The organism is Comamonas sp. 7D-2 (assembly GCF_022749555.1).
In the GTDB taxonomy this organism is placed as follows: domain Bacteria; phylum Pseudomonadota; class Gammaproteobacteria; order Burkholderiales; family Burkholderiaceae_C; genus Comamonas; species Comamonas thiooxydans.
In genome coordinates, this window is record NZ_CP094238.1 from 4,508,835 (window position 1) to 4,621,872 (window position 113,038).

The 113,038-nt window shown below is 60.4% G+C and carries 113 protein-coding genes and 3 tRNA genes (2 of these 116 only partly in view); 44 read left to right on the forward strand and 72 right to left on the reverse strand.

From position 1 onward, the window contains the following. The 13 genes from MPZ60_RS20685 to MPZ60_RS20745 all read right to left on the reverse strand — a co-directional run. A protein-coding gene (locus MPZ60_RS20685) for a major capsid protein (protein ID WP_242881999.1) crosses the window boundary here: on the reverse strand, positions 1-122 show its 5' end (the start). It extends 823 nt beyond the left edge of the window; only the first 122 of its 945 coding nucleotides appear in the window; it begins with the start codon at positions 120-122; the stop codon falls past the left edge of the window. A 32-nt stretch (positions 123-154) separates the two neighbouring features. After that, a complete protein-coding gene (locus MPZ60_RS20690; protein ID WP_242881998.1) occupies positions 155-511 on the reverse strand; it encodes a capsid cement protein in 357 nt (118 codons plus the stop codon). 29 nt (positions 512-540) lie between these two features. Next, the gene (locus MPZ60_RS20695; protein WP_242881997.1) at positions 541-1,896 is read right to left on the reverse strand and encodes a S49 family peptidase; all 1,356 of its coding nucleotides are present in this window, start codon (positions 1,894-1,896) and stop codon (positions 541-543) included. Then, entirely contained in the window at positions 1,893-2,186 is a 294-nt protein-coding gene (locus tag MPZ60_RS20700) for a DUF2730 domain-containing protein (RefSeq protein ID WP_242881996.1), read from the reverse strand. The genes MPZ60_RS20695 and MPZ60_RS20700 overlap by 4 nt, the downstream gene beginning before the upstream one ends. Next, complete coding sequence (locus MPZ60_RS20705; protein ID WP_242881995.1) at positions 2,183-3,793, reverse strand: phage portal protein; 1,611 nt, start codon at positions 3,791-3,793, stop codon at positions 2,183-2,185. The genes MPZ60_RS20700 and MPZ60_RS20705 overlap by 4 nt, the downstream gene beginning before the upstream one ends. Position 3,794: 1 nt before the next feature. Beyond that, positions 3,795-4,034 carry a hypothetical protein gene (locus tag MPZ60_RS20710; RefSeq protein WP_242881994.1) on the reverse strand — a complete coding sequence of 80 codons (240 nt, stop codon included), beginning with the start codon at positions 4,032-4,034 and terminating at the stop codon, positions 3,795-3,797. Then, positions 4,034-4,744, reverse strand: a complete 711-nt coding sequence (locus MPZ60_RS20715; RefSeq protein WP_242899881.1) for a hypothetical protein — start codon at positions 4,742-4,744, stop codon at positions 4,034-4,036. The genes MPZ60_RS20710 and MPZ60_RS20715 overlap by 1 nt, the downstream gene beginning before the upstream one ends. A 196-nt stretch (positions 4,745-4,940) precedes the next feature. Further along, positions 4,941-5,456: a hypothetical protein gene (locus MPZ60_RS20720; RefSeq protein ID WP_242881992.1), complete on the reverse strand. Its 516-nt coding sequence runs from the start codon at positions 5,454-5,456 to the stop codon at positions 4,941-4,943. After that, a complete protein-coding gene (locus MPZ60_RS20725) occupies positions 5,456-7,654 on the reverse strand; it encodes a phage terminase large subunit family protein (protein WP_242881991.1) in 2,199 nt (732 codons plus the stop codon). The genes MPZ60_RS20720 and MPZ60_RS20725 overlap by 1 nt, the downstream gene beginning before the upstream one ends. Next, positions 7,651-8,229 carry a hypothetical protein gene (locus MPZ60_RS20730; RefSeq protein WP_242881990.1) on the reverse strand — a complete coding sequence of 193 codons (579 nt, stop codon included), beginning with the start codon at positions 8,227-8,229 and terminating at the stop codon, positions 7,651-7,653. Before MPZ60_RS20730 ends, MPZ60_RS20725 begins: the two co-directional genes overlap by 4 nt. A 459-nt stretch (positions 8,230-8,688) precedes the next feature. Next, positions 8,689-10,356 carry a primase-helicase family protein gene (locus tag MPZ60_RS20735; RefSeq protein ID WP_242881989.1) on the reverse strand — a complete coding sequence of 556 codons (1,668 nt, stop codon included), beginning with the start codon at positions 10,354-10,356 and terminating at the stop codon, positions 8,689-8,691. Further along, positions 10,346-11,416, reverse strand: a complete 1,071-nt coding sequence (locus MPZ60_RS20740; RefSeq protein WP_242881988.1) for a toprim domain-containing protein — start codon at positions 11,414-11,416, stop codon at positions 10,346-10,348. Before MPZ60_RS20740 ends, MPZ60_RS20735 begins: the two co-directional genes overlap by 11 nt. Next, entirely contained in the window at positions 11,416-11,802 is a 387-nt protein-coding gene (locus MPZ60_RS20745; protein WP_242881987.1) for a hypothetical protein, read from the reverse strand. Before MPZ60_RS20745 ends, MPZ60_RS20740 begins: the two co-directional genes overlap by 1 nt. Before the next feature lie 376 nt (positions 11,803-12,178). Here MPZ60_RS20745 and MPZ60_RS20750 point away from each other — a divergent pair, with 376 nt between their 5' ends. Beyond that, positions 12,179-12,406 (forward strand): hypothetical protein, encoded by a 228-nt coding sequence (locus tag MPZ60_RS20750; RefSeq protein WP_242881986.1) that lies wholly within the window; start codon positions 12,179-12,181, stop codon positions 12,404-12,406. Positions 12,407-12,678: 272 nt separating this feature from the next. Here the strand turns inward: MPZ60_RS20750 and MPZ60_RS20755 are convergent, their stop codons facing one another. Then, a complete protein-coding gene (locus MPZ60_RS20755; RefSeq protein WP_242881985.1) occupies positions 12,679-12,942 on the reverse strand; it encodes a YdaS family helix-turn-helix protein in 264 nt (87 codons plus the stop codon). Between the two features lie 88 nt (positions 12,943-13,030). Between MPZ60_RS20755 and MPZ60_RS20760 the strand changes: the two genes are divergently transcribed. The 15 genes from MPZ60_RS20760 (at position 13,031) to MPZ60_RS20830 (ending at position 20,936) form a co-directional block, all read left to right on the forward strand. Further along, entirely contained in the window at positions 13,031-13,498 is a 468-nt protein-coding gene (locus tag MPZ60_RS20760) for a hypothetical protein (protein WP_242881984.1), read from the forward strand. Between the two features lie 125 nt (positions 13,499-13,623). Next, on the forward strand, positions 13,624-13,881 hold the full coding sequence (locus MPZ60_RS20765; RefSeq protein ID WP_242881983.1) for a DUF1664 domain-containing protein: 258 nt from the start codon (positions 13,624-13,626) through the stop codon (positions 13,879-13,881). Between the two features lie 148 nt (positions 13,882-14,029). After that, positions 14,030-14,326, forward strand: coding sequence for a hypothetical protein (locus MPZ60_RS20770; protein ID WP_242881982.1), 297 nt, complete (start codon positions 14,030-14,032; stop codon positions 14,324-14,326). Then, positions 14,323-15,051 (forward strand): hypothetical protein, encoded by a 729-nt coding sequence (locus MPZ60_RS20775; protein ID WP_242881981.1) that lies wholly within the window; start codon positions 14,323-14,325, stop codon positions 15,049-15,051. Before MPZ60_RS20770 ends, MPZ60_RS20775 begins: the two co-directional genes overlap by 4 nt. An 11-nt stretch (positions 15,052-15,062) precedes the next feature. Continuing rightward, positions 15,063-15,701: a primase-helicase family protein gene (locus MPZ60_RS20780; RefSeq protein WP_242881980.1), complete on the forward strand. Its 639-nt coding sequence runs from the start codon at positions 15,063-15,065 to the stop codon at positions 15,699-15,701. Then, on the forward strand, positions 15,698-15,835 hold the full coding sequence (locus MPZ60_RS20785; protein WP_242881979.1) for a hypothetical protein: 138 nt from the start codon (positions 15,698-15,700) through the stop codon (positions 15,833-15,835). Before MPZ60_RS20780 ends, MPZ60_RS20785 begins: the two co-directional genes overlap by 4 nt. Next, the gene (locus MPZ60_RS20790; protein ID WP_242881978.1) at positions 15,832-16,011 is read left to right on the forward strand and encodes a hypothetical protein; all 180 of its coding nucleotides are present in this window, start codon (positions 15,832-15,834) and stop codon (positions 16,009-16,011) included. Before MPZ60_RS20785 ends, MPZ60_RS20790 begins: the two co-directional genes overlap by 4 nt. Then, positions 16,011-16,337 carry a hypothetical protein gene (locus MPZ60_RS20795; RefSeq protein ID WP_242881977.1) on the forward strand — a complete coding sequence of 109 codons (327 nt, stop codon included), beginning with the start codon at positions 16,011-16,013 and terminating at the stop codon, positions 16,335-16,337. The genes MPZ60_RS20790 and MPZ60_RS20795 overlap by 1 nt, the downstream gene beginning before the upstream one ends. Beyond that, on the forward strand, positions 16,334-16,621 hold the full coding sequence (locus MPZ60_RS20800; RefSeq protein ID WP_242881976.1) for a hypothetical protein: 288 nt from the start codon (positions 16,334-16,336) through the stop codon (positions 16,619-16,621). The genes MPZ60_RS20795 and MPZ60_RS20800 overlap by 4 nt, the downstream gene beginning before the upstream one ends. Then, the gene (locus MPZ60_RS20805; protein ID WP_242881975.1) at positions 16,618-16,839 is read left to right on the forward strand and encodes a hypothetical protein; all 222 of its coding nucleotides are present in this window, start codon (positions 16,618-16,620) and stop codon (positions 16,837-16,839) included. The genes MPZ60_RS20800 and MPZ60_RS20805 overlap by 4 nt, the downstream gene beginning before the upstream one ends. Continuing rightward, positions 16,839-19,010 carry a ParB/RepB/Spo0J family partition protein gene (locus tag MPZ60_RS20810; RefSeq protein WP_242881974.1) on the forward strand — a complete coding sequence of 724 codons (2,172 nt, stop codon included), beginning with the start codon at positions 16,839-16,841 and terminating at the stop codon, positions 19,008-19,010. The genes MPZ60_RS20805 and MPZ60_RS20810 overlap by 1 nt, the downstream gene beginning before the upstream one ends. Next, positions 19,003-19,257, forward strand: a complete 255-nt coding sequence (locus MPZ60_RS20815; protein ID WP_242881973.1) for a hypothetical protein — start codon at positions 19,003-19,005, stop codon at positions 19,255-19,257. The genes MPZ60_RS20810 and MPZ60_RS20815 overlap by 8 nt, the downstream gene beginning before the upstream one ends. Then, entirely contained in the window at positions 19,254-19,700 is a 447-nt protein-coding gene (locus MPZ60_RS20820) for a hypothetical protein (RefSeq protein WP_242881972.1), read from the forward strand. The genes MPZ60_RS20815 and MPZ60_RS20820 overlap by 4 nt, the downstream gene beginning before the upstream one ends. 2 nt (positions 19,701-19,702) lie before the next feature. Next, the gene (locus MPZ60_RS20825) at positions 19,703-20,575 is read left to right on the forward strand and encodes a hypothetical protein (RefSeq protein ID WP_242881971.1); all 873 of its coding nucleotides are present in this window, start codon (positions 19,703-19,705) and stop codon (positions 20,573-20,575) included. 205 nt (positions 20,576-20,780) lie between these two features. Next, complete coding sequence (locus tag MPZ60_RS20830) at positions 20,781-20,936, forward strand: ASCH domain-containing protein (protein ID WP_242881970.1); 156 nt, start codon at positions 20,781-20,783, stop codon at positions 20,934-20,936. A gap of 1 nt (position 20,937) precedes the next feature. On the opposite strand, the gene MPZ60_RS20835 is transcribed toward MPZ60_RS20830, so the two are convergent. Next, a protein-coding gene (locus MPZ60_RS20835) for an IS3 family transposase (protein ID WP_228412727.1) occupies positions 20,938-22,490 on the reverse strand; the annotation gives its coding sequence in 2 pieces (ribosomal slippage) (positions 20,938-22,040 and positions 22,040-22,490; 1,554 coding nt in all). A gap of 81 nt (positions 22,491-22,571) precedes the next feature. Here MPZ60_RS20835 and MPZ60_RS20840 point away from each other — a divergent pair. Continuing rightward, positions 22,572-22,880, forward strand: a complete 309-nt coding sequence (locus MPZ60_RS20840) for a hypothetical protein (RefSeq protein ID WP_242881969.1) — start codon at positions 22,572-22,574, stop codon at positions 22,878-22,880. Continuing rightward, positions 22,877-23,110 carry a hypothetical protein gene (locus MPZ60_RS20845; protein ID WP_242881968.1) on the forward strand — a complete coding sequence of 78 codons (234 nt, stop codon included), beginning with the start codon at positions 22,877-22,879 and terminating at the stop codon, positions 23,108-23,110. Before MPZ60_RS20840 ends, MPZ60_RS20845 begins: the two co-directional genes overlap by 4 nt. 32 nt (positions 23,111-23,142) lie before the next feature. On the opposite strand, the gene MPZ60_RS20850 is transcribed toward MPZ60_RS20845, so the two are convergent. The 3 genes from MPZ60_RS20850 to MPZ60_RS20860 all read right to left on the reverse strand — a co-directional run bounded on the left by MPZ60_RS20850 (position 23,143) and on the right by MPZ60_RS20860 (position 25,712). After that, positions 23,143-23,769, reverse strand: coding sequence for a hypothetical protein (locus MPZ60_RS20850; RefSeq protein WP_242881967.1), 627 nt, complete (start codon positions 23,767-23,769; stop codon positions 23,143-23,145). Positions 23,770-23,822: 53 nt separating this feature from the next. Beyond that, positions 23,823-24,563 carry an abortive infection system antitoxin AbiGi family protein gene (locus MPZ60_RS20855; protein WP_242881966.1) on the reverse strand — a complete coding sequence of 247 codons (741 nt, stop codon included), beginning with the start codon at positions 24,561-24,563 and terminating at the stop codon, positions 23,823-23,825. Positions 24,564-24,671: 108 nt separating this feature from the next. After that, positions 24,672-25,712, reverse strand: coding sequence for a site-specific integrase (locus MPZ60_RS20860; RefSeq protein WP_242881965.1), 1,041 nt, complete (start codon positions 25,710-25,712; stop codon positions 24,672-24,674). A 126-nt stretch (positions 25,713-25,838) separates the two neighbouring features. On the opposite strand from MPZ60_RS20860, the gene MPZ60_RS20865 reads away from it, so the two are divergent. Continuing rightward, positions 25,839-25,913: transfer RNA gene (locus tag MPZ60_RS20865), tRNA-Arg, on the forward strand. 351 nt (positions 25,914-26,264) lie between these two features. Here the strand turns inward: MPZ60_RS20865 and MPZ60_RS20870 are convergent. From MPZ60_RS20870 to MPZ60_RS20885, 4 genes are all read right to left on the reverse strand, one after another. Next, positions 26,265-26,885: a YdeI family protein gene (locus MPZ60_RS20870; RefSeq protein ID WP_052057587.1), complete on the reverse strand. Its 621-nt coding sequence runs from the start codon at positions 26,883-26,885 to the stop codon at positions 26,265-26,267. 153 nt (positions 26,886-27,038) lie between these two features. Next, positions 27,039-28,394, reverse strand: coding sequence for a chromate efflux transporter (chrA, locus tag MPZ60_RS20875; protein ID WP_034353880.1), 1,356 nt, complete (start codon positions 28,392-28,394; stop codon positions 27,039-27,041). 340 nt (positions 28,395-28,734) lie between these two features. Continuing rightward, complete coding sequence (locus MPZ60_RS20880) at positions 28,735-30,018, reverse strand: hypothetical protein (protein ID WP_034353883.1); 1,284 nt, start codon at positions 30,016-30,018, stop codon at positions 28,735-28,737. Positions 30,019-30,095: 77 nt separating this feature from the next. Beyond that, entirely contained in the window at positions 30,096-31,094 is a 999-nt protein-coding gene (locus MPZ60_RS20885; protein WP_034353886.1) for a tripartite tricarboxylate transporter substrate binding protein, read from the reverse strand. 169 nt (positions 31,095-31,263) lie between these two features. On the opposite strand from MPZ60_RS20885, the gene MPZ60_RS20890 reads away from it, so the two are divergent. Continuing rightward, complete coding sequence (locus tag MPZ60_RS20890; protein WP_034353889.1) at positions 31,264-32,154, forward strand: LysR family transcriptional regulator; 891 nt, start codon at positions 31,264-31,266, stop codon at positions 32,152-32,154. A gap of 149 nt (positions 32,155-32,303) precedes the next feature. Here the strand turns inward: MPZ60_RS20890 and MPZ60_RS20895 are convergent, their stop codons facing one another. From MPZ60_RS20895 to arsC, 9 genes are all read right to left on the reverse strand, one after another. Further along, the gene (locus tag MPZ60_RS20895) at positions 32,304-32,609 is read right to left on the reverse strand and encodes an MliC family protein (protein WP_034353892.1); all 306 of its coding nucleotides are present in this window, start codon (positions 32,607-32,609) and stop codon (positions 32,304-32,306) included. A gap of 188 nt (positions 32,610-32,797) precedes the next feature. Further along, complete coding sequence (locus tag MPZ60_RS20900; protein ID WP_034354000.1) at positions 32,798-34,267, reverse strand: GGDEF domain-containing protein; 1,470 nt, start codon at positions 34,265-34,267, stop codon at positions 32,798-32,800. Between the two features lie 120 nt (positions 34,268-34,387). Next, positions 34,388-35,410, reverse strand: a complete 1,023-nt coding sequence (locus MPZ60_RS20905; RefSeq protein WP_034353895.1) for a sensor domain-containing diguanylate cyclase — start codon at positions 35,408-35,410, stop codon at positions 34,388-34,390. A 156-nt stretch (positions 35,411-35,566) separates the two neighbouring features. Beyond that, positions 35,567-36,934 carry an ATP-binding protein gene (locus MPZ60_RS20910; RefSeq protein WP_034353899.1) on the reverse strand — a complete coding sequence of 456 codons (1,368 nt, stop codon included), beginning with the start codon at positions 36,932-36,934 and terminating at the stop codon, positions 35,567-35,569. After that, on the reverse strand, positions 36,931-37,590 hold the full coding sequence (locus tag MPZ60_RS20915; protein ID WP_034353903.1) for a response regulator transcription factor: 660 nt from the start codon (positions 37,588-37,590) through the stop codon (positions 36,931-36,933). The genes MPZ60_RS20910 and MPZ60_RS20915 overlap by 4 nt, the downstream gene beginning before the upstream one ends. A 146-nt stretch (positions 37,591-37,736) precedes the next feature. Beyond that, entirely contained in the window at positions 37,737-38,141 is a 405-nt protein-coding gene (locus MPZ60_RS20920) for a hypothetical protein (RefSeq protein WP_012839717.1), read from the reverse strand. An 85-nt stretch (positions 38,142-38,226) separates the two neighbouring features. Next, on the reverse strand, positions 38,227-39,786 hold the full coding sequence (locus MPZ60_RS20925) for an ATP-binding cassette domain-containing protein (protein WP_034353908.1): 1,560 nt from the start codon (positions 39,784-39,786) through the stop codon (positions 38,227-38,229). A 284-nt stretch (positions 39,787-40,070) separates the two neighbouring features. After that, entirely contained in the window at positions 40,071-41,612 is a 1,542-nt protein-coding gene (locus MPZ60_RS20930; RefSeq protein ID WP_034354003.1) for a Do family serine endopeptidase, read from the reverse strand. Positions 41,613-41,783: 171 nt separating this feature from the next. Then, on the reverse strand, positions 41,784-42,164 hold the full coding sequence (gene arsC, locus MPZ60_RS20935) for an arsenate reductase (glutaredoxin) (protein WP_045838634.1): 381 nt from the start codon (positions 42,162-42,164) through the stop codon (positions 41,784-41,786). Positions 42,165-42,297: 133 nt separating this feature from the next. Between arsC and MPZ60_RS20940 the strand changes: the two genes are divergently transcribed. Further along, entirely contained in the window at positions 42,298-43,308 is a 1,011-nt protein-coding gene (locus MPZ60_RS20940; protein ID WP_034353912.1) for a tripartite tricarboxylate transporter substrate binding protein, read from the forward strand. 18 nt (positions 43,309-43,326) lie between these two features. Here the strand turns inward: MPZ60_RS20940 and MPZ60_RS20945 are convergent, their stop codons facing one another. From MPZ60_RS20945 to MPZ60_RS20985, 9 genes are all read right to left on the reverse strand, one after another. Continuing rightward, positions 43,327-44,682 carry a uracil-xanthine permease family protein gene (locus tag MPZ60_RS20945; RefSeq protein WP_034353916.1) on the reverse strand — a complete coding sequence of 452 codons (1,356 nt, stop codon included), beginning with the start codon at positions 44,680-44,682 and terminating at the stop codon, positions 43,327-43,329. 286 nt (positions 44,683-44,968) lie between these two features. Continuing rightward, on the reverse strand, positions 44,969-46,357 hold the full coding sequence (locus MPZ60_RS20950) for an 8-oxoguanine deaminase (protein WP_034353920.1): 1,389 nt from the start codon (positions 46,355-46,357) through the stop codon (positions 44,969-44,971). Between the two features lie 103 nt (positions 46,358-46,460). Next, positions 46,461-47,369, reverse strand: coding sequence for a LysR family transcriptional regulator (locus MPZ60_RS20955; RefSeq protein WP_034353923.1), 909 nt, complete (start codon positions 47,367-47,369; stop codon positions 46,461-46,463). A 50-nt stretch (positions 47,370-47,419) separates the two neighbouring features. Beyond that, positions 47,420-48,181 (reverse strand): 1-acyl-sn-glycerol-3-phosphate acyltransferase, encoded by a 762-nt coding sequence (locus MPZ60_RS20960; RefSeq protein WP_045838636.1) that lies wholly within the window; start codon positions 48,179-48,181, stop codon positions 47,420-47,422. 187 nt (positions 48,182-48,368) lie between these two features. Then, positions 48,369-49,661, reverse strand: coding sequence for a dihydroorotase (locus tag MPZ60_RS20965; RefSeq protein WP_034353926.1), 1,293 nt, complete (start codon positions 49,659-49,661; stop codon positions 48,369-48,371). A 207-nt stretch (positions 49,662-49,868) separates the two neighbouring features. Continuing rightward, positions 49,869-50,831: an aspartate carbamoyltransferase catalytic subunit gene (locus tag MPZ60_RS20970; RefSeq protein ID WP_003051536.1), complete on the reverse strand. Its 963-nt coding sequence runs from the start codon at positions 50,829-50,831 to the stop codon at positions 49,869-49,871. Between the two features lie 2 nt (positions 50,832-50,833). After that, a complete protein-coding gene (gene pyrR / locus MPZ60_RS20975) occupies positions 50,834-51,352 on the reverse strand; it encodes a bifunctional pyr operon transcriptional regulator/uracil phosphoribosyltransferase PyrR (protein WP_003075383.1) in 519 nt (172 codons plus the stop codon). Further along, positions 51,349-51,861 (reverse strand): Holliday junction resolvase RuvX, encoded by a 513-nt coding sequence (gene ruvX / locus MPZ60_RS20980; protein WP_034353930.1) that lies wholly within the window; start codon positions 51,859-51,861, stop codon positions 51,349-51,351. The genes pyrR and ruvX overlap by 4 nt, the downstream gene beginning before the upstream one ends. Beyond that, positions 51,858-52,457 (reverse strand): YqgE/AlgH family protein, encoded by a 600-nt coding sequence (locus MPZ60_RS20985; RefSeq protein WP_003051525.1) that lies wholly within the window; start codon positions 52,455-52,457, stop codon positions 51,858-51,860. Before MPZ60_RS20985 ends, ruvX begins: the two co-directional genes overlap by 4 nt. A 22-nt stretch (positions 52,458-52,479) precedes the next feature. Between MPZ60_RS20985 and MPZ60_RS20990 the strand changes: the two genes are divergently transcribed. Further along, complete coding sequence (locus MPZ60_RS20990; RefSeq protein ID WP_034353934.1) at positions 52,480-53,970, forward strand: deoxyribodipyrimidine photo-lyase; 1,491 nt, start codon at positions 52,480-52,482, stop codon at positions 53,968-53,970. Positions 53,971-54,151: 181 nt separating this feature from the next. Here MPZ60_RS20990 and MPZ60_RS20995 read toward each other — a convergent pair whose 3' ends face one another. The 6 genes from MPZ60_RS20995 to MPZ60_RS21020 are packed head-to-tail and all read right to left on the reverse strand — an operon-like array spanning position 54,152 to position 64,583. Then, positions 54,152-60,748, reverse strand: a complete 6,597-nt coding sequence (locus MPZ60_RS20995) for an Hpt domain-containing protein (protein ID WP_034353937.1) — start codon at positions 60,746-60,748, stop codon at positions 54,152-54,154. A 59-nt stretch (positions 60,749-60,807) separates the two neighbouring features. After that, positions 60,808-63,051 carry a methyl-accepting chemotaxis protein gene (locus MPZ60_RS21000; protein ID WP_034353939.1) on the reverse strand — a complete coding sequence of 748 codons (2,244 nt, stop codon included), beginning with the start codon at positions 63,049-63,051 and terminating at the stop codon, positions 60,808-60,810. Between the two features lie 19 nt (positions 63,052-63,070). Then, positions 63,071-63,598 carry a chemotaxis protein CheW gene (locus tag MPZ60_RS21005; RefSeq protein ID WP_034353942.1) on the reverse strand — a complete coding sequence of 176 codons (528 nt, stop codon included), beginning with the start codon at positions 63,596-63,598 and terminating at the stop codon, positions 63,071-63,073. Positions 63,599-63,613: 15 nt separating this feature from the next. Continuing rightward, positions 63,614-63,976, reverse strand: coding sequence for a PleD family two-component system response regulator (locus MPZ60_RS21010; protein WP_003071159.1), 363 nt, complete (start codon positions 63,974-63,976; stop codon positions 63,614-63,616). Continuing rightward, on the reverse strand, positions 63,976-64,380 hold the full coding sequence (locus MPZ60_RS21015) for a PleD family two-component system response regulator (RefSeq protein ID WP_003071158.1): 405 nt from the start codon (positions 64,378-64,380) through the stop codon (positions 63,976-63,978). The genes MPZ60_RS21010 and MPZ60_RS21015 overlap by 1 nt, the downstream gene beginning before the upstream one ends. A gap of 50 nt (positions 64,381-64,430) precedes the next feature. Continuing rightward, positions 64,431-64,583 carry a rubredoxin gene (locus MPZ60_RS21020; protein ID WP_034399566.1) on the reverse strand — a complete coding sequence of 51 codons (153 nt, stop codon included), beginning with the start codon at positions 64,581-64,583 and terminating at the stop codon, positions 64,431-64,433. A gap of 115 nt (positions 64,584-64,698) precedes the next feature. On the opposite strand from MPZ60_RS21020, the gene MPZ60_RS21025 reads away from it, so the two are divergent. The 3 genes from MPZ60_RS21025 to MPZ60_RS21035 all read left to right on the forward strand — a co-directional run bounded on the left by MPZ60_RS21025 (position 64,699) and on the right by MPZ60_RS21035 (position 68,890). Then, positions 64,699-65,667, forward strand: a complete 969-nt coding sequence (locus MPZ60_RS21025) for a bifunctional hydroxymethylpyrimidine kinase/phosphomethylpyrimidine kinase (RefSeq protein ID WP_012839730.1) — start codon at positions 64,699-64,701, stop codon at positions 65,665-65,667. Further along, positions 65,651-66,955: a glutamate-1-semialdehyde 2,1-aminomutase gene (gene hemL, locus MPZ60_RS21030; RefSeq protein ID WP_034353945.1), complete on the forward strand. Its 1,305-nt coding sequence runs from the start codon at positions 65,651-65,653 to the stop codon at positions 66,953-66,955. Before MPZ60_RS21025 ends, hemL begins: the two co-directional genes overlap by 17 nt. Before the next feature lie 162 nt (positions 66,956-67,117). Further along, positions 67,118-68,890: an alkaline phosphatase gene (locus tag MPZ60_RS21035; RefSeq protein WP_034354011.1), complete on the forward strand. Its 1,773-nt coding sequence runs from the start codon at positions 67,118-67,120 to the stop codon at positions 68,888-68,890. A 33-nt stretch (positions 68,891-68,923) separates the two neighbouring features. Here the strand turns inward: MPZ60_RS21035 and MPZ60_RS21040 are convergent, their stop codons facing one another. The 8 genes from MPZ60_RS21040 to MPZ60_RS21075 all read right to left on the reverse strand — a co-directional run bounded on the left by MPZ60_RS21040 (position 68,924) and on the right by MPZ60_RS21075 (position 76,727). Beyond that, on the reverse strand, positions 68,924-69,559 hold the full coding sequence (locus MPZ60_RS21040) for a DNA-3-methyladenine glycosylase I (protein WP_034354014.1): 636 nt from the start codon (positions 69,557-69,559) through the stop codon (positions 68,924-68,926). A 138-nt stretch (positions 69,560-69,697) separates the two neighbouring features. Further along, positions 69,698-71,182, reverse strand: coding sequence for an amino acid permease (locus MPZ60_RS21045; RefSeq protein ID WP_034353948.1), 1,485 nt, complete (start codon positions 71,180-71,182; stop codon positions 69,698-69,700). 311 nt (positions 71,183-71,493) lie between these two features. Next, entirely contained in the window at positions 71,494-72,189 is a 696-nt protein-coding gene (locus MPZ60_RS21050) for a phosphatase PAP2 family protein (protein WP_034354016.1), read from the reverse strand. Positions 72,190-72,303: 114 nt separating this feature from the next. Further along, positions 72,304-72,756 carry a c-type cytochrome gene (locus MPZ60_RS21055; protein WP_034353951.1) on the reverse strand — a complete coding sequence of 151 codons (453 nt, stop codon included), beginning with the start codon at positions 72,754-72,756 and terminating at the stop codon, positions 72,304-72,306. A gap of 182 nt (positions 72,757-72,938) precedes the next feature. Beyond that, positions 72,939-74,537 carry a bifunctional phosphoribosylaminoimidazolecarboxamide formyltransferase/IMP cyclohydrolase gene (gene purH, locus MPZ60_RS21060; protein WP_034353954.1) on the reverse strand — a complete coding sequence of 533 codons (1,599 nt, stop codon included), beginning with the start codon at positions 74,535-74,537 and terminating at the stop codon, positions 72,939-72,941. Positions 74,538-74,624: 87 nt separating this feature from the next. Next, the gene (locus MPZ60_RS21065) at positions 74,625-74,858 is read right to left on the reverse strand and encodes a Fis family transcriptional regulator (protein WP_003071135.1); all 234 of its coding nucleotides are present in this window, start codon (positions 74,856-74,858) and stop codon (positions 74,625-74,627) included. Continuing rightward, entirely contained in the window at positions 74,855-75,919 is a 1,065-nt protein-coding gene (gene dusB / locus MPZ60_RS21070) for a tRNA dihydrouridine synthase DusB (protein WP_003071134.1), read from the reverse strand. The genes MPZ60_RS21065 and dusB overlap by 4 nt, the downstream gene beginning before the upstream one ends. Before the next feature lie 154 nt (positions 75,920-76,073). Beyond that, positions 76,074-76,727: a M15 family metallopeptidase gene (locus tag MPZ60_RS21075; protein WP_034353957.1), complete on the reverse strand. Its 654-nt coding sequence runs from the start codon at positions 76,725-76,727 to the stop codon at positions 76,074-76,076. 290 nt (positions 76,728-77,017) lie between these two features. On the opposite strand from MPZ60_RS21075, the gene MPZ60_RS21080 reads away from it, so the two are divergent. Further along, positions 77,018-77,539, forward strand: a complete 522-nt coding sequence (locus MPZ60_RS21080) for a YqaA family protein (RefSeq protein ID WP_042437679.1) — start codon at positions 77,018-77,020, stop codon at positions 77,537-77,539. 7 nt (positions 77,540-77,546) lie between these two features. Here the strand turns inward: MPZ60_RS21080 and MPZ60_RS21085 are convergent, their stop codons facing one another. The 7 genes from MPZ60_RS21085 to MPZ60_RS21115 all read right to left on the reverse strand — a co-directional run bounded on the left by MPZ60_RS21085 (position 77,547) and on the right by MPZ60_RS21115 (position 84,929). Next, positions 77,547-78,239, reverse strand: a complete 693-nt coding sequence (locus MPZ60_RS21085; RefSeq protein ID WP_052057588.1) for a hypothetical protein — start codon at positions 78,237-78,239, stop codon at positions 77,547-77,549. A 260-nt stretch (positions 78,240-78,499) separates the two neighbouring features. Then, complete coding sequence (locus MPZ60_RS21090) at positions 78,500-79,498, reverse strand: tripartite tricarboxylate transporter substrate binding protein (RefSeq protein ID WP_034353960.1); 999 nt, start codon at positions 79,496-79,498, stop codon at positions 78,500-78,502. Between the two features lie 103 nt (positions 79,499-79,601). Continuing rightward, positions 79,602-80,471, reverse strand: coding sequence for a carboxylating nicotinate-nucleotide diphosphorylase (nadC, locus tag MPZ60_RS21095; RefSeq protein ID WP_034353963.1), 870 nt, complete (start codon positions 80,469-80,471; stop codon positions 79,602-79,604). Between the two features lie 150 nt (positions 80,472-80,621). After that, on the reverse strand, positions 80,622-81,560 hold the full coding sequence (locus MPZ60_RS21100) for a membrane protein (RefSeq protein WP_034353966.1): 939 nt from the start codon (positions 81,558-81,560) through the stop codon (positions 80,622-80,624). Between the two features lie 46 nt (positions 81,561-81,606). After that, complete coding sequence (locus MPZ60_RS21105) at positions 81,607-82,995, reverse strand: sensor domain-containing diguanylate cyclase (RefSeq protein WP_034353968.1); 1,389 nt, start codon at positions 82,993-82,995, stop codon at positions 81,607-81,609. Between the two features lie 717 nt (positions 82,996-83,712). After that, positions 83,713-84,267 (reverse strand): DUF3455 domain-containing protein, encoded by a 555-nt coding sequence (locus MPZ60_RS21110; RefSeq protein ID WP_052057589.1) that lies wholly within the window; start codon positions 84,265-84,267, stop codon positions 83,713-83,715. A gap of 68 nt (positions 84,268-84,335) precedes the next feature. Continuing rightward, a complete protein-coding gene (locus MPZ60_RS21115; RefSeq protein ID WP_034353973.1) occupies positions 84,336-84,929 on the reverse strand; it encodes a ferritin-like domain-containing protein in 594 nt (197 codons plus the stop codon). 238 nt (positions 84,930-85,167) lie between these two features. Here MPZ60_RS21115 and MPZ60_RS21120 point away from each other — a divergent pair, with 238 nt between their 5' ends. The 5 genes from MPZ60_RS21120 to MPZ60_RS21140 all read left to right on the forward strand — a co-directional run bounded on the left by MPZ60_RS21120 (position 85,168) and on the right by MPZ60_RS21140 (position 90,035). Next, a complete protein-coding gene (locus MPZ60_RS21120; RefSeq protein ID WP_034384920.1) occupies positions 85,168-85,743 on the forward strand; it encodes an RNA polymerase sigma factor in 576 nt (191 codons plus the stop codon). Between the two features lie 18 nt (positions 85,744-85,761). Beyond that, positions 85,762-86,565 (forward strand): anti-sigma factor domain-containing protein, encoded by an 804-nt coding sequence (locus MPZ60_RS21125; protein ID WP_034357735.1) that lies wholly within the window; start codon positions 85,762-85,764, stop codon positions 86,563-86,565. 1,249 nt (positions 86,566-87,814) lie between these two features. Continuing rightward, positions 87,815-88,204, forward strand: a complete 390-nt coding sequence (locus tag MPZ60_RS21130) for a hypothetical protein (protein WP_034357739.1) — start codon at positions 87,815-87,817, stop codon at positions 88,202-88,204. Between the two features lie 73 nt (positions 88,205-88,277). After that, the gene (locus tag MPZ60_RS21135; protein ID WP_242608123.1) at positions 88,278-89,237 is read left to right on the forward strand and encodes a catalase family peroxidase; all 960 of its coding nucleotides are present in this window, start codon (positions 88,278-88,280) and stop codon (positions 89,235-89,237) included. A gap of 204 nt (positions 89,238-89,441) precedes the next feature. Then, on the forward strand, positions 89,442-90,035 hold the full coding sequence (locus tag MPZ60_RS21140) for an HD domain-containing protein (RefSeq protein WP_034357740.1): 594 nt from the start codon (positions 89,442-89,444) through the stop codon (positions 90,033-90,035). 499 nt (positions 90,036-90,534) lie between these two features. Here the strand turns inward: MPZ60_RS21140 and MPZ60_RS21145 are convergent, their stop codons facing one another. From MPZ60_RS21145 to MPZ60_RS21155, 3 genes are all read right to left on the reverse strand, one after another. Continuing rightward, positions 90,535-91,452 carry a nitroreductase family protein gene (locus MPZ60_RS21145; protein WP_034357742.1) on the reverse strand — a complete coding sequence of 306 codons (918 nt, stop codon included), beginning with the start codon at positions 91,450-91,452 and terminating at the stop codon, positions 90,535-90,537. A 195-nt stretch (positions 91,453-91,647) separates the two neighbouring features. Further along, on the reverse strand, positions 91,648-91,932 hold the full coding sequence (locus MPZ60_RS21150) for a hypothetical protein (protein WP_012839761.1): 285 nt from the start codon (positions 91,930-91,932) through the stop codon (positions 91,648-91,650). 379 nt (positions 91,933-92,311) lie between these two features. Further along, complete coding sequence (locus MPZ60_RS21155) at positions 92,312-92,629, reverse strand: winged helix-turn-helix domain-containing protein (RefSeq protein ID WP_187771837.1); 318 nt, start codon at positions 92,627-92,629, stop codon at positions 92,312-92,314. A gap of 856 nt (positions 92,630-93,485) precedes the next feature. Here MPZ60_RS21155 and MPZ60_RS21160 point away from each other — a divergent pair. Next, positions 93,486-93,947, forward strand: a complete 462-nt coding sequence (locus MPZ60_RS21160; protein ID WP_034357747.1) for a cupin domain-containing protein — start codon at positions 93,486-93,488, stop codon at positions 93,945-93,947. 185 nt (positions 93,948-94,132) lie between these two features. Further along, positions 94,133-94,375: a heavy-metal-associated domain-containing protein gene (locus MPZ60_RS21165; RefSeq protein WP_034357749.1), complete on the forward strand. Its 243-nt coding sequence runs from the start codon at positions 94,133-94,135 to the stop codon at positions 94,373-94,375. A 334-nt stretch (positions 94,376-94,709) separates the two neighbouring features. On the opposite strand, the gene MPZ60_RS21170 is transcribed toward MPZ60_RS21165, so the two are convergent. After that, positions 94,710-95,942 (reverse strand): DUF4382 domain-containing protein, encoded by a 1,233-nt coding sequence (locus tag MPZ60_RS21170; protein ID WP_034357752.1) that lies wholly within the window; start codon positions 95,940-95,942, stop codon positions 94,710-94,712. A 280-nt stretch (positions 95,943-96,222) separates the two neighbouring features. On the opposite strand from MPZ60_RS21170, the gene MPZ60_RS21175 reads away from it, so the two are divergent. After that, positions 96,223-96,396, forward strand: coding sequence for a hypothetical protein (locus tag MPZ60_RS21175; protein WP_169749760.1), 174 nt, complete (start codon positions 96,223-96,225; stop codon positions 96,394-96,396). Positions 96,397-96,820: 424 nt separating this feature from the next. On the opposite strand, the gene MPZ60_RS21180 is transcribed toward MPZ60_RS21175, so the two are convergent. From MPZ60_RS21180 to MPZ60_RS21195, 4 genes are all read right to left on the reverse strand, one after another. Next, positions 96,821-97,204 (reverse strand): DUF6713 family protein, encoded by a 384-nt coding sequence (locus MPZ60_RS21180; protein WP_034357754.1) that lies wholly within the window; start codon positions 97,202-97,204, stop codon positions 96,821-96,823. Positions 97,205-97,610: 406 nt separating this feature from the next. Then, on the reverse strand, positions 97,611-98,132 hold the full coding sequence (locus MPZ60_RS21185) for a universal stress protein (RefSeq protein WP_034357756.1): 522 nt from the start codon (positions 98,130-98,132) through the stop codon (positions 97,611-97,613). Then, entirely contained in the window at positions 98,129-99,103 is a 975-nt protein-coding gene (locus MPZ60_RS21190; protein WP_034357758.1) for a TerC family protein, read from the reverse strand. The genes MPZ60_RS21185 and MPZ60_RS21190 overlap by 4 nt, the downstream gene beginning before the upstream one ends. Before the next feature lie 146 nt (positions 99,104-99,249). After that, positions 99,250-99,762, reverse strand: a complete 513-nt coding sequence (locus MPZ60_RS21195) for a universal stress protein (RefSeq protein ID WP_034357759.1) — start codon at positions 99,760-99,762, stop codon at positions 99,250-99,252. A gap of 197 nt (positions 99,763-99,959) precedes the next feature. Between MPZ60_RS21195 and MPZ60_RS21200 the strand changes: the two genes are divergently transcribed. The 3 genes from MPZ60_RS21200 to MPZ60_RS21210 all read left to right on the forward strand — a co-directional run bounded on the left by MPZ60_RS21200 (position 99,960) and on the right by MPZ60_RS21210 (position 103,427). Continuing rightward, a complete protein-coding gene (locus tag MPZ60_RS21200) occupies positions 99,960-100,844 on the forward strand; it encodes a LysR family transcriptional regulator (RefSeq protein ID WP_034357761.1) in 885 nt (294 codons plus the stop codon). Between the two features lie 203 nt (positions 100,845-101,047). After that, complete coding sequence (locus MPZ60_RS21205; RefSeq protein WP_034357763.1) at positions 101,048-102,613, forward strand: sensor domain-containing diguanylate cyclase; 1,566 nt, start codon at positions 101,048-101,050, stop codon at positions 102,611-102,613. 445 nt (positions 102,614-103,058) lie between these two features. Next, positions 103,059-103,427 (forward strand): DUF1428 domain-containing protein, encoded by a 369-nt coding sequence (locus MPZ60_RS21210; protein WP_003071059.1) that lies wholly within the window; start codon positions 103,059-103,061, stop codon positions 103,425-103,427. Between the two features lie 589 nt (positions 103,428-104,016). On the opposite strand, the gene ychF is transcribed toward MPZ60_RS21210, so the two are convergent. The 3 genes from ychF to MPZ60_RS21225 all read right to left on the reverse strand — a co-directional run bounded on the left by ychF (position 104,017) and on the right by MPZ60_RS21225 (position 106,707). Continuing rightward, the gene (gene ychF, locus MPZ60_RS21215; RefSeq protein WP_003071057.1) at positions 104,017-105,114 is read right to left on the reverse strand and encodes a redox-regulated ATPase YchF; all 1,098 of its coding nucleotides are present in this window, start codon (positions 105,112-105,114) and stop codon (positions 104,017-104,019) included. A 274-nt stretch (positions 105,115-105,388) separates the two neighbouring features. Next, positions 105,389-105,712, reverse strand: coding sequence for a hypothetical protein (locus MPZ60_RS21220; RefSeq protein ID WP_034357767.1), 324 nt, complete (start codon positions 105,710-105,712; stop codon positions 105,389-105,391). 107 nt (positions 105,713-105,819) lie between these two features. Further along, a complete protein-coding gene (locus MPZ60_RS21225) occupies positions 105,820-106,707 on the reverse strand; it encodes an MOSC domain-containing protein (RefSeq protein WP_034357769.1) in 888 nt (295 codons plus the stop codon). A 164-nt stretch (positions 106,708-106,871) separates the two neighbouring features. Between MPZ60_RS21225 and MPZ60_RS21230 the strand changes: the two genes are divergently transcribed. The 7 genes from MPZ60_RS21230 to MPZ60_RS21260 all read left to right on the forward strand — a co-directional run. Then, a complete protein-coding gene (locus MPZ60_RS21230; protein WP_187771825.1) occupies positions 106,872-107,996 on the forward strand; it encodes an FAD-dependent monooxygenase in 1,125 nt (374 codons plus the stop codon). Between the two features lie 128 nt (positions 107,997-108,124). Further along, a complete protein-coding gene (locus tag MPZ60_RS21235; protein WP_034357773.1) occupies positions 108,125-108,832 on the forward strand; it encodes a DsbC family protein in 708 nt (235 codons plus the stop codon). A gap of 94 nt (positions 108,833-108,926) precedes the next feature. Further along, the gene (locus tag MPZ60_RS21240; RefSeq protein WP_242881964.1) at positions 108,927-110,744 is read left to right on the forward strand and encodes a M61 family metallopeptidase; all 1,818 of its coding nucleotides are present in this window, start codon (positions 108,927-108,929) and stop codon (positions 110,742-110,744) included. Positions 110,745-110,840: 96 nt separating this feature from the next. Further along, positions 110,841-111,620 carry an enoyl-CoA hydratase gene (locus MPZ60_RS21245; RefSeq protein WP_034357777.1) on the forward strand — a complete coding sequence of 260 codons (780 nt, stop codon included), beginning with the start codon at positions 110,841-110,843 and terminating at the stop codon, positions 111,618-111,620. Positions 111,621-111,693: 73 nt separating this feature from the next. After that, positions 111,694-111,770, forward strand: a tRNA-Met gene (locus tag MPZ60_RS21250). 129 nt (positions 111,771-111,899) lie between these two features. Then, positions 111,900-111,976 (forward strand) — tRNA-Met (locus tag MPZ60_RS21255). A gap of 374 nt (positions 111,977-112,350) precedes the next feature. Next, on the forward strand, positions 112,351-113,038 hold the 5' portion of the coding sequence (locus MPZ60_RS21260) for an MFS transporter (protein ID WP_034381291.1). The gene runs 482 nt beyond the window's last position; only the first 688 of its 1,170 coding nucleotides appear in the window; its start codon is at positions 112,351-112,353; its stop codon lies off the right edge, out of view.

The window sequence follows — 113,038 nt, forward strand, 5'->3', positions numbered from 1 at the left end:
GTCACGTTGACGCGCGGGAACAGGATGTCTGCGACCTTGGCATTGGGCGAGCCATAGCCGCGCGCGACGGCGGTCAGGATCGGATCGACGACTGCCGCTTCGCGGGGGGTCATTTGGGACATAAATTTCTCCTGAAAATCTGGGTTGCGATGGCTCAGGCCACCAGTTGAGCCGTGGGGGTGAGCAGGACTTCGATGCGATCACCGGCTGCACCTGCAGTGCCCATTGCCTTAGCCACGCCAGCCTTGCCGGCTGTCAGCGGCACGGCGCGGCCTTCGGCATCCACCATCAAAGGGGCGTCCAGCGCAATGGCGGCACCAGCGGTCACGACGGCTGTGCCCATCACATCGACCGGCACCAGGTCGCCCTTGGCTGCTGCATTGGTGCGCGTGACGCCAAAGGCCGAAGCTCCAGCAGCCGGATACGCGCCCGCCTGGGTGATAAAACGCTCCACCGCCAGAGGGCCGCCCGCCGCCACTGTCAGCGCGAGAAGAGAAATGCTTGTTTGCATGTTGATGCTCCTGATGAAAGCTTGAGCGCTTACTGGGCGTAGCCCAGTTCCTTGAAGGCGGCGACTAGGGTGCCGCCGTTCTCCTTGACATAGGCCTGAGCCTCTGCCACCTGCTGGTCCTTGGTCTTTTCGCCATTAGCCGGAGCAGCGCTCGACTTCTGCGCAGGAGGAGCCTCCTCCTTGTGAGCTGCCACCGCAGCGGCGCGCGCTGTCTTTTCAGCGTTCAGCACGGCCAGGCCGGCCACCTCTGCCGTGGTCTTGCCATCGAAGGCCAGACCCTGCAGCAGCGTGGCATGACCAGGCAGGCCTTCGCCCACGGCCAGAACGGCCTGGATGCGCTCACGCTCTTGCGTGGCACCCAAGGTCAGGAATTCAGCGCGGATCTGCGCGAACAGCGGCGCGTGGTCTTGCTCCAAGGACGCACGCGTGATGGGGGTTGCATTGGGGTCACCCATGGTTTTCACCTCACGTTTAGGGGTTGTGTCTTTGGGCGCAGCACCGGCGCTTGGGGACGGTTTGCCCATCGCAAACACCGCTTTGCGGCGCTTGGCGAACTGGGAAGGATCTGCAGCCATTTGCGCGACCAGCTCGTCCAAGGTGGAAACACCGTCCACCAAGCCCGCATTCATCGCGTTCTGACCACGGAAAACACGGCCATCGGCCATGTGTTCGAGTACCTGCTCGCTGGTAGCGCCGCGAAAGCGCGCCACGTCATCAACAAACAGGGTGTAGACATAGTCCACATCGGCCTGCACCTCGGCGCGGGCTTCCTTGGACAAAGGCTCTGACGCATTCACCATGCGCTTGTATTTGCCAGCGGCGACGGACTCCTGGCGCTTGCTGGAGCCTGGCTCATAGCTGCGGTCCATGACCACGCCGATCGATCCGATGCTGACGACGTTGGAGCTGATGTAGACCGCATTGGCCGCGCTAGCCGCCCAATACCCGGCGCTCAAGATCTGCTCATCCGAGAAAGCGACCAGCGGCTTCTGGGCCGCAGCCTCGAAAATGGTCTGGGCCAGCTCCGGCACACCGAGCACATTGCCGCCCGGGGTGTTGAGCACCACGACCATGCCCTTGACGCGCTGGTCGACCATGGCGCTTTCGATCTGGCGGGCCGCCACCTGGGTACTGATGCCACCCGAGACGCGCGCAAACAGATTCGCCTTGGGGGCCATCACGCCGGACAGCTGCAGCACGGCCACGCCGTCAGAGTTGACCTCGTACTCTTGCTGCTCATTGGCAAGCGGGCGGCCCAGGCGGGCCTCAACCGCAGCCAGGTCGATCTTGTCGCCGCGCAGATGGGTTTCGTAAATAGCCTGAATCTCGCTGAGCATGGCTGGCTCAAGCGCCCAAGCTCCCTGGATCAAGTCGCGCAGGTTCATGGTGCGGCCTGTGTAGTGGTGGTGCCGCTGCTGCGGCTGATGAAGTTGAAGGTGCGCTGCAGCTCTTTGACATCGGAGCGGAAATCGGAGAGGGTTTCCTTGAGCCGGCTGTCCTGGTCGCGTACATGCGTGGAGTTGACGACGATCTGCGACTCCATCAGCGTGACGCGCTTGTCCAGCGTGCTATAGGCCGAGAAGCCGGCGATCATGAAACCGACGAAGGTCAAAACGTGACCCAGGTTGATGGTGGGATCGAAGGCAACGCGGCGGCGCTGCATGATGTCGCTCATGTCTGAGGCTCCTCGGGTGGTTGTTTCTGCTGCGGTGCGGGTGCGCCGGCCTTCGGCACGGGCAGGATTCCATCGGCGCGCATGCGGTCTTGCTCGGACTTTTTCTGGGAATAGGTGTCTTCCCAGCTCGATCCCCACAGCTCCCACTCGGCGCGCTCATGGGTCATGAGACGGGCCTCGATCGCTGCGACATAGGCCGCCACCTCATCCTTGGGATTGATGGAGCCCATCGAGTCACCAGGCCATGCGGCGCGGGTGTATGCCCAACGCATAAGAGGGTCGGAAAAGAAGCCAGGGGCTTCGATGCGACCAATGGCAACCGCCTCTGCCATCCAGGTCTCGAAAACCGGCTGGCAGAAAGACTGGGAGAGCCAGTAGCGCACGCTGCGGAAGTAGACCCAGGCGTCGAGCAGTGCAGCCTTGCTGGCCGAATAACTGGCGTTGAATTGCTTGACCAGCAGCTCGTAGGGCAGGCCCAGCGCCATGCCCATCTGCTTAATGACCGCCAGAATGAAAGGCTCGAAGTTGGGATTGGGTCGACCAGGATTGACCATCGAGGCCTTTTCACCCGGGGCCAGGCCAACCACAGAACCCATACCCAGACCGATCTCGCCAGACGCTTCTTCCTGAGCGGTTTCACCTTGGAATACCCCGGATGGCGTGGCGTTCGGGGTCTCGATGAACACAGTCAGGTAAGCCGTGATGACGGCAGCCATGATCTCGGCCTCTGTATATCGCGCGATCTGCTTGATGCAATCAATGATCGGGGCCAGGTAAGGCGTACCACGCACAGCGCCAGGGCGCAGCTTGCGGAAGTGATGCAGCACGCGGCGGCGGCGAGAGCGTGCGCCCAGGCGCTCCACCCACTGCCCTTTGTACGCTCCACCCTTGATGCCTGCCAGCGAGCCAGGGTGCTGGTCGTAGATGTAGTAAGCCTCGGGGGCACCGCTGGCATTGAGCCGAATGCCTCCGGCCATGGTGGGCGTATCCATTGCGCCCAGGGGGTTGCCGACGCGATCCGCTTCGAGCACCTGAATGCGCAGCGCGTAAGGCTGGGTGGCGGTGCGCTCCCCGTCGGGCAAATTGCTGAAGCAGTCGCCGGACTCCAGCGTACTGCGCAGCACAAGCGCCTGCAGCTGGTAAAAATTGAGAGAGCCTTCCAGGTCGCAGTCGGTGCTATCTGCCCAGAGACTGAACTCCTGGTGCACCTTTGCACGCCACGCCAGGGAGCGCTCTGGCGTCCATCCCAGCACGGCCAGCGCAGGCTGGGCAACCAAGGCCAGGCCGGTCCCGACAACGCGATCGATGTTCGTATTGATGGCACCCACAGCGATGGGCGATGTGCGGGCCAGCTCGCGCGATGCGCCGCGCTGCAGCGGCAGCTTGCTCATCGTGTCGGCACGGGCATCTCGCGGGAACGGGTTCCACCAGCGGCTGGATCGGCTGACGGCCTCATTGCTATCGCCTGCCCCCATGGCCTTGAGGCTGTCGCCTGCTGTCTGGGAAACCTGCTCCGACAGCGCGATCTGGACTCTGCTTCTTGCGCGTTGCGCAGCCCAACCTGGTGCAACGCTTGCGATGGCGCGATCAATGATGTTGAGCTGCATATCAGTGGGGGCGCAAACGGACGATGCGGCGACCGCGTGGCGAACTGGCAGCCTGCAACTGTCCAATCTTTTGTTGGCACTCGCTGATGCCCTTCTGTACCTGCTCCAGCTCGGCGCGGCGATTACGGCGAGCTGCCGAGCCTTGGCCGATCTGGTATTCCTGCGAGTCCAGAATGCGCTTTTCGGCATCCAGGTAGCGGGTCAGACGGTCTTTCCAGGATTGGAGTTCTTCGGCGCTCATTACCAGCGTCCTTTCGATTTCATGGAGGCAACTGCCTTGGCAAACTCAGCCGGGAACTGCTTGCGTGCCACGCCCTGTACTACCCCGCTGAAGTCCAGGCGGGGGCGATAGGTAGGCACTGAGCTAGTGAATACAAACAAGGGACGCAGGCGCTTGCCTTCGCGTCGCCAGATGCCGTCTGGGCGATTGCCGCCCTGAGGTTTGCCGACAAACAGCTGATTGGCGAGCTGGCGACCCTTGGCAAGACGCTGACCGCTGCGGCTGCGCGTCGCGCTGACCGCTTTGAGGTTCTTCAGCGCCTTGAGGATGGTGCGAATGTCTGCGCCCTTGACGTTGCCATTGGCATCCAGCGAGGTCGCAGCGCCAGGCACCACAAACTGCCCTGCAGTCAGCAAACCCGCGTAGCGCAGGGCGTTCTCCATGCGCTTGGAACCACGCTGACCGCCCTCGACCTCAGGCTGCAGATAGCTCTCCGGCGCGTTGCCGCTGGTCATGGCCTTGGTCTTGACCAGGACGCGGGCACTGAGCTTGTTCTTGGTGGCAGGCTCGATGCGCAGCGCGTTCAGGGTGTAGCTGGTGGGGTTGTCGAAGGCCTTGCGCATGGCCTGGGGCAGATCTTCCACCTGGGCCTGCTTGGCGCAGCGTGTGAGCGCCGTTGCCGTGGCATAAGGAATCAGGCGCGCGGGCACCCCTCGCACCTGGTTTGCCATGTCTGCAAGAGACTGGCCTGTGCGTGAGATGTTGAGCATCTGAATCGTTCAATAAAAAGCCCCCGGCTCCTTTAGGAGTGCGGGGGCTTTGCCTGTTTTGCAGGCGGCTTCTGCGGTTGTTTCGTATCAGGCGGATTTTTTAGACCTACCTGAATTAGCCCGAATTTTGGGGCAAAGTGTCTTATCTAGTCGAGGACTAAAGTGTCTTATCTGGAGCTGACAATTTAGCGCTTGACATCTCCGCCGCCTTTTGCAAATTGGCCGCCAGGACGTTCTTTGCAGCCGCGTGGACACGCTTGCGAAAGTCTCCCAGCACCAGGTAGAAGTGGCTGCGGCTGATGTTGAGCGCTGCCGCCGCAGTCTTGACGGGGGCCACGCGGTGCACGTAGTAAAGGTCGAACACGCGCTTGTCCAATGCATCCGGCTGACTGGAATAGGCGATATGAAACGCCGCCAGCTCAGCACTGCAGAACGCGTCCGGGCCGTCAGATTTGAGCGCTCGGGTGCGAGATCCGCTCAGCTGACCGAGGATGGAGCCCACATTCGACGGCGGCGCGTAAAAGCGGCGTGTGGACTTCCAGGCCACCCAGCGCTCGCACAGGTTGTCGAGATCCTGCTGCTCTTGGGTCGCTTCTGGATCTGGGTCGTGGTTCTGCGGCGCTGCGGCTGCCAGGCGCAGAGCATCGGGGTCATGAAGGTTGATATCGGTCACTAGCGTATCCCTCTCGAAAGTATGCGACGCCCCACAGGAGGCCGGTTGATGGCGGTTGCCACTGGTGCCGGGGCCAGCGGCGCGGGGGCTGGAGCAACCGGGGCTGGAGCTGCAGGCTCCTTGGCCGGGGGTTGCGGCGGCGGGGGTACAGACGCCTGTACGGTCTGCGCCGTAGGTTCAGGCTCTGTCGCGGGTATAGATTCGGGCTGTACAGGCACCGCTGGCGCAATGACGGCCACGGGCGCGGGATCTGGTGCGGGCGCAGCTACAAGGTCAGGGACAGGTGCCTGCTTTGCTTGCAGTAAAGGCTGGGGCGCGACGGCAAACAGGTCAAGATTGGGCGGAATCAACTTGTCTCGCAGGCGCTTCCAGTCCAGCGCAGACCACTTGTGCAGGCCCAGCTGATGCGCAAGGGCCAGGTTGTAGACGGAATCGTCCCAGGCTTCATTACGAGCGCCGTTGGGCTTGACCCATTCACGTATCGGACGTCCCTTGCGCCACTTGGTATGCGGCTGCTCAACAACCATCATGTCAAACCACTCAGGAGGGAGAGCCTGGGAAAAGTGCATAGCTCCGCCACCCTCGGTCAGATGCATGCGATTGCTGAGCCAGTCTTTGGCGACGTCGGTGCCGACCGTCCACAGCTCAACACCACCCTTGACCTTTTCACCACCCCAATCGATGTCGACCTTGCTGGGCGTACTGCCCATGATGGGGCGATTGGGACGGCTGGAGCCGTGCAGCACTACGCAGTTGAGACCCTTGCGTGCCTGGCCGTAGTTGTAGACGTCCTGGGTGTTGGCTCCGCCTGAGTCGACGCTGTACGCGCTGATCATGATGGGCCTTCCACTCGCATGCAGCAGCGGAGTGCTGCGAATGGTGTCCAGTCGCTGCCAGACGCTGCCCGGGACATCAGCGCTTTCCGTGGGCGAGCCGTTGAGCACGATGTAGTCAATCACCCAATGCTCCATGCCCGGCCCCCAGGCCTCTATCTGGGCCTCCAGACGATTGGGCTGAGTGTCGACGGCCATGGTCGCCACCAGCGCCGCATCGGGCAGCACGCGCAGGGGGTAGTCTTCGGCGCGGCGGCGCAACTGTTCGGCGGTGGTGGTGGTTTCACTGTTGCGATAGCTCAGGCCCAGGCGGGTGTTATAGAAAACTTGCATGGCTTCGTGATCGCCGCGCTTGATTCGGTCACGGGCACGGGCCAGCTGACGCGCCAGGCTCAACCAGGTGATGGCTCCCACAGGCATGTAGAAGGCCGAGCAGGTGAAACTGATGGTTTCACCGTCTCCCTTACCCGTGGGTACCCACCGCGCCTTACCGCCTGCGGCCTCATCGGGAAGCATGGTGACCTTGTGACGCTCGTCGATTTCGCAGCCGCACTCCGGGCAAACGAACCAGGCGCGGTCCATGAAGCCGGTTTCCTCATCACGGGCGTAATGGAAGTTTTCCAGCTCCAGGGAGTGGAGATGGTCGCAATGCGGGCAAGGAACAAAGTACTTCTCCATCGTGCCCATCTCGTAGAGGGTGTCGATCTTGGAGAAGCCTTCGACGCTCGGGCTTGAGGTGTAGAAGAACTTGCTGTCGTTGGCGTACTGGGTAGCGCGCGCTTCAGCTATTTCAACGGGGTCGCCTTCGCCATCGATATCGTGCTCAGCACGGTCGATTTCGTCAAAGTAGATGTAAGGGGCGGAGACTTCGGCCAGATTGGCTGCGGAGCCTGCCGTGTTCATGTAGAGAGTGGCATCACCCAGGAAGTCCTTGGCCTGGGTGGTATTGCGGGAGTCTCGGCTCTTGGCTGCTGCCACGCACGCCTTCAGCTCCGGCACGTTGCGGATCATGGTGGACACACGAGCCGAGAAGCGCTTGACCAGGGTATCCGTGGGCTGCAAGGCCAGAATGTTGCGCGGGCGGCGGTGGATCAGCGATGCAATCCAGTTCAAGGCCGTCTGGGTCTTGAACATCTGCGATGCCACTTTTGCCACCACTCGCTTGCAAGAGTGACTTGGCGAAAGCACCTGATGCACGCGCCTGGCCGGATAGCTGCGATCGAAACGAAAGTCGCCCGCCTTAGGGCCGGACTTGGGCAGGACCATGAATTCCTCGGCCCATTCATCGCAGCGCAGCTCAGGATCTGGACGAGAAGCCTCGATCGCAGCCTCGATCATCAGCGCGTAGCCGTCGGCCAGGTTCATTCGACCTCCAGACGACTAGGCATAAAGGCGCGCATGCGCTTTTCCGCATTCTCAAAGGCCTTGCGCAGCTCATCGGTGAACACGCGCTCTATGTCACGGGTATCACCCAACCCGACAACCGCCGGTGCGGCACGCTGGGGAGTGCTCAGGATCTCATCGCGCAGCGCACGGAACGCATCAAACACCCCAGTACGGACGTCTGCACGGCTGACCAGTAGGCCGGCTTCCTTGGCGTTTACGCGCTCTTCGCGCTCGACCGCTGCTTTCTCCTTACGCACGCGCAGGTCCAGCACTTCTTGAGCAGAGCTGGCCTGAGGCGATTCCGGGGCCTGTGGCGCGTTATTGGCTGCCAGGGGTGCCTCACCTACGCCTGTGCCCTTCTCGCTTGCTGGACGCCCGCCATCGATGCGCGTGCGGGTGTTCTGCGCCCACTGAATATCGGCCACTGCTGGGTCGATCTTTCCATCGATCAGGGTGATGCGGCCTTCTTTCACTGCCTTCGCCACTGCGGACTTGGCGACGCCACGGCGTCGGGCGTATTCCGCCTGAGAGATGAGATTGATTCGACCGTTCACTTTGCCTCCCAGCGTTCACCACTTCGTTCACTTTTCCCCAGACCGTCGACTAGCGTCCGCGCGGGGGCCGAATTACCCTCATGAATCCATGCGGCAGGAGTACCTACAAGGGGGGTAGACAGCGCCGCTACCACGGAGCCGGCTGTCATGGCCGTCGCGATCTGGGTCAGTTCCATCTCTCTTTCCTTTTCTTTTTTAATAAATAAACAAAGTGGTTACAGCGTTACGGGCGCGCGTAAACACCAAACCCGCACCACGCCTAGCGAGTTACACGGTTACGCTGTTACGCACCGCACCCACATGCACACCTGCGCCCATGTGTGTGCGCATCTGCGCACGCCTGCACATGTACATACACGTGAGGGTCGTAACGGCGTAACCGTGTAACTTTCCGCGCCATTGCTTGCTCTCGCTGTTACGGGCCGGCGTAATCGTGTAACTCTTCATCGGGTCCATTCCTTATTGATTGCCAGGGGTGGCGTCAGCATCAGGGGCCGGGGAGCCCGTGCCGTAGCCCAGGTACTTGCGTAGCGACTCTTCAAATCTCTTCACGCAATCGGTCGCCCACTGCCCCTCTGTCACCCGTGCCTCGCCTTCGCCCAAGACCGGATCACAGACCAGGAACATGCGCTCGGTCTTCTTCGGCTCATCGGGCCGCGTGACGTTCATAGGCTTCATGCGGGCGGGGTTGCCACGGCTGTCTGAGAAGCGGATCAGCGTGCTCGTGAAGAGCTGCTTGTTAAACGGGTATCGCTCGCCCGTGCGCTGGCACCACTTGATGTAGGCCCTATAGACCTGCGTGCCTGCGCACGCTTGATATGGCAGATCAAGCTCACCCTCGGACCACTCCACCCAGAAGCGCTCAGGGCTCTTGAGGTTCAGGTCGATCAGATTGCTCTTCGCCACCGTCATGGGGGGCTTGGTGTAGGGGTTGAACTCGCCCAGGGGGTAGTCCAGCAGGTACTGGTAAAAGGCCTCGGTGCCGCCGTTCTCCCGCCACTCACCCAGGTCGATGTAGTACTTGTCCTCCCTGGCCTTCGGCGTGTAGACCACCAGATAACGCCGGTCGGAGTTGTCCAGGGCCAGCGGCTGCAGTTCATTCGAGAGGAACGCGATATTCATGTGGTTCTTCTCTTCGCGGCGGATCTGGTGCTTGGAATTGATCTGCACCGTGGGCGAGGTGATCAAGGCCTTGAGGCGGTTCTTGTTATGCACCAGCTCGGCCCGACTCATGATTTCATCGCCCACCACAAACTGCTTGCAGCTGCGCCAGTCATTGAACTTGTCTTCCAGCTCGTCCTGGCCCACGATCGTGGCGTACTTGCCGTAGATCTGCACCACTGTCTCGAACAAGAGATTCTTGCCGGCACCCTCATCGCCATGCATGACGACCGCCGTCCGCATCTTTGCGCCAGGGTGCTGCAGCGGGTATGCCAGCCAGCACAGCAGCCAGTGCATCACGTCGCCCGTCTCAGGTTCATCAGGCGTGGCACGGCTGCACAGAAACGAAATCAGATCCAGGATCGGGCCGACGTCACCCTTCTTCGGCTTCATTGCCATGCCTTCGCACATATTGATGAGGCGGTCGTCGTCGCACTTCATCGTCGGATCGAAGACCAGCTCATCGGCGCGGATCGTGCGGCGCTTCTCGCTGGCCTTCCACATGTCCACCAGCTGGCGACCGTGGGCATGGCCCATGTTGCTGATCTTCATGATCATGCGTTCATCACCATCCCAGACCGTGTCTGTCCCGTAGATCAGAGCGAAGTTTTCAACCAAGAGGTTGAACTTGCCCCAGTCGACGGTTTTCTCCTTCTTACGGCCCTGCACGGGCTTCTCAGCGGTATCGCCGGCACCCTCCTCGCTCCCCCCATCCCCTTTGGTGCGCGCAGTAGCGCGCTTCTTTGGGGGGGCGGGGGGCGGGGGTGCGCCGGCCTCTGCCGGCACTCGCACCCCTGCCTGAAAGTCAACGCGCACAACTGAGCCTGCTGCAGATTCGCCCGCAGCAGGAGACCCATCCAGCGACGCATTCGCGTCGGGGGCAGGCAACGCCTGCGACTCTGCGGTCGCAGGCGGCGGTGGCGCGAACGCTCCGCCATCATTCAACTCTGTATCGTTATCGGCCATGGTGCTTGGTTATTTCCTGAATCACGCCCATCAGCTGGTCGCTCACCGCGCCCAGCCCCTCCAGGACATGCAGGTCGTTAAAGTCCGTGTCCTTGGGACCACGGTTCGTGGGAAAAATAGGCCAGACGAAGTCGCAGCGCTCCGTCTTGCGGGCCACGGCCTTTGCAGCCGTGCGACCGGGGTTATTCAGCTGGCCGGTGCGCTTGTCGCGCGTGAGGTAATCGTCATCAGCCAGGATCAGGATGCGAGTCTCGGGATACAGCTCGCGCAACAGCGGCACCACATGGGCCAGGTTGCCGGCGTCCATGGCCACAAAAACGGGCCAGGCGTAGCCCGTAGCGCGGCGGGCCGTGCCGCCCGTGGCATAGCCCTCCACCACCAGCATCAAAGCGGTATCGGCGTCGACCTCACCCAGGCGAATGCAGCAGCCTGGCTTGTCAAACTGGCGCAGATAAACCTTGGAGCCGTCCGGCTTGATGAACTGCAAGCCGCGCATCGCCTCGGCGCGCGCCATGTCATAGCGCATCAGCGGCAGCACCAGCGTGCCGGCTGGCAGCGTCCAGACCGTGTCATCCTCGCCCTTGTGCTTGGCGGGCCAGCGCAGCGTCAGGCTCTGATCGAGCATGCGGCAGGTCTCACCGATGACCTGCTTGCGCTCAAGGTAAGGCGTGGTCTGCGTGGGCACGGCCTTGCGCCAGATCGTCAGGGCGTCTGCACTGGCGTTCGCAATTTCCTTGGCGCGCTCGATGGCGGCGGCAGCCTTCTTGGCTTCGCGCTCCGCCTTCATGCGTTCGCGTTCTTCCTCTCCCAGCTCGGCCCAATCCACAATCACGTTACGCCAATCGCCGCCTGCGCGGTAAGTGCCGAACGTCCCAGTCACCCACTTCTTACTGGAGTTCTTGGGCTGGAACAGATAAAGCTTGTACCAATCCTTGCCGCCCTTGCCACACGTCACGCGCTTGCCGCAGTCAATCTTGTAGGGCAACTGGGCTAGATCCTTGGCGCGCAGCTCGATGCCAAAAATCTCCATCTGGCTCAGAACGTCCTGATAGTTCTCCATCAGACCACCCCACCCTGCTGCAAGCGCTGGGCCTGCACCATCAGATCCTGCAGCTGCGGGACCAGAACACCGATCTTGGCTGCAATCACTGCAGCCTCAGACACAGGAGCGATCGGCACCGGTGCCTGGTAGCCGGCCTGGCGCATCCACCAGGTCGCAAAACCATGAAAGCCCGCCTCACGCGACATACGCATCAGCAACAGCACCTGCGAAGGCGTCAGGCGCTCAGCGCGGGCCGGGTTCAGGGCATCCATCAGATAGCGTGCCGCAGCGTCCACCGACTTGTCGGGGAACATCTGCGGCCCCACTTTTTTAGGCCCACCAGCATGGCGCACCGCCTCCCGCGCTGCGTCCAATTCGTCTTCGTAATCCAGGCCGATATCCATCGTTTAGCCCTCTTGTAAGTGAGCGCTGACAGGTTCCGACGCGTTCCGATTTTTTCGGAACACCCCTGGAATGCCCGCAAACGCAAGCTGCAAGCCGAACACGACGCAAAAAGGCATAGCAGAACCTTGATTTGCGTCACGAAAAATGGGACACGAAATTCGTGCTCTATAGGCAAAGGGTTCCGACACGTTCCGATTTTTTCGGAACGCGTCGGAATGACTTTCCGTTGCAGCGGGGCAAAACTTCGCCCCATGCACACCAACCCGAGAGATCCACGCAAAAAAGCCGCCACCAGGCACTGCTGCCTGGTGACGGACAATGCCCTCGGGGGCACTACGCCCCGAGGTACCCACGAAATCAAAACAGGAGGAACCCTTGAGCAACGAAACCCAAATGCCCATGAACGCCGAATCAATGAACGCCATCGTCAACGCCCTCGGCGCCCTGGTGTTCGCAACCGTTCGACAACTGCCCGAAGACAAGCAAGCAGCCTTTGCCAGCGACCTGGCGCGCCTGGCGAAGCTGGAAGAGAAACGCGGCGACCTGGCGACCGAGACACTGCTGCTCGATCTGCACAGGGCGGCAATGGCTGCCGCGAGCTGATTCCAGGCGCGCCCACAACAAAACGCCTGGACAGGCTCCAGGCGGCAAAGCGATCTTCTAGGCCGTCATGCATTGGCGGTCTCCACTTGAAGCCGGTTCATTGCGGGCTCTCGCCCAGGATCTGGCGACGCAGCTTCAGTGCACTGACCTTTAGCTCCGCGCCAGAAAGGAGCGTCCCGCCCACCACAAACCCCTTGTTTCGTCGCCACAAAGCGAATGAATCGCTCGCGTCTGCTTGTTGGGGAGTGGGTATAGATGCGGGATTTGACGACTTAGACATCAGCGACCTCCGTGGTGGTGGTGAGTTGGGCAGCCCGCAGCTCGGGCCAGATCTCCATCCAGTCATCGGGACGCAGATCCTTGCGCGTCACCGCACCTGCGGAGTGAGCTTCGGCAAGTGCACAGACCTTCTCGCGAAGCAACCCGCCCACGGAACAAACCTTGCGCATGTACCCCACAGTTGTTCCGCATCGCTCTGCGAAATCGGCCTGCTCCTGCTTGGTCAAGCCATTGAGGTAGATGGTGAGTTGCTTCATAAGCCCCAATATTACCATTTAGTAATTCAAAGTAAATACTTTTTGGTGTTTTACTTAAAGGTAATCCCTCAAGAGAATCGAGGGCGATATGAGTGACACCGAAGACCCAGTCGTCGCAAACAGACGCAGCCGGCTCAAGCTTTGGATCGACACGAACTGTGGCGGCTCCCAAAAGCTTTTCATCGCCTCTACAAACGATGGCGAAAAGCAAATAAATCAAGGGGAACTATCAGGTTTGCTACGTAGCAAGTCCTTTGGTGAGAAGCGCGCCCGAGCGCTTGAGCGTCAAGCACGCATGCCCTCTGGGTACTTAGATGCCAACGAATCCAGCCCTGTCAACCAACTACCCCACATCGACTCAGAAATACCACCTTCGAATCGAAGTGCTTGGCCTTTTAAAAGAGTCCCCCCCGAGAGACTTTCTGAGCTCAAACGCAACCTTGGTGAGCAGAGATTTATCGAGGCAATTGCGGATATGGAAGAGCAACTGGAATCGACCATCATCAAGTGGGAGCGCCGAGTGGCGACCACAGTCGATAAAAGTGCAGCCGCTTAGGACGGCTCGCATCTACCAATTTCCTCCGCGAATACAGCTTTGATGGATTCGCCTCACACAAACAAATGCGCTTTCTATAAGTCACCCCTGTTCGTTAGACATCCATAAATTGGAGGATGGATCAAATGCTTGAAGTGGAAAATTTGCTGCAACAACTGCTGGACAAGATGGACGAGATGAACTCTACGCTGCATGAGATCTCGGGAAAGCTCGACAACGTGGATGGCGTCTATGGGCTAGATGACATCCATGACAAGCTCGGTGACTCCGTTGATGAAATTATTGGACAGCGCCGCTACAACTTGACAGATGTTCACAGCGAACTGGCCAACATCTCGTCTGAAATTTCAAATGTGAACACGACATTGCTGGTGAAAGATTGAAGCGCTCAAGCCTCACAGTGTGTTGACTGCTAGTGCATAGATTGGGCTCAAAACACTATCGCTGCACATTAAATTACCATTTGGTATTGCAAAACTAATTACCAATTAGTAATATGCCTCCCAACCCATTCCGGGTTGCGGAGGTTTTATGTTTTTAGATCCATTGATAGCGCAGCTGGAGGCGCTACAACAGGCCGAGCGGTTCGCCGCTGGCTTTGAAGACGATGCAACCCAGCAGCCCGCGGTCACCGATCTGCTGGTCAAGCTGCGTACCCAGATCCAGGTCACGCTGATTGCGATCGACACGCTGCGCGTGCAGATGGCGTGCCGCGTCGCCAACAGCAACTTCGACAGCTGGGCAACCAACAAGCTCTTTCACGTTGCGCCCGGCCAGCCCGAAGCCGACGCTGCAAACAAGCCCCAAGAGCCGGGGGGGCAGCCATGAGCAGCACCCCGCTAACCGTTCAGGTCGATACAGCTGCGCTCGACAAGACGCTCGAAGAGACCCTGCACAACCTGGCCCAGGCCGCACAGCATCGTGCAGCGCGCCAACTGACCCTGCGCTTCTACGAGTGGCAGTGCGGCCACCACGGCACGCGCCCGCAGGACATCCCTGTCTCCAGCCCCGAGCAGGCAACCGCCATCCTGATTGCAATGAGCCACTGCATCAACCAGCCGGGCCATTTCCGCGCCTGGCTGATGGATGGCAAGTACGCCGTTGACACCTACGTCACCGACGACTATGTCTCAGTGCCAACGGCTCATAGCGTCAGCTTTCCCGCCTGGTCTGAGCTGAACTACTACGACGAGCGCCCCCTTTTGATCTACGGCACTGCCGATCAGATTGCGGAACTGCGCCACCCCGACAACGCCGAGGCCGTGGCTTGCATTTGGTTCTACGAATCGCTGCTCTCTTGGGACGGGACGACGTTCCTGGACCACGACGTCGCCACCACCACGCTCACCCTGGCCGAGCTGGAAAACATCACCCGACCACACGAGTGGTACGAGCCAGGCAAGCAAAGCCTGTTCTCCCTGCCTCCCATCTTCATGACCGCCGAATCCGCCCTTGAAGACGTGCGCCAGGAGCGCGCCAGCATCGCCGCCTGCAGCGACGTACAGACGCCTGTACCCGCGACCGATCCCACCCTCCCCACCACAGCCGATTAAGCGAGGCCTGCATGACTACAACCACTCATACCCCGCATGAAAGCGCCGTCATGGGGCTGATCCGCCATTTAGCCAATAACGATGAAGCCAAGGTGCAGCAACTACTGGCCTGGATGGCAGTGCCGGTCCAAAAACCCGGCCACAAATTGCCGCAAGGCCTGCTGCTGGCAGGGCACCAGATGGGCGGCAACTGGCTGCTGGCAACAATTCTTTCGGAGATCTACAGCGACAGCGGCTTGTGGATGTACGCAGAGAACTTGAGCGCCAAATTCACATTTTTGCGCCCCGAAACCCGCTTGCTTTGCGTCAGTCACGCCGGGTTCGACCTGTTTCGCGGCAGCCGATCCAATCCGCCCACAGCTGAAAAGCTCAAAACCCTGATCACCAGCCAATCGGTTCAACTGAACCCCAGGCACCAAGAGCCACAAACCATCCCAAACCACCTGAATGTCGTGTTTCTCACAGGTGCCGCAAACCCCTTTAACGAGTCCGACCGCCGCTGGTTCGTCATCGAGCCCAAGCACGACCTGCAGCTAAGCCAGCAAGACGATTACCTGCTGAGCTACTCCAACCGCCTGGAGCGCACCCTGGCTCTGAAAAACCTGCTCATGCGCCACAGCATCAGCAGCACCGCTCTGGAGGCCGTATGACTCAGCTCTACAAGGTCATACGCCCTGGCGCTCGCCCCTATTACGGCGAGTACACCTCGGCCTGCGTGGCCATCCTGCTGGCCCAGTGCCTCTTTGGCATCCACAGCGCCCAAGCAAAGCCAGTGCAGCCATGAACAGCCGCCCCACCCTCCATATCCCACGCCATGACCCCGCGCATGCGCAGGAGCTGCGCCGGCAGCGCCGCGTGCTGGCGGGCATGGCCGTTGCCCTGGCGGCGGTCATGGCGCTGACCGTGTCTGCCCCGTTCTGGGCCTCGCTGTACCTGTGCGTTCGCTGGGGGTGCCAGTAATGGACCAGACCACCGACAGCAGCATGCAACTGCGCATCAAGGGCACCGTGACGGACTGCGTCTGCCGCACAACGACCAGCGGCCACGCTCAGCTCGAGATCAAGCTGGCAGCACCAGGCCAGCAGCTGGTGCGCGCCATCCACACCTACCCCAACAAGAGCCAGGCCAGCCTTCACGCGGCCAGCAGCCTGGCGCGCCAGCTCAAGGGCAAGCAGGCCGAGCTGTACGCCACAGAACCCCGCTTTGCACGCCAGCGCCTGGACTGCATTGCCCAACACATCGCCTTTGAACCCTCTACGCCCTCGCGCAAGGACATCGACTCATGACCCGCTTTGACCTCGACCCCATCGACCTGCAAGCCCAATTCGGCGCGAGCCAGCGCAGCCGCCACTCGCTGGCTCACCCCGTGCCTACGGCCAAGGCCTTGAACATGCGCCGCCAGGACGAGCGCCTGCAGGTCGCCACCTCCCGAATCAGCAACGGCACCACCCGAGAGCCTTATCGCGGCGGCGAGCTGATGGCAAGCCCCCGTGCCGGCGCAATGGACGCCCAAAAGCTCCCCAGCGTGCTGATGGGCGAACGCACCTACCCCAAGGCCACACAGCCATGACCACCGCCTGCAAGAACTGCAGCCAATGGCAACCGGACAGCAGCGCTGCACGCATGGTGCAGCACGGCTTTGCCAACTGCAGCCGCCAGCGCCTGGCCTGGCGCTATGTCAGCGCCGACAGCAGCTGCAGCCGCTTTGATGCCCTGCCCGCCGACCAGGTCGAGGCCCGCCGCAAAGCCGCAACGGAAGCCGTGCGCGCACTCAAGGAGAAAAAGTAATGGCTACCAAAGACCCCCTGCTCGACCGCCTGGTCACCATCAACGACGACGCCACCACCGGCAAGGGCAGGCCACATCCCCAGGCGGGCCTGCAAGCCAAGGTGATCGGCAAGACCCCCAACGGTCGCCAGTACCAGCTCGACTGCGAAGGCACGCTGATCAATCTGCCGATGGCCGACTTCAGCCTGGTCAAAGCCGGCAGCGCCGAGCCTCTGGCTGAATCCGATGCCCCGTCCGAGCAGCCATGCGCTGAGCTGCACAAGTTCGTCCCCAGCCGCACAAACCGAACAGTGGCGGAAGACGACGAGCTGCACGCGCTGGCCGCGACCATCAAGGCCTACGGGATACTGCAGCCCATCATCGTGCGCAAGCTGCCAGCAGAGCGCCTGCAGGACACCTTCGAGAATCCCGAGACGCGCAAGGCGGCATTCGAGATCATCGCCGGCGAACGCCGCTTTGTGGCCGCTCGCGTTGCCGGCCTGCGCTCGGTGCCCTATCTGCTGGTAGAGGCCGACAATCAGCTGGCCCTGCAGATGCAGCTGATTGAAAACCTGCACCGCCAGAACCTCAACCCGATCGAGGAGGCCCGACAGCTGCAGATGCTGATCGAGGACTTCCAGCTCACCCGCGAGGACGCCGCAGACGCAGTCCGCAAGAGCCGCACCCATGTCTATGAGACCCTGCGCCTGCTGTCGCTGCCTCACACGGCGATGCAGGCACTCAAGGATGGCCGTCTGCCGCGCAGCCACGCGCTGCTGGTGCTGCAGCGCCCCACAGTCGCCATGCAGGAGGAGTTTGCCGAGCGCGTCCTAACTGGTGGCCCCGACGGCGGCACCATGAGCCTGCGCAGCGCCCAGGATCTTGCTCGCCGCAACTACATGACAGAGCTGGACAAGGCTCCGTTTGACCTGGCAGACGCCCTGCTCTGCCCCAAGGCCGGCGCATGCAACAAATGCCCCAAGCGCACCGGCGCAACGCCCGACCTGTGGGACAAGCAAGTCCCCGACTCCTGCACAGACACTGCCTGCTTTGCCGACAAGAAAGAAGCCCAGCTCGCCCGAGTGAAAGCCGAGGCAGTGCAAGCCGGTCGCCAGATCATCAGCGGCAAGGCTGCGCGCGACATCATGCCGACCGAGACCGGCACCATGCGCGGCTATATCGCCCTGGACAAGGCCAGCCAGGGCAGCAAGGCCGAAATGCGCCAGGTGCTGGGCCAGGAGGTTCCCGCCAGCCGCATCGTGCTGATCGAGACGCCCAGCGGCGGCTTTACCGAGGCCGTGCCCGTGCATGCCGCAAGCGCAGCAGTGCAGGCCCAGTCAGCTACCGCCAAACCAGAGAAGACAGCCAAGAAAGACAAGGCCCCTCCAGCAGTTGAACCATCACGGGCCGAGCTGGAGGCCGAGTACTCCAGCCGCTGGCGCGAGGAAGCGGTCGCCTCCACGATCGACGGCCTGTACTGCTGCAAACCCGACTCACTGAGTTACATCCCCAGCCACGCAGCGCTGCACATCCTCAAGAAACTGGCCGCAGGCGTTTCGCGGGAGTGCCTGTTGATGATCTTTCACATCCCCCCGAATTCCACCCGGGCCGATGACGAACTTCAAGAAGCTATCGAGAGCGCCGCAGAGCAAGATTTGCCAGAACTGATCAGCTACATGCTGCAGCTGGCCTGCACGGCAGACCTTAAGGAAGATCCTGCACGCCCGGGCGATGCCCCGATCATCGAGGAACTGCGTGACCTGTCCGGCTGCGACATCGAAGCCATCCAGGCCGAAGTGCAGGACGAGATGAAGTCCGAAGCCGCAAAGCGCGCGGGCAAGCCGGCCAGCAAGCCCACCGGCAGCAAGGGCGCAGCCAAGGTCAAGCAGCAGGAAGCCAGCGCGGCTATTGCAAAGGCCATGCAGGCTGCGGATGCGGCGATCGCAACCACTGAATTCGAGCCAGGTCAGACCGTCCGTATCAAGGTCGACCTGCGCGGCCCTGAAAAGGCCTTGCTGCCCACGCGCCAGCGCCTGGCTGTCATCAAGCAAAAGATGGGCGACCGCGCATTCCTGATCGAGCTGCCGGCAGACCCCCAAGCGCAGACCACCGACATGACCGAGCGCTGGGTCATCAGCGCCGACTACACCGAGCTGCAGGCCGTAGAGCAAGCGGAGGCCCAGCATGCCTAAAGTCATCACCAGCTGCTTTATCCGCTCCTACTACGAGCAGGGCGTGCTGTACCACTGGGAAGTACTGCTCAACCCCGAACAAATCCGCCCCGGCCTGCTGGCTTGCGACGAGATCGCAATCTTCCACGAAGAGCACCAGGCGCGTGACTTCGTACGCGACCTCAAAGCCGAGAAGCCCGAACTGGTAGAGCTGGCCCTCGTGCCTAGCAACTGCCCTCATGCAACGAATCTGGAAACGCAGCAATGACCTCCTTAGCAACTCCACTCACCGGCAAAGAGCGCATTGCCCTCGCCTACCAGCACCGCGTCTGTGCGAACTGGATTATCGACCTTGCCTGTTGCGCCCTCACGGGAGTTAACTCCTTCGGCGAAGCCACAGACCTAATCGATCACATCCTCGGTGCCTACGGCGAAACGCATCCCAGTCTTGCGCCACTGGTCGAAGCACTGGCTTCCCTTGACAGAACCAGCCGATATGACAACGGCGACTGCCTTGCCACGCTGCGCGAGCACGGCTTCAACGGCTACGCCGTCGAATTTCACACCCCTGCAGAGCTTCAAGACGACACGGACCCTGTCTTTGATTACTGCGTGCGGGAGTGGATCTACGCAGAGACCATGGAGCAGGCCTGGGCCATCGCCATCGACTGGGCCAAGCAAGAGCAGCAACGCATTGCAGAGGAGGCGTGAGCATGTCCGATAACAAAATCCTTCCCCAATGCGACTGCATCAATGATTGTGGTGACGACGACAACGTGGCTAAAGGCCTTCGCCAGCGCTGCAGCCGTTATGACGAGATCCAGGCCGAAAACCTCGACAACCAAGCCTTGCGACTGCTCTCAAACGCCATGAGAAGCAAGCTGGCCGCTTCGCGGCGCAAGGGCCGCAGTGGCTGGAATGACAAGACTCAATGCACCGCAGAGCACCTGTCGCAGCTGCTGCGCGAGCATGTAGAAAAAGGCGATCCTGTGGATGTCGCCAACTTCTGCGCTTTCCTTTCTGCACGCGGCGAAGGCATTGCGCCCCGAGCAGCCCCCACTACCACAGCAGCTCCTGGCGAATGGCAGGAACTTGCGGCGCGCGTGATGGATGCTCTGGCTAATGCACAAGATCGCACCAACGCTGCGTACCCAGAGCATGTGAAGTGCTACCCAAGCTGGGAGAGCGCGCCCAGGTATTTGCGCTGGCTTGCAGAAATGTTTCGCACCGGCAAACCCATTGGGAACGGAGCCGGTCAGCCTGACGTCCTCGCCGCGCTTTGCGCCACCCAGGCAACAGCCGCGCCAGCAGTGTCTAGCGAACTGATCGATGCAGTGGACGCCTGGTTCGCGCAAAACACCGGACTCGGCGGATGCTCTGATAAAGATGTAGCGGAGCTTGCCGCAATCTTTGCAGCAGACGCAAGTGATGCTGCGCGTTATCGCTGGCTGCGCGACATAAGCGTCCCACCTCATAACTTCTACCTTAGCGTTCCCGACGAGTTCAAGGACGCACGGTACACGCCACGCGAGGTCGATGCCGCCATTGACGCCGCCATAACCGCCCAGCGGGGAGACGCAGCATGAGCGCACAAAAGCATTCCCACGGCTGCTGCGCAGACAAAGCGTGCAGCGAAAAGACCTGCATGGAGTTACCCGAAGGCAAGACTTGCGGCCACTGCGTGCATGAGCGCAGGTGCTGCACGATCTTTGGGCACACGCCCTCCGACACCTATTGCGACTGGTTCCCCAGGCGTTTCGCAGAAAAGCCAGCGCAAGCAAAGGAGAAGCAATGATCCCCGCACTGAGCATTCGCCAGCCCTGGGCCTGGCTCATCGTCAACGGCCACAAGGACATTGAAAACCGCGACTGGCCCACCAATTTTCGTGGCCGTCTGCTGATTCACGCCGGCCTCACCACGGCGTCTGTCAATGTAGTTGGAACATGAGTCATGCTGCTTCTAGTTCACTATGCACATGGATAACGGTCGTTTCCTTCTCTGGATTCAGCCAAACGCTGCCTACGGGTTGCCAGTTTCGAGTATTGCCCGACCAGCGTGCAGGATGCTGAGCGCGAGCGATCTGATAAAGGGCATGGCGCCGGGCAAGAATGGCGTGATCCTGGCCGGCGTGGCGCTGAGCGGGCGTGACGTAACGGATCTCGCTATGGCGATGCTGTTCGTTGTACCAATACACGAATTGCCCCACCCACTTGCGGGCGTCGGTCAGGTCGGCAAAGCCAGCCACAGGGAAGGCGGGATGGTATTTGCAGGTACGGAACAAGGATTCAGAGTAGGCGTTATCGTTCGAGACGCGGGCACGGCTGTGCGACGGTGTGACGCCGAGTTCTTCAAGCTTGGCATGGATGGTCGAACCCTTCATCGCCGAGCCGTTATCGCCGTGCAGGACCAGCGGCCGGTGACCACATTGCTCACGCAGTACCGCTCGTTGAACGACCTGCGCGCTGTTGGCCATGTTCTCGGCTTCAAAGACTTCGTGGCCCACGATCTTGCGGCTGTAGATGTCGACGATCAGGTACAGATAAAAGAACTGGCCGCGAACCCGGGTCGGCAGATAAGTCACATCCCAGCTCCACACGGCGTTGGCGTGGTCGGCACGATGGCGCCGTGGCGGGCCCTTGCGCTGGGGCGCGGCTTGGCGACCACGACGGCGCTGTTCTCCCGCCGCATGCAGGATGCGATAGAAGGTCGACTCCGAGGCAAGATACCGTTGCTCATCATCCAGCAGCCGCGCAACAATCTGCGCCGGAGGCAAGCTGGCAAACTGCGGTCGGTGGCAGACATCCAGCACCGCCTGGCGTTCTTTGTGCGTCAGGGCATGAGCCGGCCTTGGCCGTGTCGCGTGAGGCCGCTGGTCTTCACCACCTGCCGACCAACGCCGGTAGGTGTTCTGCCCGATTCCCAGCTCGCCACAGGCATGACGCAGGCGCGCACCGGCCGCTCTGGCTTGGTTGACCAACTCTACAATCCGACGGCGATCTGTGGCATTGGTCATTTTTCCTCGTCCCCCCAGATCGCCTGGACTTTTTTTCGCAGCGCCAGCAATGCTGCCGTTTCAGCCAAGGCGGCGTCCTTGCGACGCAACTCCCGCTCTAGCTCCCGTATGCGTTTGCGCTCGGCCTTGGTCGCTTCTGATTGCCGTGCGGCGGCTTGGTCAGACCGATCATTGGCCTGTTCACAACTGGCGCGCCAGCGACGAATCTGCTCAGGATATAGACCACGGCGACGGCAGTACTCGGACAGCTCTTCTTCGGTCAACGCAGCGGTTTCCAGTACCGCATTGAACTTCTGCGCCGAGGTCCAGCCTTCCGTGGTGGGGGAGGCGTTTGGAAGCAATCGGCCCGTGCTACGGGCTTGCTTTCGCCAGTTGTATATCGTGGCAGCTGAGATACCTTCCTCGCCAGCCAGATCATTGACGGTACGGTTATACGGCGCTTCCAGCTTGGCCAAGATGGCTTCGCGCCGCTCGGGGGAATACTTCATGGGAACCTTCTCTCTGCCCCAGGTTGGATATTCAAACTCTAACATCTGTAGAGGTTCCAACTATTCTGACAGCGGGGGACCATGACCCGGAAGTATTACGACCAGGTCGTGCAGGAGCTGGACGGCATGGGCCTGCTGCCCGCCGATCTCCCGGCCTACGAGGATCTGCATCGCGGCGGCTTTGTCGGCTGGACGCATGTGGTCGGCTGCGTGCAAGAGTCCAGCTCGAAGTGGAAGCAGGAAGGCACATGGGGCTTTGTGCTTCGCAACAGCTCCTCGATCGACTTCCTACCCTGGAAAGGTCAGCTCAACTTCTTCAACGTCCCCGAGAGCGCGATCGCAAGGGCCGAGATCTATCAAGAAGAACAAAAGGAAAGGGCCACATCATGAGCAGCCTGGTCACGCAAATGATCGTCTCCGAGAAATACGGCCTGCGCCTCAACACGGCGCAGATTGCAGAAGTCATGGGCATCACCAAGGCCGCAGTACACAACAAGGTCAGCGATGGAACCATGCCCATCAAGACCTATGTGGACTCCGGCAAACGCTGGGCGGACTATCGCGATGTGGCCGAGTACATCGACGGGTGCAGAGAGCGGGCGGCCCTTACCAGCGCATGAGCAAAGCCCCGCAGCTCACTGCTGCGGGGCCGCTACAGGGCAGCGACCAACGCCAAGTTCCGTTTCTCTTGGTCAGCTCTCAATGCATCAATCCTATCGATCACCTCCTGCATTGCAGCCTCGCGATTCCATTCCCCCTCCGCCGGCAGCTCTATGGGCATACCGGCATGCTCACGCAGCCTTTTCGCTATTGCTGAAACATGCAGCCCCAGTTCCGCATAGTCGCGCCTTCGGGCCCAAAAGTATTCCGTGTAGTCAGGTGGGAAGTCAAACTCAGCGATACCTGACAGCCGACTCTGAAGGCGTTCACGCCGGTCAGGAATCTGCAGAATCTCGTACATCAAGTCTTTAGGCAAGACCTTCCACTCGACATCGATTTCGAGCGGTGAAAACTCCGGTGGTGTCACAGTTGCTTGATGAGATCCATTCTCCCCAGCCGGTCTGCCTTCTGAAGTGCCGTCATCCATTGCGACACTGCAACACCCGCTCGCAAAGCGATCCAGGTGCGACACGACAAGGATCGCGAGGTAAGTGCTGTCTCGGTCGTCTTTTTTATGGTCCTTCCACCACTCTTTGATGGCGACGAACGCATTACCCAATAGCACGCCGGTGATGCCAGCACCGGCACTAATGATTGCTCCAATGTGTGCATCATTCATACATCGCTTTCATCAAAGTACTACGACTCGACCTTCGCACCACGGGTGTCAATTCATAAATCGGCTTGAATGCTCTCAAGCGATGTGACTCTAGACATAAGAACTCTGGTATCGGCACGGGGATGTTTGTCCATAGCCTCCGAGTTGATGAAGTTAATCAAGTCTGGAATGTCTGAATCGTTGCTAACGAAGATGTACTTCACGTCCTTCGGTGTGAACATCAATCGGCAGTGATCGCTTGTTCTTTGGTTATGCCCCGCCAAACGATCGGGATCTTCAAAGACTGCCGCATTCAAGTAAGCCTGAATTTCCGCTGATTTGGGAACATGCCGCCATTCGGACTCCAGGTAAAAATCCTTTTCTGCCGGCTTTCCCTCAACCACCATGATGCCTCTTGAAGGCTTGACGTGCGAATACAGATAGCGAAGAGAGTCCTTTGCCATCGCCTTGTCTTCACGACCGAGTTTGTTGATATGCCCGTTCATTGCACGCAGCTCTGTACTGACCGGATTGGGACCGGCAACATACAGCACAGGATTGAGTGAGTTGGCATCCGCCCATTCGCGCGTCATACCCAGACCATATTGCCCATAGAAGTTCACATGGTCCGAGATGCGGGACAGGGGGATGTCGCAGAAGCAAACCATCGGAAAAGCGATCGTCGGTGCATCTTCCTGGCCGACCCATCTCGTGTCTTCAACACAGTATCGAGGCCAGAAACCACCAGCAAGGATGTACTTCAGTGTCTCGCGGTTTTTGGTGAAATGGAAAAGAGTACTAGATCGCGGAGTCATCTTGCTTTCTCGGGTTGAACCTGTTTTACCGACATTGCTCGCCTCTGGGCTCAATAGATCTGAGCATGTACAAATTTGTTACGAGCACTATATCTGCTCGCAACTTATTCACCGCTTGCTCGCCGGACCCTCATGCAAATCTTCAGGTCTCAGATTCGTGTAACGCTTCAAGTTTTCCCACTTCTTGTGGCCGGTGACCAGGGCCACCTCAGGGATCTGATAACCGGCCTCAAACAGTAAACTGGTACTCTCGTGCCGCATGTCGTGCAGCTTCAAGTTATCTATCCCCAGTTCCTTGCAGGCCTCCCGAAAATACTTGCTGACTGTCTGAGGATGGAGCGGGAAGATTCGGCCCAGCACATCATCACGCGGCTGTGCCTGGACGATCTCCCAAGCCCTGCCGAGTAGCGGCACCCACATGTCGTTGCCCTGCTTCTTGCGCGGATCTTTGCGATTGCGCACCAACACCATGCGCTTGGCTTCATCCAGCTCGCAAAACAACAGCTTGCAGACCTCGCCGCGGCGCATGGCCGAGTAGGAGGCGAACTCGACAAAGTCCGCATAGCCCTGCCCCCTGCGCTTGACCAGGTACGCAAGAATCTCGTCCAACTCCTCGGCTTCAGGTCGACGATCACGCACACCACCTGGTGATATCAGTTTGAGGTGATTGAGCAATGGCCGGGCCTCGGCCACGATGTTGGGGATCTTGACCTTGAGATACGGGCCTGCATATCGCATCACCGTGCTCAGCTTGGTGAGATCCATGCTGATGGTGTATCCACCAGCCCCCTCTTCGGCGCGCATCTGGCAGAAGCCGACCAGGATCTGCGGCGTCAACGTCATCGCATCGAGCGTGCCCAGCTCGCGCTTGAGTCTCAGCAACGTGTAGTACTCATTGGATGTGTCTCGCACCGATCGACCGGAGGCTTCCCGCATCGACACATACGCGTCGATCACAGTGCTGATCAGGAGCTTTTTCCCGAGCACGTTCTCGATGCGCGGAGCCATGCCTTCATCAATGTCGGATTCAATGCGGCGCGCCCAATTCTCGGCCTGCGCCTTGGTCCCGAACGTCTTGCAATATGATGGGAACCCTCTGCGACGGATCAGTGCCCGCCACCTGTCACCGATCTTTGTGATGCTTGCCACCGCTGTATCTCCGCTAGAAGTGATACACCGTATCACGCCGTATCACTGACTAAATGAGACAGGATGATATTGGATTAGCAGCACAGAGGGAAAGCCAGGAAAAATCGCGGATACAATCTCTAGTCACTCCCTGTAGTTCAATGGATAGAACGGTCGCCTCCTAAGCGACAGATACAGGTTCGATTCCTGTCGGGGGGACCAAATTCAAGGCCGCGAAGGTGCATAACCTTCCGGCCTTTTTCTTTTTCTCCTCTGTAGACCTCAATTTGAAGTGCATCGGAGTCCGTAGAAGTGTGCCGCAATCCGGGGGCATCAGGGGGCACATTTGGGGGCACATTTTTAAAAATTGGGGGCACATTTCAGATGCCCCCAGTTTTGCCTCCTGGCTTCATCTCCCCCTCGCCACCCAGCCCTTGCCCTCATCGACGTGAATATCGACCAGCCCTTCTCTGGCGCTGGTATATGAGTCATGCTTTTCGCCGCAGGCAACCAGACAGCAACAGGAGCGCGGGCCGCTCAATGCAAAATGCCCAACGCATGCGTACTTCGCAATCAAGCCTTGGCACGCGGCTTGAAGAGATGGATGGTTTCGCCACGGGCAAGCATCTCCACCAGCTGAGCGATGCGTCTGGCGCGCGTCTCGGCTCTCGCGGCAGTCTGGATACGCCACAGTATCGCGTAGCGATTAGAGGCATTGATGCTTGCAAAGAAGGCCTTGGCGGCCGGCTCGGCATTCAGCGCAGCCTGCAGATCCTCGGGCACCGTGGACGTACGCGCACCGTCGTAGGCCCGCGCCCAGCGCCCGTCAGCCTTGGCTGCCTCTATCTGAGCCTGACCCGGGGCCTGCATGCGGCCCGCTTCAATGAGTGCCTGTACCTTGTTGACATTGATTCTCGACCAGACACTTCGCGCGCGCCTCGGCGTGAAGCGCTGGAGATAGTGTTGATCGTCAAGACTTTTCTTCTGTCCATCGATCCAGCCCCAACACAGCGCAATCTCCACCGCTTCGGGGTAGGTGACACTGGGCTCGTTGGAGCCTCGCTTGGCGATCTTTAGCCAGAGACCTTCGGAAGTAGCGTGATTCTTCTTCAGCCAGGCCTCGAAGGCTTTGGCGCTCTTGAACAGGGTTGGTGCAAGTTCAGGCGGGATGATGGATTTGACAGTAGGCATCATCTGGACCTATGCGGCATTAACATCAGCGCGATTCGTGGCATAGAGGCAGGAACCTGGTTGATGGTGGGGTAAGACAAGTTTAACCAGCGCTCCCAGCCTATGGCAGTCGCAAAATGCCCCACGACTCGCCCCCCAGACCAGGGGCTTGAGCGATCACAACAACTGCGCAAGCAATCCTGTCAGCCCTGCCGCCACAATGACGTAGATGACATTGATCTTGAAGCGGAGCAACGCGATGCCTGCTGCCAGACCAATGGCAATCGACGGCCACTCTATGTGTCCTGCGAAGCCTTGGGGCCAAACTACGTGGTAGGCAAAGAAGACCGCCAGATTCAGAATGACACCCACGACCGCAGCGGTGATTCCGACCAATGGCGCAGTGAATTTCAGATTGCCGTGGGTGGACTCGATAAAGGGACCACCCAGGAAAATGAAAAAGAACGACGGCAGAAAAGTGAAGAAGGTCACGATCACTGCAGCGACGACTCCAGCGAGCAGCAGCGAATCCACACCGAAGATCGCTTTTGTCCAGCCGCCCACAAAAGCCACAAAGGACACCACCATGATGAGAGGGCCCGGAGTAGTCTCCCCCAACGCCAGGCCATCGATCATTTGTGTTGCAGTCAACCAATGAAAGTTCTCCACCGCGCCTTGGTAAACATAGGGAAGCACCGCATATGCGCCCCCAAAAGTCATCAGCGCAGCCTTGGTAAAGAACCATCCCATTTGTACCAGCGGTGATTCCAGACCAAACGCCGTGGCGAGCACGCCCATTGCGCTGCCCCACAGCGTCAGGCAGACCAGCGACACCCTCCAGAATCCTCGCCAGGAAAATTGTGCATGCGGCGGAGTTGGAGTGTCGTCATCGATCAATGCGGCCCCGACTGGCTGACGCGCATCGCTTTTTTCATGGCTGGAGCCACCAAAGACCTCAGGTCGCAATTTGCCACCGATGAAACCGATGGCTGCAGCCGCAATGACGATAAGCGGAAACGGAACATTGAGCGCGAAAATGGCGACAAACGCAGCAGCCGCAATGCCCCAATGCCAGCTGCTCTTGAGCGACCTGGAGCCCACTCGGTAGGCTGCCTGTGCCACAAGCGCTGTCACAGCGGGCTTGATGCCATAGAAAATGCCCGCAATGACCGGCATGTCCCCGTGGGCCATATACAGCCAGGCCAGAGCAATGATGATGAACAGCGATGGCAGGACAAAAAGAACCCCTGCCAAAATGCCACCCCATGTCCGGTGCAGCAGCCATCCCAGATACGTTGCAAGCTGTTGAGCCTCGGGCCCCGGCAGCAACATGCAGTAGTTAAGGGCGTGGAGAAATCGCTTCTCGGAAATCCATCGACGGCGGTCTACCAGCTCCTCATGCATGAGTGCTATTTGACCTGCGGGGCCGCCAAAGCTGATGAATCCAAGCTTCAACCAGAAACGCAGCGCTTCTGAAAGCGAAAGAGAGGCTGGCGCAACCGGATCGGTGGGCCTGGGCAAAGCGGTGTCCATAAAAGCTCCATAGGGAATATCCAGCTCTTGGACGAGACACCGTCTACCCTTGCGGGACGGGAGGCTGCTTTCCCGATGCAGGAATTCTAGCCCAGTCGCCTGAGCTCTCATGCACGCCGAAGACAAAGTCTGCAGCTACCGAGAGCAGCGCCAGCACATGGAGCAGAGCCGTACTTGCTGTGCGCCACAAGGACAGGCATCTCAGCCCTCAACGCCCAGAGCTCCTTCGCGGCAGCTCACTCGCGCAGACGAAGACATCGAGCTCCGGAATTTTCCCTCTTGAAGCACACCGCAGCTCGGATCACCAGAACCATCATCACCGATAGCGCTGCTTTCAATATCAGGCCGCCTCCACGATCGACGAGACATCCAGCACATACATCTGGCGCTGGCTCTCATGCACCGAGTCAATGCACACCTGCTTGCCATCACGACTCCAACGTGGATGCAGGTCACAGCGGTTTTCCTTGCTCAGCTCCGGAGTGGCATAGAAACTGCCCAGATTGCGACGCTCGCCGGTCTGCATGTCGAAAAGGAACAGAAAGCGCTCGTGTGTCCTGTCATCTGGATAGGTGTCACTCAGCATCCAGCGGGTACTCACCGGCGAGAACGTCATATGGCCGTTTTCCACCAGCACATCGCGACCAATCACTTTCACCTCTCCTCCTTCAACATCGTGATAGAGGTGGTAGTGAATCTCGCCGGCATGTGGCCCCCAGACAATGATGTGCTCGTTGTCCTGCCACAAGGGATGAGAGATCTGGTGCTCCGACTTTTCATAGTCAAACGTGCCTGCGGCACTGGGGTCGAAGTCGTCAGCCAGCTGCGGCAGCGGATGATCGGAGCACTCCAGCAAGCGCATGTCCGAACCGTCCGGGTTCATGGTGATCAGGCGATGCAGGAAGCAGGTCTCATCCTTCACACGTTCTGTCCATCGATGCAAAAACAGGATGCGTGAAGAAGCCGGGTTGATCTCGATATGACTGACCCAGTGGATGGCCTTGTCCATCGACGACACATGATGGAATGCCTTGAGTTGCTCATAGCTGACCAGCAACCGGGAATCACCTGTCGCCAGCTCCATGCACCAGATGCCGTCATCTGCGGGCGCCAGAGGCAATTCATAAGGCTGTCCCGGCTCGCTGTAACCAATGGTCTCGTGCGTGATGTACAGGCGCCGGTAGTTGACCGACAGCGCCCAGGCACTGCTGGGTGCAACCACATACACGGGCATGGGCAGAACTCGGCGCTCTTGCGTATCCACATCCACCACTACGGCGCCAAAGCCCGGGTAACGGGCTGACATATCGCCCGTGCGATCGTTATAGATCAGCTTGCGACCCGGTGCGCCATCTAACCACTGCAGCTGGCTGCCCATCTGGAAGTTCCAGGCACCGGTCTCGCCCACTGCGTGAAAGCGGTCACCGTCCTGAGTGTCGAAATAGCCAATCGTGGCCTTGACCTCTGGCGTCAGGTAAATGTCCATCCAGGGCGTTTGCTGGGCTGCCAGCAGGCGATTGCCTTTGTCCCAGTTGGACTTGTTGTAGTAGCCGAAGAAATGATGAAGGCTGCCGTCACCCACGCGTCGGCAGGGAGCAAAAGAAGAATGAGAAGAGGTCGTCATTGGATATCAAGCAGTAGCGTCGCAGCGACTGGCTGCGACTCGAAAGCGATGTAGGGCATGAAGAAGCCCGGCTCTGGTTAATTCGCCGTAATCTTTCCGGCAGCGATCACCTGGTCCCAACGCTGCTTTTCCTTGGCCACAAAGCTTTGCGCTTCTGCCAGGGTATTGGCCACGGCACTCATCCCTTGATCCTGCAGCCCCTTGCGGAACTCGGGTGTATTGACCACCTTGCGGATGTCTTCACTGAGCTTGTGCACGAGGGCCTGAGGCACCTTGGAGGACACGGCAACCGTGGTCCATGATGTGGCTACATAGTCCTTCATTCCTGCCTCACCGGTCGTCTGCACATCCGGCAGCGCCGCCAGGCGCTCATTGCCGGTCACCGCCAGCGCCTTGAGCTTGCCGCCCTTGACATGAGCCAGCACTGTCGGAGGGTTCTCGAACATCAGCTGAATCTGGCCACCGAGCAAATCATTGAGCGCTGCCGAGCTTCCACGATAGGGAACATGAACAATGGGAGCGCCGGACTGGAGCTTGTACAGCTCTCCCATCATGTGAACCGACGAGCCCACGCCAGCAGAGCCAAAATTGATGCTGCCTGGATCCTTCTTGGCCAGCTCGGTCAGCTCCTGCAGATTCTTGACCGGCAGGTTGGGGGTTGCAACCACGACATGAGGCATCTCCGCCAGCACGGTGACAACGCGCAACTCCTTGGCAGGGTCGTAAGGCAGTTTCTTGTAAACCCCGTAAGCAGCATGCAATCCGATGGATCCCACCATCAGCGTGTAGCCGTCCGCCGGCTGATCGGACACGTATTTCCCACCCAGATGGCCGCCTGCACCTGGCTTGTTCTCAACCACCACGGCTTGATTCCACATACGGCCGAGCCTGTCGGCAAGCATACGGGCCTGCACGTCCGAGCTGCCACCCGCAGTGAACGGCACGATGATGCGAATTTGACGAGCAGGATTGGGATATGCGGAGCTGCCTTCAGCCCAGGCCGAGCCGACGCTCGCCAACGTTGCGGCAGCCAGCACTCCCAGACACAGAGAGCGACGAGCGCTAATGCAAACCATCTAATGACTCCTTGGATTGATTGATGCGCCCTCAACTCCTGAAAACGCATGCACTTATTCGTATGGAAGTCAGTGTAGAAAGCCTAACCTACTCGGAAAAATTCATTTTTCAAACTCATCTATACGTGGTTGGTATACCCTTCATCCTCAGCATCAAACCGGTTGCGCCATGCCACGCCCTTTGAGTTTTAAAGAAATTGAAGCATTTCGTGCCGTGATGCAAACCGGCACCACGACCGCCGCTGCGCAGCTGCTGCACACCACGCAGCCGTCCATCAGCCGTCTGCTGGCTCAGATGCAGACCGGCGCGGACCTGAAGCTGTTTGATATGCATAAAGGGCGGCTGCGCCCGACTGCAGAGGCACGGGAGCTCTTTTCGACGGTGCAGCAACATTTCGTAGGTCTGGACCGCATTGAGCGCGATCTTCAGGGGCTGCGGCAGTTCGGTGCAGGCACTCTGCGCATAGGCTGCACCCCGGCACTGGGACTGTCCATCGTTCCCGCGGCCCTGCACAATTTTCTGCTGCACTACCCGGGTACACACATCAGCCTGCAGACGCTAGGTACTACACATCTTCGGGAAGGACTGCTGCACGGCCAGTTTGACCTGGTCGTCAGTACCATGGCCATTGGCTCCCCTGAACTCAACGCAAGCGTTCTGCATCAGACCCAGGCCGTCTGCGTCATGCATCCAGGCCATCCGCTGGCACAGCACAGCAGCCTGCATGTCCAGGACCTGGAAAACCAGCTGCTGCTGACCTTGAATTCCGACGACAACATCTACCTGCAGCTGCAGCGAACCATGCTCGAGCATGATGTCCGCCCCAGCTCAACTGTCGAAACCACCTACTCCTCCACCATCTGCTGCCTTGCCGCGCAAGGTACAGGCTTGGGCGTAGTGAACCCCTACGTGGCGGCAACATTTGCGTCAAGCCTCTGCATCAAACCGTTCCTGCCCGAGTGCTCAGTAGAGGTGGTGCTGGCACTGCCCAGTCATTCGGCACCTTCGGAACGCACGCAATGCTTTGTCGAGGAGCTGCAAAAACAGCTGGCAACATAAGCAGCCCAGCCCTGCAGCAAAGGCTAGCCACTCAAGAAAATTCCAGCGTCAGATGACGGCGAACGCCAAATGCGTCTCAAGGGTCTGCGCCCGCAACCGAGTACATGTGCATGGATGGGGTGGAATTCCGGCGATAGTCAGAGGGCCTCTTACCGGGCCTTGCATTGAATCGGCACCATGCGGCCGACCTCGACCGTCAGATCCAGTCCTTTTCCTCGGATGGTATTGGGCCCGTTGCTGTAAACAAATCCGGAGCCGCTTGGCTGCTGTGGAAGCTCTATGCCTTGACCGCCGCGCATCAAGACTGCTTTGCTGTTGGCAGGCGAGAAACGCACCGAAATGGATTCTCCGTTTGCACAGGTGAATGCAACTTCACGGTCTGCGTCTTGAGACGGCGCAGAACTGCAGGCACTGACGGCGATTGCGGCGAACATGGCAAGCCCGATGACTTTCATAGACTTCTCCCGTGATATTTCAAGGCAAGACTCAAGCAGTCATGAAGAACTCTTGTGTCTGGTGGCACTTCCAACACTTGGCAGATCACCTTTGTCTCGACAGGCTGGGAGATCCCAACCTGCTACAAGCTCCTGCCAACGAGTCAGACCGCAACGCGAAGTGGAGCTTGATTGACGCATATCTGAGCTCAGGCTGAACTCACACGCCTGTCGCGCTCCTTGTCCCGGTAAAGGCGTGCTTTTTCAGCATACATGGCCTTGTCCGCCCCTTGAACAATGCTTTCTATCGGCGTGCCTTCCAGGCCACAGGCATGGCCCATGGAAACCTGGATGCTGTGACCCGGATAGAACTGATTGTTCAACTCCAGCAAGGACAAGATGCGCTCCTGCAATGCCACGGCACCACGTTCATCAGTTCCCGGCAATAGCACGACAAACTCATCACCACCAATGCGGGCGGCGCAGGCCGGCGCATCCACTGCCTTGGAGAGAACTTCGCCCATACGCCTGAGCATGGCATCGCCTGCAGTATGCCCATGCTCGTCGTTGACGACCTTGAGTCCATTCATATCTATGGCAAGCATGGACAAGGGCCAGGGCCCTTTGCGCGACAGCCTGTTGAGCTCTTCGGTATAGAAAGCGCGGTTGCGCAACTGGGTCAACACATCATGCTTGCCCAGATATTCAAGATAAGCCTCAGCCTTCTTGCGAGCGGTGATATCCACGAGTGACAGCAGAACCAAACCCCACTTCTCCGCGTGGCTGCTCATGATGGCGAACTCCATATGAATATGGAGCACATCGCCAGCCAGCCCGTAGTTCACCACTTCCCGCTGCTGCACCAGCTTCCCCTCCCAAAGGTCTATCAGCTGCTCGGCAAACGAATCGTACATTTCGCCCCTGAAAACCTTGGACAGATTCTGCAGCAGTTGCTGCTTGCTCTCGGCACCGAGCATTTGCAGCGTCTGGCGATTGACATCGAGCACCTGGATTTCCTGCATGCAGCGGGTCACGAATTCCGGATGCACTTTCAGAAAAGTCCGGAAATCGGTGATTCCGCGCGCTCGCACATCGTCCATCAGGCGCTTGACCACGCTGAAGTCCTCAACCCACAGCGACACCGGGGAGTACTCGAACAGGTCTCTGGCGTATTGCTCGCTGCGCTGCAGCTTCACCGTGCTCTGCACCTCCGCCGTCACATCCTCCAGAGAGACCAGCACCCGGCTCCAGCTTTGCTCGTAGCCCGGCAGTACACGCGCCCTCACCTGCACATCGAGCCGCCGTCCATCCAGGGCATAGTTGACCGAACGGGTCTCGAAACTGAGCACCCCCTCCCAGAGAGCGACCAGTTCATTCATGATGCTGTCGAGCATGTCGCCGCGAAAGACCTCGCTAAGCCGGCTCTTCAGGGTTTCCTCATCTTCGGCCTTGAACAGGTCCAGCGTGTACTGATTGACCCGCAGCACCTTGTAGGACTGACTGCAAAGCCTGAGCCGTTCCGGATCCTCTTTGAGAAAGCTGAGCAGATCGCTCACCCCCTGCGCCCGCCATTGATCGAAAATCTGTTTCAGGCCGCTGTAATCCTCCATCCAGAGCGATACCGGTGCCAGGTTGAACATATCCTCGAAGTCCAGACCTTCTGCGAGCGAATTTTTCACAAACGATACCTCCGCCAACGATTATTACCGAGACTTCAAGCCTGCACTCAGCCCTCTTTTGCAAGAGTCGAGCAACTATCTCGCCGCAATGAAAAAGACTCCCTGCGGAGTCTTTTCAGGTCAGATCACCTCAGGCAGTCTCTGCCTTGCGGCTTTCACCTTGTACATTGCGGCATCGGCTTTCTGCAAAGCATCATCCACATCGGTGTCATCGGGCATCAAGCAGACCATTCCCACGCTGGCTCCTGCGTACTCGATCTCACGCCCGTCGGCCAATTGCAAACGGGCAACAGAGGCTTTGCTCAATCGCAGCTGCATCTCCCTGATCACGGCCTCAGCGTCTTCATCCAGCAAAGGCCCGGCACCGACCATGACGAATTCATCGCCACCGAAACGAGCCAGCATGTCACTGCTGCGCAGTCCTGATCGCAGTTGTTCGGCCATGGCACGCAGCAATGCATCCCCTGCCTCATGACCGAACTGGTCATTGATCTGCTTGAAGCGGTCAAGATCCACAAAGCCCACCAGCACCCATTCACGGGTGCGGCGGCAATGAGCAATGAGTCGGTTGAGTTCCTCGGTCACGCAGCGGCGATTGGGCAATCCAGTCAGGGAATCGAGCATGGCCAACGAGGCCAGCTCCTCGTTGGCATGCTGCAGCGATCTCACCAGTTGCTCGCGCTCGGCAAAGCCTGCAATGATCTTGGCAAACAGGCGCAGCAGATCCTCGGCCTCCGCTGCCAGCGCGACTGAATGGTCGCTGGCTGCACACAAAGTGCCGAACAGCGCACCATTGGAAAAACGCACGGGCGTGCTCACATAAGTCTGGATACCCAGTTGACGCGCTGCATCCGAGTCGCCCCAGCACTCGCCAACGTTGTCAGTAAAGGTACGCCCTTCGTCGAGCGACCGTTTGCACAAGGTGTCGTGCCAGGGCACCTCCAGCCCTTCGGGGATCTTCATCTCTCCCGTATTGAGGGAATACAGAACATTCTGAATACCGCGCACCTCATCCACGGTGGTGAGATAGGCCGACTCCAGATCAGTCACTTCCACCATGATTTCCAGAAGAGGTCGCGTGAAGCTGGGCAGATTCTGAGATGCGGAGACGGTCTGGGAAAGGCGTTGAATAATTGATGGCATGGTGCAATTTGGGGGTACGGCCGCACGACCAGTGCGGCAGCTCAAGCAAAGCCTAAAGCCTAGGCATCATCACTTTCATTCGACTGAGACTATCGTTCAATCATGCAATGAAAGCCAGATCCCAACGTCTGTATTTTCAAGCAATCGATTGTCAGACTAGGACTGAGGCCACAGGACCCTGACACGCAGACCGCCCAGTTGCGGCGACTCGTCAAGCCACAGCTGGGCACCGCTGCTTTGCGCAATGCTTTGCGCAATGGCCAGCCCCAGGCCACTGCCGCCGGCCATGCCACCAGCCCCATGACCGCGAACAAAGCGCTGCAGGACGCGTTGGCGCTCGGCCGGTGCAATGCCTGGACCCGAATCCTCCACCACCAGTGCACGTCCGTGCTCGTCCTGCAACCAGCCCACATCAACTCGCCCCCCGGCGGGCACGTATTTGATGGCGTTGTCCAACAGATTGCGCAGCAACACCGCCAGCGCCTCGGCGTCTGCGGCCACGCTGAATGCGGACTGCTGCGGCGGGTCTTCACTAAGACCCATGTCCAGCCCCTTGGCCTGGGCAGCAGGCGCGGCATCAGCCAGAGCCTGCTCGACCAGCACGCGCAAGTCAGCCAGCCGCGCATTTTCAGTCTGCGGGCTGGCTTCCTGCCTGGCCAATGCAAGCAACTGCTCCACCAGTCGCCCGGCGCGCTCGATTCCTTGCGCCAGACGGGCCTGCGCTGACTCGCGCTCGGAGCTGTCCGTCGCTTTGCGCAGCAGTTGCAATTGCAGCTGCAACGCGGCCAGCGGCGAGCGCAGCTCATGCGCAGCATCTGCCACGAAATTCTGCTGTGCCTCAAAAGCCTGCCGTACGCGCTGCAGCAGGCTGTTGAGCTCCTCTACCAGCGGGCGCATCTCATCCGGCAGATCATGCTCCGCAACGGGTGCCAGATCCTGAGGCTGACGCATGGCCAGCTCCCTGCGCACCCGCTGCACGGGAGTCAGTGAATGGCGAATCACCCACCACACGGCCAGCGCCAGCAGCGGCAACAGCAGCACCACAGGCAGCAAGCTGCGCCAGGCGGCTTCACGCGCGAGGATCTGACGCACGCGCATGTCCTGAGCAATCTGAATCACCTGAGAGCGTGTCTGCAGTGAAAACACACGGTAGATCGTGCCACGCGCAGGCACATCGGCAAAGCCCAGCACTGCCATCTGGGGCAAGGCATCACCCAGAGCCGACTCGAAAATTCTCAGTCCCTCATTGGTCCAGACCTGGACGATGAACTCGTTGTTTTCATCTTCGGGAGGCGTTCCCTGCGGTCTGCCTTTGGCATCGACCGGCAGACCCGCCCGCAGTGCAAACGCCGTCTGCTGCATCTGGTAGTCGAACAGGGTATCTGTCTGCGCCAGTGCATTGCGATAGGCAAACACCCCTTGCAGCACGGCCACCAGCAAAATCGCCATGCCGATAAAAAGCAACAGACGCCCGCCCAGCGAGCCGGGCAGCTTCAACTGCTGCAATGCTTGGTTTTCGCTCATGGCCTGGGCACCATGTAACCAAGACCGCGCACATTGAGCACTGCGGCAGCGCCGAGCTTTTTACGCAACCCGTGGATATAGACCTCCACCGCATTGCTGCTGACCTCGTCGCCCCAGCCATAGAGTTTGTCTTCGATTTGCTGACGTGACAGCGTGGCCCCCGGCCTTGCCAGCAATGCCTGCAGCACCGCCCATTCACGACCAGACAGAGTGACCGGCTGGCCATTCACGCTGGCCTCGCGAGTATTGGGGTTGAGCATGATTCCCTCATGCTCGTACACCGCATCCAGATGCCCTGCCGCACGCCGCGTTAGCGCGCGAATGCGGGCCAGCAGCTCATCCATGTCATAGGGTTTGATGACATAGTCATCGGCCCCGGCGTCCAGCCCCGCAATGCGGTCACGCACGGCATCCCTGGCGGTCGCCACCAGCACCGGCGTGGCATCCTTGCGCGCACGCAACTGGCGCAGCACCTGCAAGCCATCAAGCTTGGGCAAGCCCAAGTCGAGCAGCACCAGATCGTACTGGTGGCCATGCAAGGCTGTATCGGCCTGGGCGCCATCCTGAACCCAGTCCACCACATAGCCTTCACCGCGCAGCAGCGCCAGCACGGCCTGGCCGATCATGGAGTCATCTTCAACGAGCAGTAAACGCATGGAGCAAGGATAGCGCCGCTACAGCGGGAATGCCCAGCACCAGAAACAAAGGATGCATCGCACGCAGCCTGCATGCCCGCAAGGCGGCAAGCGAGGCAGCTCCACCCCAAGCGGGCAAGCCACCACCTCACATGAAGGGCCGCCGGTTACACCGCAGCTTCGATGCCCGGCATCGCCATACGTGCCTTGGTCAATGCCATGCCCAGGTTGGCGGTACGGCGGCAGACAAAGACTGCCACATAGTCGGGCACTGCCTTGCTACGCAGAAAGACGTGAATCAGGTTGTCACTGTTGACGATGATTTCCTGAAAATAGTGGTGACCATCATCGCTGAGGCCGCGCGAACGCTTGAACATGGTCTCGATCATGGAGACATTGGGGCCGTTGAACAGGTCGGCCGTAGCAGCCGCCACCAGATCAATCACCTCACGCGGATGGGAATCCACGGTACGGATCGACAGCAACATGCCCGAAGCAGCATCCACATAACCAGCGGCCAAGCACTCGGGGACCGAAGCCACGGCCTGTGTCAACACGGTATCCAAACTCATTACGCTCTCACTTTCCTATTGCTAATCTTTTGCGTCATGGCCGTTTGCAGTCCGCAGCGCCCATGCTTTGGTGGTCTTGAAAACATCACGCCATCTTTTGCAGCAATGCGTTTTCGAATTCATAAAGAAGCGCTTCCTGTGCCTCGGATTGCACATACTGAGCATCAATCAATCGCACACGGCGCAAAGCCTCTTCGGCAGTCAGGCCCTCGCGTACCAGCCAGGCGGCAAGCACGGTTCCGGTACGACCCAATCCTGCAAGGCAGTGCACGGCAAGCACCTCTCCACGGCGCAGGGCGACCGACATGCGTGCCAGCAGCATCTGCATCTGTGCCACTGTCGGTGGCTCGTGGTCATAGACCGGCAGGTGAAAGTTCTTGAGCCCATTGCGGGCCAAGGCACCCTGCGGGAAGTCCTTTTCCGTCAACGTGATCAGCATGGTGACGCCGCAACGATTCAGGGCCTTGAGGTCGGCGTCCATGTCATGGACCACGCCCGGCCAGGGCGTACCTGCCAGCCTCCCAGGCACCAGCCAGGAAAACCCGTTCGGGCCGCGGCTGGCTGGCATGGCATTTTCAGCAGCCAGCAATGGCTGCATTTCCATCAACACAGCCGCATTTACAGTGCGAGGCTGGTAGCGGGCTGTGGCGGACAGGCCAGATGACGCAACCGCTGCCGGTTGCGACAGTGCAGGCTCAGGTGCAGAGGCCGACGTTGACGCAGGCAGCACGGGTTCCGATTTGAAGGGAGCCACGACCTCACTCACTGCGGCCGAAGATGCAGGCAGGTCGGAAAATTCGGCAATGGCCGCCAAGGCGGCGTCAGGCAAGGGAGGTGGCGGCAGCACATCGTCAGCCAGCTCACTCAAAGGCGTACCCGGCATGGGGACAGCGCAGCTGCCGGTACGCAGGAATTGCTGACCGGCGGCACTGAGCGGCCGCTGAGTGAACGCAGCCATTGCTGCGGCTTCCTGGATCCGCCCGCCTGCGAGCAACAGCATCTGCTGCGCAGCAGCCTGGGCATGCTGCTGCTGGTGCGTGATCAGCAGCACACTGCGCTGCTGACCGATCTGCTTGATCACGTCCAGCAGCAAAAATGCCTCATAGCCTTCCAGATCAGCCGTGGGCTCATCGATCATCAACACCGCCGGCTTGGCCCAGGCCTCGCGCAAAATGGCCACGGCGCGTTGCTGCACCGCGCTCAACAGCATGGTGGACTTGTCCAGAGCCTGGGCCAGCTCGGCAAAGCCATAGTGCTGCAGCTGTTCAGTCACCCACTGACGCCACTCCAGTGGCGCACGTGACTCGCTCTGGCGCGCCTTCTCGATCAGTGCATCCAGGGTGTTGGCGCGCATAAGCCGGGCATGCTGCTGTACCAGGCGCGGCAAGACCTGCACGCCGTCGGTGCTCAAAGGCATACGCAATGGATGAGCGCAATAGACCACCTGCCCCCAGCTGCGAAAACGCGGATTGACCGCATTCAGTCCGGCCAGCGTGCGCAGCAGCGTGGATTTTCCTGTACCCGCAGGGCCCAGCAATGCGGTTACGCCTGATTGCGGAAGTGTGAAATCCACTTCGGCCAAAACCACGCGTGGACCATATGAAGCGCCCAGGCCTTGCACCTGCAGACTGTGTTGCTGATCCAAAAAATCTTCCCCCTCGCAGCGCCTGCTCCGAGGGCCGTCACGATGTATTTGCGGTCACGCCAAATCGCCACCAAACGGCGTCAAAAAGACGAATGAATGCTTTGGCCCGGCAGTCTATGGCATTACTTCTCCTGAAACTCGTCACTTTTTGAAATATGACAACATTATGTTGAAATTCATAGAATATTCGTTCATTCAGATATTTTTGTTTTAAATCAATGAAAGCAGATAAAGAAAAACCGCAACCCGGAAGGTTGCGGTTTTCTACGTAGTCAGGGCGTCAGTCAGCCCAGGCGCACCGGCACAAAGATTTTGTTGCCATCGCGCCAGATCAGCACGGCCACGGTCTTGTCCGCCTTGGCGACTGCGGCCCGCACCTCATCGATATTTCCGGCAGGTGCGCCATTGATGGACAGCAGCACGTCGCCCTGGCTGATGCCTGCCGCTGCAGCCGGACCGCTGGCATGAGCCACCAGCAGGCCGGACTCCACACCAATCTGCTTTTTTTCCTCAGGCTGCAGGGGGCGCAAAGCCAGCCCCAGCTTTCCCTTGTCAGCGTCCGGAGAGGACTTGGCCACCTTCGCAGCCTTGTCACTGGCATCGCCAAGGGTCGCACTCAGAGTCTTGGATTCACCCTTGCGCCAGACTTCCAGCGTCACTTTCTGCCCCGGCAAGGCCTGGCCGATAAAGGCCGGCAGATCGCCCGAACCAACAACGGGTTTGCCATCCACCTTGCGCACCACATCGCCCGGTTCCAGTCCGGCCTTGGCGGCAGGGCCATTCTTTTCGACACTAGCCACCAATGCACCTTCGGGCTTATCCAGCTTGAAGGAATCGGCAAAGGCCTGATTGACCTCCTGCACACTCACGCCCAGCTTGGCATGCTGGGCCTTGCCCGTTGCCTGAATCTGCTGTTGCACACGGGTTGCCAGCTCAATGGGAATCGCAAACGACACCCCTTGATACCCGCCCGAGCGGGTGTAGATCTGGCTGTTGATGCCCACGACCTCGCCCTGTGCGTTGAACAGCGGGCCACCGGAGTTGCCGGGGTTGATCGCCACATCCGTCTGCAGGAAGGGAACAAAGGAATCATCGGGCAGAGAACGTCCCTTGGCGCTCACCACACCCGCCGTCACGCTGTTCTCAAAGCCGAAGGGCGAGCCGATCGCCAGCACCCAGTCGCCCACACGCAGCTGGCTGGTCTGGCCCAGCTTGACCGTGGGCAGCCCGGCAGCGTCAATCTTGAGTACCGCCACATCGGTCTTGGGGTCGGCTCCCAGCACCTTGGCCCTGAACTCGCGACGGTCGTTGAGCTTGACCGTCACTTCCTTTGCGCCATGCACCACATGGGCATTGGTCAGAATCACGCCGTCGCTGGAGACGATAAAGCCCGAGCCTTGGCCACGCATGGGTGTATCAGGCTGCTGCGCACGTGGCCCCATGCCCTGCCCGCCCGGCATTCCAGGAAAGCCGAACTGGCGGAAGAACTCAAGGAAGGGGTCATCGGGGCTGATGCCCTGACCCTGTTGCTGACGTTCGCTGGTCTGGTCGCCTTCATCGTCGCTCATGGTGCGAGAGGAACCCACCACGCTGATATTGACCACGGCCGCTCCGTTGCGCGCCGTGATATCTGCGAAATTGGGAGCATTCACCGCAGGCAGGTTAAGGGCTGCAGGTTGTGCAACCACCGCAGATTGCGTCACCTGCGCCTGGGCAGCACTGCGGGTTCCCACCAGGCCGGCGCCGGTGGCGCCCAGTGCGCCGATCGCACCTGCGGCCACCAGGGCCATGACCAATCGGCGGGGTGTGGAGAGAATTGTGTTCATGGTCATCCTTTCAAAAAAGCACCGGATCGGTGTCGTTGAAGGGAAGTTTGAACGTCCACACTTAGGCGAGACTTAGGCGCTTGCGGTATTCACCAATGCGCCTGAACCAGAAGCTGCTTGCATCGGCAGCTCAAGGAGTTCAGGCCATTTTCAATCTGCAACCCACCTCGCTCAGATGAGCTCCAGCACCAGCTCCGGCGGGCGACAAAGCTTGGCCCCCTTGGGAGTGACCACAATGGGTCGATTGAGCAGCACCGGATGCGCAGCCACGGCCTGAATCAGCTGGACATCGCTGACCGCTGCGTTGTCCAGACCCAGTTCCTTGAACTGAGCCTCCTTGGTACGTAGCAAGTCACGCACCGAAACGCCCAGGTGTGCCACCAGCTCTGCCAACTCTGGCGCCGTCAGCGGCGTGGCGATGTAATCGACGATATTGGGCTCGATGCCATGCTCGCGCAGCAGCGCCAGCGCGCCGCGCGAATTACTGCAGCGGCTGTTGTGAAAAATGGTGATGTCAGGGCGATTCACGGGGGTGTTTGTACTTGTAGTCATGACTGCAGTGTAGCGAGCCTGTGCCTGTCCAAGGCTTGGCAGGCAGTCACTGCATAGCAGCTATGCCGGCTGCGCCAGAGCCAGGCAGAGCGCCATCTCATAGACTGCCTGCAAAACATCATGAGGAGACAATATGCCCGCTTTCACCGCATGCGATCCCTTCACTCTGAACCGCCGCCAATGGAGCCAATGGGCTGCGGCCACCGCCTTGGGCGGTCTGACCGGTACAGCTCTGGCACAGGACTCGAGGTACCCCAGCAAGGCCATACGCATGGTCATTCCGTTCACGCCCGGCGGCTCCGCCGACATTCTGGGTCGCGCCATAGGTCATGAGCTGACGACCGCCTGGGGCCAGAGCGTGGTGCCGGAAAACGTTGCCGGCGCAGGCGGCAGCATCGGCGCGGACCGCGTGGCAAAGGCCAGTGCCGATGGCTACACCCTGCTCATGGGTCATGTGGGCACGCTGGCCGTTACACCCACGCTCTACCCCAAGCTGCCTTACGACCCTATCAAGAGCTTTACGCCTCTGGCCTGGGTGGCGCGTGTGCCCAACGTGCTGGTCGTGCATCCATCGCTGCCGGTCAATGATCTGGCATCGTTCATCAGCTACGCCAAGGCCAATCCCGGAGCGGTGAACTTCAGTTCGGGCGGCAACGGCAGCGCCGCGCATATGACCATGGCCTATCTGAGCCTGCAAGCAGGGCTGAAGATGCAGCATGTGCCCTACAAGGGCACGGCCCCGGCCGTCAATGATCTAGTGGCCGGTCAGGTTCAGGCCCTGTTCACCGGCATTCCCGCCGTGCTTGCGCAGATCCGCGCAGGCCAGATCAAGGCCATCGCCGTTTCATCACCTCAGCGCATCCCTGCACTACCCAATGTGCCTACCGTGGCCGAAGCAGGCTTGCCCGGCTTTGAGGCCGACCAATGGTATGGCGTGGTCGGCCCTGCCAATATGCCCGCCGACGTGGTCGCCAGGATCAATCAGCAGATCAATGCCTCGCTGCGAAGCCCCGCCATCCTCGAGCGTCTGCAAAGCGAAGGCGCCCAGCCCATGCCCAGCACGCCCAAGGTCTTTGCCGACCTCATCGTCAAGGACCTCGCGCGCTGGCGCAAGGTCATCATCGACAGCAAGATGACGCTTTAAGCGCCCAGGGCCTGCGCTTCAGGCTGCGGCGGAACTGGTTGCAACCGGGGCTGCCGTTGCGGACTCCAGTTCTTCCTCGTGGGCATCGAACTCGCGCCCCGGCAGCAGCAGATTCAGGCCCACGGCCACCAGCGCACCCACGGTAATACCCGAGCCGAACACCTCGCGCACAAAGGCAGGCATCTTGGAGAGCAGATCGGGGCGCACCGTCACGGCCAGGCCGCAGCCCAGCGAGACTGCAATGATCAGGCCGCTGCGACGCGTCTGCTCTGCACCGCTGAGCATGCGGATGCCCGCCAGGATGATCATGGCAAACATCATCAGGCCCGCACCGCCGAGCACTGGCTGGGGAATCGTCACTACCAGCGCTCCCAGCACCGGAAACAGTCCAGCCAGCAGCAGCATCACGCCGGTCAGCATCACCACATGGCGGCTGGCCACGCCCGTGAGCGAGACCACGCCCACGTTCTGCGCGAAGGTGGAAACCGGCGGGCTCGACATCACGGCGGCAAAGGCCGAACCCACGCCGTCGCACAGCATGCCGCTGGCCAGGCGCTTGCCGCGGATCGGCGTCCGCGTTGCCGCCCCCAGGGCCATGAAAGTGCCCGTGGTCTCGACAATGGTCACGAGAAAGGCGATGGACATGGCAACGATGCCCGATACCGGAAAGCTCATGCCGAAATGCAGCGGCTGCGGAATCGCGAAGATCGGCGCCTCGCGCACCTGGGTGAAGTCGATCAGACCCAGGGCCAGGCACAGCAGATAGCCGCAGGCAATGCCCAGCACCACGGCCGATGCCGAGATCACGCCCTTGCCCCATTGCACAAAGCCGATCACCAGCGCCAGCACAAAGCCCGCAATCGCCAGATTGCCCACGGCGCCGTAGCTGCCGCTGCCCACACCGCCTGCGGCCCAGTCCACGGCGACGGGCGTGAGCGACAGCCCGATCATGGTCACAACCACGCTGGTCACGGTATGCGGAAAGAAGCGACGGATCACCGGCATGAAAAAGCTGCCGACGATCATCACCAGCGAGCCCACGAGCGAAGAGCCCAGGATGCCGGGCACACCATGCTCCAGTCCCACGCTGATGCCCGCACCAACAAAGGCGAAACTGGTACCCATCACGCAGGGCAGGCGTATGCCGACAGGTCCCACGCCACGGCACTGGATGATGGTGACGACGCCCGAGCCCAGCAAAGCCGCATTGACCAGGGCCACGATCTGGTCGGCCGGCAGCTTGAGCGCGCCGCCGAACACCAGCGGCACGGCGATGATGCCGCCCAGCGCGGCGAGCAGATGCTGCAGCGAAAGCAGCGTGGTGGTGATGAGGCTGGGCGGACGGTCTTCCACCCCGTAAAGCAGCTTTTCCATGGTCTTGTCTCCTGTTTTTTAGGTATGCAATCGCCGGGGAATAGGCTTCCCCGCGAAGGCCACAAGACTAAGCACGCAACCGGGAGCTCTCATATGCCGTTGCCGATACAGCCCATGCGCGGCGCCGTATAGCTTGTCCAGCATCGAGAAAGAATTTCTGGCACTCCAAGTCACCTGACACCAGTCCCGAGCCCACTTTTCTTCCAGTGCCACAAAGGCTTGGAATCTCTCTCACACCGATGTCCGGCCATCGCAATGGACCAGCGATGACCGTCACCGAAAAGTCTCAATGTCCTGCTGCGGCTCGCTCGAACAGGCTGCGCGCGAGATTGCGGTGCTGGCCCAGCACCACGGGCAGGTCGGCGGTCAGCAGACGCCCGTCCTCGACCACCACACGCCCGTTGATGACGCTGCTGGACACATTGGCCGGCGTGCAGAACACCAGCGCTGCCACGGGGTCGTGGCCAGCACCCGCATAGCCAACGTCTTCCATGTCGAAAGCCACGAAGTCGGCAGACATGCCGGGAGCCAGTGCGCCGATGTCGTCGCGGTTGAGCACGCGCGCACCGCCCAGCGTGGCGATCTCCAGCGCCTCTCGGGCACTCATGGCCGCCGGGCCGTAGCCCACGCGCTGCAGCAGCATGGCCTGGCGCGCCTCGCCCAGCATGTGGGCACCGTCGTTCGATGCGCTGCCGTCCACCCCCAGGGCCACGGACACGCCGGCATCGCGCATGCTGCGGATGGGTGCGATGCCCGATGCCAGGCGCATGTTGGAGCATGGACAGTGCGCCACACCGGTGCCGGTGCGCGCAAACAGCGCAATGCCTTCGGGATCGAGCTTGACGCAATGCGCATGCCAGACGTCGCGCCCCACCCAGCCCAGGTCTTCGGCGTATTGCGCCGGGGTCAGGCCGAACTTCTCGCGCGAGAAGGCCACGTCGTTGTCGTTCTCGGCCAGATGGGTGTGCAGCGAGACACCGTGCGCACGCGCAAGCACCGCCGATTCGCGCATCAGATCGCGCGTCACCGAGAACGGCGAACATGGGGCCAGAACCACGCGCAGCATGGAGTGACGCGAGCCGTCGTGGTATTGCTGGATCAGGCGCAGGCTGTCGCGCAAGATGGCCTCTTCCTCCTCCACCACCACATCGGGCGGCAGGCCGCCCTTGCTGCGGCCCAGGCTCATGGAGCCGCGCGCGGCGTGAAAGCGCATACCCATCTGCTGCGCAGCCACAATGGAATCGTCCAGGCGCGAGCCATTGGGAAACAGGTACAGATGGTCGCTGGTCGTGGTGCAGCCCGACAGCATGAGCTCGGCCATGGCGGTCTGGGTCGAGACATGGATCATCTCGGGCGTCAGGTGCGACCACAGCATGTAGAGGTTCTGCAGCCACGAGAACAGCTCGGCATCCTGAGCGGCCGGCACGGCACGCGTCAGGCTCTGGTACATGTGATGGTGAGTGTTGACCAGGCCCGGCGTCACGACCTTGCCGCGCATGTCCAGCACGCGCGCCTGGCCCTCGTCGGCCATGCGGCGGTATTGCGCCGGCAACTCGGCCGTTGCGCCCACCCACAGCAGGGCCGGGCCGTCCGCCACCAGCGCACCGTCCTTGATCTCGCGGCGTTGCGCATCCATGGTGACCAGTACGTCGGCATTCAGGGCAATCAGGGTCATGGGTTTCTTCCTCTCTAAACAAGAAGCGCAAGTCTAGAGAGGCACCCAAGCGCGCGATAGCGCTGAATTCAGCCAAGCATGTCCACAAAATGTGGACAGTGAATCAGTGTTTTCTGGCGTAGAGCCGCGCCAGCGCGGATTCGATGCTTGCCGCCATGAGCTCGGCAGCGGCACTCAGCTCCGCGCCCTTGCGCACGAACAGCATCAGGGTCTGGCGCTGCAGATGCGCATCGCGCAGAGGCACGAAGCTCAGCGAGCCGCGATCCAGCTCCTCCAGTACATCCAGAGCGTTGAGCAAGGCAATGCCCTCGCCCAGCATGACCAGGCGCTGTATCAAGGCCATGGAGGTGGACTCGGCCACCGGCGTCACCTCGATGGCACTGCGCGCGAAGGCTTCGTTGAGCAGACTGCGTATGGTCAGGGCCGGTGCCGGCAGAATCAGCGGATGACCCACGCATTCGCTGAGCAGCAGCGACGAATGATGGGCCAGTGGGTGCTTGACCGGCAGGATGGCTCCGATCTGCCATTCGCTGGCTGCCAGCATGCGCAAACCGGGTCTGGGCGCCAGATCGTAGGCAAGACCCAGGTCCACCTCCCCAGCCTCCACGGCAGACACAATGGCCTGCGTGGGCAAGTCGATGACACGCACGACCATCCCCGGGTGGCTGCTGCGAAAGTCATGCACTAGCGATGGCAGCAAGGAGCCCGCCAGACCCGACGTCGCCGCCACAGTGATCTCGCCACGCCGCATGCCCTTGAAGTCGGCAATGCGCTCGCGCAGCGCTGCATGTTCGCGCAAGGTGCTTCGCACATGGGTCAGCACCATCTCACCCAGAGGCGTAAGACGCAGGCGGTTGTGGATGCGGTCGAACAGCGGCGCTCCCAGTTCGGCCTCCAGATCGAGAATCTGCCGGTTCACGGCCGTGGGAGCCACATGCAGGTGCTCGGCCGCCTTGCGGATGGAGCCGCGGCGAACCACTTCATCGAGATAGCGCAAAACTCTGGCGTGCATGCGCGCAGCCTACAGGGTTTGACTGGGCGCGCAAAGCGCCGGCACAGCACCTAGTTCTGGCGCAGCCTGTCCACCTCGGTGTGCAAGTCCTTGGCCCAGGCGCGGCGGTCGCGCCCTTGTGCGCTCTGCGCCTCGCCATAGTGCACCACTGCAATCAGTTGCTCCGAACAAAGCACGCGCCAGATGGAGCCCAGCAAGGTCTCATCCCCGACATAGGTTGCGGCATAGCTGGTGCTGCCTGTCTTGCCATCGACAAAGCGCAGCCCCACGGGCTGTACCGGCGCATCGCATTGCACGGCGGCTTCGAGCAGATTGGAGTGAAACGAGAGCAGGCTGCGTCCATCGCCCGTCGTCCCTTCAGGAAAGACGGCAAGGATTTCGCCGCGCTTGAAGGCCTCTTCCATGGCTCCCACCATGCGCACCGCATCGCGGCGCGAGCTGCGCTGGATGTAGAGCGTGCCTGCGGCCGTCGCCAGCGTGCCGATGATGGGCCAGCCCTTGACGTCGGATTTGGAGATGAAGCGGCAATGGCGCGCCGCGTGCAGCAGCGGAATATCGAGCCAGGAGATATGGTTGCTGACCATGAGTACCGGCCCCTGGGCCGGTGGCTGCCCCTTGACCTGCAGTTGCACCCCGGCCCGCAGCAGCAGCGTTGCAGCCCAGGCCTGCACATGCTCGTGCTGCTGCAGGTAGTGCAGCTGCGGAAAGCGAAACGCCACGATCCAGGCGCCCTTGGCCACATGGGCCAGCAGACGCAGTCCGCGCCATACCGCACGCGAGCCGGTTTTGATTTTGTGCAAGCCGTTTGCCATGATTCTCAAACAGTGTAGCGGCTCGTTGTGACTCAGTTGCTGCAACTTGAAACCGGCAAGCGCCTAAGACTGGCGCAATGCAAAGTCAGAGGCACCGAGGAAGCGCCGCCGCGCACCGAGGGTGTCGCCCCCCTCCCGATGCAACGCATCGAGAGGGGGGGAAGCGGCAAAGCCGCTCAGGGGGAGCCTATCGTTGATAAGCGACAGCGCCGTCAACGATAGTCGTTACCACGCGCGCAGGCAGCTCATAGCCGTTGAACGGCGTGCTCTTGCCCTGGCTTTGCAGCGCCTTGGGATCGACCGTCCACTCCGCCTCGGGGTCGACGATGCACAGATCTGCCACGCCGCCCACCTTGAGCTGCCCCAGCAGGGACTGCTGCTCGCCCAGGGCGCTACCCAGCACGGCCACGGGAGCCGAAGTCACGACAGCCAGTGCGCGGTTCAGCGGCACCTTGTAGTCGCGGCTCCACTTCACGGCAATGGACAGCAGCAGCTCCACGCCGGTCGCACCGGGTTCGGCTTCGGCAAAAGGCAGCACCTTGGCGTCTTCGTCCACCGGGCAGTGATCGGAAACCAGCGCATCAATGGTGCCGTCAGCCAGCGCGGCAGACAGCGCATCGCGGTCGCGCTGCTGGCGCAGCACGGGCACCACACGGGCACTGCTGTCAAAGTAGCCGATGTCGTTCTCGGTCAGCAGCAGCGAGTTGATGGACACATCGGCGGTCACATTCAGGCCTTCGGCCTTGGCTCGGCGCACCAGCTCCACGCCGGCGGCGCTGGAGATGCGGCACAGGTGAACCCGGGTCTGCGAGCCACGGATCAGCTCGAAGATGGTGTGCAGCGCAATCGTCTCTGCCGCCACGGACACCCCGGCCAGACCCATGCGGGTGGCCAGCGCGCCGCTGGCGGCCACGCCCCTGCCCAGATCCTTGTCCTGCGGGCGCAGCCACACGGCATAGCCAAAGGTGTTGGCGTAGCTCAGCGCACGACTCAACGTGGTGATGCTGGACAGCGGCACATCCGCCTGGCCGAAGGCCACGCAGCCGGACTCGGTCAGCTCGGCCATCTCGGTCAGCGTTTCACCCTTGAGTCCTACGGTCAGTGCCCCCATGGGGAACAGACGCGACTTGTGCTGCTTCTCGGCACGGAACTTGAGCATTTCCACCAGGCCCTGCTCGTCGAGCACGGGCTCGGTATCGGGCGGGCAGACCAGGCTGGTCACGCCACCGGCCACGGCAGCCGCCATCTCGGACTGCAGCATGCCTTCATGCTCGTGACCGGGCTCGCGCAGGCGCACGGCCAGGTCCACCAGACCGGGCAGCACCCACTGGCCGGAGGCGTCGATTTCACGCTCGGCCACAAAACCTTCGGGCACCGTGCCGATCGCGGCGATCACGCTGCCATCGATGGCGATATCGGCCTGCTGGTCGAAACCTCGTGCCGGGTCCATCACCCAGCCATTGCGAATCAAAATCTTCATGGTTTGGCACCAAATTGGCTTCCAGCCCTTGCCACACAAGCGCTAGCAGCTATAAAAATATCTCTAAAAACCGTCACCACCAGCAACTGCAGTTTGCTTCGTCGACTTTCGCATGGGACACCAAGCTAGGGCCGCCCCGACGCGAGGGTGTCGTCCCCCTCCCGCATCGCGAGAGAGGGGGAAGCGGCGCAGCCGCTCAGGGGGTGTTCAAGCCTCATTCCCCGCGACGATCGACATGACAGCCATGCGCACGGCGATACCGAAGGTCACCTGAGACAGGATCACGGCCTGCGGGCCGTCCACCACGGCGGAGTCGATCTCCACACCGCGGTTGATGGGGCCGGGGTGCATGACGATGGCATCGGGCTTGGCCAGTTCCAGGCGCTTTTCGGTCAGGCCGAAGCTCTTGAAATATTCCTGGCTCGAGGGCAGCAGCGCCCCGCTCATGCGCTCGTTCTGCAGGCGCAGCATGATGATGACGTCGCAGTCCTTGATGCCTTCCTCCAGATTGTGGAAGACGCGCACGCCCATGCTGGCCATGTCCGAGGGCACCAGGGTACGCGGGCCGACCACGCGCACCTCGGCAGCGCCGAGCGTGGTCAGGGCGTGGATGTCCGAGCGCGCCACGCGCGAGTGCAGCACGTCGCCCACGATGGCCACGCGCAGATTGGAGAAGTCCTGCTTGTAGTGGCGGATGGTGTACATGTCCAGCAGGCCCTGTGTGGGGTGGGCATGGCGGCCGTCGCCGGCATTGACCACATGCACATGGGGCGCCACATGCTTGGCGATCAGATAGGGAGCCCCCGACTCGCTGTGGCGCACGACAAAGATGTCGGCCGCCATGGCCGAGAGGTTGTCGATGGTGTCCAGCAGGGTCTCGCCCTTGCTGGCCGAGCTGCGCGCGATGTCCAGGTTGAAGACGTCGGCCGACAGGCGCTTGGCCGCAATCTCGAAGGTGGTGCGGGTACGCGTGCTGTTCTCGAAGAACAGATTGAACACGCTCTTGCCGCGCAGCAGAGGCACCTTCTTGACTTCACGGTCGTTGACGCTGACGAAGTTGCTGGCCGTGTCGAGAATCTGGGTCAGGATGTCCTTGGACAGGCCTTCGGTGGAGAGCAGGTGGATCAGCTCGCCGTTCTTGTTGAGTTGGGGGTTGCGCTTGTACAGCACGATCAGGCCTCTTGAATGCGGAAGTGGAAAACACCGCCCTCGTCGCGCGCCAGCGCCAGGGAACGGTCGGCCGGCAGCGCCACGCGCGCTGCGGCAAAGTCGGCCTGGATGGGCAGCTCGCGCCCTCCCCGGTCCACCAGGACGGCCAGTCGCACGCTGGCGGGACGGCCGTAGTCATAGAGTTCGTTGAGCACGGCGCGCACGGTGCGGCCGGTGTAGAGCACATCGTCGAGCACCAGCACATCGGCGCCGTTCACATCGAAGGCGATCTGGGTCTGGGCGCTGGAAGCCATGCCGCGCTGGGCAAAATCGTCGCGGTGCAGCGAGGAAGACAGCACGCTGGGCTTGCCCTTGAGGTTCAGATCCTTGTGCAGGCGCTCGACCAGCCAGGCGCCGCCCGAGGTGATGCCCGCCAGACGGGTATTGGGGCCCATGATGCGCTGCACGCCGCGCAGCAGCTCGCTATACAGGGCTTCGGCGTCCAGGATCAGGCTGCCCTGACCTGCAATGGTTTCACTCATGGGAGACTCCTCAAAAACTGTTCAAGAATGATGCAGGCCGAAGCCGCGTCGGCGTCGCGTGCGCCACCCGCCAGGGCTTCGGTCGTGCTGTAGCGTTCGTCCACCTCGTACACCGGCAGCTTGAAGCGACTTCTGAGCTGGCGGCCGAATTTCAGGGCCCGGGCCGTGTTCTCGTGTGCCGCGCCATCGGGGTGGTAGGGCACGCCTATCACCAGGGCGTTGGGCTGCCACTCGCGGATCAGCTTTTCCACCGCGGCCAGACGTGCATCCGCCGCTTCGGCCTTGATGGTGGGCAGCGGGTTGGCGCCGCCCAGCACGCGGTTGCCCGAGGCGCATCCCGTGCGCTTGATGCCGAAGTCAAAGCCCAGGAACTGCTGGAAATGGGCCGGCACCTCGGGCTTTTGCGGTGCGGGTGCCGCTGCAGGCTTGGCAGCCGCATTTTCGGCCGAGGAAAAAGTCGAGGAAAAGGCCGCATCGGCGGCCTTGTTGGAAGAGGAAATATCGTTCATGCGCGACCCGACTCTGGGGACAACATCCAGCGCTGCAAACCCAGCAGGCCCAGGGCGCGGTCATAGCGCTCGTCCACCGGGGTGCTGAAGATCACCTCGGGGTCGGCTTCCACGGTCAGCCAGGCGTTTTCGCCGATTTCGGATTCGAGCTGGCCTTCATCCCAGGAGGAATAGCCCAGCGTGACCAGCACACGCTTGGGGCCGGCACCGTCAGACAGGGCTTCGAGCACATCCTTGGACGTGGTCATCTCCAGACCGCCTGGAATGGTCATGGTCGAGGCATAGGCCGATTCGTTCTCGGGTGCGCCTTCGATGACCATGGGCTCATGCAGCACAAAGCCACGATCGGTCTGCACCGGGCCACCGGTAAAGACCTGCTGATCGCGCAAATCATCGCGCTTGAGACCCAAATCCACTTTTTGCAACAGGCCTTGCAGGCTGAGCTTGGAGGGCTTGTTGATAATCAGACCGAGCGCGCCACGCTCGCTATGCTCGCACAGGTAGACAACGCTGCGCGAAAACGACTCATCTTCCAGGCCGGGCATGGCAATCAGGAAGTGGTGCGTCAAGTTGATAGGCGCAGATTCTGCAGACATGCAGCGATTTTAATGGCGATCCATGACTCCTTCTTACCCTGTGGGCTTGATCTGGCTGCGGCGCGACCTGCGTCTGGCCGATAACGCTGCCCTGTATCACGCATTGCAGCAATGTGAAGAGCTGTATTGCGTCTTTGTCTTCGACGACAGCATTCTTGCCGCCCTGCCCCGAGCCGACCGCCGCGTGGAATTCATCTGCCAGAGTCTGACCGAGCTGGATGCCGCCCTGCGCGAGACTGCGGGACGTCCGCAGACAGGGCTGATCACGCGGCGCGGCCTGCCCCAGGACCTCATCCCTGCCCTGGCCCGGCAGCTGGGCGCGGGCGCCGTCTTCTGCAACGACGACGACGAACCTGCGGCCATCGCCCGCGACGCCCAGGTGGCGCGCAGCCTCAAGAGTCAGGGGCAGTTGCTGCTGCGCTTCAAGGACCACCGCATCTTTGCGCGCGACGAGGTGCTGACCCAGAGCCTGTCGCCGTTTTCGGTCTTCACGCCCTACAAGAACGCCTGGCTGCGAAAGATCACACCGTTCTATCTCTCGGCCTACCCCAGCGAGCGCGATCTCGCTACCAGGCTGGCCGATCTGCCGGACACCGAGCGCCGCCCGATTCCCACGGCCGCCGAGCTGGGCTTTGCCCCGGACACGCTGGCCGGCCTGCGCCTGCCCACCGGCGTCAGCGGCGCGCGCCAGCTGCTGGCCGATTTTCTGCCGCGCCTGCCGCAGTACAAGACGGCGCGCGACTTTCCGGCCCTCAAGGGCCCGAGCTACCTCAGCGTACATCTGCGCTTTGGCACCGTGTCGATACGCGAGCTGGCCCGCATCGCCCACGAGGCTGCGCACAACGAGGACTGGTCTGCCACCGCACGCGAAGGCGCCGCCACCTGGCTCAGCGAGCTGATCTGGCGCGACTTCTACTTCCAGATCCTGGCCCACCAGCCTTATGTGGTGGAACGCAGCTTCAAACCGGCGTATGACGCCATCGAATGGGAGACGGGAGCCGAGGCCGACACCCTCTTCGCCGCCTGGTGCGAGGGTCGCACCGGCTACCCGCTGGTCGATGCCGCCATGCGCCAGCTCAATTCCAGCGGCTATATGCACAACCGGCTGCGCATGGTCACGGCCAGCTTTCTGGTCAAGGACCTGGGTCTGGACTGGCGTCGGGGCGAAGCCTATTTCGCCGAAAAGCTCAATGACTTCGATCTGGCGGCCAATAACGGCGGCTGGCAATGGGCGGCCTCCACGGGCTGCGATGCCCAGCCCTGGTTCCGCATCTTCAACCCGGTGACCCAGAGCGAGAAGTTCGATCCGGACGGCAAGTTCATAGCGCGTTATGTGCCTGAAGTGGCTCAGCTGCCCAGCAAACTGCGGCATGCCCCCTGGCTGGCCAAGCCGCTGGAACTGGCCGAAGCAGGCATCACACTGGGGCGCGACTATCCCCTGCCCGTCGTGGATCATGCCGCGGCCCGGGAGAAAACCCTGGCGCGCTACGGAATCCTCAAGAAAGAAGCTTGAACTTTCCTGGCTCCTGACCCTGTGGAGGTCCATATCCCCGTGTGCCCGGCTGCCAACCGTCCAATAGGCTGCCACTCAAAAAAAGAAGCGGCTTGCGTACGTTCTTCATGCATTTCAGATCAATATCAGTCTGAAATGCAATCCAGATCGGCGCAAGCCGCTTTGTTATAAGGAGCAAACCTTATTCGACAGCCACTCCCGGCTCCTCGGCCGCAAGCCCGTTGAGCGGGCTGCGCTCAGGCGCGGGGCCGCTGCGCTGCAAAGCGTAATGCTGGATCAGCCCCAGCAGTTCCTCATCGGAATAAGGCTTGCCCAGATAGTGATTGGCTCCCAGGTCGCGGGCCATTTCGCGATGCTTCTGGGCAATGCGCGAAGTGATCATGACCACCGGCATGCCTTCGAGCGTCTGATCGGCGCGGATATTGCGCAACAGATCAAAGCCGTCCATGCGCGGCATTTCGATGTCCGACAGCACCAGGGTCGGGCGCTCGTCCTGCAGACGCTCCATGGCTTGCAGCCCGTCAGCGGCCAGCGTGACGCGGTAGCCTTCGCGCTGCAGCAGACGCTGGGTGACGCGTCGCACGGTGATGGAGTCATCCACCACCAGCACCAGCGGCACCGTGGTCTGCGAAGCTTCGGCGCCCAGCAGATCGGCACCGCCTGAATGAGCCTGCAGTTCGCCATCGGCTGCGGCCTGCTCGGCCCTGGCCAGCATGGCACGCACCTGCTCGCCATGGACGTTGGCCAGCGCCACCGGGTTGTAGATCTGCACCACGGCCCCCGAGGGCAGCACGGACATGCCGGTAAGGCCTGGCAGACGCGACAACTGCGGGCCCAGGTTCTTGATCACCACTTCCTGGTTGCCCAGCACTTCGTCCACATGCAGCGCCACACGCTGCGAGGCACTGCGCACAATCACCACGGGGCGCGTGCGACCGAGGTTTTCCTCGCTGCGCAGCGAGGTTTGCCACAGCGCGCCGGCCCAATAGAAAGGCATGACTTCGCTGCCGTCCTGGAACTCCTGCTTGCGGTAGCTTTCCTCCAGCACATCGACGGGCACGCGACGCACGATTTCCACCAGGTTGGCGGGCACGCCCATGGACACGGCGCCCATGCGCAGCATCACCACCTGGGTCACGGCCGTGGTCAACGGCACAACCAGACGGAAGGCGCTGCCGCGGCCTGGCTCGGTATGGGTTTCGATACGACCGCCCAGGGCGTTGACTTCGGAACGCACCACATCCATGCCGATGCCGCGGCCGGCAACACCCGTCACCTCGGCGGCCGTGCTGAAGCCCGGCTCGAAGATCAGGCGCCCCGCGTCTTCCAGCGTCATATGACGCTCGTCGGTCCACAGCTTGAGGCTGATGGCCTTGGCGCGAATCCGTTCCAGGTTCAGACCGGCCCCGTCGTCTTCCACGGACAGCGCCACGTCGTTGCGCTCCTGACTCAGCACGATCTCGATGGTGCCGACAGCCGGCTTGCCCAGCTCCTGGCGCCGCTCGGGCGACTCGATGCCGTGAGCCACGCAGTTGCGCAGCAAATGCTCGAAGGCCGGCATCATGCGCTCCAGCATGCCGCGGTCCATTTCGATGGTGCCGCCCAGGATGTTCAGGCGCACCTGCTTGCCCATTTCCTTGGACGTCTGGCGCACCACGGCGTACAGACGCTCGGCAAAGGAGTCGAACTCCACCATGCGCGTGCGCAGCAGATCTCGCTGCAGATCACGTGCCTGCCGGCCCTGGGCCACCAGATCGTCTTCGGCAGCGGCCAGATCCCGCTGCAGATTGCGCTGCACGGTGGCCACGTCGTTGACCGATTCGGCCATCATGCGCGTGAGTTCCTGCACGCGTGTGAAGCGGTCGAACTCCAGCGGATCGAAACCGGCTGCCGTGTCCTTGGACAGGGCCAGGCGCGACTGCATCTGACTTTCGGCCTGCACCTCGATGTCGCGCAGCTGCATGCGCAGGCGCTCCAGGTTGCCCGTCAAATCATTGAGCGCCGAACGCGCCTGCGACAGCCGCGCATCGACACGCGAGCGAGCAATCAGCACTTCACCGGTCTGGGAAATCAAGCGGTCCAGCAGCTGCGCCCGCACACGCACGGTCTGCTGCGACGCAGGACGCGGCACCACCGGCGCCGGCAGCTCAATGGCCTGCTCAAAATCTGCGGCAGTCTTTTCTCCGGCTTGAGCATCCGCTGCTTGCTCTACAGCAGACTCCGCCGCACTCAGATGCAGAGGCGCCTGAGCAAGAAGATCGTCCAGTTGAGCCAGCGGCTGCTCGGGCTCCTGCTCACCGGCCATGCGCAGCACATCGAAGCTGGCTTGCAAAGCGTCAAAGCTGCTCAGCAGCGGCTCGATCGCTTCGGCTGCGGGACGCTCCTGGTCAATACGCTCCACCGCCGACTCCAGGCGGTGGGCCATCTCACCCATGCGCATGGCGCCCGCCAGGCGGGCACTGCCCTTGATAGTGTGCAAAGCGCGCAGGGCTTCGTTGCGAGCCTCATCCAGCGTCGGGCGCCCATGCCAGCGGCGCAGTGCAGCACCGAGCTTGGGCAGCAGGTCGATGGCCTCTTCCTCGAAAATGGGAAACAGGTCGGCATCGACCTGATCGAGCACATCGATATCGTCTTCGTCGTCACCGGCATGCACCGCCAGCGCGATGGCTTCATCGATGCGGCGCTGCAGTTCGGCCTCATGCTCCACGCTGCCTGCGGCAGGCACCATGGAATACGGTGCCTGATCTGCGGCTTTTAGCACGGCATCCAGCAACGGGTCGGCTGCCGATCCTCCCACGCCTTCCTCGGCCACATCCTTGAGTCCATCACCCGCAAGCTCGGGCAAGGCCCCATCCTGCGAAAGCTCGGCAGCAAAGTCCAGCGGCAAGTCCTTGGGGTCTGCAGGCGGCAGCAGCACCTGCACCTCGGGCCACTCGGCCTCATCCAGCTCGGCCAGATCGGACAGCTCAAGATCGGCAGTTTCAGTTGCTGCACCGGCATCGATCGGAGTATTCAGGATTTCACGCAGCGCGTCTTCGACAGCGGGTAAAGCGTCCTTGAGGAAGCCTGCCGCAAACTGATGTAGCAAGCGGCGCACTTCATCGGATGCGGTCACGCATTGCTGAATCTGCAGCGCGCCGGCATAGCCCTGAGGCTGCAGATGCAGCAGTGCATGCTCGAGCAAACGCGCCAGCTCCGACAAGGCCTTGAAGCCCACGGTGCCGGAGCTGCCTGCCAGGGAATGCGCCAGCGCGATCGCGTCGTCGGGAATGACGGCAGCCGGCTCTTGCGACCACTGCTGCAACACCTCACCCAGTCGCTCTGACCACTCGTCTGCTTCGTTGAGATAGACGTTGTACAGCGCTGCGCTGATGCGCAGCCCGTCTATATTGCGATAGCCGTCGTCCGGCTCACCTGTCTGTTCGGTCTGTTCGAGCACCGGCTCAATCGCCGAGACTTCGGGCTCCGGCAGCTGAGCGGGTTCTTCGGCCACGACGGGATCGGGCATGCCATCCAGCAAGGCTTCAATGGCCTCCAGCTCGATCGCAGCCTCTGCAGACGGCAGCTCGAGCGCCATCTCCACAGCAGCCGGCACCCCGGTAGCTGCGTCCATGGCGGGGGGCTCCACGGCAGTCTGCATGTCTATGGCAGCCTGCTCGCTTTCACGCATGGCCGCTTCGAAGGCGGCAAAATCCAGCTCCTGCACCTCTTCTGCCGCAGTGATTTCCTGCAGCGAAGGCTGAACCTCCCCGGCGCCCTCTTCTATCCACTCGGGCTCTGCCGCCGATTCCAGAGCTGGCAGCGCGGACACGTCAAGCGCATCGGGCGCTTGAAGCTGATGCAGCAGATCGTCTGGAATATCCAGTTCCGGCAAGGCAAAGTCGGCTGCTGCCGCCTCCAGCTCAGCCACCGGCTCCTGATCTGGCTGCGCAGACAGCTCTTCTTGCGGGAACTCCAGCTCCGGCATCGCAAATACGGGCTCTGCGGCCACGGTCTGTGGCTCCAGTGGCCACTGCAGCTCGGCGATCGGCTCGGGCGCTACAGGCAGCTCCAGCACGGGTGCATCCACAGCGGCGGCCGCCTCGGCCGACTCCAGGCCCTGGGCGCGCTCGCCGCGACGCGGAACCAGGGCCACCTCGGCGCGCTCGCCCTGCAGACGCATGGCGTCTGCAGCGGCGCGGAAGGCCGTGGCCGACCAGTTCTGCGCCTGCTGGTTCTCGATATCCTGTGCCCAGACGGCAAAGGCCTTCAGGGCATCCTGAGCCAGCTGCTGCATGGCCTGCGGCATGGGTCGCTGCTCTGCCAGCCATGCATTGAGCATCTGCTCCATGGCCCAGCCGGCTTCACCAAACTCATCCAGCCCCACCATGCGCGAGCTGCCTTTGAGCGTGTGGAACGCACGGCGCAGCGTGGTCTGCTCGCTCAGATTGCCGGGCTCGTCCGCCAAAGCCTTGAGGGCCTGCAAGCCGTTATCCACGACTTCGCGGGCTTCTTCCAGAAAGATGGACAGAAGCTCATCGTCGCCGTCCAGATCTACAGTGTTCAGTTCGGCTGTCGGCACCGTAGCAGCCGCAGGCACGCCCGCAGTAGCTGCGACTGCCGCAGCCAGATCCCGAGCGACATTCGACTCGTCAGTTGCCTGCTTGCCCGACTGCATGCCCGCAAACACCTGAGCCATGACATCGGCCAGGGCAGCGGAGCCAACGCCGACCGACTCTGCCACGGCTGGTGCGGGTGCTGCCTCAAACTCGGGCAAGGCACCTGGCTCGGTCACTGCCCACGGCGGGGTGCCCTCGTCCTCGATGTGCCTGACTTGCAGCTGCTCTGGCTGCGCCACAGCAGCGGGAACTGGTCTCACTTCGACAGGCGGTGGCGGTGCGGCGACCGAGGGCTCCACTGCCGAGGCAGCAATCACGGCAGCCGACGCGACCGGAGTCTGCCCAGAAGACGGTACGCCATCCATGGGAATATCCACGGTGGGACGGAAGGCTTCGGGGCCGCGACTGCGGCTATGACCCATGACGATGCGCAGTTCGTCCTTTTCCTCGTCATAGACGAACAGCTTGCGCGCCATATTGCGCTGGTAGCTGAGCATGTCGATGAGAAATCCCATGGCGCCGAGACTGCTGCCCAGCTTCTCGAAGATGCGAGGCTGATTCTCGACCGTCACCTCACCGAGCATCAGGTGCTCGACGGTGTCACGCATGCGCTGCATGGCGGTCGCAGCCTGCTCGAATCCCAGCACCGACAGCACACCACGCATTTGCGCCATCTGGCCCGGTACCGAGGCCAGCACCGAGGTGTCCGCGGGATTGCGAAAGAACAGATCCAGCTGCTTCTCTGCCTCGCCAAGGGTGATGCGCAGCTCTCCAACCACCGATCCCATGGTCTGCTGGTCGCTGGCCTGACGGTAGAGCTCCTCCATCCAGATTTCCAGCGGCTCGGACTGCGCGCCATGCAAAGCCGCATCCAGACGCTGGACCAGCACGCTGGACTGGGCGGCCTGTATTTCGTCGTCATGCCCGGCGGTCATGAAGCTGGCCTGCAGATACAGCACCGCAGTCGCCACCTCCATGGCCAGCTCGGCCGGTGGCGGCTCGCCAATGCGCTCCACCGTCTCCGCCACACGAATCAGCGCGCGCGCCAGCCCGTGGCTGACAGGCTGCAGCTTGACCAGCGACTCGGACACCAGCCCGAACTGCTCGGCCATGGATCTGATCTTGCTGCGGTCGCCGCCGGCGACCGCTGACCAGGTCTCGGCGGCGGCCGCAATGCGCTTGCGCGCCTGCACCAGCACCGAGGGATCGAAGCGGCCATAGCGCGCCACGTGGTAGTCCACCACCGGCATCTGCTCCATGGCATAGGCCTCGTGTACGGCCTTCAGACTCTCACCGGCCTGCTCGCGGGGCTTGGCCTGCGCGCAAAAGAACATCAGGTCCTGCAGCAGGCGTGCGGGTGGCAGGCTGTCGCCCTTGGCCATGCTGGCGTACTGCATGAGCACGCGCGAAGCCATGCGCTTGACGTAGATATCGGCAGTGATGAGTCCACGTGCCAAGCCGTCGAAGAAGGCCGCAGCGATTTTCCAGAAACTGCGCGCCGCCACATCTTCGGACTGAGCTGCCGCAAAGCGCCGGCAAAGCTCGCACATCTGGGCTGCCGCCTCGCGGTCGTCGCTCTTGACCATGCGCAGCACCACGCCGTCCAGCATGGCACGTGCATGTGGACCATAGGCCAGCGGCTCCGGCATGGTCCCGGTCCAGCGGGGCTCGCGTGCACGGCGCTCGGCAGGCCATAGGTCAGCCGGGTGGGCCTTGTCATTGCCGGCCAGCACCTGGGTCTCACGGTACTGAGGGAACAGGGCTACGGCCGAGACCTGCTGACCGGCCAGAACGGCCTCCAGGAATTCCATCAGCGCAAAGTGCGTGCGCTCCAGCGTGGTCGCGGCTTCCTGCGTGCAGTATTCGGGACGCTGTACAAAGCGGTTGACCGCAGCTTCCATGCTGCGCAGCACCTGAGCCGGGGCGGTGACCCCCACCATCTCCAGAGCGCCGCAGGCCTGATGCAGCTGCTGGCGTGCAATGCGCAGTGCAGATGTATCCAACTCCTCTAGATCAGACAAACGGGCCGCATCCGCATCGCGCATGAAACGGCTCACAGCCTTGGTCGCTGCCTCCAGCGACTTGCGCACTTCATCGAGCACCCAGGCCAGCGGGCCCAGATCCTGCTCTGCAGTTGCAGACATGGCTGTACGTATTGGCGAGTCGTCAACCACTGACATGCTCTAGTTCCTTAACCCTCAAGGGTTGTGCATTTTTATGAGAGAAAGAGCCAGTCAAATCAGGCAATCTTGAATCGGGAAACAGACTGACGCAGCTCTTCAGCCATGTGGGAGAGCTCTCGCACCTGCTGCGCAGTGGTGCGGGTTCCCTCACCGGTTTGCTCGGTCACTGCAAAAATGTGCTGAATGTTTTCCGCCACGCCGTTGGCCATGTTGGCTTCACGTGATGTGGAGTTGGAAATCTGCTCGATCAGCTCGGCCAGTCGGCGCGACACGCTGTCGATTTCAGACAGTGCAGTACCAGCAGAGTCGGACAGACGAGCCCCTTCCACCACGCCCTGGGTAGAGCGCTCCATAGCGGCCACCGCATCCTGAGTGTCGGTCTGAATGGCCTTCACCAGCGCGGCAATCTGTCGCGTGGCGTCTGCGGAACGTTCGGCAAGGCGCTGCACTTCTTCCGCCACCACCGAGAAGCCGCGACCTGCTTCACCTGCAGACGCAGCCTGAATGGCGGCGTTCAATGCGAGCACGTTGGTCTGCTCGGTAATGTCCGAAATCAGTTCGGTAATTTCACCGATCTCCTGGGACGACTCACCGAGACGCTTGATTCGCTTGGAGGTATCCTGAATCTGGTCGCGGATGGAGTTCATGCCGCCAATGGCGTTCTGCACCGCCTTGAGACCCGAGTCCGCAGCCTGCAGCGATTGACGGGCCACCTGGGCCGATTCCTGCGCCTGAGCCGAGACATTGTTGATACGGCCGGCCATGTCCAGAATCGACTTGCCGGTTTCGCGAATTTCATGCAGCTGCTCGTTCGATGCAGCCAGCAGTTCGGTCGAGGTGACGTCCACCTGCTCGGTGGTCTGGGCCACGCGAGTCACGGTGTTCTGCACCGATCCCACCAGAGCGCGCAGCTCTTCCACCGTGTAGTTCACCGAGTCGGCAATCGCGCCCGTGATGTCCTCGGTCACGGTGGCTTCCTGCGTCAGATCGCCCTCGGCCACCGATTGCAACTCGTTCATCAAACGCAAAATAGCCGCCTGGTTGGCGTCGTTGATGCGCTTGGCTTCCTGCTCCTGCAAACGGGCATCGACCTGGTGACGCTCGGCTTCCTGCTGGCGCGCCCGGCTGTCCAGCAGTTGCACGCGCGAGATGCCGATACCACTCAGAACCGCGGTCAAAATGGCGATGGCCAGCAGCGCCAGCTGCAGCATGCTGGCCCCGCCCAGCCCCTGCAGCGCCGTCTGCAACTGCTCCAGCTGCTGACGCAGCGGTTCGCTGTCATTGTTGATGCTGGTCTGCGCTTCCCGGGCCGACACCAGCCCTTGCAGATTGCCCAGAATGGCACTGGCCTGGGTACGCGTATCGTCGTACTGCTTGATCAGCGTCTCCAGCTGTTCACGCACCTGAGGATCACGTGCAGCCGACAGCCGCATTTCAGCGCTGCCGTTGAGCAGGCCTTCGGAGATTTCCTTGAAAGAGTTCAAGTCCTTGCCCAGCAGGAAAACGGCCTCGGGACTCACGCCCTCCAGGGTCTGGAATTCGTTGGCAGACTTGGCAATACGCTGAGTCAACATCACCAGCTGACCGGCAGCAGAGATCTCGGCTGCGCCAGCGCCTTGCTGCAGCTTCAGCGAAGAAATGGTTTCCGCAGTTTCCAGCAGATCGGAGGACTGACGGTTGATGGTGCGCAGCGCGTCGCCCACTTGAGTCAGAGTCTTTTGCTGTCCGAGAATCAGCCCGGCGCTCTTTTCCGCTCGCTCCATCAGGGTGCTGATGGAGCTGAGCTCGTCCTGCAAACCACCACCCAGCGCGTTCACGCCCAGATCGGAATCGCCGGCAGCCAACGCTCGCACGTTACGCGCCAAAACACCGGCGCTGTCCTTGACGTCGGCAAACGCAGGAGCGGCTCCCGTCATGGCGATGGAGACCGACTTGGCCAGACGTTGCGACTGCATCAATGCCTGGCCGGTCGCCGCCAGTTGCTGGTTGGAGTTGCCTGCTTCGCGCAGCATCCATGCCGACAGCACCACCAGCACCAACACCGAGCCACCCAGCAAGGTAAACAAGGTGCGCTGATGCTTGGCAGTCGTGGCCGTACCAAGAATAGGCAGGCTCACCAGTTCGTCCGCGCGACTGGCCTCCTCGACGCCGAAGACGGAAGGTGCCCCCTGCACGCTATTGAGCGATCCGTCGTACATATCCTGTACGACCGTGTCTCCCATCATGCCGCTATCACCACTGACGGCAGCCGCGATGGGCTTGCGTCGGAACAACTGATTTATTTTCTGTGCAAAGGACATAGCGCTGTATCCAGGAACCTCAAGCACGAATGCTCAAAAATTTGGCGGTTTGAGACAGGGACTGCAATTTCAGCTCCTGCCAGCGGCGGCCGCTCGCATCGATATGGACGGCTCCGAAGAAACTCGGGGAACGCTCAGGCGCAGGCTCGGCCTTGGAAAACGCGTCTGCGGCACGCAGGCCCAGCAGACGATCGGCCAGCAGGGCCGCGTTGACCTCCAAGGCAGGGTTGAAGGCCAGCAGGCTGCAGTCCATCAGTTCCTGCTCATTGCGGACACTTCCATGCCCCAGCAATTGAGCCAGGTCCACCACCCCCATCAAAGCACCGCGCAGATTGGCGATGCCCAGAAACCAGGCCTGTGTGTATGGGACGGGCTGAACGCCGGTCCAGGGAAAGATTTCTCCTGCCTGATTCAGCGGCAGCAAATAATCCCGCCCGCCAGCCTGCACTGCCAGCCAGGTAGCAACGCTGACGCCTTCGCTGCGTGCTGCCTGCAGGCGCCCGGCCAGACGGGATTGAAGATCTCGGAGGGCTTCACGGTTCGCCATAAGCAGCGCGGCTCGTTATAGCGCTGCGATCTTGGCTTGGAGCTCGGCGGCATCCACGGGCTTGGTGATATAGCCACGTGCGCCCTGACGCATGCCCCAGACCCGGTCGGTTTCCTGATTCTTGCTGGTGCACATGATGATGGGCACATCGGCATACAGGGGATCGCGAGAAATGGCGCGGGTCAGCTGAAAGCCGTTCTGTCCAGGCATGACCACATCCATCAGGATCAGGTCGGGTTTGTCTTCGGCCAGGCGCTTCATGGCTTCCTCGCCATTTTCCGCGGTACGCACCTGCATGCCCTGCTTTTGCAAAATATCGCTCAGAGCCATCAGCTCCGTCTTGGAATCGTCAACGACCAGAACTTTTTGAATTGTCATCATGCAGCTCCCACATCTGCAGCTTGCAGCGCGAATTGTTGTACGGCTTGCAGCAATTGATCTTTGGTAAACGGTTTGGTCAGATAGTCCTGGCAGCCCACCATGCGACCGCGAGCCTTGTCGAATACACCGTCCTTGGATGACAGCATCACGACGGGCGTATTGGCAAAGCGAGCATTGCGCTTGATGATGGCGCAGGTCTGATAGCCATCGAGTTTGGGCATCAGAATGTCGCAGAAGATGAGCTGGGGCTGGTAGTCATTGACCTTGGACAGGGCATCGAAGCCATCGTCGGCAAGAAGAACTTCGTGACCACCTTGCTTGAGGAAAATTTCAGCGCTGCGGCGGATGGTGTTGCTGTCATCCACGACCAGAACGCGCAAAGGCGCACCAGATGCTGTCACGGTGAAATTCCTCCCAATTCGGTCGTTGATGGAGTGAGCGACTCTTGCACTCAGATTTCCACCATTTCAAAATCTTCTTTGCGTGCACCGCATTCCGGGCATGTCCAGTTCATGGGCACATCTTCCCAGCGGGTGTTTGGAGCAATTCCATGTTCGGGGCAGCCTTGGGCTTCGTCATAAAGCCAGCCACAGGTCAAACACATCCAGGTTTTAGGGTCAGTCACAGCTTAAAGGGGCTTCACATAGAATGCAACGATTGTATCTAGTCACAACCCCGGCTCCCACCCTTGCATTCCCGGGTGCAAACTGGGGTGCGCCATGGCATTGAACCCCATCTCCTCCACTCCCCCTCGCCGCACCCGCCAGGAAGAAGCGACAGAATCAGCACCCGTCTGCGTGCTGTCTTTCAACAGCAGTGACCCCAGCGGAGCCAGCGGGCTCTCGGCCGACATCGCCACCATCTCCTCCATCGGCGGTCATGCATTGCCCGTGGCCTGCGGCGCCTACGCCAGAGACACGGCCCGCATCTACGAGCACTTTGCACTCGACGATGACGCGGTGACCGAGCAGGCGCGCATGGTGCTGGAGGACATTGCCGTCACCGCCATCAAGGTCGGCTTTGTAGGCAGCCCTGCCAACCTGGCCGCCATTGCCACTATCTCATCGGACTACCCCGACATTCCCATCATCAGCTACATGCCGGACCTGTCCTGGTGGGAGGACGACAAGCAGGATCAGTACCTGGATGCGTTCAAGGAGCTTGTCCTGCCTCAAACCTCGGTGTTGGTTGGAAACCACAACACGCTGTGGCGCTGGTTGCTGCCAGAATGGGAAAACAGCCGTGCGCCCACGGCGCGCGACATCGCCATGGCCGCCGAGGCACTGGAAGTGCCTTATGTGCTGGTGACCGGCATCCCCCTGCCCGACCAGTTCGTGGACAACGTGCTGACCACGGCCCAGTCCGTGCTGGGCAACAGCAAGTACGAGATGTTTGACGCCACGTTCACAGGTGCTGGTGATACGCTGTCCGCTGCGATTACGGCCCTGCTGGCCACCGGCAACGATCTGGGCGCCGCGACGCTGGAAGCGCTGGAATACCTGGACCACAGCCTGGATGCCGGCTTTCGCCCCGGCATGGGCCACTATCTGCCCGATCGCCTGTTCTGGGCCCAGCCCACCGAGGACGAGGAGTCCGAAGACGAGCAGGCCGAAGATGCCACCGATGACGAACCCGACTCCAAGCCGATTGAAGGCTTTGTGATTCCCTCTCATGACACAAAACACTGATCTGAATACTGCATTGTTCGAGCGCGCCAAGGGCGTGATCCCCGGCGGCGTGAACTCGCCGGTGCGCGCTTTCGCCGCCGTGGGCGGCACGCCGCGCTTCGTGAAGCGCGCCCAGGGCGCTTATTTCTGGGACCAGAACGATCAGCAGTTCACCGACTACATCGGCAGCTGGGGCCCCATGATCCTGGGCCACGGCCACCCCGAAGTGGTCGAGGCCGTGCAGGCCGCCGTGCTCGAAGGCTTCAGCTTCGGCGCCCCCACCGAACGTGAAGTGGTGCTGGCCGAGAAGATCCGCGCCCTCATGCCCAGCATGGACATGGTGCGTCTGGTCAGCTCCGGCACCGAAGCCGGCATGAGCGCGCTGCGCCTGGCGCGCGGCTACACGGGCCGCAACAAGATCATCAAGTTCAACGGCTGCTACCACGGCCATGCGGATGCCCTGCTGGTCAAGGCCGGCTCGGGTCTGGCCACCTTCGGCGCCTCTTCCTCGGCAGGCGTGCCTGCCGATGTGGCCAAGGACACCATCGTGCTGGAGTACAACGACGTTGCTCAGCTCGAAGAGGCCTTTGCCAAGATGGGCAGCGACATTGCCTGCGTCATCATGGAGCCGATTGCCGGCAATATGAACTTTGTGCGCGCCTCGGTGGACTTCACCCGTCGCATCTCCGAGCTGACCCGCGAGCATGGCGCGCTGCTGATCTATGACGAAGTCATGACGGGCTTCCGCGTCGCCCTGGGCAGCGCACAAAGCCTGTATGCCAAGGAAATCGAAGGCTTTGCGCCCGACATCACCGTGATGGGCAAGGTCATCGGCGGCGGCATGCCCATGGCTGCCTTCGGTGCCCGCCGCGAGATCATGGAAAAGCTCTCGCCGCTGGGCCCCGTCTACCAGGCCGGCACGCTGTCGGGCAACCCCATTGCCACGGCCTGCGGTCTGAAGACGCTGGAGCTGATCAGCCGCCCCGGCTTCCACGCCGAGCTGCACCTCAAGACCGGCCACCTGATGCAGGGCCTGAAGGCCGAAGCCAATGCCGCCGGCATTCCCTTCAGCGTGGACTGGCAAGGCGGACTGTTCGGCTTCTATTTCCTGCCCGAGCTGCCCACGCACTACGCCCAGGTCATGAAGACCGACGGCAAGGTCTTCAACAAGTTCTACCACGGCATGCTGGAGCGCGGTCATTACTTTGCCCCGGCGCTGTATGAGGCAGGCTTTGTCAGCGCAGCGCACAGCGACGAAGATATCGACCGCACCATAGAAGCGGCCCGCGAAGTGTTCAAGACACTGTAAATCCCTGCCCGCCCAACAGGCCCTGCAGACCATGTCTGCAGGGCTTTTTCATTGGTGGCGGCGGACTGCGCCTGCACCGGCTTCAGCCGCAGCGGCTCGGCGTTTCACAGCCACGTCATGGACGCTTGCCACGCTCGCGTTTTTGTCAGCAATGAAAGCACCATGACCGACGAATCCAGCAAGCCGACGCTGCACAACCTGCTCAAAGACACTGCCGCCGAAGCCAGTGACCTGAACCGCCGCCGCTTTGTGCGCCAGATGGCCTGGAGCGCCGGCGCTATATCCGTTCTGCCGCTCGCGGCCTGCGGCGGCGGCGATGAGAGCCAGACAGAGGCCAAGCCGGCCGACCCCGAAGTCCGCTTCGTCCATGGCCTGGCCAGCGGCGATCCGCTGTCCGACCGCGTGATGCTCTGGACCCGCGTCACCCCGCCCGCCAGCCACCAGGCAGACATTCCCGTGCAATGGGAGCTGGCCAGCGACGCGGCGTTCACCTCCGTCGTGGCGCGTGGCGAGAGCAGCGCCACCGCCGCCAGGGACTTCACGGTCAAGGTCGATGCAGCCGGCCTCAAGCCTGCCACGGTCTATCACTTCCGCTTCCGCGCCCACGGCGTGACTTCGGCGGCAGCACGCACGCGCACCTTGCCCACCGGCTCGGTGGCCCAGGTCAGACTGGCTGTCTTCTCCTGCGCCAACTACCCGGCCGGCTACTTCAATGTATACGCCGATGCCGCCAGGCGCAGCGACCTGGACGCCACGGTACACCTGGGCGACTACATCTATGAATACGCGCGCGGCGGTTATGCCTCGGCCCAGGCCGAGGCCATGGGCCGCCTGGTCAATCCTGCCGGAGAAATTCTCTCGCTGGCCGACTACCGTGAGCGTCATGCCCAGTACAAGAGCGATGCCGACCTGCAGGCCCTGCATGCCGCCGCGCCCATGATTGCCATCTGGGACGACCACGAATTTGCCAACGACACCTGGAGTGCGGGAGCCGAGAATCACCAGCCCGGCGAGGGCGACTTCGCCATGCGCAAGGCGGCTGCCATGCAGGCCTACCACGAGTGGATGCCCACGCGTACCGCGAGCGCCGAGCTGATCTACCGCAGCTTCGACTTTGGCGATCTGGTCTCGCTGCACATGCTGGACACCCGCGTGATAGGCCGCGACAAGCAGCTGGACTATGCGGATTTCATGACCTCTGCCGGCATCGACTCGGCGGGCTTCGCCACGGCCATGGCCAACCCGTCGCGTCAGCTGCTGGGTCAGACCCAGACACAGTGGTTGCAGCAGCAGATGGCGGCCTCCCGTGCCATCTGGCAGGTGCTGGGCCAGCAGGTGCTGATGGGACGCATGAACATTCCCGCGCCCATACTCATGGAGACCATTCAAGCCGGTGCAGGCGTATCGGTCTCGCAGTACGCAGCGCTGGTTGCCAAGGCGCAGACCGCGCCGGCCACACTCACGCCTCAGGAGCAGGCCATCCTGGCCCAGCCCTCGATTCCCTACAACCTGGACGCCTGGGACGGATACCAGGCCGCGCGCGAGACCGTTCTGGGCTCCGCGCGTCAGCTCGGCAAGAAGCTGGTGGTGCTGGCCGGCGACACGCACAACGCCTGGGCCAGCGAGCTGCAGGACATGAACGGCAAGGCCGTGGGCGTGGAGTTTGCGACCTCCTCGGTCAGCTCGCCGGGCTTCGAGGAATACCTGCCGGGCGAAGACCCCGCTACGCTGGCCGCTGCGCTGCAGCAGCTCATCAAGCCGCTCAAATACTGCGACACCTCGCGCCGCGGCTATATGCTGGTGACGGCCACGGCAGATGCCTGCCGCGCCGACTGGATATATGTGAACACCATCAGCAACCGCCAGTTCACCGCCAGCACCGAAGCCTCCATGAAAGTTCTGGCCAGCGCGCCGGGGCTGCTGGTCAAGGCTTGACCCCCGGGCCGGCAAGGCGGAACAAGCCCGCCCTCAGGGCCGCTGAAAAGCGGCTCTGGCGCGCTCCACTTCAGCTCTGGTGATGCAGCCCGGCGCATGGTCGTTGACCATGCCCATGGCCTGCATCAGCGCATACATGGTGGTCGGCCCGACAAACTTCCAGCCGCGCTTCTTGAGCTCCTTGGACAGGGTTTGCGACTCCGGCGTCTGGGCCTGAATGGTCGTGCCTGTCGATGGCACAGCAGGCTGATAGCGCCAGAAGAACGCGGCCAGAGAGCCTTCGGCCTGGACCATTTCGATGGCCCGCTGGGCGTTGTTGATCACGGCTTCGATCTTGCCGCGGTGGCGCACGATACCCGCGTCCTGCAACAGGCGCTGCACATCGGCCTCGCCGAACTGCGCCACGCGATGAAAATCGAAACCCGCAAAGGCCGCGCGAAAGTTCTCGCGCTTGTTGAGAATGGTCAGCCAGCTCAGGCCGGACTGAAAGCCTTCCAGACAGAGTTTCTCGAACAGGCGCTGATCGCTGCCCACCGGAAATCCCCATTCGCGGTCGTGATAGTGCACATAGCCCGGCGTGGCCAGACACCAGCGGCAGCGCTGCTGGCCGTCTTCGGCGGACTGGGTGGGGGAGCGGGTCGGCGTGGTCTCGGTGGGTTCGGTACTCATGCCCAGCACTCTAACCAATGCAAAAGCCCTGCAGAGCGTTCCCTGCAGGGCTTTTGTTTTGATAGCTTCTTACGCTTGATATCAAATGATTTCAGATATTAAACATATTGAAATCAATGAATATCAAGCGCTAACAGCTCACTTTTTATCTGCCTGAGCCAGGCGCGAATGGCGCATGCCATAGGCCATATAGATCACCGCACCCAGCGCCATCCAGCCCAGAAAGCGCAACCAGGTCAGCGTGGTCAGATTCAGCATCAGATAAAAGCACAGCAGAGCCGAGAGCACTGGCAGCACAGGCACAAAAGGCACGCGGTAGCCGGCTCCGACGTCGGGACGCTTTTTGCGCAGCACCAGCACGCCGATGCTGACCAGCACAAAGGCCGACAGCGTGCCGATGTTGATCATCTCCTCCAGCAGCTCCACCTTGGTAAAGCCTGCCAACAGCGCCACGATCACGCCCACTGCCAGTTGCAGGCGAACCGGCGTCTTCCGCCTGGCCGATGTCACGCCCCAGCTGCGCGGCAGCAGGCCGTCGCGGCACAAGGCCAGCAACACGCGCGAGCTGCCCATCAGCAGCACCATGACCACGGTGGTCATGCCGATCAGCACGCCGACCGAGATGACCTGCGCCGCCCAGCCGGCGCCCACGGCAATGAATGCAGTGGCCAGCGACGGATTCTCGGCCCTGGCCAGTGCCGTATAGGGCACCATGCCGGTCAGCGCCAGCGTGACCAGGATGTAGAGTACCGTCACCAGCACCAGCCCGCCGAGAATGCCGCGTGGCAGCGTGCGCTGCGGGTCCTTGACCTCTTCGGCCGAGGTTGCCACCACATCAAAGCCCAGGAAGGCGAAGAACACCAGCGATGCGCCCGAGATCACACCCAGCCAGCCATACTGGCTGGGCTCGGCACCGAACAACCAGGCCAGCATGGGCTGCCCCCACAGGTCACCGCTCACGCCATGAGCCACCACGGGCGGCTGTGCACTGGGTACAAAAGGCCTGAAGTTGTCGGTGTTCATATAGGTGAAGCCGACGACGATCACAAACACGGTGATCGCCAGCTTGATGACGGTGAACAGGTTGTTGACCTTGGCCGAGACCTGGGTGCCCGCAATCAGCAAGGCCGTGAACACGGCCACGATGAAGAACGGCCCCCAGTTCAGCGAGAAGTCGCCGATCTCGATGCTCTGCGCGATATCCAGCCCTGCCGTGGAGAACACGGCCGACAGATAGATGCCCCAGTACTTGGCCAGCACGGCAGCGGCCGAGATCATCTCCAGCAGCAGATTCCAGCCAATGATCCAGGCCAGGCCCTCGCCCAGCGTCAGATAGGTATAGGTATAGGCGCTGCCCGTGACGGGCACGGTGGAGGCGAACTCCGCATAGCACATGATGGCCAGCGCGCAGGTCGCGGCCGCCAGAATGAAGGAAAAGATCACGGCCGGCCCGGCAAAGCTGCCGGCTGCGCGAGCCCCCACCGAGAAGATCCCCGCGCCCACGGCCACGGCCAGGCCCAGAATCATCAGATCGAAAACACCCAGCGTGCGCTGGAGCTGCCGGCCCGGCTCGTCGGAATCGGCCAGCGCCTGTTCAATGGTTTTGGTTTTCAGCCACTGCATGCATATCCCCGGGCTTTGAGAACGTAAACACGTTCTTAGCCACGCTTTTGGCGCGGCGCTTTCGGCCCGGTCCTTTTTGTCAAAAAGGCATCCTAGGGATTTCACCAATGATGCGCAGATTCCCTGCAGCATCACCAGTCCATCTGCATGTTTTGTGCAGGCCCGGCTGCACACCCATCTCAAAACAGACTAGTCAGGCCCGCGCTTCACGAAGCCTGCACCGCACACAAAAATCGCGCTGCAGTCCTGCATGCAAGCGAGCACTGACGCAGGATTCAAAAAAGGCCCGAGGCAGAGCAATCCTGCCCGGCTCAGATTCGCGGAGGCTGCGGCGGCACATCGGCCGGGCGAATCAGCAAGCAGAGCACTGGCACCAGCAGCAGCGCAGTGACCACATCCAGCACATGGTGCTGATGCACCAGCATGGTTGAGGCACAGATTGCCGCGCTCCATAGCGCAATCAGCAGACACAGTCCCCTGCGACCACGCTGCCATTGCGCCTGGCAGATAGCCAGACAGGTCAGCGCCGTGTAGACGATGTGCAAAGAGGGCAGCAGGTTGTGCGGCTTGTCCACCAAGAACATGGTCGCAAAAATGCTGCGATAAGGCTCGAATTCGGGAATCGCGCGCTCGAAGGCCAAATTTGCCGGAAACAGCACGAAGATCAGACCGCAGATCAGCGTACCCAACACTTGGCGCTTGCCCAGCGCCGCCGTACCGGGCTGCCCCACCAGCCAGAACGGCAGGGCCAGAAACGGGAAAAACGAGAAATAGACAAAGATGAATTCCGGCACCAGCGGAATCATGGCGTCCCAGCGCGTGATGAAGTCATAGCGCTGGTCGCGCAGGCTGGCCAGCCAGTTGGCCGTGGGATAGATCGCGTAGGTGGCGATGTTCACCCATATGGCCCAGAAGACAAAGCCACGCTGGCGAGCCGGGGCATGCACAGGCCCGTGCAGGGCTTGATCGGCTTGGCTCAGCACAGGAGTGGGCGCGGGTTTTCTCATGTGACGATTATGAAAGCAAGGCCTGCCACCCTGCGCAGGCTGCAAAGCAAAAAAAGGCTGCCAGCGCAAAGCGCTGGCAGCCTTGGAATTCACGCTGGATCTCAGCAACCGTGCTTATCGAGCCGCAGCCGATGGCGCCTGAGCCGACAGCACCCAACGGGCCATCTGCAGAGAATCGGCCTCGCTGATTTGCGGATGGCGCGGCATGATCACATTGCCCCAGACACCCACGCTGCCGCTGCGAATCTTGTCTGCCAGATAGCTCTGGGCATCGGCTTGCGAGCCGTACTTCTGTGCGATCTCCGTAAAGCCCGGGCCCACAAATTTGCGGTCCAGACCATGGCAGCGCATGCAATCTGCGCCCTCCACCAGCTTTCGGGCTGCTGCCAGCTCGGGCTTGGCAGCCACCAGCGCATCCGCCGCCTTCTCGGCCGTGCTGACCCGCATGATGCGCCAGCCGATATTGGCCACGCCCAGGGCCGACGCCAGCATGACCAGCCCGATCAGCCAGCCAATCCAGCGCGGCCTGGGCGGATAGTTTTCTTCGTCGTCGATGGGATCTGTCATACCAAGCACCAGATTCAAAAAAAGAATGGCCAGCAAATGCCGGCCACAGAGCACAAAGCACAAAACTGGCGCGCCCTAAAACCAGAGACACCAAGGAAGCGCCGTCGCGCACCGAGGGTGTCGTCCCCCTCCGGCGCAAAGCGAGAGAGGGGGAAGGCGCGATAGCGCCTCAGGGGAAGCAATTAGTGCCTGAAATGGCGCACGCCGGTGAAGACCATGGCCACGCCACGCTCGTTGGCAGCATCGATCACTTCCTGATCGCGCATGGAGCCGCCAGGCTGGGCCACGCAGGTAGCGCCTGCATCGACCACCACGTCCAGGCCGTCGCGGAAGGGGAAGAAGGCATCCGACGCCACGACGGTGTTCTGCAGCGACAGCTTGGCGGCTTCGGCCTTGATGGAGGCAATACGGGCCGAATCCAGGCGCGACATCTGACCTGCGCCCACGCCCATGGTCATGCCGTTCTTGCAGAAGACGATGGCATTGGACTTGACGAACTTGGCCACGTTCCAGGCGAACAGCAGGTCCTGAAGCTCTTCGGGAGTAGGCTGCTTGACGGTCACGACCTTGAGGTCGGCCAGCTTGAGCTCATGGTTGTCCGAGGTCTGCAGCAGCAGGCCCGAGCCGATGCGCTTGGACTCGATGGCGTTGCGGCCGTTGTCCCAGTCGGTTGCGCCGCCGGCGGGCAGAGCGATCTTCATCAGGCGCACATTGACCTTGGCCTTGAAGATTTCCAGGGCTTCGGCGCTGAACTCGGGAGCCATCAGCACTTCGACGAACTGCTTGGACACGGCTTCGGCAGCGGCCTTGTCCACAGCGCGGTTGAAGGCGATGATGCCGCCAAACGCGCTGGTGGGGTCGGTCTGGAAGGCCTTGGAATAGGCTTCGAAGGCATTCGCGCCCACGGCCACGCCGCAGGGGTTGGCGTGCTTGACGATCACGCAGGCAGGGGTGTCAAAGCTTTTGACGCATTCCCAGGCCGCGTCGGCGTCGGCGATATTGTTGTAGCTCAGCTCCTTGCCCTGCAGCTGCACGCCCGTGGCCAGCGAGCCGGGAGCGGGGTACAGGTCGCGGTACCAGGCGGCTTGCTGGTGGCTGTTTTCACCGTAGCGCAGATCCTGCACCTTGATGAAATGGCCGTTGGACTGGCCGCCGAACAGGGCGCGCTCGGGCACATATTCTTCGCTGAGCTTTTCGTCTTCGAACTTGACGCTAGACAGGTAGTCGCTGATCGCTCCGTCATACTGGGCAATGCGGTTGAAGGCCGCCACGGACAACGCAAAACGCAGCTTGTCGGACAGCTTGCCGTTCGCCTTGAGTTCGGCCAGCACGGCTTCGTACTGGTCGGCGGCGGTCAGAACGCCCACATCCTTCCAGTTCTTGGCAGCGGAACGCACCATGGCGGGGCCGCCGATATCGATGTTCTCGATGGCGTCGGCCAGGGTGCAGCCGGCCTTGGCCACGGTAGCTTCGAAGGGGTAGAGATTGACCACCAGCAGGTCGATAGTCTCGATGCCATGCTCCTTCAAAGCAGCCATGTGCTCGGGCAGTTCGCGGCGAGCCAGCAGACCACCGTGCACCATGGGGTGCAAGGTCTTGACGCGGCCGTCCAGCATCTCGGGGAACTTGGTGACTTCGGCGACTTCGGTCACGGGCAGGCCCACGCCTGCCAGCAGCTTGGCGGTGCCACCGGTGGACAGCAGTTGCACGCCAAGAGCGTGCAGGGCTTGCGCAAATTCGACGATACCGGTCTTGTCAGAGACGGAGATCAGAGCTTTCATGGGCGTCAATTCAAAGTTTGGATAAAAACAAGCTGCAAGTGCAGATATATCAAGCGCTTGCAGCTATGGATTTGGTAGCTTCGTCGTTCAGAGCAATTCGTGATCGACGAGCTTTTTGCGCAGGGTGTTGCGATTCAGGCCCAGCCATTCGGCGGCGCGCGACTGGTTGTTGTCGGCCTGGCCCATCACCACTTCCAGCAGCGGTTTTTCGACAAGACGAATCACCATGTCGTAGACATTGGCCGGTGTTTCGCCCTCGAGATCGCGGAAATAGCCCTCCAGGCTATCGCGAACGACTTGTTCTAAATTCTGATTGCTCATGCAGCCATTTCTGCCGGTTCGTCCAGCTCGCTGCTTGCTTCAGCAGCGGCCGTGGCCGCCGGGATCCGCTCCATCTGCTGCCCCAAGGCATCCAGATAGTCGGCCACGGCCTGCCATTGCACCGCACAGTCCTCAATAGTGTTGATGTGTTTTCTGAACTCTTCCCCGCCCGGCAGAGCTCGCAGATACCACGCAATATGCTTGCGGGCGCTGCGCACGCCGACTCCCTCGCCATACAGGCTGTAGTGATCTTGCAAATGTTCGAGCAGCAGACGACGCAGCTCGGCCACCAGAGGAGGAGCCAGATGCTCGCCGGTGGCCAGAAAGTGCGCGATCTCGCGAAAGATCCACGGCCTGCCCTGGGCTGCACGGCCGACCATGATGGCGTCCGCCCCCGTATAGGCCAGCACATCGCGGGCCTTTTCGGGACTGTTGACATCGCCATTGGCCACCACGGGCACTTTGACGGCCTGCTTGACGGCCGCAATCGTGTCGTACTCGGCAAAGCCCTTGTAGCCCTGCTCGCGCGTGCGGCCGTGCACGGTCAGCATCTGGATGCCGACATCTTCAAACTGGCGCGCCAGCAGAACTGCGTTCTTGTGCGTATCGCACCAGCCTGTGCGCATCTTCAGGGTGACGGGCACGTTGTAGGGACGTGCGGCCTCCACCACGGCCTGGGCAATTTCCACGGCCAGCGGCTCGTTCTGCATCAGGGCGGAACCCGCCCATTTGTTGCAGACCTTCTTGGCCGGACAGCCCATGTTGATATCGATGATCTGCGCGCCGCGCTCGATGTTGTAGATGGCAGCCTCGGCCATCATGGGCGCTTCGGTGCCGGCAATCTGGACCGAGATCGGCCCAGGCTCGCCTTCATGGTTGGCACGGCGACTGGTCTTGAGACTGTTCCACAAATCCTTGCGGCTGGTCACCATCTCGCTGACCGCGTAACCGGCCCCCAGTGCCTTGCACAGCTGACGAAACGGCCGGTCCGTCACACCCGCCATGGGAGCGACAAACAGACGATTTGCCAATGGAATATGACCAATGTGCAGGGCGGGCATGGAGAGAATTTGGTTTCTGCGGCAGGCAATGTCTGGCACAGACCGGGCGCTGGAAAAGAGGGGGCAATTATACCTGCTCAAATTTTCAGCAAAACCAAACTCCATGCATCACCCTGCGAGGCGAGTCACTATCGGGCAATGCAGCACCGGCGTCTCAGTTTTTACGCACCGGCATGTCAAAGTACTGCTCGGGATAGGGCTCGCTGACCAGCGTGTAATGCCACCACTCCTCTGGCAGGTTCTTCCATCCGTTGCGCTGCATCAGGCTGCGCAGCCAGCGGCGGTTGTGCTGCACATCCGGCGATTGCTGGGCATTGTCGGTATGCGACTGCTCGTCAAATAGATCGAAGGGCGTTCCCATGTCCACTTCGATACCGTCGGCCAGCGGGCCACGCACCAGCTTTCTGGCGCGCTTGGCATCCACCACCAGCAGCGTCATGTCCACGGTGCTGGCACGGCTGTGACCCGATTTCTCGGCGATGTAGCCACGCTTGAAGAGCTCGCTCTTGGGCACGCGCGGGTAATACATGTCCTTGTTTTTCTGATCGGCCATATCGCGACCCCAGCGCACAAAGTCGTCGACGGCCGCCTGGGGTCGGTAACAGTCATAGACCTTCAGAGCCAGCCCCTGTCCAGCCAGTTCCTCTTGAACAGCTGCCAGAGATTCGGCAGCCACGCGGCTGAGCCAGCAAACCCCGGCTTCATAGCCAGCCACGGGGCGGCCCATGAAGTTGTGCTTGGAGACATAGCGCATGTCCTGCTTGATGCCGGGCGCCAGCGTCGCCAGCGGCACCAGATCGGCAGTCACGGTGACCGCTGGTCTGGCATCAGACGGCGCGATGGTCTTTATGTTCGGTGCGCAACCAGCTATCAAAAGCAAAGCGACTGCCAGGGCTGCTGCCTGACTCGATCGCATCATTTTTTTTAGAGGGCTGAAAGCCATTCCTACTCCCATTGATCTGGCGTTACCGGATAACACCTGTGTACGCATTTGGATAAGAAACCATATATCAACAGCCTGCAACTATGGCCGATGACCGAGAAATGACAGGATGCAAAGTTCAGGGAATTGAGCGACCCGCCTAAACTAGCCGCCCTATGGAAGCGTGGATACATCAGTTGCTGCAATGGCTGGCCCTGCCGGAGCTGGGCCTTAGCACCGTGTTTGTCGTGGCCCTGGTCTCGGCCACCCTGCTGCCGCTGGGCTCTGAGCCCGTGGTGGCCGCACTGGTCTCAGCCAACCCCGATCTGTTCTGGCCCGCCATTGTGGTCGCCACGGCGGGCAACACGCTGGGTGGGGCCATCAGCTGGTGGATGGGACTGGCCGCCAACCAGGCCTGGAACAAGGCCAAAAAGCTGCGCCGACATGGAGAGCCGCCGCCCCAGAACATGCACCACAAGTCACGCTGGAACCGCATCGCCCGTTACTGGCTGCGCAAATACGGCGCCAAGGCCTGCCTGCTGAGCTGGCTGCCCGTCGTCGGCGACCCGCTATGCGCGGTCGCCGGCTGGGTGCGCCTGCCTTTCTGGCCCTGCGTCGCCTATATGGCAGTTGGAAAATTCCTGCGCTATACCTTGATGACGGCAGGCCTGCACCAGATCATTCAGCGCTTTTTTTAGATCCATCTCAAGGCAGAAACGAGGGCGTCAGCAGACGCAATCCCAGCGAAAACCAGCGCTGATTGCCTTCGCCAATGCGGTTGCCGTATGTGGCATCAATCTGCACCCTGTCCGGCACGACCCAGTAACGCATGCCCACCTGCACCAAAGGCTTGCCCGAGCCCTGTCCATAAGTCTCGGCAATCAGCCAGGTGCGCTCCCACAACTGGGTCTCGCTGCCCAAGCCCCAGGTCAGATGATTGCTGCGGGTACCCTGCTCGCGCAGCCAGCCCAAATTGGTGTGCAACACCACTTTGTCATCAGCCAGCGACCAGCTGACGGGCACATAGGCATACATATCGTGACCGCCACCCGCATCGCGACGCGGGTCGCGCGACATGCCTGCAGCCAGCCCCCAACCCCAGCCATTGGTCTCCAGCGTCTTGAACAGTGTCTTGCCCTGAAGCATCTGTGCGCTGCCACGCGTGCTGCCGCTTTCACGGCTCAAAGCCCCTCCCATGGTCAATTCCAGGTTGCCGGTGAAATTGCAGGCCGGCTGCGCCCAGAACTCGGTATGTCCTTTGGGGCTTTTGACCCAGCTCTCAAGCTGGCAGGCTTTGGCATCGACGATGCGCGCATCATCAGTATTCATAGGGCGGGCCGCGTAGGCCGCCGTGGCCAGAGTTGCAACCGCTACCGGCAGCAGCTTGTGTAAAAACATGAGTTCCCTCCCTGCTATGTGCTTTATTCAGAGGCGTGGCTCTGCGGCAATCAACCGCTTGGCAGAAGATTAGCGCAGCACTGTGACACAGCTTGGGCAGCCCGACAATCCAAGTGTTTTTCTGACTTAGTCCTTGTACGACAAGTACATGAAGCTATTGATTGATGAGCAACAAAAATAGCCCGCAGCATTCGCGCGCATTCCGATGACCGTTTCCGCGGTCTACTCCACCGGCAGCCCCCTAAGACAGACATGCGGGCTCAATCCACCTTCAGACCAAGACTCCGGGTCACCACGGCATAGCGGTCCATGTCTGCAAGAATCTGTGCCCCGAATTGAGCTGGGGACTGCTGCACCAGCGTATAGCCCTGCTTCTGCAGAGACTCCTGCATCTGGGGATCGGCCTGAATCTGCACCAACACTGCGTGCAACTTTTTCACAATCGGCTCCGGCGTGGCTGCCGGCGCCAGCACTCCATGCCACTGCTCCACGGCAAAAGCCTTGACGCCTTGCTCCGCCACCGTGGGCACATCGGGCAGTTGAGCCACACGCTCCGGCGCAGTGACGGCAATGGCACGCACCCGCCCCGAGCCCATCAAAGCGACGGCACTGCTGGCCGTCACCACACCCAGCGGGACCTGATCGGCAGCCACTGCGGTAATGGCAGGACCGCAGCCCTTGAACGGAATATGCTGCAACCGCACGTGCGCTGCCTGCCCCAGCATCTCACCCGCCATATGCTGGGGCGTGCCATTGCCGCAACTGGCAAAGGCCAGAGGTCGCTCCTCCGATGCCTGCGCCAATGCATCCGCAAGGCTATGAATGCTGCTGTGCTCCGGCACCACAAGCACTGAAGCAATAGTGCCGGCATTGAAAACCGCCTTGAAGTCCTGGCGTGGATCAAAGTCCAGCTGATGATACACACCGGGGTTGATGGCAAACGAGCTGTTGGCCATGAGCAGCGTGGCGCCGTCGGGTGCTGCCTCGGCCACTGCGCTCGCGCCGATATTGCCGCTGGCGCCGGGCCGGTTCTCCACCACCACGGACTGGCCCAAACGCTGCTGCATGGCTGCGCCCAGACGACGCGCCAACAGGTCCGTGCCACCGCCTGGCGGAAAGGTCACAACGATGGTGATGGGCTTTTCAAAACGGACTACCGCCGTGCCCGCACGGGCATGCCAAATCCCCGCAGCCGTCACCGCCAGCGCTGCAGCAACCAGTACTGCCCAGCTGCGGCGCCACTTCAGCATGGCCTTCATCAATGCCCCCCTAAAACAAGGGGCCGCAAGCAAGCGCCGCTGCGAAGCGAGGCTGCCCCTCTCCCATGGAGGGAAGCGGCAAAGCCGCTCAGGAGGTAGGCCATCAAGCGTCCAGACCTATATCGAGCACGCGCGCACTGTGCGTGAGCCAGCCCACGGCAATCTGATCCACGCCCGTGGCGGCCACGGCAGCTGCGGTTTCGGGGGTAATACGCCCCGAGGCTTCGGTGATGGCCCGGCCCTTGCACATACCGACCGCAGTGCGCAAATCATCCAGGCCCATATTGTCCAGCAGCACTACATCCACGCCCAGTTGCAGCGCAACATCCAGCTGGGCCAGCGTATCCACTTCCAGCTCGATCTTGACCATATGTCCCACGCCGGCACGAGCACGCCCCACAGCCGTGGCGACATCGCCGGCCAGTGCAATATGGTTGTCCTTGATGAGTACGGCGTCGTCCAGGCCAAAACGGTGGTTGCTGCCGCCACCGACACGCACGGCGTACTTCTGCAAGGCTCGCAGGCCCGGCATGGTCTTGCGCGTACAGGTCACTCGGGTGCCGAAGGGCTTGATGGCCTCGGCAATCGAATGCGTGGCGCTGGCCACGCCGCTGAGATGGCAAAGGTAGTTGAGCGCCGTACGCTCGGCCGTGAGAATGGCTCGGCTTTTGCCACGAATGCGGGCGATCTCCATGCCTGGCTGCAGCAGCGTGCCGTCTGCGCAGCGGACGTCAAACTCCATGCGAGCATCCATCAGCACAAAGGCCAGACGTGCCAGATCAAGGCCGGCCAAGATGCCATCCTGCCTGGCCACCAGACGCAACTCGCCCATCGCATCGGCAGGAACAATGGTGTCGGTGGTCAAGTCTGCGGCGCGTCCCAGATCTTCCAGCAAGGCCATGCGTACCAGCGGCTCCAGCATTACATCGGGCAGGGGTGGGACGGGCAAGGCTGCAACTTTATTAATGCTCATTTTGAGTATTTTTGGTTCAATAAAAAACGCAAAGACTTCCAGATCGCTTTCAGGCCTTACGCAAACGGACTTATGCTAAGTCTGAGCATTATTTAAGTCAAGCCGCTCCCGCAGTTAAAACAGTCCTCCATCCCAAGAGTAGTTCAGGGGCTAATGACTTCTTGCCAGCGGCAGCTTGTTGCCAGCAATGGCGCGCTCCAGCATTACATTGCGTCGGAAGCGGAACAGCTTGGCCGGGCGGCCCGCACCTACGGCCGTCATCTGGCCTGTTTCCTCAACCAGCGCCTGCTGCTCGATCAGGCGCCGGAAGTTCTGCTTGTGCAAGCCGCGCCCCGCCAACGCCTCCACCGTCTGTTGCAACTGCAGCAGCGAGAATTCCTCGGGCATCAGTTCAAACACCACGGGCCGATATTTGATCTTGGCGCGCAAACGGGCCATGCCGGTAGCCAGAATGCGGCGGTGATCATTACTCATGGCGGCACCGGGCAGCAATTCGGCCGCGCGTGCCTCATCATCCTCGCCCCAGGCTTCGGGCACCACACCTGCCTCAAACAGCAGCTCGTAGCGCTGCAGAACAAGCTCCTCGTTCCATTCGTGCTCATCCAGGCCAAAAGTCATTGAAGCTCTTTGCCAGCGTGCGCTTCTAGCTACACTATCTGAAGCAGCTTCGCTCCAGGCATGCAGCGCTGGCGCAATGCGTTCGGCAATCACGCCGGGCATCCCGTCGCGCCAGTCCTCCCAGGGAAAGTAGCGGTACCAGTCCTGCCAGCCCGGCTGTGCGGCACCGACCTCATCCAGTTCCTGAATCAGCGCCAGATAGCTGATGGAGATGACATGCATGCCCAGCTGCTGCGAGCGCTCCCGGTCTGCGAAGGTGTAGAGCTGCTCCACAAAGCCCAGAGGATGGTGGGTTTGCTTCTCCACCCAGGCACGCAAGCTGGCCTGCAGCGAGCGGTGGTTGCTGGTAAAAGGCCCGGCAGGCAAGGCTTGCCCGGACCCGGTGGTCAGGATACGGGGCTGGCCACCCGTGACGGCAACCAGCACTGCCACCAGATCGGCCTGCACGGAATGCAGTTCGGAATTGTTCAAACCACTCAAAAGCTATGAAGACGAGGACAGGGAGGAAGAGCAAATTCTACGGTGAGGCAGCCCCTGTCCACGGCTTATCCGGACTCTTCCCCGAAAAGGTCAAGGAATCGCCCTGCGAGAGCAACTCGGGCGCTTGCACCAAAGGCATGTTCATCGACCCCGTGGCGATGGCCACCTGATTGCGCCCCCTATGCTTGGCCCTGTAGAGCGCCGCATCTGCGCGCTTGAGCAGATCGTCCTCGGTTTCGCCCGGCTCCCAGAGCCCGACCCCTAGAGAAATGGTGAAACGCCCGACCTCGGGATCGGCGCATTCCGCCACGGCACAGCGAATGCGCTCTGCCAGGCCCGCGGCCACACTGAGGCTGGCATCCGAGAGGACGATCAGGAACTCCTCTCCGCCCCAGCGCACTGCATGGTCATAGCGACGAACCTTGCCGGAAAGCACATGTGCCACCATCTTGAGCACGCGATCTCCGGCGACATGACCAAAGCGGTCGTTGACCTGCTTGAAAAGATCGATATCGCCCAATATCACGCCATAAGGTCGCAGCTGGTTCTGAGCCTGGAGCTGGTTGCGCTTGAGCTCGGTCTCGCCTGCATGGCGGTTGAGCAAGCCCGTCAGCTTGTCGCGGTTTGCGCGCTCGCGCAACTCCATCTCTCGCTGCACCATGCGACTGATGTCCTTGGATGCCCCTACATAGTGGCTGATCTGCCCTGACTCGTCGCGCAGAGCTGCAATGCTCTGCTCGGCGTAGTACACGCCGCCGCTTTTGTGACGGTTGATGAAGGTGGCGCGAAAATTGTGGCCAAGACTCAATGCTTCCTGCAACTGGGCATAGAACTCCGGCTCATGCAGGCCCGAGCGCAGCATCTCGGTGGGTTGGCCCAGCAGTTCCGCCGCGCTATAGCCCGTGAGAGCTTCAAAAGCCTGGTTGACAAAGACGATGGTGGAGTCGCGATCCGTGATCAAGATGCCGTCATTGGCCGCATTCAATGCCCTGGCGAGCAGCGCGCGCTCCTGCTCGGCCCGCACACGCTCCGAAATATCGCGCTGCACCGCCACAAAATGCCGAATGACGCCCTTCTCATCACGCACGGGGGAAATATTCCACTCCACGTGGTAGGTGCTGCCGTCCTTGCGGTAGTTCACCACACTGCCCTGAAATGGCAGGCCTTGCTCCAGAGACTCATGCAAACGCAGCAACACCAGTTGATCCGTCAACGGCCCCTGCAACATGCGCGGCGAGCGGCCCAGAAGCTCTGCTTCGGTGTATCCGGTCATCTCGCACATGGCCGCATTGCAGTACTCGATGACAGCCCCCTCTCCATCCAATCTGGCATCGGTAATCATCACTGCGCAAAAGGACTGAGCCATGGCGATCTCCAGCAACTGGCCGGTGATCGTTCGCTTTGCGATGGCATTGGCACGAATCATGTTTGAACCTCGAGCGCGCTTGCAGTCGTGAAGGCTCATTATTCGTTACTTTGCGTCACTTGCGTATACCAAAAACACAGCATCTCAGCTTGTCCACGCCGAGCTGCCCTCAGCGGTGCAGCCACCAGGTCATAAACCGGAAATTTCCGGGCTTTTCCCGCGGGCTGAGCTGCCCACGCCCGCCCCCCCCCGCGCATCACCCATGGTCAGGGACATCAGTAGCTCAAACTGCAATCAGATGGCAGCTGTCAGCCTCGGGCCGACCGCAATGGGTACACGGGGCTGTCCCTTACCAGCCGGTATTGCATTGCCGAAGCCGCCTAGCGGCAAAACCGGAAAAGGCAGCCGCCTCAGCGGCGTACCGCAGCCATTTCCATGATTCCTAGAAGCAAGCATCAATGGAAAGAAAGCACGTTGGCCGACTTCAAGGACAAGACAGTTCTGGTGTCCGGCAGTGGCTCCGGCATGAGTCGAGCGCACGCATCGTGATTGCCGAAATCAAGCCTAGCAGGCCATTGCCGCCGGCGAGTCCATGCAAAGTGCCGGAATCGAGGCTCTGGTTACCCAGGGCGATTGAGCCACGAGATCCATGAGCACGCTCGTGCCACCTGGCCTGCGTGGGGATGCCCATCCAAGCAAAAGCACCTCGTGCACCAGGCTGAAAAAAGGCGCAACGTCCCGGCCTCTGACAGGGAAGGCGCGCCACTGGACTCTCTGTCAGGCTGCTTTCCAGAAAATATAGTCGGCCTGATACTGCACGATCTGCGTGCTGCCTAGATTCGCGGTTCCGCAGGCCATGCTCGGCGCGACGCCCCCCTTGGTTGCCACACGCTGGATATAGGTCACCCCCTGCATGGCTCCCATGCCGGTGGCAGGATTGGCCTTGACCAGTTGCAAAGGGATATTGCCCGCTCCGGCAGGAGCCACGGCAAGCTGCGCGGCAGTGACCTTGGAGCCGTCGTTATTCTCCCAAGTCGCTGGCGGCCCCCAGTATTTGCCGATGACCATACCGCTTCGCGTTTGCAGCTTGGCATCGGGGCCTACAAACACCCATTCGTGCTCGGTTGCCATGTCCTTTTTGGCTCGGCACTCATAGGTGATCTGGCCGATACCCACGGTCTCCATGACCACTTTGTGTCCCGCGGGCACCTGCACGGAAGCCGGAAGTTCGGCTTGTGAATACATGGAGTGCGAGCCCATGGATGCGCAAGCGCTCAGGCCAAGCGCGGATAGGCACAGAGCGGTCAGCGAAAGTGTGTGTCGGTGCGTCATGATAATTCCCTCAAACAAGGTGAGAAATGCACTGGGCGGACTTGCCCGGTACTCGGGGCTGCGGCTTGTCAGCCGCCAAACGTCAAGGCGTTGCCAGGCAGCGGACGACCAAGAGCCGAGTTCAGTGCTGTGTAATGCATGGTTTCATCAGCCGCCAGACGTCCCGCGACCTTGGCCAGATCGCGGCTCTCAAAGGCGGGAATGACGCCCAGGTAGGCGTTGGCCGCCCCAAGCTCCAGTCTTGCGGCGAGAGCCAGTACATCAGCCTGGCTTTTCAGGGTTGCAGCCTTCAGCGATTCGGCATAGGTCTGCATCGAGGCCTCGGCTACCGGTTTGCCCCCCAGTTTCTGAATGCTTGCAATCAGGGCGTCACGGTGGGCCTTGTGATGGCTTTGGAACAGCAGGGCGACATCCAGCACGGGCTTTTGCAGCAGACCGCTACCGGCTCCCAGTTGGTATGCATTGATAGCTTCATGCTCCAGCCCCAGGGCCACATTGAGGATGGATACATCCTTGGCTGGGTCATTGCCCATGCCTTGAGCCAGGGCTTCGCGGCCTGCCAGCATGGCGACGGCCACCGCTGACAAAGTGCCGGTAGTACCCAGAAATCCGCGTCGCGATGCCATGAGTGAGGGATGGCCTTCAAACAGATTGATCTTCATGATGACTCCTAGTTGGCTGTGGAGCTGTGTCGGGCAATTTCGATGTCCGACTCTTGGAATACGCAGCCTGTGGATCGGTGGATTCAAGTTTTTGAAAATATTTCTGAGCCAATTCATGCGTTGCCCACATCCGGCAGCCGAGATGCTGCGTATAGGTAAATAGGCAAGGTCGGCAAGACGCCTTGGCAGTTATCCAACAGCGCCGCATTAAAGAGGCGCTTCTCTTCACAATGGCTGCATGAGCGCCAAAACATCGGACAACGAATTGATGGACTTACTCGACCGCGTCGCAACCCGGGATGAGCGTGCTCTCAAGCTGCTGTACGACCTGACCGCCTCGCGGCTGTATGGGCTGGCTCTGCGCATCGTCGCCAACAAAGAGTGGGCCGAGGATGTGTTGCAAGAGAGCTTTCTGGGCATCTGGCGCAGTGCGGAGACCTACCGAGACTCGCTCAGCCCGCCTCTGGCCTGGATGGGCATGCTGGTGCGCAGCCGGGCTTTGGACTTTTTGCGTAGGCGCAGGGCCGAGCGCCTGCATCTCAATGTCCCGATCGAGAGCGTGGAAGAGCTGTTGCAGGACAAGGATGCGCATGCGCCCATGCAGCTGATTGAGGCTAGCGAACAAGCCGCGGCATTGCATCAGTGCCTGCAGCAACTGGCGCAGCCCCAGCGCCAAGTGGTGAGCTTGGCCTATCTGAGGGATTTAAGTCATAGCGAGCTGGCCAGCTGCCTGAAGCTGCCGCTGGGCACCGTCAAGACATGGATGCGCCGCAGCCTGGAGCAACTGCGCAAATGCATGGCCCGCCATGTCTGAGCGTCAGGAGTCCACATCATGAATCTGACTCGAAACCCCGAATTGCTCGACCGCCTGGCTGCCTCCTATTCATTGGGAACCTTGCACGGGGGGGCACGCCGACGCTTTGAGCAACTGGCACGTGAATATCCGCAGGTACGGGCGGCAGCATTGCTGTGGCAAGGTCGCTGGTCGGCCTTCTCCGAGGTTCAGACTCCAATACAGCCCGATGCAGTGGTCTGGACACGCATAGTCAATTTGCTGCAAGCCGAAAATGCCAGCATCAGACTGGCTCGCCAACATGAAGCTGCTGTATCGAAGCCGCCAGTGCCATCACTCGCTTGGTGGCGCGGGCTGGCCCTGGCAGGCGGATTGGCCACTGTGGCGGCTGTCTCGGTGGGACTTTGGTTTCAGCGGGGGCTCGAAGACGCCTCACAGCAACAACTGTCTGCGCTGCAAGCTCAGCTCCAGATGACACAGGCTGCACTGCAGGCTGCTCCCCAGATTCAGTATGTGGCGGTGCTGGCCGACGGCAAGGCCAATGCATCCATGCTGGTGACGTTCGATCCTCGACATAGGCAATTGGTGTTGCAGCGTGTGAGCGGCTTTAAAGAAGCGGACAACCAGTCTTTGCAACTGTGGGCCTTGCCCCAGCAAGGCGCTCCGCGTTCTTTGGGCGTCATGGGTGATGGAAAGCTTGAGCAGCTCACTGCTCAGGAGAGCGATGTGAACGCAATCCCGGCCCTGGCCATCAGCCTGGAGCCGAAAGGCGGCGTCCCCAGCTCAACGGGGCCGACTGGCCCGGTGCTTTTCAAGGGCGCACTCATTCGCCGAGATCTCTGATTCGCATCTTCATTGACACTGCAGCGAACTGTGCCCGATTTATCCAGAACCATGGAGGTTCAACAGCTGCCATAAGTGGCGAGTCCTGTCGCTGCTTTCTGCTGCAAAAACGGTGCATCGGCTTGCTCCCCCGAATGAGCGCCTTGAATTGCTTGGCAAATGCGCGGCCATCATTCAGGCTTCCTGGAGGCGCAAGGTAAGTTGCGACATCGCCGTATGACCATGCTCAGGACATGCTGACGTGGCCGCCTGGATTGATGTGCGGCTACAGCCCTGATCGCCTGAATCACCAGTAAGAATGCCGGTGATGATTGGCACCTGCTACGGCTAGTACAGATGCCGGCCCTCGAACTTCGGACTCCAGCCCTCCAGCGCATGAACGAGCTGGCTATCTTTCAGGACAGCACGGCTCGTCTTCCGGCCGCGTCGTGACAGCCCAGCCCTGCCAGGGCGGCCCGGACTGGGTGGTCCGCGCGTTGTGATTGCAGGAACAAAATGAGCTTGATGCGGTGTCAGCTGCGGATGCAGTACCTGCAGCTCAATCTACAAAAATCGAGCATGGTGGGGCGTCGGGAGCGACAAGACGTCGAGATGGCTATTGCCGCTGCCTTGCTTGCTATTTGCCCATGGCGCCTTTCGACATTCCTTCCTTATCCATGGCGTCCTTGCTCATCTTGTCCTTGCCCATGTGGTCCCTGGAGGATTCTCCATGCTTCAGAGCAGTTGCAGCACAGCCAAGACCATAGGCTTCCAGCCTGTTTCTCGAGGGTTCACAGTCCCTCTTCTTGAACGACAAGACTGTCGAGGATTCACAGCTGAACAAAGCTGCAGCACCCATGCCTGGGAAGACTGACTGGCCGGCCAGCAACTGGGCTCGCTTAGACGACGGCATCAGAAACGCCTGGTTGGGCGAGCGTTTCAGGCTTGACCGGGTAAAGGCGGATTGTTCGGGCTGCCATCTGCTTCGCAATCAATGACTACCCGACAACAGTGGTGCAGACATGTATCGCTTTTGAGGCGATGCAGCTCTTCCATAAGCCGCTTGGCCTGGCTGCGCACTGATTTTCATCGACAACCGCGAGCCGCAGAGACCGGCCCCAGAGACATGACTATTGGGTGACGCGGCCTGAGCTACGTATGGCCGGCATCGTTGACATCAATAGAGATTGAAAACCGCGTAGTTACAGCTCTGCATGGAATAAACCGCTTCGTTGAACTGTTTACAGCAAGTCAACCAAAAGGAGACTCCATGACCCGCTTCGTTTTCCTTGCCGCCCTGAACTCGGTGCTGCTGGCGGCCTGTGCCATGACATCCGGGACCCAGGCACAGATGCCAGCCTCCGCCATCAATGGTGTGCTCGCTGACCCCAATCAGATGACGCTCTATGTCTTCGACAAGGATGCCGCAGGTTCCGGAAAAAGCGTGTGCAACGGCGTCTGCGCCACGAACTGGCCTCCGTTGATGGTGGCCTCAGGCAGCGCTGCTAGTGGCGACTGGAGCGTCGTGATTCGCGACAGCGGCGACAAACAATGGGCTTACAAAGGCCGTCCGCTCTACTACTGGTCCAAAGATGCCAAGCCAGGAGACAAGACGGGAGATGGCTTTCTCAACAACGCCTGGCACACAGCCCGACCCTAAGAGTCCAAGGTCCGAGCATTGAAAGGAAGAAACAATGAACCGCAGAAAAATAAAGCTCACAGCGGCTTGCATCATGGCGCTGCTCCCGGTGTTCCTCCAGGCTGCAGAACCTGAAGTGACGGCACCCGAGGTGATCCAGGCTCTGGAGGGTACCTTTGGCGTGCACCAGGGACAGCGCCGCAATCACATCAAAGGAAGCTGCGCGATCGGCGAATTCGTCGGCACCTCTGAGGCGGCCGGCTACTCGCGCTCCATCTTGTTCACAGGCAAAGTCGTTCCGGTAATCGCCCGCTTCTCTCTGGCAGGTGGCAATCCCAAGGTCCCTGATGCCGCCAGGAGCGCGCGTGGCATGGCGCTGCAATTCAAGCTCCCGCAGGGGCAGTTGCAGCAGATGTCCATGTTGAACACCCCCATGTTCGGTGCATCCAGCCCCAGAACTTTCCTGGATCTGACTTTGGCCCAGCGCCCGGATCCCGCCACCGGCAAGCCAGATCCGGAAACGCTCAGCGCATTCAAGGCTTCCCATCCCGACAATCATGCCCAGGCGCAATATTTGGCCAGCCACAACCCGCCGGATAGCTACACCCACAGCGCATTCTTTGGAATTCACACCTTCAAGTTCATCAACGCACAAGACAAGGTGACGCTGGTGCGCTGGCGCTTCGTGCCGCAGGAGGGTGAGAAGTCTCTGAGCAACGAAGCATTGAAGACGGCAGATGCCGACTTCCTGGAGAAAGCCTTGATCGACAGCACGGCGCAAAAGCCGGCTCGCTGGGACATGCTGGTGACTATAGGGCAGCCTGGCGATCCACAGGACGACCCTACGCAGCCCTGGCCCGCACAGCGGCCCGAGTTCAAGGCCGGTACATTGACGATCACCAGTGCTTCGTCCCAAAAAGCATCCATGTGTGAGTCGATCAACTTTGACCCGATGGTCATGGCCGACGGCATTGCGCCGACCAATGATCCCGTGCTCCGCTTTCGCTCCCAGGCCTATGCTGTGTCATTTGGCAAGCGCTTGAGCGGTCAATGAATTCCAGGATCACCTCGGACGGATCAAGACATCCGGGCATCCGAGACTGCGGCCGGCAGACCTTGCAGTTCGCGGCCGAACCAGCCTGTGTGCTCTGCGCTGCGTACATCCGGCAGAGTGCATAGGGCGAATGCTCGTCTCCTTGCCTCCCTGGCTTTTCAGCATGCGACGACCGAGAACATATGGGTCTTTATAGAATCGGGCATGGATATCGACAAGATCAAGGGCCGTCTGGCCTTTCTGCAAGAAGCGGAAAAGCTCAAGAGCGTGCTCCGAAGCGCGCACACATCGACAGGCAGGACGGAGAGCACCGCCGAACATACCTGGCGTCTGTGCCTGATGGCGATGACATTCGAGGACGAACTGGCCGGCATGGACATGCTCAAGCTGCTGAAAATGTGCCTTGTGCATGATTTGGGCGAAGCGATTCACGGAGACATTCCTGCCATCGAGAAAGACCAGCATCCTGACAAAAGCGAGCAGGAAAAGGCCGATCTGCTGCATCTCACACGCTCGCTCGATAAGTCGCACCAAGCCGAGATCCTTGCGCTTTGGCAGGAGTATGAGGATGCCGCATCGCCCGAAGCCAAAGCCGTGAAGGCACTGGACAAGCTGGAGACCATTCTTCAGCACAACCAGGGAGCCAACCCGGCCGACTTCGACTACGGGTTCAATCTGACCTACGGTCAGAAGCACACCAGCGCCGAACCTCTGTTTTCATTGATGCGCAAAATCCTCGACGAAGGCACACGCCAGAGAATTGCCGAAGCCTCCCGCAATCCTGGCCGGTCGCTCTAGGCCACCGTCAAGCGACTGCCAGCAAGGCATTTCTTGTCTGAGAGTGAGTGTTGCAAAGCAGCCCTTGCTCGTCGCAATCGAGCTGCTGCATCGTGCCCGGATGAGCAGCAGCGTACGGGAATCGACGATCACAGAAGTTGGAATGGTTTGACTGCTCCCCAAAACCTGACTCTTTGATTTTTCATGCGACGTCGGTCGAGCACAGCCGCGGCTTTGGGTCAGAAGCTTGCGGCCGCAAACCTCAGCCTCTGGACAGATATGCAGCGGCACCATCGAATCGAAACGTCGGCAGCACTCCTACCTGGCAAACGCATGATCTTTTGGGGCTTCGAGCCGTCCGTCGAAGTGAAGACTTGACGCCAGCCTTCGGGCCTCGCTGCCCGTGACCCGCTCAAGCATGCCGGTCATCTCCTTGCTCAAACTTGGCCAGACAAGAGCAGCGCTCGCAGCTTGCCTGCAGAAAGCATGCCGCCTGCGTCTGGCGAAGATGTCGCATAACTTAGCGGGGAACCTGTGATTCGGAGATTGCATTGCTGGCCGCCGAATCAAGGCAGACTTGGCTTTTCGCAGGAGTCTCAACACTCGGCTCACCGGAATGCCAGAAGGCTCTCACAGTATCGAGCATGGCGGGCTTTCGCTGCGGCGGCGCTGCCGTGATGCTGCCAAGGCTGATGAATCCGGCCAGATACTCGGTGGACTCTATCCCCAGTTCAGCACAAAGTAAAACGTCGAAGCAGCGCTCTCCGCTGAGCATGATGGCACCAAAGCCGAGTTGATGCGCGGCATTCAGCAGGTTGCCCAGTGCTGAGCCGGCTGCCAGCCATTGTTCACGCTCCGGCACCCGCATGCGCAGCTTGGGCGACATGATGAAAGCGAGCAAAGTCGGGCTGCGTGTGGCGTGCTCACGCGCACGCCTGAGGTCCTCAGTGGAGGCTAGAGGGTCGCGGCGCAATTTCTCCTGTTCGAATAAATCTGCCAGCCGCGCTCGAGAATCCGCGGGAAACACCAGCACACGCCAAGGATGTAGACCACCATGATCTGGTGCGCTCAACGCCGCCTCGATCATCAGGTCGATCTCCTGGCTGTCCGCTCCCGGAGCCTCAAGTCGCTTCGGTGAGACGGAGCGTCGATCCAGAAGAGGGGCAATCGCCTTTCTGCTGTTCGAAACCGCAAATACATGCTTGAGGGTGGAAATGGCCTCCGACAAGCCTTGGGCCCAGACAACGACCTTCTCGCCTTCAGTCGTGACCCCCCGAAAGACTGTCCCGGTTTTCACCAGGGAACAGCCGTACTCGCGTTCGGCTTCTGCCACAGCTTTCTTCAGCTGCGCTTGAGAGATTTGACATGCAATTGCTGCTGCCGCCCAGTCCTGCTCCCGATGGAGGGCCAACAGGTAGGAAATGTGATCTTGCTTCACTAAAGCCCTCTACTAAACATGATCGTCGCGAAGTACGAACAAGGCATTGATTATTCGAACCAGCTTATGAGCGGTGATCTGGGCGAGCCGTGTTCGTCATGTCTTTGCACATAGAGCGCACACCTTCTTAAATCGATGTCTGTCCTTGCAAAGCCGCGCCTGCTTGCGCAAATCTTTGAGGGGAAGATGGGACGTTCAGTCTGCAGCCCCTGAATATCGAACCAAGGGACGCAGCATGGGTTTGAGCGGATCAGGCGTGTTGTCCAGTTCGGACAGCGCATCCGCCTGTTCATACAAAGCAGCAGTCACGCCCGGTGAGTACGCCTGGTGCAGGTTGGCCACTTCAAGGCGGGTATACAGAGCAGACGCGATGGCCTTGCGGTGCTCTGGCCGCTCGAGATGGAGCCCCCAGATTGACTCCTCCAACAGTATTTCCAGCACTTGCAGCCGCTCTTCAACGTTGAGCTTTTCGCTTCCCATATAGGTCTCAATTCACATAAGCACAAGAGTTCGGGAGACAGTGGCAGATGGAAGCAGGAGGAGCCGCTGCGCGCCAACTAGACGAAGTCTGCCATGCCAGCCTTCGTTATATTTAAGTATATATTACGAAGAGATGAGCCACCCACTGAATATGGTGGGTGAGAATTGGGCAGCACTGCTTGCTCATGGTTTGCGAGAAGCAGGCCAGCGTTTCTGACGGAATTGATGCGATGCCTTCAGCGCCCTGCCCTCGTGGTGACGGGGAGGCGATGAGCGTCAAGCGATGAAACTCGTACTTGAGCCGCAGCACGAAGCTCAATGCCATGAGAGATTCTTTGCACTACGCCACTGCGTGCAAGTGCCTGTGCCGTCAGCCTACCTAGCTGCTATGGACCAAGGCGACCAGCTTGTCCAGATCGGCTTGACATGCCCGAAGAGCATGTTGCTCGATACGCCTATACAGAGCAATCACCAGATGCCCCGTTTCAGTGAGCTCCGTACCACCTCCATGAGAGCCGCCCGTCGATGTGATCACCGCCGGCCTATTCAGCGCATGATTGATGCCATCGACCAGCAACCAGGCCCGACGGTAGGACATGCCCAGGGATTTGGCTGCCGCAGCAATGGATTTGGTTTCGTTAATGGTCTCCAGGAGTTCGATTTTCCCAGGGCCGATGGCAATGATGTCACCGGCCATAACACGCATGCGCAGCTTCACTTGTGGTGAAGCGAGATTGGAGCGTGAAGGTGTATTGGACATGTGGTTTGAAGGCACAAGCTGTGAAGTTACTGAAGGCTCAGCGTAACCACGTCGCCCTGGGCGGAACTATTTCGGCACAGCACGGATTATGACAATGGCTGAAGCCTCAAGTCCGAAGCATCAGCGTAGTCAACAGGCTCGGTTCATATGGTCGGAGTGCCAAAACCGCTGAACATCGAGGCTGAATGCGCGGCAATAGGCCTTCAGCTCTTTTGCATGAGCCCTGACCGCGGACTTTGCCGTGAATCACTTGCTGTATGCGACGACCGCTCGTGACTGCACAGCCCCCGGAGCCGGGGCTCAGCTGAGCGCTGTGAAACGATGACTGACAGGCCGCAACGTGACCATGAGCAGCTCCAATCGCGGCAAAGCCGTCTCCTGGCACATGACTGCATTGTGTCGATATGCGACAGCCGCAAAACCAGCCTTTGTTGTCAATCGACTCTGCGATCTGCTGACTCCATGGCCTCACTCCATATCGGAACCTGTGACGCCGCATACCGGAGCAAATTGCAGGTTCTGCAACCTTGAGCTTGGCAAACGTGCCTCCCTGGCACCTTTTGGCTCCAGGTTGTCGAGAACCGGCAGCTACCATGAGCTGCGCACACAGACATTAGCTTTAGCATTGGCATGGCTTGTAAACCCAATCTGCCTGCAATAGGCTTTGATACCTCCTGTCAACATCTGTGAAGTGCGTATGGCGGATCATCACAGCCCAATTCAGGAGGCTCGTCCCTGATGACGCGTGCGATGTCAGCGGCGATGTGTATAGGTCGCGCGCAAGGAGACTCTGATGTCTCATTTTTCGTTCGCTCGTTCGGCCAGCCTCGTCGCGCTGGCAGTGATTCCTATGGCATCCTGGGCCATCCACGGCACCGAAGGTGTCGAGTGGGGAGCACCGCCTCCGGTTCTCGCCAAAGGAGCCAAGTTCGCGGTACTCCTAGGTGATCCCAATCAACCCGGCCCCTATGTGGTGCGTCTGTCCGTGCCCTCCGGCTATCGCGTCTTGCCGCATTGGCACAGTCAAGCCGAGAACGTGACCGTCATTTCGGGCACGGTCATGATCGGGATGGGCGACAAGTGGGACTCGAAGGCACTCAAAGTCCAAAAAGCCGGCAGCTTCGGTTCGATTCCGGCCAAGGCCAATCACTTCGCCATGTTCAAGGTTCCAACAGTGATCCAGATCCACGGGGAAGGCCCATTCGACCTGAACTACGTCGACCCGGCAGATGATCCGCAGAAGGCGCACAAGTAAATCCAGGTTGCACACCCAGCGTGCTCTCGGCGGAGCCGCTGGCGTGCCCCCTCGCGCAGGGCAAGCGCATCAGGAACAGGTTGGCAGATGCCATCGCCCCCGGTCAGCATCGTAGATACAAGGCATTTGACATTCTCATGATGTCAGGGTTGAGACTTGACTCACAACCTTGAAAGGAGCATGCAATGACTGCTTTTCGTGTGACCGACATGACATGCGGTGGCTGCGCGGGGCGCATCAAACGATCAATTGTGGCCATGGATGACAAGGCCTGCATCGAGTTTGAGCTCAAGGAGCGAACCGTGCGTATCTCGGGAACCGCATCTGACGCCGAGTTTGCAGAGGCCATCCAGGATGCGGGGTATACGCCTGAGCTAATTGAACCGCCCCCTGCCCTGGCAGGCAATGCAGGCCCAAATACTGCTTGATGCAAATACCGGACAGCTCATCCGGGTGTTTCATGCTGCGGTGGCGATGATGCACCCTCATGAGCGGCTCGGGTAACGAGGAGACCGATTGAGCCAGGGATCTCGCCAGAGCGATCGGTTCACCCTCCTGAAGTGCTGGTGCATCCAGCGTGCTCGTGATTTGCTGGAACTCCCGGCGCTTCACACTGCGATTGCAACCCCGGTGATCTCCGATGGATGCAATGAAAGCGGCCTGAAAGGCCAGGCTTTCATTTTGGGAAGCAGGCGACAGCACGATCTGGGCATGGATACGGAATGCCACGAGCAGCATTCCGACCCATTGCCCAGTTTTTCCTCAAGGCGCCAGAACCAGATCCTTGGTGGTCACACTGTTGGCGGTTGTCAGCGTCACTGCTGGCGCAGTGGTCTGAGTGGTGTAGCCGGCAGCGCTACCCAAGATGTTGTACTTGCCAGCGGCAGCGGTGTCTGCAGTGAAAACCAAAGGCCCGCTTGCGACGTAAGGTGCCTTGTTGGGCGCCAGCAATGGCAGATTCAGGCTGTAGTTTGCATTGGCGGGATCAACCAAAGTCCATGCAACATCAAGCCTCTGACCTGCACTCAGCACCTGCTGGGCATTCACATCAGCATCGGTCAAAGGCGTATTGGATGTGTTTGTCACCTTGCCCGCAACAGTCGCCGAAGCAGATGCAGGCAGTGGAATGGGGGCCGTCGATGCGTTGAGCGTGGTAGTGCCAGCAGCGATAGAGACAGGAACGCCAGTCACTGCGGCGGTGGTCAGGTTCTGGCCTGCAACGACGACGGTGTAGTTGGTGTTCTCCGGCAGGTAGGCCAATACGAACTTGCCTGTGGTGGCGTTGGGCACGGTGGCGCGCAAATTGTTGTCCGGGTCACGTGTGGACACCACGACGCTGGAGGCCAGAGCGGGATCCACATAGCCCACAATTGCTGTAGTCAACCGCTTGATGACGGCCACCACGGGTTTGAGGTTGTAGTTGCCGGAGTTACCTGCCTTGACAATGGACTTGCAGGCATCGAAGTCCAGAACCATATCGGCGACCTGACCGCCGGTGACATTGAAGTTGGCCTTCAGCTTGAAGCCGCTTTGTTGGCCGCTGGGAGTGGTCAGCGCGATCTCGTTGGTCGAACCCGACAGCACCAGTGCATTGGCCAACGGATTGGCAGATGTCGGGTTGGAAGGATTGTCAGCCAGCACCAATCGGACCTGCTGGTAGTTGCCGGCTGGTAGCGGAAGCGAGCCCAACTCTTGCAGTACACCATTGGTCAAACCGAGCAGGTCAATGCGCTGGGCAGGAATCGTCAACTCGCTCCAGCCAGAATCGGTGGTACCTGCCGTGGCGCTCTGATGCACGCGGATTTTGGTGACAGTGACATAGACATGGTCATAGCCACACGCCGGAGCGTCGGTCATGGCCAGCTTGAGCGTGCCTTGCTGTGGGGTGCTATCGCCACCACCACCGCCGCCACATGCTGCCAGGCCGGCAGCAATCAAACCCAAACCCGTCCAGCACAAGGCCTTGGCAGATCGGAATCCATGCAAGTTGCTCATACCTTACCTTTTTGAAAATAAAGACAGCGCAATGCTAGGAGTACCCTTGGATACAGTGTTACGACTCGTAGACCCCGCATTCGAGCCAATCTCTGAGCAGATCCAATCATGCTCTACCTTCGGTAACAATGCCATTGAAACCTGCCTCCATATGCCACAGCCATCGCCGAAAATAGGACATGGCTGAGGTGATCCAGGTATGGGGTCCATGAAGGCTCGGATACCAAGCCTGCATTGCTGCCATCGAGCAATCATTGATAGAGAAGTACAGACAAAAGCCATGCTGCGCAGCAAATTGGGAACACTGCTAGTGATCAGTGCAGCACTTTCTTGTGCGGCAGGATTTGCTCTGGATGCCCAGGGCAGCATCGCAAACCTTGAGCTTTGGATAGCTTTGGCAGTCCTGCTGCTCCTCAGCGGTGCAGTCCTGATCGTCCTGGGACAGAACGACTAGCCCTTTGAGGCCGAACGACGCTGTTGCCAGCATTAATCGCGACCGCCAGTTCCAGGCCCTGGGCAAAAGAAATAGTGACGTCACCGAGATCCTCCCGATCATTCTCAGGGCCTCCCTGCAGCTCACGGTGACATGCGTCAGATCGAAAGGATTTCTATGAAAAAAGTGCTAGCGCTGGTCGCCACAGCTTTGCTGCTCAGCGGCTGTGTCGTGTATCCGAACGGCTACTACGACGACGGATACAGAAAACCCCACCCTCATGGGTGCCCACCTGGGCAAGCCAAGAAAGGCAACTGCTAGCACTGAACCTCGCTGTGCGCACTTGCAGGCATGAATCCATCTGATTGACTGTCATTGGCCACCCATGGAGCCACCGTCGACACAGGCTGACTGCCGGCACAGACCGGGACCAGGCGGTCACCAACTAAGGCAAATTTTCTAGACGACGCAGAGCCACCAGTTGCCATATCGACAGAATGAATGTTGCCAGCATCAACGCAATCGACATGGGCTGAATGAACGACTCGCTGCCTTGGAAGAAGAAAAACGCGTGAATGCCTACGGTTAAAAGGCCGAGACAGGCCAAGAGCTTGTAGTAAGGCAAGCCGGTTTTCAGGTTGGCGACAACCCGGCTGTGCGAGTACATGACCAATCCAATGATTGGAATATTGAGGAGCAGGTTGATTTGATTGCCGCCAGGAATGAGGAACAGCTCCCATTCATGCCAGTAGGCTGCGTCAATTTGATGCGTGATCAGGATGGTGGCATTTGCCAGAAAAAGAAGGCGAAGGCGGTCTTGCATGGGCATTGACAGTGCTTCTGTCTATTTTGCGGACATAAAGACTACCCTGGCCGGACTCTTCAACCAATTCAATCGGGGATAGCCTCTCACGACCAAGAGCGATCGGTCATGAGCATTTGCGGACCGCTCGGGCTGAACTTGAGCAAGTGACTTTGACGCCTTGACGCAGGCTGCTCCTCATGCAGCCAACGTGCCCCCCAAACCAGCCGTTGCCCCCAACCCGTCAGATCCGGCCACGGGAAGACTGCACAGGCCAAGCATTCACTGCCGCAACCAATCCGCAAGAATTCGATTGCCGATGCCTGCTTGGTATCCACTTTCACCAGTCAAGCATCGCCGGTTGGCTGAATGCGTCAGCTCGTCGCGAATGCAGACAGTCTGTTGCCTCGGCCAACTCCATGTAGATATGGACTCAACGCACGATCAAAACCGGCATCCGTGCCAAACGCAAGACTTTGCAAGTCACAGACCCGAGCAGTACGGCTTCTGTTGCCGTTAGCCCGTGGGAGCCGATGCAAATACCGAAGCAGCCAAGAGATTCAGCCAAACCCACGATAGCGATTGCATCATCACCCATGACGACATGAAGATGCCAGGGGACAAGGGTAGCTGATTCTGCGAGCGCTCGACGCGCCCGGGCCGTGGCTGCCCAGCCGTATCGACCCAACTCGGTCTCCGCAGCCTCTTTGCTCAACCAGGGCTGCACATTCACGAGGTCAAGCATGCTGCCTTGCCCCATTGCCACCAAACGGGCACCAACGGCAACAGCACGCGAAGAGCATGCAGAGCCGTCCACTGCCACCAGCCAACGTTCGCCACCGGTATTTGCACAACTGCACTTGCCTTTCCACGTCAATGAAATCAGCCTGCCAAGGCTATCGCGCCGCTCGAGATCAGGCGCAGGCATGAGTGCAGGCATCGCTGCATCGCTCATAGAACACTCCTTGAAGATTTTCGGCCTGAGAGCTTCACGCTAAGCAGCACGGAAATCAGGACAATCGAGCCAACAATGAGTAGCGACCAATGCACGGGCATATGAAACCAGGGCATCATCAGCATCTTGCCTCCGATATAGATCAATACCAGAGCAAGGCCGTACTTGAGCAGATGGAAGCGTTCGGCCATGTCCGCCAGCAGGAAGTACAGCGCCCTCAAACCCAGTATCGCGAAGATATTGGATGTAAAAACGATAAATGGGTCGGTGGTGACAGCGAAGATGGCCGGAATACTATCCACGGCAAAGACCAGGTCACTCGCCTCAATCATCAGTAGCACCAAGAACATCGGTGTTGCATGAAGCAATCCATCGATGCGTACGAAAAACGACTGGCCGTGAAAGCCTGGCGCTATACGCATGTGGCAGCGCAACCAGCGTAGCAGTGGATTCTTTTCCAGATCGGGCTTTTGCTCAGCCATGATCAACATCTTGCCGCCCGTGACCACGAGCAGCAGCCCAAAAACGTAGAGCACCCACTCAAACTCGGAAACGAGCCAGATTCCGCCAAGAATCATTGCTGCCCGCATCACGATCGCTCCAAGAACCCCATACAGCAGCACGCGTCGCTGCAACTCTGGCGGGACAGCGAAGTAGGTAAAGATCATCACGAAGACGAACATGTTGTCTACCGACAATGCCTGCTCGATGAGGTAGCCGGTAAAGAATTCAAGTGCCTTGCGATTGGCAATTTCACGACCTGCGGTAGCGTCCAAATACCACCACAACAACGCGCCGAATGTGGTGGCAAGAGCCACCCAGGTGGCAGTCCAGCTTGCAGCTTCCTTGGCCGACACGCGGTGAGCCTTGTTTCCTCCGAGGACAAATAGATCCAGGCCCAGCATGATGAGCACAAAGACAATGAAGCCGATCCACATCGGGCCGGTTGCCAAGGTTTCGATGTTGTGCATGAAATGGCCCCAAGCGTTTGCTTCTTTGCCTTGAGATACTGCTTGCACCATGGGCCGCTGACATGCCCCGGCCAACCGCAGAGACAAGGCGAAACAACGGCGTAGCGAGGGCAGTGCGAGCGGCTCTCAACGTCGCTGTCGAGCTCTTAACTGGAAGCCATCCATAGAGCCACAATGCCCGCTCCGGCACCGACTCCCGCTGGAATACCAATGCGCTCCAGCTTCGAGGCAGGCTCGCCCGGGATCACCTCTACAGGCACGCTGGTTCGCTCCAGCACCTGATTCGTCACTGAATTCTCGATAAGACGCACCAAGGAACTCTTTCGCGCCGTGCTCATGACAATCAGGTCGCAATGAAGCCTGCGCGCGACATCCACAATGCAGTCAACCTTGTTGCCGACTTCCGAGTGGACAGCATATGGAATCCCGGCGGCATCCAGCATTTGCCGAGTGGTCAAGAGCGCCGACTCCGTCTGCTCATGATGAAACTCCATCCGGTCACTCCTGCTTGAGTAATCGGTGATGAGTTTCGAGAATGGCGGCTGCACGTTCAGGAGATGAATCTCCAGATCTTCGCTCTTCCTGAACTCGTCGATCACGTGACGTATTGCAAACAACGAATTGGCTGATCCGTCTGACGGGACAAGAACTCTCAGCATGGTGCTTCTCCTTTGAGGTGAGCTGCTTGGTGCAGTGACTCACCTGAGTGGATCCTCGTTCAAAGACCGCTTGCGCCTTCTGATTCGAAGGTTCTCCGCCGAGCACTTCTCCTGGCCCTGGACAACACCAACAATAGCGATGCAGCAATTTAATAAAAGCAGATAATTTGGAAGCAATAGCTCCGAAAAGCCGAACAATGAGCCCTGGCTTCAGTTACAGGCACCTTTACTATTTTTGGGTTGTCGCCAAAGAAGGAGGCATGGCCCGTGCTGCCGAGCGCCTGGGCATGGCTGTACAAACTGTTAGCACCCAAGTTCGTGAGCTGGAGCGGTCACTGGGCTATGCACTGCTCAAACCTGCAGGGCGAGGCGTTGTCCTGACAGACGCAGGACTTGCCGCCATGCGGCAGGCAGAGCAAATCTTCCAGCTAGGGGAGCAGTTGCCTGCGGTAGTGCGTGACGCAGTGGGCATGCCGACCATGCGTTTGATCGTCGGCATCGCCGACGAGTTGCCCGAACTGGCGGTACGAAGCCTGATGCAACCTGTGATGCAGGAACCCCATCTTCGACTTTTGTGCTTGGTTGACGAATTCGAGGATTTGCTGGGTGACCTGGCTTTGCATCGACTTGATGTCGTTCTGGCCGACCGTGCCGCTCCTCCAAATCCCAACCTCAAGGTCTATAGCCACTCTCTGGGCTCATCCCCATTGGCCTGGTATGCACCTGCATCCTTGTTTGCAGCAGCTCGGCAAGACTTTCCGCAGTCTCTGGCCAAAGTCCCCGTGCTTCTGCCAACGGCCCATGCAGCAGTGCGCGCAAGGCTTGATCAGTGGTTTGAACGAGAGTCCATCAAACCGCATGTCATAGGCGAGTTCGAGGACAGTGCATTGCTCAAGACGTTTGGAGCAGCTGGCATGGGTGTCTTTCCAATGGCCAGCTTGGTTCACGAAGACTTGACGACCCGATATGAGGTGAAGCGTTTGGGCGATTGCGAGGGTGTGGAGGAACACTTCTTCGCAATTGGTGCAAGCAGGAAGGTGCTACATCCTCTGGTGCAAAAGCTATTTTCGACAAGAGGCTAGATTTCCTCGTAAAGCAAGCGCTCAGCACTGTCGGCGAATCGAGGTGTAGTGAAGTTCGCGCCTGCGATCAAAAACCGTCTATGGCCGAAATCCCCAAGGGCCATCAAAGCAGACTGTTGTGAAATGTGAAGAAAGCGCTGTGCTGACTTATTCAAGCACAATCTTTACAAGTTCGGTATCACCAGTGCAGGTGCTTAGACAATATGAAATCAACTCATTGGTTTGCTATTGATCGCAGTCACTTCTCCAGCATTTCCTATGCAATGCTCTTCGTGGCTGGAGCAATTGCGCTCTCGATGGCGGCGATCTGTGCGGCAGCTCTTTATCAAAGTCGGCTGGACACAATGAAGCACGCGGTGGAAACATCGCGTAATGTGGCTCTTCTCGCCGAAAATGATGTGGTTCGAAATCTCGAACTCTATGCGCTGTCATTGCAGGCCGTGATTGATGGATTGAACGATCCCGAAGTGATGGCGGCATCGCCGCACCTGCGCGAAGTTGCCTTGTTCGACAAAGCTGCGACTGCATCCTATTTGGGATCAATTCTGGTCTTGGATACCGAGGGAAACATTGCCATCGATGCACGAAAAGTCAAGCCAGGCAATGTCAACTTCTCCGGCCATGATTTCTTCACCGTGCATCGAGAAAATTCCGGCAAGGGGCTCTATGTAGGAGACCCATACGCATCACCGCTGCATGGCGGCGCCTTGAGCATTCCCCTGAGCCGTCGGCTTTCTCATGCAGACGGCTCTTTCGCAGGCATAGTGCTGATCGATGTCCAGCTTGAATATTTCAGAAAACTATTTTCCGGGCTGTCGCTGGGTGAGAATGGATCGCTTGCATTGATAAGAAAAGATGGCGCGATGATGATGCGCCAACCCTTTGATGCCAAGGTCATAGGACGCAATATACGAAACGCAAGCACATTCAAGCGGTTCACTGCTGAGCCTGAGGGCAGCTTTTCAGATATCTCCTACCTTGATGGCACTCATCGCCTGTACTATTTCAAGAATCTTCCGAGCTTGCCGTTCATTATCATGGTCGCGAAAGCGCACTCCGATATTTTCACGGCTTGGCGACAACGTGCACTGATCATTGCCTGTCTGATGGGGGTGCTCACAGCAGCCTTTATCGGCTTGTCCTTTGCTTTCGTGACACAGCTCAAGCGACGAATACGCGCCGAGTCGGAGTTGGCCTTGCTAGCTCGTACCGATGGGCTGACGGGCTTGAACAACCGCCGCAGACTCGACGAAATGCTGGATCAGGAATGGCACCGGGCAAGACGAAACCATAGTATTTTTTCATTGCTATTCGTCGACATTGACAGGTTCAAGGTCTACAACGACACATACGGACACCAAGCTGGGGATGACGTCATCGCAACCATAGCCAAATGCATTGGTGACAGTATTCGCAGGCCAGGAGATATCGCAGCTCGTTATGGAGGTGAGGAGTTCATCGTTGTTTTGCCGGATACATCTCTAGAGGGCGCGTCATGCATTGCGGAAAACATCCGCGCCGCCGTTTCGCAACTCTCTATCGAGCACTCAGGAAGCGAATTCGGCTACATCACAGTCAGCATCGGTTGTGCGGCATGGGAGCCAGAACACGATGCAGATGTAGCCTCGGTGATCCGTTCGGCCGATGAGGCGTTATACAAGGCCAAGACGACAGGTCGCAACAAAGTTGTTGTATTCACCAAAACTCCGACACAGCGAGCAGCAGACTTTCGGGACACAACGCAAAGCCATAGCCAGTCCCTGATCTGAATCCGTCATGGAGGCGGCACCGGTGCTGATGCTCGATGAACCTAAGAAAGAATGACGAAAGGTTGCAATGCCGCTCGACAATTTCTGCTTGCCCTGGCTGCAGCAAAGGCTGCAACGGCTCTTGCCGACGGCCAGAAGCTGTCTGTCACAAACTTCAGCTTCTGCGCTGGTGAGCTGCATTACGATCAACGCGAAAACTGCCACTACATTCCCAGCGAACCACTCGACTGACATCGAGTTGAAGAGCAGGATGCATGCGCATTGGCTGCTCAGGTTCCAGGTAACTACAGACAATGTTGAAAGGCCATGCTCAGCCTGGATTGCTGGAGCGTGATCTGCGAGCTCAAGGGGCCCAGGCTGAGAGCACTGCAGCCACCGGCCCTGCGGGCATTGTGAATGCGGCGCCAGCTCCGCATCTAACGGTCAATTCAGCAGGAGTGAAGATATGTCATATATCGATGGTTTCGTGATCGCTGTCCCCACCGCCAACAAGCAGAAGTTCATCGAGCACGCGCGCAAGCTCGACCCGATATTCATCGAGCTCGGCGCAATCAGGGTGATCGAGGCTTGGGGAGATGACGTCCCCGATGGCAAGGTCACCGACTTCCGCCGCTCGGTTCAGGCCACGGCCGAGGAGACAGTGGCTTTTTCATGGGTCGAATGGCCGGACAAGGCCACGCGCGACGCAGCCATGAAGAAGATGATGGAAGACCCGCGCATGGACCCATCCGCCCCCGGCAACCCGCCCATGCCCTTCGACGGCAAGCGCATGATCTTTGGGGGTTTCGAACAAGTCGTCGAAGTGAAGCCCTGAAGTCTGATGTTCAGCTCATTGAGCTGTCAAGTTCAAGCCTAGGCGACATCCCCCTCTCACCAGTTGCTTGATGCAATGCAGCCAGGTCTCCACCTAGCTGCGCCGGTGATCCCTGCGGCAGTCTCCTCATTGCGATGCACAAAGACATCGCCCTTGCGCATCCGGGCATTCTCTCTAGGGGGAGTGATGGGTGTGGCGGGGCGACATGCAGGGGGCTGTGCGTCATGAACTCCAAGAGCCGTGACGATCAACCGCAACTCATCGCCGTGGGTTGCGCCTGCAATTGCGGCAGTACCGCCACCCCGGGAATTTGAGTCCGGTAGGCTCAGCAAGCAGAAGCAGCCCGCCCTCACTGGATTGATGCACCACTTGCCGATACCGGCTATCGCCACCTCCAGCACAAAGCCGGCAGCTGAGCGCTGCCTTGTACTGCGCCCAGTTGGTGCTCGATAGCGGGGCTGGACTGCTGTCGCGACACTGATTGATTCAACAATGCCGCCGCAAGCATCTGCCAGATGCGCCCTTTAATGACGGAAGCACCTGGGCACACATGGGCATCCATATGTGGCCGGGTGCATGCCAATCGTGCTTATTTGGGAGAGAACAGGAAGTTCATCACATCGCCGTCCCTGACGATGTACTCCTTGCCTTCGGCGCGCATCTTGCCGGCGTCCTTGGCACCTTGTTCGCCCTTGAAAGCGACGAAGTCTTCAAAGGCAATGGTCTGGGCACGAATGAAACCGCGCTCGAAGTCACCGTGAATCACGCCCGCGGCCTGGGGAGCCGTAGCGCCGACACGCACAGTCCAGGCACGCACTTCCTTTTCACCGGCAGTGAAATAGGTCTGCAGGCCCAGCAGCTTGAAGCCAGCACGGATCAGGCGGTTCAGGCCAGGCTCTTCCAGACCCAGCTCCTGCAGGAACATATCGCGGTCTTCGTCTTCCATCTCGGCCATCTCGGCCTCGATCTTGGCGCAGATGGCGACCACGGGCGCGCCCTGAGCTTCTGCATATTCCTTGAGACGATCCAGAAAAGGATTGTTTTCAAAGCCGTCTTCGGACACGTTGCCCACAAACATGGCGGGCTTGGCAGTGATCAGGCAGAAAGGCTTGAGCAGGGGCGCATCTTCCTTGGACACCGACACCACACGGGCGGGCTTGCCTTCATTCAGGGCTGCCTGAATGGGAGTCAGCAGTGCCACCAGCTTGGCGGCTTCCTTGTCGTTACCGGACTTGGCGGCCTTGCTGTAGCGATTCAAAGCCTTTTCCACCGTGGCCAGGTCGGCCAGGCACAGCTCGGTCTGGATGACTTCGATGTCGGAAATCGGGTCCACCTTGCCCGCCACGTGAATCACGTTGGGATCTTCAAAGCAGCGCACCACGTTGACGATGGCATCGGTTTCACGGATATGGGCCAGGAACTGGTTGCCCAGTCCTTCGCCCTTGGAAGCACCAGCCACCAGGCCGGCGATGTCCACGAATTCCACGATAGCGGGAACGATGCGCTCGGGCTTGACGACCTCGGAGAGCTGATCCAGACGCGGATCGGGCACTTCCACCACGCCGGTGTTGGGCTCGATCGTGCAGAAGGGATAGTTCTCGGCGGCGATGCCGGCCTTGGTCAGGGCGTTGAAAAGAGTGGACTTGCCCACGTTGGGCAGGCCCACGATGCCGCATTTGAGGCTCATGGAAATTCCTTATGTATCAATGCACTATCGAGCACCACACCCATGTGGCGGAAGTGCCCGATCCGCATCGTCGCGAATCCGGTTCTTTTGAAGCGTGACCCATAGGCACTCTGTTCACCCAGAGTTTCGTCCCGGTTTGGCCACGGAAAGCCCCCGATTGTAATGACCCGGCAATCTCTGCTCATCTGCGGTAGATTGCGCCACTGTTCCGGCCAGAAGGCAAAAAAGCCTGCGCAAAGACAGGCCTGGGAGAAAAAGTCCGGGAAATGTCGGATCAATCAGCGGTCAACGCCGGCGAACTCTGTCGCATGGGGCCAAACAGTTGCTCCAGCCCGGCCGTCTCCTCCAGCCGTCGGAACTGGGATTGCGGACTGCACAGATATTTGGTCATGCAGGGAGTCCGACAGCTGCGCATCAAGGCGGGCACCTTCTGGGCAAACTCCAGCACCCAGTCTCCGGCCTCACAGCCAATATGGCCATGACCGTCCGGCAGACAGAAATCTCTGTCGGGGGCACGAAAAGACAGGCGAGCGATCTTTCCGGCAAAAGCACTGCTGCCGGTGAGAACCACGAAATCGCCAGATTTGAATTCAGCCATGCCGCCCTCCCCTCATTGCTGCTGCCAATGGCCTTATTGGACACTGGTTCTGCTGCATCACTATTACAGGGATGCCCCAAGTCTTTGAGGGTCAAAGGCCTACACCCTCAATCAAAGCGCAGATTGCCCGCCAGTTGCTGACCCACAGCCAGCTCTGCTGCAGCATCCGCAACGTCCGGCAGACCCAGCACCATGGCATTCATACCAAAAGTAATAGCGCCATCAACACGCGGATCTTGGCGATAACTGGAAATTGAATATCCCACTGCCGTGCCGGGTACGGCGGTGTCGGGATCTATATCGGGAATCGGGCAGCGCGTACAGGGCTTGCAGGGCAGCAGGCTCAGACCGGGCAACTGGGGCAGATCCAGCTGTTCCAAACGATCTTCATCATGGGCTTCGATATCGGCAATCACGATATTCGGACGAAAGCGCCGCGCATCGACAGCAGCCTCGCCGGCCTGCGTCAGTCGCTGATTGAGCTCGTCCACGGCCGACTGGCTGAGCAGCAGCAAAGGGTAGCCGTCGGCAAAATGCACCGGAGCGTCGCCATCGCCCACCCAGCGTTCGCTGGCCCGGCGCGGTTGCGAATTATCAAAGCGCACCAGATGGCAGTCCTGCGCCAGAGCCCGGCTCAGCCAGCTGCGTGCAGGCGCGGCCCATTCGCCGAGGTCCCAGGCATCAACCGTATCCTTCCAGACCCGCGCACGGCATTTGCTGCCCTGTACCAGCAAAGGAATCTGCAAGCTGTCCATACCCGGAAAATGCAGCAGCAAGTATTCATCCGTAATCTCGGGCCTGATCAGCGCCATGCGCGGATGACTGCGCTGGGTCAAGAAATCGCCATTGGCATCGACCACCATCCAGTGCCTGTCCCATTGCAGGCCATGGCGCGAGAGCGCGGCCTTCGGCACGGCAATACCGGCGCAGGATTTGACGGGGTAGATCCACAGTTCGGCAATCCGGCCCTGCACGTCATAGGCGGTGTCGGTCATCACATCTCCTTCGATTACGGATTCATCTCTCATTTTGCCCTCTAGTCCCTGCTTGACCTGCACAGCCCGCTATCAACAACATAGTTGGCTGCAGTCGACGACCGCATGGCATGAGGTTTCCTCTATGGGCGCAGGCCCTGTCCGCGCCTCCTACAATGCCGGACATGGCGCAAACCTTTGATGTATGTATTCGTGGAGCCGGCATTGTGGGCCGGACCTTGGCTCTTTTGCTGGCGCGTGAGCGTCTGCGTGTGGCGCTGGTGGCGCCGCCACAGCCTCGATCCCTGCAAAAGGATGTGCGCGCCTATGCGCTCAATGCCAGTTCCAGGGCCGTGCTGCAGTCGTTGCGCTGCTGGCCTGACGACGAGGATGCCACGCCCGTGGTCGGCATGCAGGTGTTTGGCGATCTGGACGGCCAGGTTCAGTTCGACGCAGCTTCTCAGGAAGTGCCAGCACTGGCCTGGATTGTCGATGTCCCCGCGCTGGAGCAGCGCCTGGCCGAGGCCGTGCGCTATCAACCCCAGGTGGAAATCGTCAAGGAACCGGTGGAGGCCGCACTCACCGCCGTCTGCGAAGGCCGCTCCAGCAGCACGCGCACCGAATTCGGCGTGGATTTCTCCGTCACGCCCTATTCCCAGCACGCCATTGCCACCCGGTTGAGCTGTGAGCTGCCGCATGGCGGCATTGCACGTCAGTGGTTCACGCCGGAAGGAATCCTGGCCTTTCTGCCCATGGGCGGGCCCGACGGTCACGAAGTGGCCGTTGTCTGGTCGCTGGAGCAATCGCTGGTGCCTGACTGGCTGGAAAGCGACGAAGAGAGCTTTACCACCCGCCTGCAGTCCATCAGCCAGGATGCGCTGGGCCAGCTGGAGCTGGTGGCCGAGCGCGCCACCTGGCCTCTGCAGCAGGCTGTAGCCGACCGCTGGTGCGGACCGCTGGACAGGAACAGCCAACAAAGCTGGGTGCTGGCGGGTGACGCCGCCCACAACGTCCACCCGCTGGCCGGCCAGGGTCTGAACCTGGGCCTGGGCGATGTGCAGACTCTGGCACGCATCCTTCAGGAACGCGACTACTGGCGCAGCCCCGCCGATCTGAAGCTGCTGCGCCAGTACGAGCGTGAGCGCAAGGCATCTCTGGCCCCCATGGGTCTGGCCATGGACGGGCTGCAGCAGCTGTTTGCCCGCCCAGAAGTGCCGGTGCAGATGCTGCGCAACTGGGGCATGAAGGGCTTTGAGCGCAGCGGCCTGCTCAAGTCCTGGATGGCCAAGCAGGCCATGGGTCTGCTCTGAGACGCGGGCTCAGGGAACCCTTGGCTCAGTCCGTACTCCAAGCAACAGCCCTGCCATCCATGCATAGTGGATGGCAGCCGATCTCATTCTTTCCACGCTGCAGCGCGCTGCAGCCCACGACATCTTCCATGAAACTTGTTGCCTGCCTGCTGGCCACCGCCAGCCTGACCTTCGGCCTGAGCGTGCATGCCCAGGATGCCAACCTCAAGAAGACGCTGACCGAGCGCATTCCCCAGCTCGAGAAAATCGACGAGGTGCGCTCCACCCCCATGAGCGGCCTGTACGAAGTACGCGTGGGCACGGACATCTTCTACACCGATGCCAAGGGCAACTATCTGATTCAGGGCGAGCTGATCGACACCAAGGCGCGCCGCAATCTGACCGAAGACCGCATGACCCAGCTCACGGCCGTGGACTTCAAGCAGTTGCCCATCAAGGACGCCATCACCATCGTGCATGGCAAGGGCGAGCGCAAGATGGCCGTGTTTGAAGACCCGAACTGCGGCTACTGCAAGCGCTTTGAGAAAGACCTGCAGAGCGTGGACAACGTCACCGTCTACCTCTTCCTCTACCCCATCCTGAGCCCGGACTCGGCCGAGAAGTCGCGCAATATCTGGTGCGCCAAGGATCAGGCCAAGGCCTGGCATGAGCAGATGCTGAACAGCAAGAACGCACCAGCCGCCCAGTGCGACCCTGCCGCCATCCAGCGCAATCTGGCTTTCGGCCGCAAGTACAAGATCACCGGCACGCCCACCGTGATTTTTTCCAACAATGTGCGCGTGCCCGGCGCCATCTCGGCTGCCGAGGTCGAAAAGCACCTGGCCGCCGCCAAGTAATCCCTGTCTCATTGCCGGAGCAGCGTGCATCTGATGAAGTTTCAGGCACGCTGCGATAGGTTCGCATGCTCCGGCCCGCATTTCTGGAGCTGCCATGACCTCTGCCCCCAATGCCTGCGGCATTCGCCCCGACATCCGCTTTGCCGTACAGGCCAGCGCGGTGGAAGCCCATCTTTTCGATGTGGAGCTGCATATCGCCCAGCCTGCGGCACAGCAGTTGCTGTCGCTGCCGGTGTGGATTCCGGGCAGCTACCTGGTGCGCGAGTTTTCCAAGAACCTGCAGGGCTTGAAGGCCACGCAGAACGGTCAGCCCGTGGCCGTGCAACAGCTCAGCAAGAATCAATGGAAAATCTCCTGTAACGCCGATGCAGATTGCGTTATCAGCTATCAGGTTTGCGCCTATGACACCTCGGTGCGCACGGCCTGGCTGGATCGCCGGCGCGGTTTCTTCAACGGCACCAGCCTGTGCCTGCGCGTGCATGGTCAGGAAAACCGCCCCCATGCGCTGGAGCTGCTCGGCAGCCCCGCCAAGCAGGACTGGCAGGTGGCCACCGGCCTGACGCCCGCACAAATCGATGCCAACGGCTTCGGCCTCTACACGGCAGCCCACTACGACGAGCTGGTGGACTGCCCCGTGGAGATGGGCCGGTTCTGGCGCGGCAGCTTTGTAGCCGGAGGCGTGCCCCACGAGTTCGTGGTGGCCGGTGCCGCGCCCAGCTTTGATGGCGAGCGCCTGCTGGCCGATACGCAAAAGATCTGCGAGGCCGAGATCGCCTTCTGGCATGCCGACGGCAGCCAGCTGCCCATGGATCGCTATGTCTTCATGCTCAATGTGGTGGATGACAACTATGGCGGCCTCGAGCACCGCAACAGCACGGCATTGATCTGCGGCCGCCGCGATCTGCCGCGCAAGGGTGAGGCCAAGGCCGGCGAGGGCTATAACACCTTGCTGGGCCTGATCAGCCACGAGTACTTCCACACCTGGAACGTCAAGCGCCTGCGCCCGACCGAACTGGCCCGCTACGACTACGAGCAGGAGAACTACACCGAGCTGCTGTGGTTCTTTGAAGGCTTCACCAGCTACTACGACGATCTGTTCCTGCGCCGCGCCGGACTGCTGGACAACAGCCAGTACCTCAAGCTCGTCACGCGCACCATCAACCAGGTGCTGCAAACGCCGGGCCGCCTGGTGCAGTCCGTGGCCGAGGCCAGCTTCGACGCCTGGGTCAAGTACTACCGCCAGGACGAGAACACCGCCAATCACACGGTCAGCTACTACACCAAGGGCTCGCTGGTCGCTCTGTGCCTCGATCTGGCACTGCGCGCCAACGGCACCAGCAGCCTGGACGATGTGATGCGCGGCCTGTGGCGCAGCAGTGAAGGCGGCCCCATCAGCGAAGCCGATGTGCTGGCAGTGGTCAGCGAAGTGGGCAACCCTGAGATTGCCGGACAGCTGCAAGCCTGGGTACATTCCACCGAGGACCTGCCGCTGCGCGAGCTGCTGGTCCTGCATGGCATCAAGAGCAAGGCCGAGCCCGCACAGTTGGCGCAGAAACTGGGTCTGCGTGTCCAGGAAAACCACAGCGTGCAGATCAAGACCGTGCTGCGCGGCGGCGCTGCCGAGCAGGCCGGCATGATGGCTGGAGACGAGTGGCTGGCCGTCGAGGCCGATGGTCAGCGCTGGCGCATCAGCAAACTGGACGATGTGCAGCTGTACGCGGCCGGCTCCAATCAGCTCACGGCCTGGGTAGCACGCGACCAGCAGATTCTGCAGCTGACGCTGAACACGGGCAGCCTGCTCGCCAAAGCCGCCAGCGAGGATGCAGATAGCGCCAGCCCCATCAGCAATCTGGGGCTGGAAATCAGCGACAAGGCCGCCGCAGAGCGCTGGCTGACGGGCATTGCGGCCTGAGCCCGGCCCCAAAGTGGCGCTGCAGCGCGACAGCTGGCAGCCAGACTCAGCGGTTATTCTTGGCAGCAGCCATTCATTCTTTAGCAGGAGACAAACTTGGCCTACGAAACCATCGAAGTCCGCGTGGAAGCGGACAAAGTCGGCGTCATCACGCTGAACCGTCCCAAGCAGCTCAATGCCCTGAACGACCAGCTCATGGACGAACTGGGCGATGCGCTCAGGAAGTTCGATGCCGACAAAAGCATTGGCTGCATGATCATCACCGGCAGCGAACGCGCCTTTGCCGCCGGTGCCGACATCGGTGCCATGGCCAAGTACAGCTTTGCCGACGCCTATGGCGGCGACTACATCACGCGCAACTGGGAAACCATTCGCAGCATCCGCAAGCCCGTGATTGCCGCCGTCAGCGGCTTTGCCCTGGGCGGCGGCTGCGAGCTTGCGATGATGTGCGACTTCATCATCGCTGCCGATAACGCCAAGTTCGGCCAGCCCGAGATCAAGCTGGGCGTGATTCCCGGTGCCGGCGGCACGCAGCGCCTACCCCGCGCCGTGGGCAAATCCAAGGCCATGGACATGGCTTTGACCGCCCGCATGATGGATGCCATCGAGGCCGAGCGCGCCGGTCTGGTCAGCCGCGTCGTGCCTTTTGACAAGCTCATGGAAGAAGCTCTGGGTGCGGCCATCATCATCAGCGGCTTCTCCCAGCTGGCCGTGATGGCTGCCAAGGAATCCGTGAACCGTGCATTCGAGAGCGGCCTGTCCGATGGCGTGATGTTCGAGCGCCGCCTGTTCCATGCCCTGTTTGCCACCCAGGACCAGAAGGAAGGCATGGACGCGTTTGTGAACAAGCGCCCCGCCAACTTCACCCATCAGTAAGCACCAGATTTTTCGCAAGAAATTTCAGCAAACCACTTGAAGCAGCCATTTTTTGCATATAATCGCTGTCTTCGGTCGTATAGCTCAGTTGGTTAGAGCGCAGCATTCATAATGCTGATGTCGTAGGTTCAAGTCCCACTACGACCACCAAACAGGAAACCGCAGTGCTTGCAAAAGCACTGCGGTTTTTTCTTTATCCCTGAGACCGCTGCAGGCTGCACACAAAAAATCCCAACTTGGCTGCCAAGGCCATTTCTTCCTATACAATTGCGGGCTGTCGGTCGTATAGCTCAGTTGGTTAGAGCGCAGCATTCATAATGCTGATGTCGCAGGTTCGAGTCCCGCTACGACCACCAAATCCAGGCCCCAGTTGCTCACGCAGCTGGGGCTTTTCGCTTTTTACAGAGGCGACATTGCGCCGCACTGCTCTTTCTGCCCCGCAGAAATCAACGCAGTCCGCGCCGCCATGCTCCAGCCGCTCAAACCTCCCCTTCAAGGACTTTTTCGTGCCCGTTGCACCTCAAGGATGCTGCACGCACGCTGCGTGCCCGCGCGCTGGTCTTGCGCCCAGCGAGGGCCTGCTTTTTTCTGCAAAAGCCGGCCTGCAGGCACCCACAGTCCGTCTTCGCTCAAGGACTCTCCCGTGACCATACAAACCACAGGCGCCGTGGCAGGCATAGCCGCGCCCGCCGCTCCAACAGAAGTCAACGGATACAGCTGGAAAGCACTCATGGGTTCGGCCGTCGGCTACGCCATGGACGGCTTTGACCTGCTGATTCTGGGCTTCATGCTCTCGGCCATCTCCAAGGACCTGAACCTCACGCCCGGCCAGGCCGGCTCTCTCGTGACCTGGACCTTGATCGGCGCCGTCTTCGGGGGCATCGTCTTCGGCATGCTCAGCGACAAATACGGCCGCATCCGCGTGCTGACCTGGACGATCGTGCTGTTTGCCGTCTTTACCGGCCTGTGCGCATTTGCACAAGGCTACTGGGACTTGCTGATCTATCGCACCATCGCCGGTATTGGCCTGGGGGGCGAGTTCGGCATCGGCATGGCCCTGGCCGCCGAGGCCTGGCCCGCCCGCCATCGCGCACGCGTCTCGTCCTATGTGGCTCTGGGTTGGCAACTCGGCGTGCTGGGCGCAGCCATGCTGACCCCGCTGCTGCTGCCCTCCATCGGCTGGCGCGGCATGTTTCTGGTCGGCGTGATTCCCGCTGTCGTGGCCTGGGTCATCCGCAACAAGCTGCATGAGCCCGAAGTGTTCGTGGCGCGCAGCAAGAAGGAGCAGCCCTCGGCCATGCAATGCCTGAAGCTGCTGATGAAGGACAAGGCCACGCGCAAGATCAGCCTGGGCGTGATCGTGCTGACCTCGGTGCAGAACTTCGGCTACTACGGCATCATGATCTGGATGCCCAGCT

Coding starts and splice junctions, on each gene's coding strand:
- MPZ60_RS20690 (WP_242881998.1), bottom strand. CDS start 511: ATGCAAACAAGCATTTCTCTTCTCGCGCTGACAGTGGCGGCGGGCGGC.
- MPZ60_RS20695 (WP_242881997.1), bottom strand. CDS start 1,896: ATGAACCTGCGCGACTTGATCCAGGGAGCTTGGGCGCTTGAGCCAGCC.
- MPZ60_RS20700 (WP_242881996.1), bottom strand. CDS start 2,186: ATGAGCGACATCATGCAGCGCCGCCGCGTTGCCTTCGATCCCACCATC.
- MPZ60_RS20705 (WP_242881995.1), bottom strand. CDS start 3,793: ATGCAGCTCAACATCATTGATCGCGCCATCGCAAGCGTTGCACCAGGT.
- MPZ60_RS20710 (WP_242881994.1), bottom strand. CDS start 4,034: ATGAGCGCCGAAGAACTCCAATCCTGGAAAGACCGTCTGACCCGCTAC.
- MPZ60_RS20715 (WP_242899881.1), bottom strand. CDS start 4,744: ATGGCAAACCAGGTGCGAGGGGTGCCCGCGCGCCTGATTCCTTATGCC.
- MPZ60_RS20725 (WP_242881991.1), bottom strand. CDS start 7,654: ATGAACCTGGCCGACGGCTACGCGCTGATGATCGAGGCTGCGATCGAG.
- MPZ60_RS20735 (WP_242881989.1), bottom strand. CDS start 10,356: ATGGCCGATAACGATACAGAGTTGAATGATGGCGGAGCGTTCGCGCCA.
- MPZ60_RS20740 (WP_242881988.1), bottom strand. CDS start 11,416: ATGGAGAACTATCAGGACGTTCTGAGCCAGATGGAGATTTTTGGCATC.
- MPZ60_RS20745 (WP_242881987.1), bottom strand. CDS start 11,802: ATGGATATCGGCCTGGATTACGAAGACGAATTGGACGCAGCGCGGGAG.
- MPZ60_RS20755 (WP_242881985.1), bottom strand. CDS start 12,942: ATGAAGCAACTCACCATCTACCTCAATGGCTTGACCAAGCAGGAGCAG.
- MPZ60_RS20760 (WP_242881984.1), top strand. CDS start 13,031: ATGAGTGACACCGAAGACCCAGTCGTCGCAAACAGACGCAGCCGGCTC.
- MPZ60_RS20765 (WP_242881983.1), top strand. CDS start 13,624: ATGCTTGAAGTGGAAAATTTGCTGCAACAACTGCTGGACAAGATGGAC.
- MPZ60_RS20770 (WP_242881982.1), top strand. CDS start 14,030: ATGTTTTTAGATCCATTGATAGCGCAGCTGGAGGCGCTACAACAGGCC.
- MPZ60_RS20775 (WP_242881981.1), top strand. CDS start 14,323: ATGAGCAGCACCCCGCTAACCGTTCAGGTCGATACAGCTGCGCTCGAC.
- MPZ60_RS20780 (WP_242881980.1), top strand. CDS start 15,063: ATGACTACAACCACTCATACCCCGCATGAAAGCGCCGTCATGGGGCTG.
- MPZ60_RS20785 (WP_242881979.1), top strand. CDS start 15,698: ATGACTCAGCTCTACAAGGTCATACGCCCTGGCGCTCGCCCCTATTAC.
- MPZ60_RS20790 (WP_242881978.1), top strand. CDS start 15,832: ATGAACAGCCGCCCCACCCTCCATATCCCACGCCATGACCCCGCGCAT.
- MPZ60_RS20795 (WP_242881977.1), top strand. CDS start 16,011: ATGGACCAGACCACCGACAGCAGCATGCAACTGCGCATCAAGGGCACC.
- MPZ60_RS20800 (WP_242881976.1), top strand. CDS start 16,334: ATGACCCGCTTTGACCTCGACCCCATCGACCTGCAAGCCCAATTCGGC.
- MPZ60_RS20805 (WP_242881975.1), top strand. CDS start 16,618: ATGACCACCGCCTGCAAGAACTGCAGCCAATGGCAACCGGACAGCAGC.
- MPZ60_RS20810 (WP_242881974.1), top strand. CDS start 16,839: ATGGCTACCAAAGACCCCCTGCTCGACCGCCTGGTCACCATCAACGAC.
- MPZ60_RS20815 (WP_242881973.1), top strand. CDS start 19,003: ATGCCTAAAGTCATCACCAGCTGCTTTATCCGCTCCTACTACGAGCAG.
- MPZ60_RS20820 (WP_242881972.1), top strand. CDS start 19,254: ATGACCTCCTTAGCAACTCCACTCACCGGCAAAGAGCGCATTGCCCTC.
- MPZ60_RS20825 (WP_242881971.1), top strand. CDS start 19,703: ATGTCCGATAACAAAATCCTTCCCCAATGCGACTGCATCAATGATTGT.
- MPZ60_RS20830 (WP_242881970.1), top strand. CDS start 20,781: ATGATCCCCGCACTGAGCATTCGCCAGCCCTGGGCCTGGCTCATCGTC.
- MPZ60_RS20840 (WP_242881969.1), top strand. CDS start 22,572: ATGACCCGGAAGTATTACGACCAGGTCGTGCAGGAGCTGGACGGCATG.
- MPZ60_RS20845 (WP_242881968.1), top strand. CDS start 22,877: ATGAGCAGCCTGGTCACGCAAATGATCGTCTCCGAGAAATACGGCCTG.
- MPZ60_RS20850 (WP_242881967.1), bottom strand. CDS start 23,769: ATGAATGATGCACACATTGGAGCAATCATTAGTGCCGGTGCTGGCATC.
- MPZ60_RS20855 (WP_242881966.1), bottom strand. CDS start 24,563: ATGACTCCGCGATCTAGTACTCTTTTCCATTTCACCAAAAACCGCGAG.
- MPZ60_RS20870 (WP_052057587.1), bottom strand. CDS start 26,885: ATGATGCCTACTGTCAAATCCATCATCCCGCCTGAACTTGCACCAACC.
- chrA (WP_034353880.1), bottom strand. CDS start 28,394: ATGGACACCGCTTTGCCCAGGCCCACCGATCCGGTTGCGCCAGCCTCT.
- MPZ60_RS20880 (WP_034353883.1), bottom strand. CDS start 30,018: ATGACGACCTCTTCTCATTCTTCTTTTGCTCCCTGCCGACGCGTGGGT.
- MPZ60_RS20885 (WP_034353886.1), bottom strand. CDS start 31,094: ATGGTTTGCATTAGCGCTCGTCGCTCTCTGTGTCTGGGAGTGCTGGCT.
- MPZ60_RS20890 (WP_034353889.1), top strand. CDS start 31,264: ATGCCACGCCCTTTGAGTTTTAAAGAAATTGAAGCATTTCGTGCCGTG.
- MPZ60_RS20895 (WP_034353892.1), bottom strand. CDS start 32,609: ATGAAAGTCATCGGGCTTGCCATGTTCGCCGCAATCGCCGTCAGTGCC.
- MPZ60_RS20905 (WP_034353895.1), bottom strand. CDS start 35,410: ATGCCATCAATTATTCAACGCCTTTCCCAGACCGTCTCCGCATCTCAG.
- MPZ60_RS20910 (WP_034353899.1), bottom strand. CDS start 36,934: ATGAGCGAAAACCAAGCATTGCAGCAGTTGAAGCTGCCCGGCTCGCTG.
- MPZ60_RS20915 (WP_034353903.1), bottom strand. CDS start 37,590: ATGCGTTTACTGCTCGTTGAAGATGACTCCATGATCGGCCAGGCCGTG.
- MPZ60_RS20920 (WP_012839717.1), bottom strand. CDS start 38,141: ATGAGTTTGGATACCGTGTTGACACAGGCCGTGGCTTCGGTCCCCGAG.
- MPZ60_RS20930 (WP_034354003.1), bottom strand. CDS start 41,612: ATGAACACAATTCTCTCCACACCCCGCCGATTGGTCATGGCCCTGGTG.
- arsC (WP_045838634.1), bottom strand. CDS start 42,164: ATGACTACAAGTACAAACACCCCCGTGAATCGCCCTGACATCACCATT.
- MPZ60_RS20940 (WP_034353912.1), top strand. CDS start 42,298: ATGCCCGCTTTCACCGCATGCGATCCCTTCACTCTGAACCGCCGCCAA.
- MPZ60_RS20945 (WP_034353916.1), bottom strand. CDS start 44,682: ATGGAAAAGCTGCTTTACGGGGTGGAAGACCGTCCGCCCAGCCTCATC.
- MPZ60_RS20950 (WP_034353920.1), bottom strand. CDS start 46,357: ATGACCCTGATTGCCCTGAATGCCGACGTACTGGTCACCATGGATGCG.
- MPZ60_RS20955 (WP_034353923.1), bottom strand. CDS start 47,369: ATGCACGCCAGAGTTTTGCGCTATCTCGATGAAGTGGTTCGCCGCGGC.
- MPZ60_RS20960 (WP_045838636.1), bottom strand. CDS start 48,181: ATGGCAAACGGCTTGCACAAAATCAAAACCGGCTCGCGTGCGGTATGG.
- MPZ60_RS20965 (WP_034353926.1), bottom strand. CDS start 49,661: ATGAAGATTTTGATTCGCAATGGCTGGGTGATGGACCCGGCACGAGGT.
- pyrR (WP_003075383.1), bottom strand. CDS start 51,352: ATGAGTGAAACCATTGCAGGTCAGGGCAGCCTGATCCTGGACGCCGAA.
- ruvX (WP_034353930.1), bottom strand. CDS start 51,861: ATGAACGATATTTCCTCTTCCAACAAGGCCGCCGATGCGGCCTTTTCC.
- MPZ60_RS20985 (WP_003051525.1), bottom strand. CDS start 52,457: ATGTCTGCAGAATCTGCGCCTATCAACTTGACGCACCACTTCCTGATT.
- MPZ60_RS20990 (WP_034353934.1), top strand. CDS start 52,480: ATGACTCCTTCTTACCCTGTGGGCTTGATCTGGCTGCGGCGCGACCTG.
- MPZ60_RS20995 (WP_034353937.1), bottom strand. CDS start 60,748: ATGTCAGTGGTTGACGACTCGCCAATACGTACAGCCATGTCTGCAACT.
- MPZ60_RS21000 (WP_034353939.1), bottom strand. CDS start 63,051: ATGTCCTTTGCACAGAAAATAAATCAGTTGTTCCGACGCAAGCCCATC.
- MPZ60_RS21005 (WP_034353942.1), bottom strand. CDS start 63,598: ATGGCGAACCGTGAAGCCCTCCGAGATCTTCAATCCCGTCTGGCCGGG.
- MPZ60_RS21010 (WP_003071159.1), bottom strand. CDS start 63,976: ATGACAATTCAAAAAGTTCTGGTCGTTGACGATTCCAAGACGGAGCTG.
- MPZ60_RS21020 (WP_034399566.1), bottom strand. CDS start 64,583: ATGTGTTTGACCTGTGGCTGGCTTTATGACGAAGCCCAAGGCTGCCCC.
- MPZ60_RS21025 (WP_012839730.1), top strand. CDS start 64,699: ATGGCATTGAACCCCATCTCCTCCACTCCCCCTCGCCGCACCCGCCAG.
- hemL (WP_034353945.1), top strand. CDS start 65,651: ATGACACAAAACACTGATCTGAATACTGCATTGTTCGAGCGCGCCAAG.
- MPZ60_RS21035 (WP_034354011.1), top strand. CDS start 67,118: ATGACCGACGAATCCAGCAAGCCGACGCTGCACAACCTGCTCAAAGAC.
- MPZ60_RS21040 (WP_034354014.1), bottom strand. CDS start 69,559: ATGAGTACCGAACCCACCGAGACCACGCCGACCCGCTCCCCCACCCAG.
- MPZ60_RS21045 (WP_034353948.1), bottom strand. CDS start 71,182: ATGCAGTGGCTGAAAACCAAAACCATTGAACAGGCGCTGGCCGATTCC.
- MPZ60_RS21050 (WP_034354016.1), bottom strand. CDS start 72,189: ATGAGAAAACCCGCGCCCACTCCTGTGCTGAGCCAAGCCGATCAAGCC.
- MPZ60_RS21055 (WP_034353951.1), bottom strand. CDS start 72,756: ATGACAGATCCCATCGACGACGAAGAAAACTATCCGCCCAGGCCGCGC.
- purH (WP_034353954.1), bottom strand. CDS start 74,537: ATGAAAGCTCTGATCTCCGTCTCTGACAAGACCGGTATCGTCGAATTT.
- MPZ60_RS21065 (WP_003071135.1), bottom strand. CDS start 74,858: ATGAGCAATCAGAATTTAGAACAAGTCGTTCGCGATAGCCTGGAGGGC.
- dusB (WP_003071134.1), bottom strand. CDS start 75,919: ATGCCCGCCCTGCACATTGGTCATATTCCATTGGCAAATCGTCTGTTT.
- MPZ60_RS21080 (WP_042437679.1), top strand. CDS start 77,018: ATGGAAGCGTGGATACATCAGTTGCTGCAATGGCTGGCCCTGCCGGAG.
- MPZ60_RS21085 (WP_052057588.1), bottom strand. CDS start 78,239: ATGTTTTTACACAAGCTGCTGCCGGTAGCGGTTGCAACTCTGGCCACG.
- MPZ60_RS21090 (WP_034353960.1), bottom strand. CDS start 79,498: ATGAAGGCCATGCTGAAGTGGCGCCGCAGCTGGGCAGTACTGGTTGCT.
- nadC (WP_034353963.1), bottom strand. CDS start 80,471: ATGAGCATTAATAAAGTTGCAGCCTTGCCCGTCCCACCCCTGCCCGAT.
- MPZ60_RS21105 (WP_034353968.1), bottom strand. CDS start 82,995: ATGATTCGTGCCAATGCCATCGCAAAGCGAACGATCACCGGCCAGTTG.
- MPZ60_RS21110 (WP_052057589.1), bottom strand. CDS start 84,267: ATGACGCACCGACACACACTTTCGCTGACCGCTCTGTGCCTATCCGCG.
- MPZ60_RS21115 (WP_034353973.1), bottom strand. CDS start 84,929: ATGAAGATCAATCTGTTTGAAGGCCATCCCTCACTCATGGCATCGCGA.
- MPZ60_RS21120 (WP_034384920.1), top strand. CDS start 85,168: ATGAGCGCCAAAACATCGGACAACGAATTGATGGACTTACTCGACCGC.
- MPZ60_RS21125 (WP_034357735.1), top strand. CDS start 85,762: ATGAATCTGACTCGAAACCCCGAATTGCTCGACCGCCTGGCTGCCTCC.
- MPZ60_RS21130 (WP_034357739.1), top strand. CDS start 87,815: ATGACCCGCTTCGTTTTCCTTGCCGCCCTGAACTCGGTGCTGCTGGCG.
- MPZ60_RS21135 (WP_242608123.1), top strand. CDS start 88,278: ATGGCGCTGCTCCCGGTGTTCCTCCAGGCTGCAGAACCTGAAGTGACG.
- MPZ60_RS21140 (WP_034357740.1), top strand. CDS start 89,442: ATGGATATCGACAAGATCAAGGGCCGTCTGGCCTTTCTGCAAGAAGCG.
- MPZ60_RS21150 (WP_012839761.1), bottom strand. CDS start 91,932: ATGGGAAGCGAAAAGCTCAACGTTGAAGAGCGGCTGCAAGTGCTGGAA.
- MPZ60_RS21155 (WP_187771837.1), bottom strand. CDS start 92,629: ATGGCCGGTGACATCATTGCCATCGGCCCTGGGAAAATCGAACTCCTG.
- MPZ60_RS21160 (WP_034357747.1), top strand. CDS start 93,486: ATGTCTCATTTTTCGTTCGCTCGTTCGGCCAGCCTCGTCGCGCTGGCA.
- MPZ60_RS21165 (WP_034357749.1), top strand. CDS start 94,133: ATGACTGCTTTTCGTGTGACCGACATGACATGCGGTGGCTGCGCGGGG.
- MPZ60_RS21170 (WP_034357752.1), bottom strand. CDS start 95,942: ATGAGCAACTTGCATGGATTCCGATCTGCCAAGGCCTTGTGCTGGACG.
- MPZ60_RS21175 (WP_169749760.1), top strand. CDS start 96,223: ATGCTGCGCAGCAAATTGGGAACACTGCTAGTGATCAGTGCAGCACTT.
- MPZ60_RS21180 (WP_034357754.1), bottom strand. CDS start 97,204: ATGCCCATGCAAGACCGCCTTCGCCTTCTTTTTCTGGCAAATGCCACC.
- MPZ60_RS21185 (WP_034357756.1), bottom strand. CDS start 98,132: ATGAGCGATGCAGCGATGCCTGCACTCATGCCTGCGCCTGATCTCGAG.
- MPZ60_RS21190 (WP_034357758.1), bottom strand. CDS start 99,103: ATGCACAACATCGAAACCTTGGCAACCGGCCCGATGTGGATCGGCTTC.
- MPZ60_RS21195 (WP_034357759.1), bottom strand. CDS start 99,762: ATGCTGAGAGTTCTTGTCCCGTCAGACGGATCAGCCAATTCGTTGTTT.
- MPZ60_RS21200 (WP_034357761.1), top strand. CDS start 99,960: ATGAGCCCTGGCTTCAGTTACAGGCACCTTTACTATTTTTGGGTTGTC.
- MPZ60_RS21205 (WP_034357763.1), top strand. CDS start 101,048: ATGAAATCAACTCATTGGTTTGCTATTGATCGCAGTCACTTCTCCAGC.
- MPZ60_RS21210 (WP_003071059.1), top strand. CDS start 103,059: ATGTCATATATCGATGGTTTCGTGATCGCTGTCCCCACCGCCAACAAG.
- ychF (WP_003071057.1), bottom strand. CDS start 105,114: ATGAGCCTCAAATGCGGCATCGTGGGCCTGCCCAACGTGGGCAAGTCC.
- MPZ60_RS21220 (WP_034357767.1), bottom strand. CDS start 105,712: ATGGCTGAATTCAAATCTGGCGATTTCGTGGTTCTCACCGGCAGCAGT.
- MPZ60_RS21225 (WP_034357769.1), bottom strand. CDS start 106,707: ATGACCGACACCGCCTATGACGTGCAGGGCCGGATTGCCGAACTGTGG.
- MPZ60_RS21230 (WP_187771825.1), top strand. CDS start 106,872: ATGGCGCAAACCTTTGATGTATGTATTCGTGGAGCCGGCATTGTGGGC.
- MPZ60_RS21235 (WP_034357773.1), top strand. CDS start 108,125: ATGAAACTTGTTGCCTGCCTGCTGGCCACCGCCAGCCTGACCTTCGGC.
- MPZ60_RS21240 (WP_242881964.1), top strand. CDS start 108,927: ATGACCTCTGCCCCCAATGCCTGCGGCATTCGCCCCGACATCCGCTTT.